Below are 113884 nucleotides of genomic sequence, written 5' to 3' on the forward strand. Positions count from 1 at the left end.
TGCAGCAACTGGTGCGTGCCGCTGAAGCCAATCGCCGTCTGGCCATTGAAGTACAGGACGTCACGGTGTGGCTGGATGAAGCCCTGCATCGCTGGCACTTGATGCGCCCCGAAGCGACCTATCGCTTCCATTGTTTGGGGCATGCGCCGATACCGCGCATGGCGCCGCCGCCCGATTTGACCCAGGCACTGCTCAATTTGTTGAACAATGCAGCAGACGCCTGCCCTGAAGGGTTGGAAGTGACCCTGGACTGGGACGCGGTGGATGTCACCATCAATATTCGTGATCATGGCCCCGGGGTTCCGTTGGCCATCGCAGAGCAAATCGGTAAACCTTTTTTTACCACCAAGGGTAAAGGCTTCGGTCTGGGCCTATTCTTGAGCAAAGCCAGCGTGACACGCGCAGGCGGCTCGGTAAAACTCTACAGTCATGAGGATGGCGGCACGCTCACCGAGCTGCGCCTGCCACGTGTCGCCCGAGGAAATGAAAATGAGTGAAGAAATTCAGGTCGAAGAAGAAGAGCTGCCGCATTTGTTGCTGGTGGACGATGACGCCACGTTTACCCGTGTAATGGCCCGTGCCATGTCGCGCCGCGGTTTTCGCGTCAGCACTGCCAGTTCAGCTGATGAAGGGCTGGAATTGGCTCAACAGGACCTGCCGGACTTTGCCGCGCTGGACCTGAAAATGGACGGCGATTCTGGTCTGGTTTTGCTACCCAAATTGCTGGAACTCGATCCCGAAATGCGCGTGGTCATCCTGACCGGTTATTCGAGCATTGCCACTGCGGTTGAAGCGATCAAACGTGGCGCCTGTAATTACCTGTGCAAGCCAGCTGACGCCGACGACGTGCTGGCAGCCTTGCTGACAGAGCACGCTGATCTGGATTCACTGGTGCCGGAAAACCCGATGTCGGTGGATCGTTTGCAGTGGGAACACATCCAGCGTGTGCTGGGTGAGCATGAAGGCAATATCTCCGCAACCGCCCGCGCACTGGGCATGCACCGCCGCACCTTGCAGCGCAAGCTGCAAAAGCGCCCGGTACGACGCTGAACGAGAGCTGTAGCCCATGCGTTATGAGTTGCAACGCGGCGGCTACAGCTTTTAGTCTGTATCAAGACGTTTCAGAGCGTTACAGGCCGGTCGTCCTGACTGGCTGCCGGCGGCTTTTACTCCCAACGAGCCTGAATAATGAAAAAGAACGCTGAGCCTTCTGCGGTCAATGATGCTGTGCGCGGCGATTTTATCCCTCGGGTCTGGGGCCTGATTACCCCTTATTGGCGCAGTGAAGAACGGGCAAAGGCGTGGTTATTGCTGATCGCCGTGATTGCCTTGTCGTTGGTCAGCGTGGGCATTTCGGTATGGATCAACCATTGGTACAAGGACTTCTACAACGCGCTGGAAAAAAAGGACGGCGCGGCATTCTGGAGCTTGATCGGCTACTTCGGGATTATTGCGGCGGTCGGCATTGTCGGCGCGGTGTACCGACTTTATCTGACCCAGATGTTGACCATTCGCTGGCGTCGCTGGCTGACCGAACAGCACTTCGCCCGCTGGCTGGCGCATAAAAACTATTACCAGCTGGAGCAGGGCAGTTATACCGATAACCCCGACCAACGCATCAGTGAAGACATCAACGCATTCACCGACAACACCCTAACGCTGGGTTTGGGCTTGATTCGCAACGTGGTCAGCCTGGTGTCGTTCTCGATTATTTTGTGGGGCGTTTCGGGCAGCATTGAAGTGTTTGGCATCACTGTCCCCGGCTATATGTTCTGGTGCGCGTTGCTGTACGCCGCCGTGGGCAGTTGGCTGGCGCATCTGATTGGTCGCCGTTTGATTGGCCTGAGCAATCAACAGCAACGCTACGAGGCCGATCTGCGTTTCGCGATGGTTCGGGTGCGTGAAAATGCTGAAAGCATTGCGTTATACAACGGTGAGCCCAACGAGCATGAGCGCCTCAGCGAGCGTTTTACCAAGGTCTGGAAGAACTTTTGGACGCAAATGAAGGTGCAAAAGCGCCTGACATTCTTCACCGCGGGATATTCGCAAATCGCCATTATCTTCCCGTTTATCGTTGCCGCGCCGCGCTACTTTGCGGGCAAGATCGAACTCGGTGAACTGATGCAAATCAACTCGGCCTTCAGCAACGTACAAGAAAACTTCAGTTGGTTTATCGACGCCTACGTGACACTGGCTGCTTGGCGCGCCACTAGCGACCGGTTGCTGAGTTTTCGTCAGGCGATGACCGACAACGAACAACGAACCCCGGCGATTGATGTGCAGACCAAGGGCGAAACGTTGCAGATCAATGAACTGAATATGACCTTGGCTGATGGTCGATCTTTACTGCAAGACGCCAATTTGCAGGTGGCGCCGGGTAATCGAGTGATGCTCAGCGGCCGTTCCGGCAGCGGTAAAAGTACGTTGCTGAGGGCAATGGGCGGGTTGTGGGCACAAGGTAGCGGGGCGATCCGCTTGCCTGAAGAGCGGGCACTTTTTTTACCGCAAAAACCCTACCTGCCCATCGGCACCTTGCGTGATGCGTTGAGTTATCCACAGGAGAGCGAAATTTACGCGCCTGAGCGCTATGAACAGGTGCTGCGTGAGTGCCGACTGGAGCATCTCATTGCTCAGCTGGACGAGCACAATCACTGGCAACGTGTGCTCAGCGGTGGCGAACAACAACGCTTGGCGTTTGCCCGTGCGTTGTTGTATCGCCCGCAGTGGCTATACATGGATGAGTCCACGTCAGCGATGGATGAAGAAGACGAGGCGATGATGTATCAGGCGCTGATCGACCAACTTCAGGGCTTGAGCATTGTCAGCGTAGGGCATCGCAGCAGCCTGGCGCGCTTTCATGCGCGCCAGGTGCGAATTGAGGCGGGGCAATTAATGACGCAATCGCGCATTACGCCACAAGTTTAAGGTCGAGCGGTTTTGACGTGGCCGCAAGCACGGCATAAGTCAGTGTCACGGACAAATAATTGGCTGGGTTCAAAATCGAGCGGGTGATATCCCAAAACACTTCTTTTGCGGTGGCTTCAGCGGCACTGACGGTATGGGTGAAACTCCACAGGTTGCCATTGCCGTCGGCCTTATGAAATTTCACATACAACGTCAGGGCGTCATTTTGTTTGATCCCGGGGTAGCTGATGTGAACAGTGAAATACCCTTGGCCGTTGTTATAGCTGATCTGTCCTGGCACAGGCAGTCCGGGGACGTCAGGTGCAGGTAACGTTGGCGCGCCTTGTGCTTTTTGTGGTGCGGTGACTTTTGTGAGCTGCTTTTCCGTTATTTTGATGCGCTGTTGACTGGTCATAATGGCTTCCGTTTCGTAGACAGCTGTTAGCGTTTCGAGGATGTATTGATGCACGTTTGAAGACGCTTGCAACCTGTCATAAATGACAGTCCCGACGTTCGGTCCTACCTGCATGCTAGAGTGGCTGCTTCACCTCTCGGAGCAGGTCATGAGCCGTTTCTCACGCTGTATCGCCCCTTTTCTGCTGATGGCCAGCCTGCCTCTGGCAGCAGCCCCGGCGGTTACACCGCCATTGCACGCACAGTTTCTACCGGCTGACGATCTGCAACTGCGTGCCGAAGTGCCCGAGCAGCAGCAATTGATGCTGGTGACCTCTTATTCAGTGGTGGTGGGCAGTCAGCGCCAATCCAATCAGCAGCCGATTCCGGTCACATCGCCCTTATTGGTGCGCCTCAAGGGCAAGCCGATGAGTCAGGGGGCGACGGTGCGTCAGGTGCTGATTTCATTCGATGGCGAAAGTAAAAGTCTGAAAAAGCCGGTGTTTGACAGTAAAACCCGTACCTTGAACCTGTCTTATCCGGCGAGCCAATACCGCGTGATTATGGATTTACTGCGCAATGACACGGTGTATGTGCAATTTTTGACCTATGCCAACGGCCATATTTGGGCTGACCTGCACACCGGTAGCGTGCGTGCACGATAAGCCGGGCTTGGGTAAACTGCTGGCCCCGTGAAGTATGAGCAGGCTGGAGCCAGACATGCGTAAAGACAAGAAGCAGTTGATTGGTGACGAGATTGGTGACGAGCAGGTCAAATTGTTCCTCGACTTTGAACCCGTAGACGCCACTTCACCCTCGCTGCACAAATTGATCAAAGCCTATCGTGGCCTGCGTATCGATGATTTCGAGCGTTTCCTGGGGTTCTTCAAGGAAGCTGGTTACGACCTTGATGGCAAAGATGAGCATGGTCAGACTTTTGTCGACCTCATCAAAGACCAGCGCAACGCTGCCGAGTACATTGAGCTGATCGAGCAAGCTCGCTGATCTTGTAGCAGCTGACGAGGAACGAGGCCGCGTCCGGCGGCGAAGCCGTCGTAAATTCAGGTATCGCGTTTTATCAGGCATTACGCATCTACAGGTTTTACGATTGCTTCGCAACCGGACGCGGCCTCGTTCCTACGGCAGCTGCTACGAACTCAAGACCCTTCCGACAATCACTGTGTGCTTTGGCGCATGGGGATATTGCGTGCGCAACCAATACTCATTGTTCCTGCGGCCCATAAGTAATGGGGGCCCGAGACTCATAAGGATTGAGTAATGATGCGTACATTCACGACGGTAACTGGCCTGATACTGGGGCTTTTTGGCTCGGCCGCGCTGGCCCTGGATCAGGTGCTGGAGGTCGAAATATTCAACGCAACGCAGCATGACATTGCGCCGGGTAAGGATTTTTCATGGTTGAACCCGCCAGAAAACCTGGGCCATGACTTTGTTATTACACCGGGCAACAGTCAGGAATTGATGTATTACTTGCCCAAATCACGGGGCACCGAAGTATTCACCTATCAGCACGGTGAATACGCCTGTCATTTCGGCTTTGGCCACCTCACGCCAGATTCGGCCAACCTCAATCGTTGGGTCGGGGCCAAATCGGTGGGTTCACGGCCTGCTCTCTGCAGTGCCGAGCTGATTGCCGTACCCGACGACGATGAGTTTGTCAGCCACGGCGGTTCACGTGTGATGTTTACGATGCGTTGAGTGCCATAAAAAAACCCGCGCTCCATTGTGGGGCGCGGGCTTTTTACGCGCCCTTTAATGGGGCGCAGGTGTTACGCGATGCTGGTGGTGGTGCTCGGTGCGACCAACTCCAGCAACTCGGAGTTGCGGGTGCTGATTTCACGGTACAACTGAGCGTCGGTTTCGAGGACTTTTTCCCGAGCCGGAAAAATTTCCTTGAGCTTGGTTGCCCATTCACCTTTGGCTTTATCAGCGAAGCAGCGCTCAATCAGATCAAGCATGATCGAAACAGTAACGGATGCGCCCGGCGAAGCGCCCAGTAGAGCAGCCAATGAGCCGTCTTTGGCCGCTACCAGTTCAGTACCGAACTGCAACACACCGCCTTTTTTCGGGTCTTTCTTGATGATCTGAACCCGCTGCCCGGCCACTTCAAGGCGCCAGTCTTCAGCTTTGGCCTGTGGATAAAAGCGACGCAGGGACTGCAGGCGTTGTTCCATCGACTGACGCACTTCGCTGACCAGGTATTTGGTGAGGTCCATGTTGTCGCGGGCCACGGCGAGCATTGGTCCGATGTTACCCAAACGAATCGACATCGGCAGGTCAAGGAACGAGCCGTGCTTGAGGAACTTGGTGGTGAAACCGGCGTACGGTCCAAACAGCAGGGACTTTTTGCCATCGACCACACGGGTGTCCAAATGCGGCACCGACATCGGTGGCGAGCCAACCGCTGCCTGGCTGTACACCTTGGCCTGATGCTGTTTGACCACGTCCGGGTTGTCGCAACGCAACCACTGACCGCTAACCGGGAAGCCGCCGTAACCTTTGCTTTCTTCGATGCCTGAAGCTTGAAGCAGTGGCAAGGCTGCGCCGCCAGCGCCCAGGAACACGAACTTGGCATCAATGTGGCGGGTGTTGCCGCTATTGATGTCTTTGATGCTCACGGTCCAGCCGCTGCCATTGCGTTTGAGGCCAGTGACTTTTTTGCTGTACTTGATCTGAGTGTCCGGTGCGCTGCCCAGATGCTTGAGCAATTGCTGGGTCAGGGCGCCGAAGTTGACGTCAGTCCCCTGCATCACGCGAGTGGCCGAGATGCGCTGGTCCGCAGGGCGGCCCGGCATCATCAAGGGCATCCACTCGTTCATGACGGTTTTGTCTTCGGTGTATTCCATGTCGGCAAACGCATGGTGCTGGCTCAGCACTTCAAAGCGTTTTTTCAGGAAGGAAACCCCTTTTTCGCCTTCAACGTAGCTCAGGTGAGGAACCGGGCTGATGAAGGATTTGCACGAGCCGAAGGTGCCTTTTTGCGCCAGATAGGCCCAAAACTGTTTCGACACCTCGAACTGGGCATTGATATGCACAGCCTTTTTGATGTCAATCGAGCCATCGGCCGCTTGCGGCGTGTAGTTCAGTTCACAAAGACCAGCGTGACCGGTGCCTGCGTTGTTCCACGGGTTGGAACTTTCTGCAGCACCTGAGTCCATCTGCTCAACAACTTCCAGCGTAATGCCGGGGTCGAGCTCTTTGAGCAGCACGGCAAGCGTGGCACTCATGATGCCCGCTCCAACCAGTACTACGTCGACTGCTTCGTTATGCGCCATTAACGCGTCTCCAAAATCTACGGCACCAAATTGACGGCATGGCTGGCAGGTGTTTCGAGGCAGCATTCAGGTAAGCCTCGAACCACACTTGACCAGGATTGCCATGTCCGATTTTCGCAATTTCCTGCAACTTCAGCGGACGCTACCAACCGGGCCTTGAAGGTTCATATGAACGCATTTCGGTCCCCGGCAGGCAATTCGACTTAAGGTCTAGAGCGTCCGGTTGTGCAACCAAATCCGTATGCGGACAGGCTTCAGTCTCGTGCTGTGGAGCCGACTTCGATCCTGCTTGGTGAGGTTTTCTCAGACGCTAATGGTGCATGTTCAGACGCAAAACTTTTCATTTGCTCGCCACACTCTTGTGAAGTTGTGAAAACCCGTTTTTTTTCACGCTCTCTTGAAGACGTGAACCTCAAAAAAGGGCTGTCGCACACAGGGCACCCAGTGCAGGGGCCGAGCGTTTGAACAGCTCTGGCAGATCGTGTGAAAAGTGGTGATTTACGCAAAAAAAATCAAGCGTACCCTTCGCACAGAATCTGTGTGGGCGGCTCTCTGTGGGCAATACGGAGGAGTTAATGCAGTGCATCAACGGTGCTGCGAGGCCCGATCAGGAGACGTCCTTATAATCGGGGGGAGAGTGTAACGAAGAAACGCGGGCAATTGATCCTGTTTAATGACTTTTATTGGCTCGCTGGTCAATTTCTTTGCCTGCGACCAACTGTCGCCGGGCAATGCGTGTAAAAAGGGCTTGAGCAAGCGGCTAGTTAGCGAGCGCAGAGCACCGCTATACTGGCGACCTGTTTTACCCAGTCCTGGAGAGATGAGCATGTTGCAACGCCTGTTGTTCGGTTTGATTACAGTGACCAGTTTGACCCTGGTCGGCTGCGCCCACAGCCCGCAGCAAATCAGCCCGCAACCCAAGCTGACGACGCAACTGGCCCCCATTGGGCGTGGCCAACCGGTGATCGTACGCGTGGTAGACGGTCGTCCTTCACCAACCCTGGGAACGCGCGGTGGCATGTACCCGGAAACCAGTGCGATCACCGTCAGCAGCGCCGACGTGGTGCCTAAACTCCAGGCTCAGGCTGAAGCGGCCGTGCGTTTGCTGGGTTTCACCCCCACCAGCAGTGCTTCCAATGCACCGACACTGACCGTGACGTTGGCGGAGCTGAAGTATCAATCGCCCAAAGACACCATGTACGTGACCGAAGCCACCATTGGTGCGACCTTTCGCTCTGATGTGAAGAACGGCGGGCGTACCTACAGTGGCCGTTATGGCGCCTCGCTGGATCAGCGCTTCGGTATGGCACCCAATCAGGAAACCAACACCAAGCTGGTCAGCGATGTGTTGAGCGACGCACTGACCCGCGTGTTCAAAGACCCAAGCATTGGTCGTTTGCTGAGCGAGTAATCGCCTGTAAACAAAAAGCCCGAACGTGCAGCGTTCGGGCTTTTTTGTGCGTGCTGTATTCAGGCCGCTTCGGCATACACCTCAAGGCGACTGACCCCGGTGAGCAGATCCAGCTCGGGCAGATCGGCATGGGTGTGGCCGCTCAAGGCGCAAAAGACCAGCCAGTGGTGGTCCTGCACGTTAAAGGCCAAGCCCTCGATCAGTGCTTGCTGTTCGTCGCTGGGGGCGATGAGGTAAAGACGGTCCTGATTTTCGGCGTGCAGCATGACAAGCTCCGTGTCGGTGTCGAGGGGCCACAGAATGGCCTGTCTTGATGACGATACGGTGACAGCAAAAATTAGCCCCCGATATTCTCGTAGCAGTTGCCGAAGGCGACGTCCGATTGCGCAGCGATCGTAAGATCTGTGGTCGCGGTGCGTCTGAATAATTACGACGACTGCGTCGCCGGACGCAGCCTCCGGCAGCTGCTACGAGAATGAGAGGGTTAGAGGGGCAACCCGGCCTTGATCCGGTATTGGTTGCGCACCGGCATCGCGTATTGCAGTACCAGATACGGGCGGTGTTCGACCGGGCAGGCATCAAGGCGGCGTTGCCATTCCTGTTGAGCCTTGGCCAGTTCGTCGGCGGGGAACACCTGCGCGGCCTTGGGCACCTGCAATTGCGGGTCTGCGTCGCTCCACTGGGCATACGCCAGGTAGTGCGCAGGGAACAGGCGATAGCCACTCAGAATATGACGGTCCATTTCGGCAGCCAGCAATTTGCTGTCTTCGAAGGCTTCAGTCACGGGTTCGGCAAAGTTGATGTGCACGCGGCCTTTGTAGCCGGTAATACCGTTGGCGATGCTGGTGTCGTCTTCGCCCGGTGCTTTGGTGTAAGTGCCGGTGGTGGCGCGGATATATAATTCGCGGGCCTTGGCCTGATCACAGGGGTCGTATTCGTAGCTGATCGACACCGGCGTGAGGTTCAGCGACTGGATTACCTCGGCAAAAGGCTCGTTTTTACGGCTCATGTGGAACATTTTCAGGATCGCTGAATCTGTACGGTCATCACCGTCCTTGGCGCGGCCTTCGGCCTGGGCAATCCAGATCGACTGGCAATCATTGACGATCGAATGATTGATATAGGCCGACAGCAATTGGTACGCCGCCAGCTTTTCGCGACGCCCGGTGATTGAGCGGTGCACGATAAAGCTCTTGTTCAGGCGCATCAGGTCGCTGACAAAAGGCTTTTGCAGGAGGTTGTCGCCAATGGCGATACGTGGCGTTGGCAGGCCCGCGTGATACACCGCGTAGTTGACGAAAGCCGGGTCCATCACGATGTCGCGGTGGTTGGCCAGAAACAGATACGCACTGCCGGGCTTGAGTCGCTCCACGCCGGTATAGGTCACGCCGTCTGTGGCGTGACCGATGGTGCGGTCGACATAGACTTCAACTTTGTCCTGTAAAGTGGCGACCGAAGTGACACCTGCGAATTCTTTGCGCAGGCGATGCGCTATAAGGGGACGTAACAACCAGCCGAAAGCGCCCGCCAGACGCGGAAAGCGGAAGTGGGTCAGGATTTGCAGAAACGCCTTGTCGCCGAGCAGCCGGGCCAGCACGGCTGGGACTTCGGCGTCGTTGTAAGGTCGGATGCTATCGAATTCGCCCATCATGCTCTCTTGTTGGAAACGGCTAAGGTTAGTACACAGGGCAGGACACAATAATAGCCCTGCAAATAGACGGCGATTATACGCACAAGTCACTCTGGAGACCGCGATGCTTGAGACCGAACCCTATGATTGCCCCTATTGCGGCGAGCCGGCTGAAGCGGTCATCGACCTGTCGGGCGGCGATCAGCAGTACATAGAAGACTGCCCGGTGTGTTGCCGTCCTATCGTGTTTACGCTTCAGACCGATGGTCATGAGTGGATGCTGGATGTACGCAGCGAGAATGAGGTGTGAGTGACGGCCATGCGACGTATTTACGAGCCACAAAACTTGATGGAAGCCGAGCTTTTGCTGGGGATGCTGGACAGCGAGGGTGTTTTTGCCCGTCTTGACGGTCGCGATCTGGTGGGCGGTACAGGCGAGTTGCCCGCTCTGGGCTTGCTGGGACTGGCAGTGGCCGATGATCAGGCGCGGCACGCGCGCGAGCTGATCGATGCGTACAATGCGGCGTGTCCCGTGGCGGACGACGAGCCCCAAAGCTTCCCGGATGTGCTCGATTGTTGAGCCCCGTGTTTCTTGCCACCTTTATATAGAAGAGTTGTACAGCCCCATGTGTGGACGTTTTGCCCTGTTTCGTTGGAACCCTGCGTTTGCAGCCTTGCCCGGTTTTCCGGCAGATCAGCAGGCTCAGTGGAATATTTCGCCCAATGACTCGGTATTGATCCTGCGTGCCGATGCGCAACCCGGCCAGCGCACCCTGGCACGGGCACGCTGGGGGCTGACCCCGCCCTGGCTTACCGACCTGTCGCGCACCCCGGCCCATGCCCGCGCCGAAACGGTTGTCGAACAGCCCATGTTTCGCGATGCCTTTAACTTGCGTCGTTGCCTGATCCCGGCCAATGGTTTTTACGAATGGCGCGGCACGACCCGAAAGCGCCCTTATTGGCTGACGCCGGGCGAGGGGGCTTCGCTGTTTTTCGCGGGTATTTGGGAAGCGTACCCGGTGGACGGGCATGTGTGGCTGAGCACGGCGGTGATCACCCAAGCGGCGGCGAGTCAGCGTCGACCGTTGATTCTTGATGAGGCGGGCCAGCAAGCCTGGCTCGACCCTGAAACTCCGCTGCATACCCTGCAAGCGCTATTGGCAGCGCCGCAATCGCCTTTGCGTGAGCGTCCGTTGGCGAATCTGGTCAATGATCCCAAGCTCAATGCCCCCGAGTGCTTGACGCCGGGTTAGGCCACCCGATTGGCGACACCACTCAACGCACCCCGGTCAGGAATGGTCCAGTCCCGCCGTTGCCCTACCACCAGCCCCTGACGCTGCCAGTCTGCCAGCAAGCGATTAAGGGTCTCGGCCCGCACACCCAGTTTGGTCGCCAGTTGGCGTTGGTTCAGCGGTAGGTGAATAAGCCCGCTGCTGGCCTGCGGCTGTAAGCGCAGCAGGTAGTTGGCCAGCCGCTCGGCGGCGTTGCGGCCCACCAGATTGTCCATCTCGTCAATGCGGGTGTTGAGCGCGCGGCCGGCCAGTTCCAGCATCTGCATGGCCAGTTGCGGATGGCTCAAGCAGGTCTTGTGCAAACTGGCGCGGCTCATGCGGCACAGCTGGGTCGGTTCTGCCGTGCGGCAACTGACCGGGTAACGGCCGTCCTTCATGAACATCACGATGGGGGCCAGCAATTGGCCCGCCACCACGTGGTGGATGATGTGCTCTTCGCCTTCGGCGCTCAGGCGCAGGGTGTCCACGCGGCCGCCCAGGATCAAATAAAAATAATCCCCCGGCTGCCCCTGACTGAACACCATGTGCTGCTCGTCCAGCGCGCAATAACTCGCCCCTTTGAGCAGCGCCTCGCCCAGCACGGCTTGCAGGCCTTCCAGACCCAAAAAGCGACACATCACGGCCAGCGCCTGGGCGGATTGATGGTCGGTCAACTTGACATATGTCATTTGAGGTCAATACGCATTAGAGAATAATTGCTAAATGGTAATACACATCATTAGCTTGCGTGGCAGGCATTGGTCGGGTATCGACAGATGAGGCGTGACATGGCGGTTTCTCTATTTAGATCAAGCGGTGCACTGAACAGGTTACTGATGATCGGCAGCGGTCTGGCGCTGAGCCTGCACGTGCAGGGCGTTCAGGCTGCGGATATGGAAATTATGCAGCCCATTAATATCACGGCTCAACGTCAGAGCGAGGGCCGCGCCAGTACCCTGCGCTCCGGCGCCTCGCTGGAAGATTCGCCGCGCTCGGTCAGCATTATCACCGCCGAACAGATTGCTGAACGCCCCGGCCCCGGCGGCATTCAGAGCTTACTGGCGGAACTGCCCGGCATCGAGTTTGCCCGTTCGGGCGGGCTGGGCGGACAGTTGGTGATGCGCGGCTTCAACAGCAACGATGGCCGCTCGATACTGGCCATTGACGGCGATCGCTACCGGGGCCGCACCACCCTTGAATTCAATATGCTCGATCCCAATTCCATCGAGCGGATTGAAGTGATTCGCGGCCCGGCATCGGCGCTGTACGGATCGGACGCGATGAACGGGGTGATCAATATCGTCACCCGGCGCTCCATGGTCGATGTTGATCAGCCGTTCGAGCTGCAACCGCACATTCGCGCGCTGGAGTGGGGCAGCGGTTCCGAGATGTTCGGCGGGCGGGTGGAACTGGTCGGCGGTGGCAATGGTTTTGACGTGATGATCGGTGCACACCAGCGCGAGGCACAGGACTACAGCACTCCTATCGGCACGGTAGACAACAGCAGCTACCGCATGCGCGGGCTGGATTTCAATATCGGTTACAGCCCCACGCCACTGTCGCGCTGGGAATTGTCGGGCCGCTATGAAAACGTCACCTCCAATCGTGGCGGCGGTTTGGGCGCAGCGCCCGGCGCTGAGCTGCTGCAAGTCAGTGAGCGGCCGATCATCGAGCGTTATTTGCGTCTGGCCTATAGCGGCCAGGAGTTTGGCGCTTTTGCCGACAGTCTGGACGCCAGCCTGTATGTGCGTGACTTCGAAACTGACATCTATCAGGTCAACAACAAGACTGCGGGTATCACCGCCAAGACTCATTTGAAGGTCTACACCCCCACGGAAATTGGCGGCCATCTGACCGCGTTGAAAACCTTGGGCGATCACCAGTTGAGTTATGGCGGCGACTTTTATCTGGAAGACTTCGAGGGTCGTCTGAGCAACAACACCCGTTACGACAAAGGCACCGGCGTGCAACTGAGCGACAGCGGCTGGAACAAGATGGAGCGCGACACTTCACAAACCAGCATTGGCCTGTTCGCGACCGACACCTGGACCCTGAATGATCGCTGGGTGCTCAGTGGCGCGGTCCGCAGTGACTGGATCGAGTCGAAAATCGGCTCGGCATTGCCCACTGAAAGCCCGGCCCAAAGCGCGGCCTTCGATGACAGCCGGGTCAAGCGTTACCACGCCTATACCGGCAGTTTGGGTGCGGTCTACAAGCTCACGCCCAACTGGCATCTGTTCGGAAATTTCAGCCGCAGTTTCCGCGCACCGTCGGGTCAGGCAATGGTCTCCACCAGCGTCTCGGGCACCATCACCACGCTGCCTAATGCGGATCTGGATGATGAAACCAGCCTGACCACCGAGCTGGGCGTGCGCTGGTACGGCCTTGATAGCCACATGAGCCTGACCGCCTATCAAAGCGATTACGACAACCTGATTGCGCTGGTGGTGCTCGACAAGGATTTGCGTCAGCAGCAGAACATCAGCAAGGCACAAATGCGCGGCCTTGAGCTGGAAGGCAAGGTGGGTCTGGATGACCGCTGGAGCATGAACTACGCCGCCACCTACACCCGTGGCACCGACAAATCATCGGGCGAGCCGCTGCCCAACATCGCCCCGCTGACGGGCCGGCTGTCGCTGCGCTATCAGCAAGATGACTGGTACGGCGAGGCTGCGGTGCGCGCTTACAAAGGCAAGACCCGCATCGACAAAACCCAGGAGCGGGCCAGCGCCAGCTACGCCATGGTCGATGCGTATGCCGGGATGAACCTGGGCCGTGTACTGGGCAGCGGTTGGGAGGACTGGCAAGTGACCGTCGGGGTGGAAAACCTGTTCAACAAGGTCGGGCGCAACCCCATAGTGGCGCAAGACATCAACTATTCGGACAACCTGGTGGGTAACAGCCTGGTTGAGCCGGGCCGCAGTGCGGTCATCAAGCTCACGGTGAATTACTGATGAACGTTCGTGCAGTGTTAATCGCCTGCCTGCTGGCGACCCCGGTGGCCGCGCAGACGCTGGAAGATCAAACCGGGCGTCAGGTGCAAATCCCCGATCACGTGCAGCGCGTGGTCACGTTGCCGATTCCGCTGGCAAGCATGCTGATGGCCATTGATGGCGGCCCGCAGCGGCTGGCGGGCATGCATCCCGGCAGTCGAGCCGATTTCGATTACGGCTTGCTCGGGCATATTTATCCACAGGCCCGGCAAACCCCGGACGATATGGTCGGTGAAGGCTTTGTGCCAAATGTCGAAGCGTTGGCCAGTGGCGAAGCGGATCTGGTGGTGCAGTGGGGCGATCGCAGTGAGTCGATCGTCAAACCGATCAGCGCATTGGGCATTCCGGTGATCACTGTGCGCTATGGCGACAGCATGCTGGCCGCCGGCTGGTTGCGGCTGCTGGGTTCGGCCCTGGGCAAAGCCGAGCGCGGGGACGCCCTGGCCAACTGGTTTGAGCAGCGCATGGCACAGATTGCCCGGCGCGGCGCGGCCATCCCGCTCGCTGAGCGGCCACGGGCGCTGTACCTGTACCGGGCGCAAGCCGGGCTGCAAGTGTCGGGCAAAGGATCGAGCATGGACGGCGACATCGTCCGCGCTGGCGGGGTCAACGTGGCGGCTGATGTGCCGGGCTTTGCCACGGTGAATGCCGAGCAGTTGTTGGCCTGGGACCCTGAAGTGATTCTGCTGAACAACTTTGAGCCCGAGCTGAACCCTGACGTTATCTATCAAGACCCGCGTCTGGCCAGCCTGTCGGCGGTGCGCAACAAGCGTGTCTATCAATACCCCCACGGTGGTTTTCGCTGGGACCCGCCCAGTCAGGAAACCCCGCTGGCAGTCGATTGGCTGTTCAGCGTGTTGCACCCGGCCAAAGCTGAGCCGGGCCTGCGTCAGCGGGTGCGGGACACTTATCAACGGCTCTACCAATACAGCCTGAGCGATGAAGAGCTGGATCAGTTGCTCAAACTCAAGACCAACGGAGCGAGCGCCGATTACCTGCGCCTGTTCAGCGAGGGCGGCGCATGATCCGCCGATTCAGCCCGCTATGGTTGGCTTTGGGCACGCTGCTGTTGGCGTTGTTTTGCCTTGGGGCCGGGCGCTATGCGGTGTCCCCGCAGCATGTGTTAAGCATTCTGCTGGGGCCGTGGTTCAGCGACGGTGCGGCGATCACGCCGCTGGAACGCAGTGTGGTGGAAGGCATCCGCCTGCCACGGGTGTTACTCGCCGCTTTTGTCGGGGCCGGGTTGGCGGGGGCGGGCGCGGCGTTGCAAAGCTTGCTGCGTAACCCGCTGGCCGAGCCGCAGTTGCTCGGTGTGTCATCGGGCGCGGCATTTGGCGGCGTGCTGGCTTTCTTGCTGGTGGGCGATGGCTGGCCGGTGGTGGCCGGGGCCTTTGTATTCGGCATGCTGGCGCTGGTCATGGTGTTCTGGCTGGCCACGGGTGCCAGTCGTCAGCCCAGCAATAGCGTGCTGCTGGTGCTGGCCGGGATTGTGGTCAGCGCCGTGTTTGCCGCTGGCGTCTCGCTGACCAAATTACTGGCTGACCCGCAAAACCAGCTGCCGGCCATTGTGTTCTGGTTGATGGGCAGCCTGTCGGCCGCCGACAGCGGCAAGTTGATCCTGGCAGTGCCGGTGATTGGCAGCAGTTTGCTGTTGCTGTGGAGTTTGCGCTTCTCGCTGATGGCCTTGGCGGTGGGCGAAGAAGACGCCCGCAGTCTGGGGATCAAAGTGGGCCGGGTGCGCTTGCTGACCTTGCTCGCCGTGGGACTGATCGCTGCTTGCAGCGTGGCGTTGTGCGGCATCGTCGGCTGGGTCGGGTTGGTGGTGCCGCATCTGGTGCGCCTGTTGCTGGGCAGCGGGCACCGCACCTTTATGCTCAATTGCATGCTCGGCGGCGCGGCGTATTTGATTGCCGTCGACACCTTGGCCCGCAGTGTCAGCGCGCTGGAAATTCCCTTGGGTGTGTTGACCGCGCTGCTGGGCGCGCCGCTCTTCGCGATTCTGGTGCGTCGTTTAGGGAGAAGTGTGAATGGCTGACTTACCAGCGTTGAGCGTTCACGAATTGGCGCAGGGCTATGGCACGCGCCAGCTATTCACAGGCCTGAGTTTTGAACTGCCTCGTGGCGCGTTGTGCACCTTGCTCGGCCCCAATGGCATTGGTAAATCCAGCCTGTTGCGGCTGGTGGCGGGCACGGCAAAACCGGCCGCAGGCACCGTCAAACATCACGGGCAGCTGGGTTTTGTGCCGCAGGAAGTGACCCCCGGCTTGCCGTTGAGTGCGCGGGAAATGGTGCTGCTGGGCCGTGCCCGCAATGTGAAGCTGTTTGGTGCCCCTTCGCGCAGCGACTACGTAGCGGCCGACCGCGCACTGGAGCGGGTCAACGCCTTGCACCTGGTGGGTCGCAACTACGTGCAGTTGTCCGGCGGCGAACGCCAGTTGGTGCTCATGGCCCGGGCGTTGGCCTGCGAAGCCGACGTGCTGTTGCTCGACGAACCGACGGCGGCGATGGACTGGCACAACCAGGCCTTGATCCTGCGCTTGCTCAAGGAACTGACAGAAGAAGGCATGACCGTGCTGATGAGCACCCATGTGCCGCAACACGCCCTCGAATTTGCCAGCCATGCCTTGCTCTTGCATGGCGGCAGCGAATACCAGTTCGGCCCTCCCGACACGGTGATGACCGAACACGCGCTTTCACGTCTTTACCGCATCCCGGTGCGTTGTCTGGCCCTCAATAATGCGAAGGGCCATTGCACAGCGGTGCCGGTTTTTTCACAGACAGACACAGGAGCCCCTAATGGCTACTCCCAAGATCCTGCACCTGCGCTCAGTGGCACACGAAGAGTCGAGCTTTGACCGTACGGTGATTGCGCGCGGTTATGAGTCGTTGAGCGTGCGTGAGCTGGACGCCGCCACACTGGCCCGCCGCAGCGCCATTCTGGTTGAGGCGCACATTGATCAGTGCGCGTTGCTGGCGCTTAAGCCGGCCCTTGAAGCACACCTCGATCAGGGCGGCACGCTGGTGTTCAACGGTCATTTGACCTATGGCCTGCTCGACGGCCTTGAGCTGTTTCAAGTGGCGACAGAGCGTCGGGTCAAAGACCTGCAAGTGATCCGCGTTAACCCGCATCCGGTGTTCGACGGCGTGGACTGCCCTGACCTCAGTTTTCGCAAAGGGGTCAGTGGTTTTTATGGTCGCGGTGCCAATCCGGCCCCTGAGGGAGCGGTGATTCTGCATCGGCTTCACGCTGAAGATTTACCGGTGGACTGGCTGTGGCAGCGTCCCGGTGGTGGGCAAGTGTTGATGCATGGCGGTAATACGATGTGGATGTACCAGAACGACCCCACCAGTGCTGCGCGCATTGTCCCGCAATTGCTCGACTGGCTTGAGGCTAGTTGCCCTGTTCCACCTGCTTATCAACGAGGAGCCCGCTAATGCGCATTGCCTTTATTGACGGTGGCACCTACTACCACCACGCCACTTACCATGATCCGCAGTGGCAGCACTGCTTTGACGGCAATATCTATGTGCGCGATTTGCCCACGGCAGACCTGTCCGGCTATGACTGCTTGTACATCGCCAGCCGTCAGGACCCGGCCGAGCTGCAAAAAGCCCAAGCGGCGATTCAGGCATTTTTGGCGGCTGGGAAAATGGTCGTGGCCCTGGGCGAAAGCCACGCCTTGCCATGGATTGAAAGCGTGGACTGGACCACGGGCGAGACAAATTTCTGGTGGTGGCTGACCCCCGGCGCCGACTCCGGATTGCGTCAGGTCAATCCTGACCACGGCTTGTTCAGTTACCTGACCTTGCAGGATGCGACGTGGCACCGGCATGGCACGCTGGCCGTGCCCAACGGCGCCGAGAGTTTGATTGATGCCGTTGAAGGCGGGTCGGTGCTGTATGACGACCGGGTGTCTACGGCGGGTCGTTTGTTGGTCAGCACCCTCGACCCGTGCTACCACCACGGCAGCTATTTCATGCCAGCGACGACGCGTTTTCTGCGCGGTTTTATCCCGTGGCTCAAGGCGGGTGCGCCGACTAAAAATCAAGGACTGGATGCGCCTGTTCAATAGCCTCGCGCACCACTACCATGCCCTCACGTTTATGGAGGCTGATGATGGGTAAATTAGCGGTAGTGTGTGCAGTGGGCGCTGGTTTGTTGTTGGGCGGTTGCCAGGCGGTGAACACCACCAGTGGTGGCGCGGTGGGTGTCGAGCGCAAGCAATACATGTTCAGCATGCTGTCGAGTCAGCAGGTTGACCAAATGTATGCGCAGTCGTACCAGCAGACGGTCAGCGAGGCGAGCACCAAAGGTGAACTGGATAAAACCAGTGCCAACGCTCAGCGCCTGCAAGCCATTGCCAATCGACTGATTGCCCAGGCACCAGCGTTTCGCCCGGATGCGGCGCAATGGAATTGGGAAGTCAATCTGATCAAGAGCGATGAACTCAACGCCAACTGCGGGCCGGGCGGCAAGATCATCTTCTACAGCGGGATCATTGATCAGCTCAAGTTGAGTGACGATGAGATTGCCGCAGTGATGGGCCATGAGATTGCCCACGCCTTGCGTGAGCACGGGCGTGAATCCATGTCCAAAGCGTACGGGATCGAGATTGCCAAACAGGGAGCCGGGGCGTTGTTGGGGTTAGGGCAGGACAGCCTGCAACTGGCCGACACGGTGGTGAACTACAGCCTGACGTTACCCAATAGCCGCAGCAACGAGAACGAAGCGGATTTGATCGGTCTGGAATTGGCGGCGCGTGCGGGATACAACCCGAATGCGGCGATTACGCTGTGGCAGAAGATGGGTCAGGTGTCGCAGAGCGCGCCACCTGAATTCATGAGCACTCACCCGGCTTCGACAAGCCGGATTGCGGCGCTGGAAGCGGCGATTCCCAAGGTTATGCCGCTTTATCAGCAAGCGCCCAAGACCCAGTAACGGCTGGCCCTCACCCCAACCCTCTCCCAAAGGGAGAGGGGGCAGATGTGTGGCGTTGCGCAGATCTGCTTTTGCTTTTAGTCCCCTCTCCCTCTGGGAGAGGGCTAGGGTGAGGGTAGCGGGTAAGTGTGTAGCGTTTAAACCCAGCCGCTGATCACCATCGCCTTGTACACCGCCACCACCGCCAGCACAAAGAACGCCGTCGCGGCCAAACGGCGGATCAACGTCAGCGGCAGTTTGTCGGCCGCAAAGTTTCCGGCAATCACTACCGGCACGTTGGCAATCAACATACCCACGGTGGTGCCGATGATCACCAGCCACAAGTCCGGGTACTGCGCGGCCAGCATCACCGTCGCCACCTGAGTCTTGTCACCAATTTCAGCAATGAAAAACGTAATCAGGGTCGTCACAAAAGGGCCGTACTTGCGCGCGGTACTGGCTTCGTCATCGTCCATTTTGTCCGGCACCAACGTCCACAAGGCGGTCGCGGTGAAGCTGGCAGCCAGAATCCAGTGCAGCATCGCATCGCTGAAGAATCCGCCGACCCAGGCACCTACGGCACCGGCCGCCGCGTGGTTGGCGAGGGTCGCCACGACGATACCGGCAATGATCGGCCAAGGTTTGCGAAAACGCGCGGCAAGAATAAGCGCGAGCAGTTGCGTCTTGTCGCCGATTTCGGCCAAGGCAACGATTGCAGTAGGAACAAGTAAGGAGTCGAGCATCATCAGGTAAGTTTCCAGGGGCGGGTCGACACGGCTATGACACGTACAGCCTTCCCGCCCCGGGTAAGGTGTTCGTGTCATAGGTCTTGTCAAACCCCGGTCCATCTGTGTGGACACCTGGGTCGCATGCACCATGGTCTGTTGACCAAGTATGTTGACGCATGCCGGACGAGCGTGAGGCTCGTGGGAGACTACTCCCCTAGGACGGAGCGGATTCTGCCTAGGCAAATCCGATCCGGCAAGCCCTTATTTTCGAAACATCTCAGCGACGCTTGGCACTGTAAATGCGAAAACCCTGACCTTGGGCCTTGACCGTGCAGTGGCCAAATTGCGCTTCGATCAGCGGCTGATAACGCAGAAAGCTATTGGCCACAAGGCGAAGTTCGCCACCTGTTTTCAGATGTTTGATCGCTTTTGCCAGCAAGTTCTCGGTAGCGTGATAATCGGTGTGCACGCCCACATGGAATGGCGGATTGCTCAGAATCGAGTTCAAACCCATCGGCGCCGCATCGATGCCATCACCGGTAATCACTTCCGCTTCCAGGCCATTGGCATCCAGGGTCAGACGGCTGCTGGCGGTGGCGAAGGCATCGACATCGAGCAAGGTGACAGTGTTATGTGGGTAGCGACGTTTAACCGCAGCGCCCAATACCCCTGCACCGCAGCCAAAATCCAGCACATGGCCGCTGGGCAATTTGTCCAGATGTTCCAGCAGCAAGGCGCTGCCGCGGTCCAGTCGGCCGTGGCTGAACACGCCCGGCAAGGTCACGACTTTCAGCGGCCCTTCGGCCAGTGGCAGTTCGTAATGCTGGGCGAGGTCGGCCAATGCCGGGGCTTGCGGGGCGTTTTCAACCGTCACTTGCCACAGTTGGCAATGCCGCGCGCTGTCGAGCTTGCGCGGTTTGCCCAAAGGGAACAGTTGCTTGGAGGCGCCTTCGATGCCGCCTTTTTTCTCGCCGACCAGAAACACGTCGGCGCCCGGCAGACGTGCCGCTACGGCATTGAGCACGTAGTCGGCCAGCTCTTTGGACTTGGGCAAAAACACCACGGCGGTGTCGAACGCGCGCTCAGGCACATCAACCCCGAAATGCACGCGCCCTTCAAAGCGGGCGTCGAGCGCGGCCTGATCGCCGGCATGCCAGCACCAGCCGTGGGCGTCGGGCAACTGGCCGAGCAAATCATCGGCCGGCAACCCGACTAACAGCAGCGAGCCTTGAAAGTATTCAGGCTGACGAAGCAGTACTTCACTGCGCGGATCCATAATCTGCTCCTTGAAAAAGGGGCGCAGTTTATCAAGTGACGACCCGCAGCGCTGTACCGTTGAAGAACGCGTGGGCATTTTCAGTCAATTGCGTGACGATTCGCTGCCGCGCTTCGCGACTGCCCCATGCGCTGTGCGGGGTGATAATCAGGCGCGGGATGTCCGCCGCCAGCAACGGGTTGCCGTCACGGGGCGGCTCAACGCTCAGCACATCGGTGGCCGCGCCGCCCAAATGGCCACTGCGCAATGCGTCGGCGAGTGCCTGTTCATCAATCATGCCGCCACGGGCGGTGTTAACCACGAACGCACCGGGTTTGAGCAAGGCCAGCTCGCGAGCGCCGATAAAGTTACGGGTGTGTTCGGTCAACGGGCAGTGAAAGGTCAGCGCATCGACCTGTGGCAGCAGTTCGTCCAGGCTCAGGCGACCGGGGCGGGCCGGGCGACCGGGAATCTGCCCGATCAATACGCGCATGCCAAAGGCTTCGGCCAATTTCGCCACGGCGCTGCCGAGTTCGCCATGACCGAACAGGCCCAGGGTTTTGCCTTCCAGCTCGACAATCGGAAAGTCCAGCAGGCAGAACTGCTTGGCTTGCTGCCACTGGCCGTCGCGCACAGCGTTGTTGTAGTCGACAAGGCGGGTGGCCAGCGCGAGCAGCAAGCCCAGTGTGTGCTGGGCCACGGACGGTGTGCCGTAGCCTTGGCAGTTTGCGACGGTAATACCGTGGGCGCGGGCGGCTTCGAGGTCGACGTTGTTGGTGCCAGTGGCGGCCACCAGAATCAGCTTCAACTCGGGGCAGGCAGCGAGGGTGCGGGCGTTCAGCAGGATTTTATTGCTGATGGCCACGCTGGCACCTTGCAAGCGCTCGATCACGTTGTCGGGCGTGGTGTCGGTCCATAACTGCAGCTCACCAAAACAGCTGCGCAAGGGGCTGAGGTCGAGGTCGCCGAGGTCCAGAGACGGGTGATCAAGGAAGACAGCGCGCTGAGTGTTTGTCATCAACTGTACCTTTTGTGCGGTCAAATGAAGGCGTAGTGTGGCGAGCCTAACAGAAGAAACAATTTGTAATGGAGCCGTGCATGTACTGGACTGAGTTTTTAACCGTCGCCCTGATCCACCTGCTGGCGGTGGCCAGCCCCGGGCCGGATTTTGCCGTGGTGGTGCGTGAAAGCGTGACCCACGGTCGACGTGCCGGGATGTTTACCGCCTTCGGTGTGGGCACGGCGATTTTTGTTCATGTGGGCTATTCGCTGTTGGGGATCGGCATCATCGTGTCGCAGTCGATTGTGCTGTTTAACGCGCTCAAATGGCTGGCCGCGGCGTACCTGCTGTACATCGGTATCAAGGCGTTGCGAGCCAAACCGGCAGACCCGGCTGCCGTGGCGCAGAGCTTGCCCGTGGGTGAGCGCACGGCGCGCGGGGCCTTCACCTCCGGTTTTGTGACCAATGGCTTGAACCCCAAGGCGACGTTGTTTTTTCTGTCGTTGTTTACCGTGGTGATCAACCCGCACACCCCGCTGTCGATTCAGGCCGGGTATGGCGTGTACCTCGCGGTGGCGACCGGGCTGTGGTTTTGCATGGTCGCGACTCTGTTCAGCCATCAGCGTGTACGCAACGGTTTTGCCCGCATGGGCCACTGGTTTGATCGCGGCATGGGCGCGGTGCTGGTGGCGCTGGGCATCAAACTGGCTTTTACCGAGATGCACTGATCAAACACGGCGACTGCTGTTTGCAAAAAGGTATTTCAGTCGCGAGTTAGAGAAGCCTCCTACATCCTCAAAAGCGTTCATCCGTTAGCGTTCTCCCCTTATTCAAGAGGAGCGATGGATGAACGCCCATCACCGTTTCAGCCTGACCGCGCAAGCCAGCCCCCACCTGTTGGAGGTGCTGGCCTTTAGCGGTGACGAAGCCATCAGCACCCCCTTTTCGTTTGACGTTGAAGTGGTGTGTGAACGCCCTGATCTGGACCTTGAAACGCTGTTGCATACGCCTGCCTTTCTGGCCTTTGACACACAGGGTCATGGCGTCCACGGGCAGATTTATAGCATTGTCAAAAGCACTTCCGGCCCACGGCTGACGCGCTATCGCCTGTCGCTTCGACCGCAATTGACCTGGCTGCTGCACCGCACCAACCACCGTATTTTTCAGAACCAGACCGTGCAACGCATCATCGAGACACTTCTCAAAGAGCACGGCATCTTCAGCAACGCCTATAGTTTCACCCTGCAATCCGCTTACGCGCCGCGTGAATACTGCGTGCAGTACGGTGAAACGGACCTGCACTTTATCCAGCGCCTGTGTTTTGAAGAAGGTATTCACTACGTCTTCCAACATTCGCCCGACGGCCATTTTTTACAATTCGGAGATGGCGAGGCGGTGTTCACTCCTTCGCCGGGGGCAACCCCTTTCAACCCCCATAACGGGATGGTGGCGGGCGAACCGTCGATTCACAGTTTTCGCGAGAAGCTGAGCATTCGAATCAACAGCACCGTATCTCGCAACTACGACTTCAAAGTTGCCAGTCGCACGCTACAGGCTGACAGCCGCGCCAATCCCCATGCACTGCCCCTTGAGGACTACACCTATCCCGGTCGTTTTACCGAGCGTGCTGACGGTGAACGGCAAACCCGGATCGCTTTGGAGCGCCATCAAGCCGATCGTCGCGAAGGGCGCGGTGACAGCGATCAGCCAAACGTTTGCAGCGGCCAGTTTCTGAGCCTGACCGAGCACCCTGACCCGGCCTTCAATGTGCCTTGGCTGCTGACCCATGTTCGCCATGAAGGCAAGCAGCCGCAGGTCTTGAAAGAGCAGGGCGGCGGTTCTGACCTTGAGCATTTAATCGATTTTACCCAAGGCTACCGTAACCGTTTTCGGGGCATTCCCGAGACCGTCACCTACCGCTCGCCTACTGTTTTCGCCAAGCCCGTGGTGGTGGGTGATCAGACGGCCCGCGTCACCGGGCCGGTTGGCGAAGACATTTATACCGATGCGTTTGGTCGGGTGCGAGTCAAGTTTCACTGGGACCGCAGCGAGGTGAACGACGAGCAAAGCAGCTGCTGGGTGCGCGTCGCCTCCAGTTGGGCGGGCGATTCCTATGGCGCCGTGATCACCCCAAGGGTGGGCATGGAAGTGATGATCAGCTATCTGGAAGGGGATGTTGACCGACCCGTCGTGACGGGTTGCCTGGCGTCGAGCCTCACCCCGACGCCCCTCACCCTACCCGAAGAAAACACCCAGAGCGTATTGCGCAGCCGCAGTACGCCGAGCGGTAGTGGCCACAACGAGTTGCGCCTGGAAGACCGCAAAGGTCAGGAACTGATCTATCTGCTCGCCCAGCGAAACCTGCAACAACACATCGAACACGACAGTCACCTGCACGTTGAAGGCAAGCGTGAGGAAACCATCAAAGGCAACAGCCGGGTGGTGCTCGATGGCGAGGATCACCAGACCGTCACCGGCGACCGCAAAACGATGCTCAACGCCAGTGATTTTCAGGACACTGCGCTCAACAGTCATACCCGAGTGGGGGCGGTGTGGACGGTCGAGGCGGGAGAACATATCCACCTCAATGCGGGGGCCATGATGACCCTCGACGGCGGCGCCAGCCTGAGCCTCCAGGCGGGCGGCCAACACCTGCTGCTGACGCCTGCCGGGATAATGAGCAGTACGCCGATTGAACTCGGCGGGGTGCCCATACCCGGCGTGCCGGTGCTGTCGGCGCTGGCCGGGTCGGTGGGGGTGATGACGGCGCTGGCGTTAAAAGCCCAACAACAGGCCTTCACCCAAGCCATCGCCAAACGCGCGCCGGTGTGCCTCGTCTGCCAGTCACTTGAGGAGCGCCAGCCATGATGCGCGCCTACCTGTTGCTCGACAGCCATCAAATAGCCGGTCTACATGCGCAGTTGTATGAACTGGCGCCCACCGCCACCCCTCACGCGCTGTACCTGATGACGGCATACGCGGCGATGGCTTCCTTTGGCCCGGTAGTGGTCGGCGTCGAACCCGGCACCCCGCTGGCCACAGCATTCCTCACGCATTGGCAGGACAAGGCGGGCATCTGGCTGGAGTCCGACGCGCCTGAAACGGAGCTGATTGCGCATTTACGCAGCCTGATTCATGTGCAACTGGACGCAGAGGTCAGCGCGTTCTTCCGTTTTTACGACCCTGTGATCACACGCTTGTGGCTGCACGATCTACCGGCGGCGGAGCGTGACCAGTTGATGGGCCCCGTGCGGGTGATCCGGTTGCCGGAGGCTGATGGCAGCACGCTGCAGATCAGTCAGCAAAACCCTGATCAGCCGACGGCTCGCTATGGGCCAACCCCTTGGTTGAAGCTGAGCGCGTCAACCCTTGAACGCCTCTGTGTAGCTCAGCGCAGTCAGTTTTCGCAGCACCTTGTCGACCACGCTCAGCGCTATTTCCCTCACTGCCTGCACGACCTCAATACACGACAGCAGCAGGCGTGGGCCTTGGCGTGCCAGGCCAGCGCAGCGCGACAAGGCTACAGCGCAGAAGACGAAGTGATGCTTTGGGCGAGTCTGTACGCCACCTATGGCGACGACTTTCCGCAGGGCGAGGGTCAGGAGATCTATCGCAACTTGCTGGCTGAACAAGGCGTCACCCCCCGCCAACGTCTTGACCGCGCACTGGACGAATTGATCCTGAGCGCCATTGCGAGAGAACTCGACCTATGAGCGGCCTTAAACCTCTGCAAACCGTCACCCAACTGGCAGAAGCCCGACGCGCTGCTGCTGCGTGCGAGCATCTCGACATCCACAGCACCGTCCAGCAATGCCCGGCCAGCCAAGGGCACTCTTTGTCGTGCCGGTGCGCTATGCCCTCAGCGAAGAACCTGCGAACCACGCCGCTTTCCAGCCGGGGGTTATCACTCAAAGTCACCCCATGGCGGCGCGTACGCTGCGGGTCGGGTTTGTCTACGTGTGGCAAGGCAATGGGCCATTACAGCGGTATGCCGTGGCGGAAAATGCCCTGTTGCGCCAACAGGATTTGGACGAGGAAGACACGGTCGTGGTCGTGGGCACCTTGAGCGGTATTGCATTGGACAAGCACCAGTCGGCGTGGATGCTGTACAGCGAAATCCCGCTCAATCCTCAGCATTGTGAGCACCTGAACGACCCAGAGTTTCGCGACAAGCGTATGCGCTGCCTCGACCTGCGAAACGTCGCCAACTCCCTGCATGCGCCCCATTGCGTGCCCTTGCAAGACGCGGCACAGGTCATCGGCGAGTTGATACCCAAGACCTACAACCTGAGCTTGGCTATGGATTTTCAGCGCAACCAAGCGGCCTACCGTAAAGGAGCGGATGAGCTGGGTGAGCAGGTCTTCAAAAAGCCCACCCCGGTCATAATCAAGGCCTACACCGATGCCCTGCGTTGGGTGAATGAACGAGAGCAAGTAGCGGCGAACCATCCGCCGTTTTCCGAAGACGCTACACCGCCGGGAGAATGGAGTGCCCAGACGTGGGCACCCACCGCCAGCCAAACGCTGATGGAAACCGCTCACGAACAATCCAGCGGTTTATACAGCGTGCTGGCCTGCCTCGATGACGACCTTGGCGTGCTTCGCGACATCAATCACGAACAGGAATTGGTCGAGTCCCGCCATGAACAGTGGCAAACCGATAACAACCTGCGCCTGAGCATTGGCGGGTTTGTGAGGAGTTTGATTACAGAGGACGGTGCAGAACTATCAGGACAGCTCAACTACCGCTACCGGGAGCATAACCTCGTACTCACCGAAGATCAGGGCAAGGCCATGCTGGCGGCCCATCACCGACTCGACGAGCTGTTCAAGGAAGAAAGCAACATAAATCAAGCGCGGGGAGGGTACTACAGCCACAAACAGGCCAATGCTTTGCTACACAAAGTGCATGCAGAAGTTAAGGCGACAGTGGCCCCGTTGCGCAGTTTTATCCCGCCTCAATTGCACACCGAAATAGAAGCGGTGGTGCGTGATTATCGCGATGATAAAATCGCCAACCTCGAAAATCGCCATGCCAGCGATAAAGTTGAGGAATACATCGACTTGTCGGCGATGAATACCTGGCTCGACACCACGGCCCCAGCGCACTTTTCACACACGCAGCAACGCCACGAAAGCCTGTTTTCTGACCGTGGCCTTTACTTGCAGCGTCATCACAGCGCGACCTGGCAAGTCGATTACAACGACCCCGACCACACCCACTGGCTGGACACACTGGCCGTGGCCTGCCTCAGTGGCCAATGCATCCGCGCCCAGGGTGCCGAGCAATACGCCGACTATGTGCGCAGTGCCGATGAAGGCGCGTTGCGCCAGTTGTTCTATAGCTGGAGCCCGACTCTCGAAGCGGCCGTTAACAGCAATACCCGCGCAAGCGAGTTGATCGCTGCCTTGGCGCTGGAAAATCAGGCCAATGCCAAGCAGGCCATTATCAAGGTCATGGGAGTGTTGAACGAGTCAAGTGTCACCCGCCTTGGTGTTCGTGCCGAAGATGCCCAAGGCAGTTGGGCAACGTTGGTCAAACGGTTGGGAGGCGCGTTGATGCTGCTTAAAGGCGAACACGCCAATGCGCCCGGTGGCACCTGGCTGGCCATACTGGTGGCGGCTCGGTTGGGAAGTGGCGTCGGGTTGCGTGCGGTCAAGGAAGGTGCGCTGCGGACATGGGAACTGTTTGGCAAAGCCGGGGAAGATATAACCCAATGGGCCAAAAAAACCGGTGATGCCATAGGGGTAGGTCAGGTGTCAAAAATCCTTAACTCCCCGGCGGTGAAGGGCAGCGGAGGGTTGGTGGCCTTGTCGGCGTTATTGCTCAATAGCTGGAATGCCAAGAATTATCTGTCGCAGGCAGGAGCATTGGAGGGGATGGACCGGCAGCGGATTAATGACACGGTATCTGCGACCTTGTATGCAGGGGCTGCATTAGTGGCGGTTATAGATAATCAGATGAGGAGTAAGGTTGCTGATAGGGTGTTTGCAGTTAAATTTTCGAGTACTAAATTATCCAGTTTTCCTGCGCTCACTCTTTTCGGAGCATTGATTGGAGGAATATCATCAATTGCTGCACTTAATGAATTTTATTCTCTCCAGCAGCAATTAGAAAATGCACATGGCAGTATAGATGTTTGGCTAGACCTGCGATATCACATAGTAGGAGGCCAAATAGCGGCTTGTGGAGCTCAGGCATTATTAGGGATCTACTATACAGCGCGCGCAGTTGCTGGGGCGATGACAACTCAAGCTGCCATTGCCGCTTATGCATTGTGGATGGGGCCACTCAACTTATTTGTCGCTGTATTGGGTGTGTTGTATTTAGTTGCATGGTACTTCCAGCAAACTCCCATGCAAAAATTTCTCAACTCGTGTTGTTGGTCCAAGGCCCGCGCAAGCGATCTAAGCCCCATTACATTGGAGAACCGGCAAGATGAACTAAACAGGCTATACGGTATTCTCTACACTCCGAGAGTCAGCTTTAAAGGGCGTGATGAACCCGTTGGCGCCAATAGCTATGTGGGAATGAAGTTCACCACCTTTATCGATTCGCTGACCATTGATTTACCAGGGGCGGAACCCGGTAATGCGCACCTCGAAATCGCCATGATTGGCAATCCGGTGGATTCGCCAGCGATGTGGGCGCGTATCAAAAATGGTGAAGGTCGCCTGCGTGCGGAAGAACCCATGCAAACCCTGGGTGATTTGTGGATAAAGCACAGCCGTTGTGAATGGATACCCTATACCCAAGGCCAAGGGTTACGTTTGACAGGCTCTTTCTTGAAAGTCGTGCCGGGTGTTTTTGTATCGCAGCCTTCAATAGTGTCTTTGCGGTTGCGCTATCGCACGCCGTTGACATCCCTGCTGGGGGCACTCAGCTATGTCGGTGGCGAACGAGGTGTAGCCTTTACAGTGAGCAGTTCTTCAGGCGTGGTTGAAATACGCAACGATCCTACTCCAGAACTGGATAGAGCGCCCAACTATGTTCTAGGCAATCAAGAGTTTTCGGTACTCTGGCAGCGGGGGTCTAAGAAATGAGTTCTCCTGCGGCTGGAACAATCAAAAAAGGCGTCTTTTCTCAACAGGAATACTTGGCTCCATTGCCCACTCCGACTGGGCAGAAGCCAGTTGATATGGTCAACATGATTTGGCGCAAGAATGATGTTTATTTGGATGTGGGAAATATAAATATAGGTGGCGCTGTAGCGGTTATATGGTTTATGTCAGTTTTTTATATTGGGTTCTATATGCTTTTCAAAACAATTGATCCGCGGGTCAGTAGTTTTGTCCTGTGGAGTGGTCTAATTATTGTCGGTATCCCTGCACTTATATTTATATACAGCCTGGTCCGCCCAACTCCATTACCGATCCGCTTTAATCGCCAGCGCCGCGAAGTCTGCGTCCCCCGAGAAGATGGTGCATATTGGATCGTACCTTGGGAAACAGTCACCGCAGCAGCGACCCAGCACTCCTCAGTCAATCAGGCAGGCAAAACAACTTCGGGAATGTTGTTTATCAGCTTTGACAACCCCGACCCGCTAGCGCCCGAAGCCAATAAGCACTGGATGTGGGGGTTTAACTGCGGCGGCAATGAAGCCTCTATGTCGACATGGGAGTGCATACGCAATTATATGGAAATTGGGCTGCATGTTTTACCGCAAAGTAATGACTACGAAAAAAGTCGCGCCAGTCTTAAAGGGCGGCGCCTGTTATGGGGAACTTGCTGTGCTTCTGTCGAGGGTATTTGGCTGCACATACGAAAAGGTGAATTATGGGAAGCAACTTATTTGATGTTGTGCATTTTCCTGTTCGGCGCCCCTCTTATTTTTATGCTGCAAACATGGAAACTCTCACCTCCACCCACCTTGGATTACCCAGAGATCATCGAATGGTCAAAACCCCTGCCCCCAGAGCAATGGGCCAAGCGTTCAGATGCGTTGGAAGCCGCCATCATCCAGCGCGAAGCCGAATTGCTTGCGAGAGCACAGTCATGAATATAGAAGCAGCGGGCACTACAAAAAAGAATCTACTGTCGCAGCAGGATTACTTGGCTCCTTTGCCAATACCTACGGGCGAGAAACCGGTTGATATGGTGAACATGATTTGGCGCAAGAATGATGTTTATTTGGATATAGGAAATTTTAATGTTGCTGGCGGGGTAGCTACAATCTGGTGCATGTCATGGTTGTTTGTATCTATAAACTTAATTCTCTTCGATCCTTTTATGATTATGGCAGGGCTTATTATTGTAGGGGTTCCTGCACTTGTATTCGTTTACAACTTGGCTCGCCCAACCCCGTTACCGATCCGCTTTAATCGCCAGCGCCGCGAAGTCTGCGTCCCCCGAGAAGATGGCGAGTATTGGATCGTACCTTGGGAAACAGTCACCGCCGCAGCGACCCAGCACTCATCAGTTAGTCAGGCAGGCAAAACGACTTCGGGCATGCTGTTTATTAGCTTTGACAATCCCGACCCGCTAGCGCCCCAAGACAATAAGCACTGGATGTGGGGGTTTAACTGCGGTGGCAATGAAGCCTCGATGTCGACGTGGGAATGCATACGCAGTTATATGGAAATTGGGCCGCATGTTTTACCGGAAAGTAATGACTTCGAAAAAAGTCGCGCCAGTCTTAAAGGGCGGGGCCTGTTATGGGGAACTTGCTGTGCCTATGCCGAGAGTTTTTGGCTGCACCTACGCAAAGGTGAATTATGGGAAGCAACCTATTTGGTTCTGTGCATTTTCCTGTTTGGCGGCCCCCTCATCTTTATGCTGCAAACCTGGAAACTCTCGCCCCCACCCACATTGGACTACCCCGAGATCATCGAATGGTCTAAACCCCTGCCCCCTGAGCAATGGGCCAAGCGATCCCCTGAGCTTGAGCGCGCAATCATTCAGCGCGAAGCAGAATTGGCAGCACGTCCCGGCTCTTGAATAAAACCTGAAGTCCCTGACGAGCAGGCAGGCTGCGATCTTGTCTATTTCTGAGTTTGCTTCATCCTTGCGGGCTAATTGTGCGTGCCCACGGAGATGTGTCGATGTCCTCAGTCAATCGGTTTTGGCGCCGAGCCAAGCTGCCACTGGCAGTCAGCCTCGTTTCGACCTTTGCCGGGCCTGCCTGGGGTTTGAGTTTCAATATCGGTGAAGTCGAGGCCCAGCTCGATTCGGAGCTGTCCATCGGCGCCAGTTGGTCCACCGCCAAGGCGGATCACAACCTGATCGGCGCCAATAATGGCGGCAAGGGGCAGTCGCAAATCTCCGATGACGGGCGGTTGAACTTCAAGCGCGGCGAAACCTTCTCCAAGCTGTTCACCGGTATGCACGCGCTGGAGTTGAAGTACGGCGACAGCGGTGTGTATGTGCGGGGCAAGTATTGGTACGACTTCGAGCTGCAAGACGACAGCCGTCCCTTCAAGCCGATCAGCGACCGTGGCCGTAAAGCCTCCGCGCAATCGGCGGGCGCTCAGTGGCTCGACGCTTTTGTGTATCACAATTACGCCATTGCCGATCAGCCCGGGGCCGTGCGTTTGGGCAAGCAAGTGGTCAATTGGGGCGAGGCCGCGTTTATCGGCGGCGGGATCAATGCGATCAACCCCACCGATGTGTCGGCTTATCGCCGTCCGGGTACGGAGTACAAAGACGGGCTGGTGCCGGTCAATCTGTTTTATCTGTCGCAAAACCTCACCGACAACCTCTCTGCCGAAGCCTTTTATCAACTGGATTGGGAACAGTCCGAGACGGACAACTGCGGCACGTTTTTCTCGCAGTCAGACGTGATGGCGGACGGCTGTAGCGGCAATTATCGGGTGATGAGTAAACGTTCGGCACTGGACGTGGCGCAGTTGTCTGCCCTGACGTCGGCAGGTGTCGAGGTCAACGAGGAGGGTGTATTGGTGCGCCGTGGCGCGGACCGTGATGCGCGCAACGGCGGGCAGTTTGGTGTGGCCATGCATTACGTGTTCGAGCCTTTGGACACTGAGTTCGGCGCCTTCTTTATGAACTATCACAGCCGCGACCCTATTCTCAGCGGGCAGGCGGCGTCACAGTCGGCTTATAACACCGCAGCCGGGGCGGGCGCGCTGGCGCCGATGATAGTGGCGGGCAATTCCAGCTATTACGTCGAATACCCCGAAGACATTCGGTTATACGGGTTGAGCTTCGCCACGACGTTATCCACAGGTACGCGCTGGAAAGGCGAGTTGAGTTATCGGCCCAATGCGCCGGTGCAGCTCAACAGCAATGATCTGCTCTACGCCAATGTCACGTTGCTGCCGGGGCTGGCGGATGCCTCCCCCTTGAGCGTGACCCCCGGTGCGGACATACAAGGGTTTCGGCGCAAGGAGGTCAGCCAGTTTCAGACCTCGCTGGCGCACACCTTCGACAATGGCATGGGCGCAGACCGTTTGACCCTGACAGGCGAAGTGGGCGTGACTCATGTGGCCGGGCTGGAAGGGACTTCCGCTGTGCGTTACGGGCGTGATCCGGTGTTTGGTTCGGCGGGCAATGACGGGTTTACCACGGCCAATTCCTGGGGTTATCGCGCCCGTGCCGTGTGGGAATACAACCATGTGTATCCCGGTCTGCGTCTCAAGCCCAACCTGGCGTGGTCCCATGATGTCAGCGGTTATTCGCCCGGCCCGGAAAACACCTTTGAAGAAGGCCGCAAGGCGGTCAGCGTGGGCGTTGATGCCGACTACCAGAACACCTACACCAGCAGTCTGTCGTACACCAATTTCTTTGGTGGGCGGTACAGCACACTCAGCGACCGCGACTTTATGGCGCTGAGTGTGGGCATCAAGTTTTAAACCGCCGGTTGAGGTGCCAGACCGAGGTTGGGTGACGCCTGTTCACGACGAATGCTGTTCAGCGGCACAATCACCAGCAGCAAGGTCAGTAGCACGGTGACGGCGATGCCCCACGCGGCCAGGGTCAAGCCGCCGAGGGAAATCAGCCCGCCGGAAATGGCCGGGCCAACGGCCAGACCCAGGCTCAGGAAGCTGCTGGCGGCAGCGACCACACGGCCTTCGCGATCCAGCGCGGCGGCCAGTGCCGTGAGGTAGCTCAAGGCATAGAAGTAGGTGATGCAGATGGTCATCACGCCGACGGTGTAGAGCATTTTCGAGTGCTCGCCCAGCACGTAGCTCAGGCTGGTGCCGCCGGTCAGCAGGATGGCCAGAATCACTGGAGTGCTGAGGCCAAAGCGCTTGCCGATCAATGCCGCCAACAGCGGGCCGATCAAGCCAACAAAGGACTGGAAGGACAGCAGAATGCCGACTTCTTCGCCGCTGTAGCCGACCATCGTGCCGATGCGCTCGACAAAAGCCCAGCCCATGGTGTCGCGGGCCTGAAACACAAACATGGCGAGCATCATGCAAATGGCGGGCAGGCTCAGCAGCACATTGCCCGCAGGTTTGAGGCTGTGCAGGCGTGGTTCGATCAGCTCCTTCGGCGCGTGCTGAGGCATAAACGGAATGGCCAGCAGCATCACTGCCATAGTGCCCGCCATGGCGTAATACAGCCCCGGCAGGCCGTAGGCGGCCATGACCTTGGCGTAACCGAGCATCACCACAATCATCAGCAGCACCGACAGCACGTTCATGTGCCCGGCAATCCGGTCAGGTTGTTTGGCGCTGGCGACGCACGCGTTGCCGCAGGCCAAGGCCAGACCGGCACCGATACCGGCAATACAGCGCACGGCTGCAAGCGCGTAAAGGTCAGTCATGCTGGCGCTGATCAGGTTGGCGACGATGGCCAGTACGGTGCCCGCAATGGCCAGCGTGCGGCGCGGCGCACGGCCCATAAACGGGGCGACCAGCAAGGACGCCAGCATGGTGAAGATAAATTCGGCCGACATCAGGATGCCGGCGTGGGCCTCATTCAAATCGAGGTCATGGATGATCGCACTGATCAAAAAGGGCAGCGCCCACAGGCCAAGCAGACCGACGCCGTAGGCCGAACCTGCGGCGGAGAACACCAGACTCCAGCTCTCGGGCAGGACGTTTTGTATTGTTTTCATGGGGTGATCCCTGGGATTAGAAAAAAGCGCGCCTGAACAGGCGCGCTACAGGCTCAAACGTTATTGCTGGCTTTCGTCCACTGGCGTGCCGTCGTCGTACTGCGACAGCCACGTCACCATGGCATCGCGGTAACGGGTGAAGCCTTTGTAGTCCACCAGTTCCTGATCCAGATCGCGGATCACCCGGTGCATGCGTTTGGCCCATTGCGGGGCGAACTCGGCCAATTGCGCGAGGCTCACCAGATAGGTGCGCACCGGGAACAACACGGCGTTGCTGCGCGGCAGGCGGTGCAGCGGTTGCAGTTCGACCCGCAGGTTGACCAGTTCACCGGCGTTTTCGGCGGTTACGATGGTGCGATCAGGCGCCCAGTCCGGCAAGGTTTCGGCCGAGGTTTCAAGGCGCGGATTCACCGTGATCGACCAGTTGGTGCGGCGCACTGGGTGACCGGGTTGCAGGCGCAGCAGGAACTTCAAGGCGCGTTGCAGGATGCCCATTTCATGCAGTTTTGGCACCGGGCCATGAAACTCCATAAAGCTCATGCCCAGATTGAAACGCAACGAGTAGTCCGCTCGCTGAGTGGCCATGCCTGCACCCATGATCAGGGTTTCGTCGCGTTCTTCGAGCAGGATGAATTCGCCCTGGGCCTGACGGGTGATGTACTCCATTGGCTCCATCGGCAAGGTGCTGGTGTCACCGAAGGTGAAGGTCTGGTTGATTTGCAGCGGGCGGTTGATCCAGTGCCACTGGCTGCCGTTCTTCTCCAGCGTGAAGTGCTCGGGGAAGTCGCGCGAGTACGACTCCATCAGCAACTCCAGCAAATCCCACTGGGCTTCCATCATGTGCGGCAACGCGGCGTAGTGAACACCGGGTTCGTTCTCCAGCGTCTGGGCGCGGTGATGGCATTCGGAGATGTAATGTTCGTCGATGTCGAACTGGGCGCGCAGGGCGCCTTCGCCGAACGGCACATGGGGTTCGACGTTCATCGAGTACATGTACTGGTCTTCCGGGTACGGGAAGGGCAGGCGCGTGATCGCCTCGCGGCTGTTGCAGTAGGTGTAGTCGCCGGAGTAGGTTTCGATTGGCTTGAAAGCAGTCATCTTTTTGTTCCTGAATTAGAGGTCAACGACCAGACGGCTACACGTGGCGCGAGATACGCACGGCATGAATTTGCGCTGGCTGAGTTTGTCTTCTTCGCTGAGCCAGTCATCGCGATGGTCCAGTTCGCCTTCCAGCTCCAGCACTTCGGTTTCGCAGTAACCGCAGGCACCGCCACGGCACAGGTACGGCACGGCGTAACCGGCCTGTTCGGCCGCTTCCAGCAGCGATTGATCGGGCGGCACTTCCAGCGTCACGCCTTGGCGCGCCAGGGTGACGGTGAACGGCTGACCATTGGAGCCTTGTTCGACGAAGCGCTCGAAGTGCACATGGCTGTCGGTCCAGCCCAGTGCGCGGGCGCTGGCCAGTGTGTCGTCGATCATGCTGTCGGGGCCGCACGCATACACGTGGCTGCCCAATGGGCGGTCGGCGAGGATCTGGCGAATGTTCATGCGTGGGCCTTCGCCCGGCACATACAGCGTGACCTTGTCGCCGTAGCGCGCTTTTAATTCGTGGCCCAGTGCCGTGTGCTCCGGGCCACGCACCGCCAGATGCAGTTCGAAATCGGCCTGTTTAAGCAGCAGTTCTTCGAGCTGCGAATAGACCGGGGTGATGCCCACCCCGCCCGCGATAAACACATGCTGGCGCGCATGTTTGGCCAGCGGGAACAGGTTGGCCGGTTGCAGGATCTGGATCAGGTCGCCTTCGTTCAACTGGTCATGCAGGTAGCGCGAACCGCCGCGACCTTCGCTGACCCGGCGTACAGCGATCTGGTAGGCGCTGGAGTCATAGGGCGAGTTCATCAGCGAGTAGGCATTGCGCAGGGTTTTCTCGCCTTTGGGCACCAGCACCACCACATGGCTGCCACCGGAAAACGCCGGCAGGTGTTTGCCCTCCGGGTCGACTAACGTGAAGCGGGTGATTTCCGGGGTCATGGCTTCAATGCGAGCCACCCGTACGCTAAGGGTTCCGTTATGGGTACTCATGTGTCCAGCTCCTCGGCAGGGGGCAGTTCGCCCGGTACTTCGCCATCGGCCTTGATGCCCTGAAACGCCGCCAGACGGCGTGAATAATGATCACGTACCACCAGATTGAGCTGGCAGCCGGGGCAGGTGAACAGGCGTTGAGTGACGTTTTCGGTGTAGGTGTCGCAGTGCACGCACCAGACACGGCGCACCAGAGTGCCGCTGTGTTCGCGCAACACTTCGTCGCGGTTCAGGTCCACCGCGTTGGCGGCTTGCATCGCCGTGCCGATGAAGCTCTCCGAACCGCTGAGGTACAGGCGGGTGCCCATATGTGCGTTGCCCAGCCAAGTGTGCAAGGCTTTGAGCAGCGCCTGATTGCTGGCAAACACATGCAGATCGTCAGCGGCACAGTGTTGCAGCGCGCTGAGGTGGTTGTGCCCGGAAAACGATTCGGTGGAGTAGAGCAGCGTGCAGTTCTGGCGCTGGCTCGGAGTCATTTCTTCAATCAGCCGTAGCATGGCCGTGCCGCCGCTGCCCTGACCTGCGATCAGGTGGCGCAGGCCGCCCGTCATGGGGTGCAGCACGTCATAGACGGGGCGGCTTTTAATGCCGGTGATAAGCATGGTTACACACCTCTTGATACGTTACCGCCACGGTGCCGTTCGGTAACAAAGGACGGCCGATTCAGCTTCATGGGAACTACAAAGCAGAACCTATGCCATATTTCATCTTGTTTTATATGTTTTAACTTTTAGGCTCACGATTGGCCGTTTTGTCCGGGCACGGCGGTCAATCAGCGCCCCTAAAAGGTGCGTTAACGGGCCGCGTGCTCGTATCAGGTGCGAATCAGTGTTTGAACATCACATGGCGTACGCAGGTGTAGTCTTCCAGCCCGTACATGGACATGTCCTTGCCGTAGCCGGAGTGTTTCATGCCGCCGTGGGGCATTTCGCTGACGAGCATGAAGTGCGTATTCACCCAGGTGCAGCCGTATTGCAGGCGCGAGGCTAGGCGGTTGGCGCGGCCCACATCCTGTGTCCAGACCGAAGAGGCCAGGCCGTAATCCGAGTCGTTGGCGTAGGCCAGAGCTTGGGCTTCGTCCGTAAACGAGGTGATCGTCACCACGGGGCCAAAGACTTCGCGCTGCACGATTTCATCATCCTGGCGTGCGTCGGCCAGCACCGTAGGCTCAAAGAAAAAGCCCGGCCCTTCGACGCGGTTGCCGCCGGTGATGACGCGGATATGCGGCTGCGCCTTGGCCCGCTCGACAAAGCCTGCGACCCGTTCCAGATGATCGCGGGTAATCAACGGGCCGAGTTCGGTGTCAGGATCGTCCTGCAAACCGTGGCGAATGCTGGCCACGGCTATCCCCAGTTTTTCAACGAATTGCGCGTAAACCCCTTCTTGCACATACAGGCGGCAGGCGGCGGTGCAGTCTTGCCCTGCGTTGTAAAAGCCGAACGCACGGATGCCTTCGACGGCGGCGTCGATGTCGGCATCGTTAAAAATCAGCACGGGCGCTTTGCCGCCCAATTCCATATGGGTGCGTTTTACGCTGCTGGCGGTGGCGCCGATGATGCGCGCGCCGGTGGCCACTGAACCGGTGAGGGACACCAGTCGCACCTTGGGGTGAGTGACCAGTGGCTCGCCAACGCTTGGCCCGCGGCCAAACAGAATGTTGACCACGCCTGCGGGGAACAACTCGGCAATGATTTCAGCCAGCTTCAAGGCGCTGAGCGGGGTTTGTTCTGACGGCTTGAGCACCACGCAGTTACCGGCGGCCAGTGCCGGTGCAAGCTTCCAGGCGACCATCATCAGCGGGTAATTCCAGGGTGCGATGGAGGCCACAACGCCCAGTGGGTCACGGCGAATCATCGAGGTGTGCCCCGGCAGATATTCCCCTCCCGCCGAACCGGACATGCAGCGGCTGGCGCCGGCGAAGAAGCGAAACACATCCGCAATGGCGGGGATTTCGTCATTCAGGGCAGCCTGATAGGGCTTGCCGCAGTTGAGCGACTCCAGACGGGCCAGTGTTTGTGCCTGTTCCTCGATGCGGTCGGCCAGTTTGAGCAACAGCTGTGCGCGATCCTTGGGCGGGGTTTGTGCCCAGCCCTCAAAGGCTTTGTCGGCGGCGAGGACAGCGGCCTCGACCTGGCGTGTGCTGGCTTCGGCAATGTCCACCAGCACGGTGCCCAGCGACGGGTTGTAAACGGGTTGGCAAGTGCCTTCGCCGTCGACCAGTCGGCCGTTGATCAGAAGTTTGGTTTGCATGGCGTATCCCTTGGTCAGCGTGCGGGTGGAGAGTTGCAAAGAGGAAAAGATGCCCATGGCGACGCAGGCGGCACCTTAAACATATGAAAACATATCTTAAAGATTGTGGCGTGCGCAAGCTGTGCTGATATTTCACCTGTCAGGGGGTAAGTAATCGCTATAAGATACGAATCCGAACCTTTAAATGCCTCTTTGCCCCACAAGGGCGGCAGTCACCCTGCAAGACGAGGAATGTGGAGAACCGATGAGTGCCCTGAATACAGCCCGCAGCACCGCCTTTATCCGGTTACGCCAGGAAGGCCGTACCGATGAGGTCGCGAGACGGCTGGTGGAAGCGATTGAACTGGGTTTGTTCGCCGAAGGGCAGCAACTGCCCAGCGAGAGTGAGCTTGCACTGCAACTGGGGGTCGCGACCGTCACCTTGCGTGAAGCCCTTGTGGTGCTGCGCCAGCGCGGTTTGATTGAAACCCGGCGCGGGCGCAACGGCGGCAGTTTTGTCTGTGCGCCGGTGGAGTTGCCCGAAGCCCTGTTGTTGCAGCGTCTCAAAGACATTAGCGGCCCGGACTTGCGTGATTTGGGCGATGAACACATGGCCATATCCGGTACCGCGGCCCGCTTGGCCGCGCAGCGCAGCTCGCCCGAGCAACATGCCCGCATCGCTCAGCATATCGACGCCTTGCACAGTGCTCAGACGCGGCAGGCACGGCACCGGGCAGATGCACGCTTTCACATTGAAGTGGCTGCCGCCGCGCAATCCTTGAGGCTGACCAACGCCGAAATGCGCCTGCAATCAGAAGTGGGCGAGCTGCTGTGGTTGGATGCAATTGGCGGCAAGGACGTGTCGTTGGTTGAACAGGAGCACCGGGCGATCCTGCAAGCGATGGTCAATAACGACGTGGTATTGGCCGGTGCGCTGGCCGAGGCGCATGTCATGCGTGGCATCAAACGCCTGATCGGCTTGCGTCTGGAACTGCTGGCCGAAGGTGATGAAACTGCGTGAAGCTGGCGTGGTAATTGCGTGAATGTTCAGAGAGAGCTGTCAGAAACACCGCCGTAACCCATAAAAAGAAAGCCCAAAACCTGCGTGAGGTAATGCCATGTTCGCCGCGAGTGAGAATGCTCCCCTTGGTGCCTGTATTCAGCAGCTCAACAGCACACTGGAGACGATCTTCAGTCAGGTTCGCCAACTGGTGGACGAGACTCGCAGCCTCTGGGCGCGAGTCCTGGAGGAAGGTCGTCAACCCACGGCCAAAGACCTGGCCACACTGCGCCCCGGCATAGACCGGCAACTGCTGGCCACCGGCGCATTCGGCTGTGGGGGCGGAGTGATTCTTGAACCGCGTTGTCTGGCGGATCGCGAGATGCACCTGGAATGGTGGTATTTGGCGGATGGCGGTAAAACCATGCCCTTGCGCCCGAACTTCGACCAGCGCCGCGAGAATTTTTACGACTACACCGCCATGCCCTGGTTCAGTCGCCCGCGCAGCACGGGGTCAAGTTGTGTAGAAGGCCCTTACGTCGACCTCTACGGAACCAATATGTACGTGTTGACCTTCACCATGCCGATTGTGGTCGACGGTCGATTTATCGGCGTGGCGGGGCTGGATTTATCGCTGCACAATGTCGAGCGTCTGTTGATTCGCAGTTTGATGCGACTTGAGCACGAAGCCGTATTGATCGCCGTGGATGGCCGCGTGATCGCGTCCAACAGTCCTAACTGGATGGTCGGTGATCTGGCCACAAAACTGTTGCAGCCCCTGCCCGAACAAGGCGAGCGTCTGGCCTTGGCCGAGCCGGAAGCCGGCTGGTCGCTGGTGCGCCTGCCGGCCTTGCGAAAGGTGGCTTGATTCGCGTAGCAGTTGCCGAAGGCGACGTCCGATTGCGCAGCGATCGTAAATTCGGAGAACGAGGGGTGTCTATTGGAACGCGCGGCCCGCGTTTACGACGACTGCGTCGTCGGACGTAGCCTTCGGCAACTGCTACGAGGTTTGTTTCCCCCCCCCAATGGGCCAGACAGTGATGTCTGGCCCATTTTTGATTGTGCGCTTTGTCGTGTGCGCAATAAAAAGATTGAATAGTCACAGTAAATGTTATTTAAATAACAAAAATAATAGCGCCGACGATTACTGAATCGAGGCGTTCACAAGGTAATCATTCATGAACAAGATCGCGGTCATTGGCAGCAACATGGTGGATTTGATCACCTATATCGACCGGATGCCTGAGCAGGGCGAAACCCTTGAAGCCCCCGGCTTTGCCATGGGCTGTGGCGGCAAGGGGGCCAATCAGGCCGTTGCCGCTGCCAAATTGGGCGCTGACGTGCTGATGCTGAGCAAAGTCGGCGACGATATGTTCGCTGACAACACCCTGGCCAATTTCAAACGCTTTGGCATTGATACCCGCTATGTCGAACGGGTGCCGGGTGTGTCCAGCGGTGTGGCACCGATTTTTGTGAAGTGCGATTCGCACAACAGCATTCTGATCATCAAAGGCGCCAACGCTCACCTCAAGCCAGCAGATATTGATGCCGCACAAAGCGATTTGCGCGACTGCAAGCTGATCGTTCTGCAACTCGAAATCGACCTCGACACCGTTTACTACGCCATCGACTTTGCCAAGCGTAACGGCATTCAAGTGCTGCTCAATCCTGCGCCTGCGGTGGCGGGTTTGAGCCACGCACACTTGTCGCAGCTGGATTTTTTTATCCCCAACGAAACCGAGCTGGCACTGATCACCGGCCTGCCGGTAGACGGGCCGCAATCAGCACTCATTGCTGCGCGTCAGTTGGTTGAAGAGGGCATACGTCACGTGATTGTCACCCTGGGTGCCAACGGCGCGTTGTATGTGGGCGAGGAGGGCGAGTTTCAGGTCGACGGCCTTAACGTCGCCGCGCGTGACACCACAGGTGCGGGCGATGCCTTTATTGGTTGCTTCGCCCATCACTGGAGCCAGGACGGTGACATCCGCCGCGCCATGACCTTGGCCGTGGCGTATTCCGCGTTTTCGGTCACGGGCCTGGGCACGCAAACCTCCTACCCGGACGCGGCCCCGTTCGCGCAGTTTTTAGCCTCACTTTAAGCCGCTGCGTGAAGCCCTGCACTGACAAGGGCGCACGCGGCATCCCGCAGATCACGGAGAACAATAATGACAAAATCCGCGCTCCAACAAACCCCGGATGGCTTCTACCTCAACCGTACGCCGTGGTTCGCGTTCCTGCTGTTGTGCAGCATTTTTGCCATGTGGGCAGCGGCTGCGGGCATGAACGATGTGCTGATCGCGCACTTCAAAAAGGCTTTCTTGCTCAGCGATTTTGAAACCGCTTTCGTGCAGTCAGCGTTTTATCTGGGCTACTTCTTTCTGGCGATTCCGGCAGCGATGGTGGTCAAACGCTTCAGCTACAAAACCACCATTTTGATCGGGCTGCTGCTGTACATGGGCGGCTGCCTGCTGTTCTTCCCGGCGGCGGCCACGGCAAAATACGGCATGTTCCTGTTGGCGCTGTTTGTGATTGCCGCGGGCCTGTCGTTTCTCGAAACCGCCTGCAACACCTACTCCACACTGATGGGGCCACGGGAAACCGGTACGCGTCGTCTGAATATTTCCCAGACCTTCCACCCGTTCGGCGCGATGGCCGGGGTGTATGTCGGCAGCTTCGTGATGTTCAAGGACACGGACGCCACTCACGAGCAATTGACGCAAATGAGCGCCTCGGACGCGGCGGTTGAGCAGTTGCAAATGATTCAGTCCACCTTGCTGCCCTACAAGTGGATGATCGCCGTACTGTTGCTGATGTTTATCCTGATCGCCATCACCAAATTTCCGGCGTGCAAAGGCATTGTCAAAGACCGCGTGAAAACCAGCAGCCTGGGCCAAAGCCTGTCGCGGTTGTGGCGAAACCCGCGCTTCACCTTCGGTGTGCTGGCGCAGTTTTTGTACGTCGGCGCGCAGGTGGGGGTGTGGAGCTTCACTATTCGGCTGGCCATGCAAATGGGCGGCATGAACGAGCGCAGTGCCTCGTGGTTTTTGATCACCACCTTCGCTGCGTATTTCGTGGGCAAGCTGATTGCCAACTTCATGATGCGCAAAATGCACCCGGCCAAAGTGCTTGCCATTTATGGCGTGCTGACCATCGTGCTGCTGGCCTACACCATTCTGGTGCCCAATATCACGGCGGTGTACGCCGCAGTGGGCGTGAGTATTTTCCTGGGTCCGTGCTGGCCGACCATCTACGGCCTGAGCATTGATGGTCTGGGCGAAGACACGGGGGTTGGCGGTTCCCTGTTGGTGATGAGCATCGTCGGCGGTGGTGTGATTCCGATCTTTCAGGGCCTGTTGTCTGACGCCACCCACGGCAACATGCAGTTGGCCTACAGCGTGCCCTTGGTGTGCTTCGTGGTGATCGTTGCCTACGCGCTCAAATGCATGCGTGATGCCCGCACAGAAACGTTGCCGGTCGGCGCAGTGGTGGCCTCATGAATTCGTCGCCGAAGAAAGTCACGTTGGCGTTGTATCCCGAGCAGTTCAGTGGCGCAGAAAAAACGCTTCTGGAATCGGCTGATTTTCGCGTACTGGCCTGGACCTATCCTTCGGGTGTGAAAGCGTTGGCGCTGGAAAACAATCGTGGCCGTGTTGTGGTGCTGCCGTATCAGGGGCAGATGGTGTGGTCGGCAGTGTTCGACGGTTGCAATCTGACCATGGGCAATATGTTCAGCCAGCCTCGGCCCAGCCCTACCGTGCTGGGCACGTACGGCTGTTTTATGTTTCACAGCGGCGTGCTGCGCAACGGCTGCCCGTCCCCGCAGGACGACCATCCGATCCACGGCGAAATGCCCTGCGCGCCGATGGATCGAGCCTGGCTCGAAGTGGGGGAGGATGCAAAGGGTGTGTTTCTGCGGGTGGGCGGTGAGTACGAGTACGTTCAAGGCTTTGGCGACCACTATCGCGCGTGCCCCAGCGTCACGTTGCGGGCGGGCACGGCGCTGTTCGATATCGGCATGGACGTGAGCAATCTTGCCGGCAAGCCGATGGACCTGATGTACATGGCGCACATGAATTACGCCTATGTGGAGCAGGGCCAATTCGTCGAGCCGTTGGGGGTTGCACGTGCGCGCATGCGCAGCAGTGTGCCGGCCCATGTAAAGCCCACGCCTGCGTGGTCGGCCTATATGGCTGACTTGACCGAAGCGCCTGAGCGCTTGTCGACGCTGGACAGCCCCAGCCTGTACGACCCGGAAATCGTGTGTTTTTTCGATGGCGTGAAGGCTGACGCCAACGGTGATGCGCACTTTGTGCTCAAGCATCCGCACGGGGAGGCTTTTTACACGCGCTACAAGCCCGAGCAGTTTGAACACGCGGCGCGCTGGGTTCTGCATAACCCTGATCAACAGGTTGCGGCATTCGTACTGCCCGCCACCTGCGAACCGGAAGGGTATTTGGCTGAAAAGGCCAAGGGCCATGTACGCACGCTGGACGCCGGGCAGCGCGCGGTATTCAGCGTGACCACGGGCTACGTGTCGGCGGCCGAAATGCGCCGACTGGAAGCGCAGTGGGCGGAGGGTTAAATCACCACCTTGGCCCCGTTTGCTTGAATCAGATCGCGGTAGGTCTTGGGCAGTTTCTTGTCCGAGACCACCACGTGAAATTGTTCCAGCGTCGCGAAGTGCGCTGTTTTGACGGCATCGAATTTGGTGTGGTCGGCCAGCAGCATGCAGTGTTGGGCTTGGCGCAAGACCTTCTGTTTGACCTCAACTTCGTTGAAGTTAAAACAGGTCACGCCCAGGGTTTGGCTGACGCCTGCGGCTGATACGAAGGCCCAGGTCAGGCGGACGCTGTCGAGGATGCTGCTTTCATCGCGGTGTTCGAATACCTGATTTTTTCGGTGAAAAGTGCCGCCACACAACACGATGCTGCAATTGGGTTTTTGTTGAAGCTTGAGCAAGACGTTGAGCGAATTGCACACTGCCGTGAACTCCAGATCGTCGGGAATGAAGTCCACGACAAAAGGCACGGTGGTGCCGCAATCGAAGAACACGGTGTCGCCGGGCTGGATAAAGGCCGCAGCGAGCTTACCGATTCGGCGCTTTTCTTCGACGTGCCGTGTGCCTTGTTCCGCGAGCTTGTATTCCGCCGTTTCGCTGGGATCGAACGCCAGGGTGATATGACCGCCCAACAGGTGAAATTTGTCCGGGTAGCGGCCCAGATCGCGGCGCAGCGTCATTTCCGAAACGTCCAGCAAGGCGGCCATTTCCCGTAAATGAATGGCCTTCTGATCCTGCAGCGCTTGTTGGATCAGTTTGATGCGATCTGATTTTTTACGGTCCACAGGCATTCCGACAGTCGATTAATTGTGGTAAAAAAGTAACATAAATTGTTAAATTAGAAACATAACAGGTTTGGCTTGGGGCGTTGATGCGCTCACAGGTCATGGCTCATAAAAGGATCTGAAGCAATGATCAAGATTGAACCCGCAGCACTGGCCCAGTATATCGATCACACGCTGCTGGCCGCTGATGCTTCACGCGAACAGATCGCCACATTGTGCCGGGAAGCGCAGGCGCATGGGTTTTATTCCGTGTGCGTCAATTCTGGTCAAGTGCCTTACGCGGCGCAATTGCTGGAAGGCGAGAAGGTCAAGGTGTGTGCCGTGGTGGGCTTCCCGCTGGGTGCTGGTTTAACCGCCAGCAAAGCCTTTGAGGCCGCGCAGGCGATTGCCGCTGGCGCGGGTGAAATCGATATGGTGCTCAATATCGGCGCACTCAAAGAAGGGTTGCTGGAGGTTGTGCGCGATGACATTGACGCCGTGAAACAGGCCTGTGGCACCGTGCCGCTGAAAGTCATTCTGGAAACCTGTTTGCTCGATGACGATCAGAAAACCCGCGCTTGTGAAATCTGCCGCGAGTTGAACGTGGCTTTTGTCAAAACCTCCACAGGTTTCAGCCGCAGCGGGGCAACGGTTGAAGACGTGGCGCTGATGCGTCGGGTGGTGGGAGCTGAAATCGGCGTCAAGGCTTCGGGCGGCGTACGCGACTACGCAACAGCAGTGGCGATGATTGAAGCGGGGGCTACGCGGTTGGGCACCAGTTCGGGCATTGCCATTGTGACGGGCGCTCAGGCCACAGGTTCGGGCTACTGAGGGCGAGCTGATCTTTCTGGCGGGGGCGTTTAAAGGCAGCTTGATTTGTGGGCTGACGATCCGGCAGCTATCGTAACGGCCTAAAGCGTTCGTGGAATTTTTACCGTTGGTCGTGTTCCAACGCTCCACAGAAGTCTAACGCCCATGTTTTTGCCCCCAGAAAGATTGACAGGAGCTCCACCATGTTCAACTCGCGTCGTTTGATTATTGCGGCCAGTGCAATGGCCTTGCTGGCTGGCTGCGCTTCCCCCAACCCGTATGAAAATCAGGGTCAAGGGTCCACTGGCCTGAGCAAAACGGCTACCTACGGTGGTTTGGGCGCGTTGGCCGGTGCTGTTGCCGGTGCGGCCATCGACCACAATAACCGTGGCAAGGGTGCATTGATTGGTGCTGCGGTGGCAGGTCTTGGGGCTGCCGGTTATGGCTACTACGCAGACAAACAAGAAGCTGCACTGCGTGCCAGCATGGCCAATACCGGGGTTCAGGTTGAGCGTCAGGGCGACAACATCACCCTGGTGATGCCGGGCAATATTACTTTCGCCACCAACTCGGCGAATATTGCGCCCAGCTTTTATCAGCCGCTGAACACCTTGGCGAACTCGTTGAAGCAGTTGAACAATCAACAGCAGATTCAGGTGGTGGGTTACACCGACAACACCGGTTCGTATGCCTATAACATGCAGCTTTCCCAGCAGCGCGCGCAGAGCGTAGCGACCTACCTGACGTCTCAGGGCGTGAGCGGCCAGTACCTGACGGTCAAAGGCATGGGGCCTGCTGACCCGATTGCCAGCAACGCCACGCCTGATGGCCGTGCCATGAACCGCCGCGTGCAAATCACCCTGGCGCCGATTCCGGGCATGAACTACCAGCAGCCAGGAACGGTTCAGCAGTATCCGTAACCTATAGGCACCTCTCGTAGCAGCTGCCGAAGGCTGCGTCCGGTTGCGAAGCAATCGTAAAGCCTGAGGTTGCGGTCAAGCAGATAAACCGCGTTGTTACAGGTTGCGACGGCTTCGCCGCCGGACGCAGCCTGCGGCAGCTGCTACGAGACGCCCCAATAAAAAGCCCCGCGATCCTTGCAGATGGCGGGGCTTTTTAGTGAGCGTTTAACCCGAAGAATTACTTCTTCAAGCCGTAGTGCTCATCCAGCATGCCGGGGCTGTTTGCGCTTTTCGGCGCATAGTCCAATGGCGGCTCGGTGCTGTGCGGCGGGGTGATGCGCTCGCGATGCGGTTGTGCCACGTCCGGACTCAGAGCGGCCAGCAGGCGTTGGCGAGTCAGCTCGTCCAGGGCCAGACGGTTGGCACCCTCGGCGAGATGTTCTTGCACGTCCTGATGGCTCTGATTGAGCTTTTTCATCAAATTGGCGGTGCTGTTGAAGTGAGTTACCACTTCACTTTGATAACTGTCAAAACGTTCCTGGATGTCGTCTAGCTGACGCTGCGTGCGGTTAGGCGCGGCATTGGGCAGCAGACGAGCGACCAGAAAACCAATGGCGACACCGGCAACCAAGGCTAGAGTCGGCAACAACCAAATTAAGAGCGAGTGTTCCACGAGTCCTTCCTCTATAAACGGCTTTGCTTTACGTTAACGGCTCGGACCTGCGCTGTATACCGCGATCCACTCGCAAATATCTCAGACAGAATCTATCAGCTAGACGAGTCGACCCACTTTGAGGTCACGGAGTTCCTTTTTGCTTATGCGTGAAACAGCGTTATTCATTGATGGCCCGGTCGGCCAGCTGGAAGCTTTATACCTCGATCATGATGAGCCACGCGGCCTCGCGTTGCTGTGCCATCCCAACCCGGTACAGGGTGGGACGATGTTGAATAAAGTGGTTTCCACCCTGCAACGTACGGCCCGAGATGCCGGTTTGGTAACGTTGCGATTCAATTACCGCGGCACAGGTGCCAGCGCCGGCAGCCACGACATGGGCGCCGGTGAAGTCGACGATGCGTACGCAGCCGCCAACTGGTTGCTCGAAAAACATCCGGGCTTGCCGATCACTCTGCTGGGTTTTTCGTTTGGCGGTTTTGTTGCGGCCAGCCTCGGCGGGCGTCTTGAGAAAGCAGGCGTTACGCTTGAACGCGTGTTTATGGTCGCGCCTGCGGTGATGCGTTTAAGTGAGACCGACTCATTGCCCGTGCAGTGCGCGCTGACCGTGATCCAGCCTGAAACCGACGAAGTGATTGATCCTCAGCTGGTTTATGACTGGTCTGAACACCTGTCACGTCCCCATGAGCTGCTGAAAGTGGCAGAATGCGGGCACTTTTTTCACGGCAAGCTGCCTGAGCTCAAAGAGTTGGTAGCGCCACGCCTTTCGAAATGATTGCAGCCTGATAAGCGATTACCCATGACCACTCGTACCCGAATTCTTACCGGTATCACCACCACCGGCACGCCGCACCTGGGCAACTACGCCGGGGCCATTCGCCCTGCGATCGTGGCCAGCCGTGACAGCAATGCCGATTCGTTCTACTTTCTGGCCGACTACCACGCCCTGATCAAGTGCGATGACCCGCAGCGTATTCAGCGTTCGCGTCAGGAAATCGCCGCGACCTGGCTGGCGGCCGGGCTGGACGTTGATCGCGTTACGTTCTATCGCCAGTCAGACATCCCGGAAATCCCGGAGCTGACCTGGTTGCTGACCTGTGTGGCAGCCAAGGGCTTGCTCAACCGCGCCCACGCTTATAAAGCCTCGGTCGACAAGAATTTGGAAAACGGTGAAGACCCGGATGCGGGTATCACCATGGGGCTGTACAGCTACCCGGTGTTGATGGCAGCTGACATCCTGATGTTCAACGCCCACAAAGTGCCGGTCGGTCGCGATCAGATCCAGCACGTGGAAATGGCCCGTGATATTGGCCAGCGCTTCAACCATCTGTTCGGCAAAGGCAAAGAGTTCTTCGCCATGCCCGAGGCGCTGATTGAAGAAAGCGTGGCGACATTGCCGGGCCTCGATGGCCGCAAAATGTCCAAAAGCTACGACAACACCATTCCGTTGTTCAGCAGCGCCAAGGACATGAAAAGCGCCATTTCGCGCATCGTCACCGATTCCCGTGCGCCGGGTGAGCCTAAAGACCCGGACAACTCGCACCTGTTCACCTTGTATCAAGCGTTCTCGACGCCTGAGCAGTCGGCTGAGTTCCGTAGCGAGCTATTGCAGGGTTTGGGCTGGGGCGAGGCCAAGGAGCGCTTGTTCAAGCTGCTGGACGGCGAGCTGGGTGAGGCCCGTGAGCGTTATCACGAACTGATGTCGCGTCCGGCCGACATGGAAGACATTCTGTTGGCCGGTGCGCAAAAAGCCCGCAAAACCGCGACGCCTTTTCTCGCAGAGCTGCGTGAAGCGGTGGGCCTGCGTTCGTTTGTCAGCACGGCTCAAACCGCAACGTCCAGCAAGAAGAAAGCCACCAAAGGCCCGCGCTTTGTCAGCTTCCGCGATGAAGATGGCAGTTTCCGTTTCCGCCTGTTGGCCGCTGATGGCGAGCAACTGTTGCTGTCGCGCAGTTTTGCCGATGGCAAGGCCGCGGGCCAAGTGACCAAGCAGTTACAGGGTGGCGAAGCACTGGACATTCGTGCGCAGGATTTGAGCTTCAGCGTTTGGCTGGGCGATGCCTGTGTGGCGGACAGCCCGTCGTTTGCCGACAGCGCGGCCCGTGATGCGGCCATCGAAGCCTTGCGTGCAGCGTTGGTGCCTGCGCAAGACTGAGAAAGTGCGACGTTTGGACACAGGTTTAATTGCCATTCCTCAGGGCCGTCGCTACAGTGACGGCCCGTTTTTGTTGCCTTGCTAACGAATTATGACGCCTCTAGAACGATATCAAGCAGATCTGAAACGCCCGGACTTCTTCCACGATGCTGCACAGGAAAACGCTGTGCGCCATTTGCAGCGTCTGTACGACGACCTGGTGGCCGCTTCACAAAGCAAGCCGGGCATGTTCGGCAAGCTGTTCGGCAAAAAAGAACGCACGCCGGTCAAAGGCTTGTATTTCTGGGGCGGTGTTGGACGGGGTAAAACCTATCTGGTTGACACCTTCTTCGACGCGTTGCCGTTCAAGGAGAAAGTGCGCACCCACTTCCACCGCTTCATGAAGCGCGTGCATGAAGAAATGCGCACACTTCCTGGCGAAAAGAACCCGTTGACCATCATTGCCAAGCGTTTTGCCGATGAGGCGCGGGTGATCTGTTTTGACGAGTTTTTTGTCTCGGACATTACCGATGCCATGATTCTCGGCACGCTGATGGAAGAGTTGTTCAAAAACGGCGTCACCCTGGTCGCGACCTCGAACATTGTGCCGGACGGCTTGTACAAAGACGGTTTGCAGCGTGCGCGCTTCTTGCCAGCGATTGCCCTGATCAAGCAGAACACTGACATCGTCAACGTCGACAGTGGCGTCGACTACCGTTTGCGTCACCTTGAGCAGGCCGAGTTGTTCCACTTCCCGTTGAACGATGCGTCCGAAAAGTCCCTGCGCGAAAGCTTCAAGGCGCTGACGCACAATTCCACCCGGGCAATCGAAAACGATGAACTGATCATCGAAAACCGCACCATCCGCGCGTTGCGTACCTGTGATGACGTGGCCTGGTTTGATTTCCGTGAGCTGTGTGATGGCCCACGCAGCCAGAACGACTACATCGAGCTTGGCAAGATCTTCAATGCCGTCATTCTCAGCGGTGTGGAGCAGATGGACGTCAAAACGGACGATATTGCCCGTCGTTTCATCAACATGGTCGATGAGTTTTACGACCGTAACGTGAAGTTGATCATCTCGGCCGAGGTGGAGCTCAAAGACCTCTACACCGGCGGGCGATTGAACTTTGAGTTCCAGCGCACGCTGAGCCGTCTGCTGGAAATGCAGTCCCACGAATACCTGACGCGGGCGCATAAGCCCTAGTCAAACGCTGTACAAAAAAGGCCTGCGATTGCAGGCCTTTTTGCATTCAGGGCGCGGGCTCAAGCCGCTTGCTGAAACTGCTGGCGGTATTGATGGGGTGAGCGCTCCGTGTGCTGACGAAACAGTCGTGCAAAGAAGCTCGCGTCGTCGTAGCCCACGTCGTAACTGATGGTCTTGATGCTTTTGCGAGTGGCCGAGAGCAGGCCTTTGGCGGTTTCGATGCGCAGTCGTTGCAGATAATGCAAGGGCTTGTCGCCGGTGGCGGTCTGGAAGCGGCGCATAAAGTTGCGAATGCTCATGCCGTGTTCGCGCGCCACGTCTTCAAAGCGGAATTTGTCGGCAAAATGCTCTTCGAGCCAATGCTGGATCTGCAAAATGATCACATCCTGATGCAGCTTCTGCCCGCCAAAACCGATGGGTCCCGTGGTGTAGTTGCGCTGGACTTCGTAGAGGATGTCGCGGGCAACGGCCTGAGCGATATTGGCGCCGCAAAAGCGCTCGATCAGATAGATATACAGGTCGCAGGCTGAGGTCGGGCCGCCCGCGCAGTAGAGGTTGTCGGCGTCGGTCAGGTGCTTGTCCTGATTGAGTTGTACCTGCGGATAGCGTTCGGCAAACGCATTGAAAAAGCGCCAGTACGTGGTTGCCTCCTTGCCGTCGAGCAAACCGGCTTCGGCCAGCCAGAAGGCGCCGGTGGCTTCTGCACACAACACGGCGCCACGTGCATGCTGTTCACGCAGCCACGGCAGAATTTGCGGATAGCGTTGGAGAAGGGTGTCGAAGTCATCCCAGAACGCCGGGAGGATGATGATGTCGGTGTCTTCCAGTGTGCCATCGACGGGAATGGATACATCGCTGAAGCTGCTGACGGGCAGGCCGTTGGGGCTGACCAGTCGGGTTTCGAAGCTGGCGGTGAGGCCTTGGCCCAGTTGTTTGCCGTGCCGTAGGCTGGCCAGATGAAAGAAATCCTTGGCTTGCATCAGGGTTGAAGCAAATACCCGATCAATGGCCAATATGCTGACGCGCCGCAGGGGCGTGGAGAGTTGATTAGACATGATTTGATTATTCTTATAGGTGAAATTGGTCAACTTACGGCTGGATCGTCTTATGTTTCTTCCTGTGTGTCTAGAGTCTGTGTGCCAAATCCGTAGCAGCTGCCGTAGGCTGCGTCCGGCGGCGAAGCCGTCGTAAACCTGAGGTGTGCGATCTTTGAATAAAATCGCGGTGTCAGGGTTTACGATCGCTACGCAATCGGACGCAGCCTGCGGCAGCTGCTACGGGACGATTGGGGGCGGCGGTTATGGTGCCGGGTTCGGCTGATCCTTGTGGATGGCTTCAATGCCAGCCAGCACTTCATCGGAAAGCTTCACATCAACGCTGGCAATGTTGCTTTTCAATTGCTCCATCGTCGTTGCGCCAATGATGTTGCTGGTCACGAAGGGTTGCTGAGTAACATACGCCAACGCCATTTGCGCCGGATCCAACCCGTGCTCGCGGGCCAGTGCCACATAGCGCTCACAGGCTGCAACGGCTTGCGGGTTGGAATAGCGCGAGAAGCGGCTGTAGAGGCTCAGGCGGCCTTTAGGCGGCTGTGCGCCGCCACTGTACTTGCCTGTGAGCATGCCGAACGCCAGCGGCGAGTAGGCGAGAAGTCCGCATTGTTCGCGAATGGCAATTTCAGCCAGGCCCACTTCGAAGCTTCGGTTAAGCAGGCTGTAGGGATTCTGGATCGAAACGGCCCTTGGCCAGCCACGGCTCTCGGCCAACTGCAGGAATTTCATGGTGGCCCAAGGGGTTTCATTGGACAGGCCGATATGACGAATTTTGCCGGCTTTAACTTGTTCGTCCAGCGCTTCGAGGGTCTCTTCCAGCGGCGTGAACTGCTCGTCGGCATTGTGGGTGTAGCCCAGCTGTCCAAAAAAGTTGGTGCTGCGTTCAGGCCAATGCAATTGATAAAGGTCGATCCAGTCGGTTTGCAGGCGCTTTAGGCTGGCATCCAGCGCTTGCACGATGTGGGTGCGATTATGTTTGAGGTGGCCGTCACGAATGTAGTCGATGCCATTGCCGGGGCCGGCGATCTTGCTGGCCAGAATCCAGTCAGCGCGGTCACCGCGCTCCTTGAACCAGTTGCCGATATAGCGCTCGGTGGTGGCGTAGGTTTCGGCTTTGGGCGGTACCGGATACATCTCGGCGGTGTCGATAAAATTAATGCCGGCGTTTTTGGCGTAAGCAATTTGCTCGAAGGCTTCAGTCTGGGTGTTTTGCTCGCCCCAGGTCATGGTGCCGAGAGCGATTTCGCTGACTTTAAGGTCTGTTCTGCCCAGCTTTCGGTAGTCCATCGGATGCTCCTTGGGGTAAACAAACATAAAAGCAGGTTGTATTTTTTTTCGCAATCTGCATAATTGCCGACCTCTTTCTGCAGTGGAAGTGATGCGCCGCCTGCCGAAGAATCTTGCCGTTGAACGGACGCGCTGACCCGAGCCCCCGATAGCGTCTGTATCCGGCTGCCTTTGACTTGTCAAAGTACGCACTATTCAGTAAGATCCGCCGTCTAATTTACAGGGCGGCCCCTGAGGCTATAAAGAATGAAAACTTTTACTGCTAAACCAGAAACAGTAAAGCGCGACTGGTTTGTCGTCGACGCTGCTGGTCAGACCCTGGGTCGTCTGGCCACCGAGATCGCCAGCCGTCTGCGTGGCAAGCACAAGCCGGAATACACTCCGCACGTTGACACCGGTGACTACATCGTTGTTATCAACGCTGAGCAAATCCGTGTTACTGGTGCTAAAACCACTGACAAAATGTACTACTCTCACTCCGGTTTCCCGGGCGGGATTAAGTCGATCAACTTTGAAAAGCTGATCGCCAAAGCTCCTGAGCGCGTGATCGAGACCGCGGTTAAAGGCATGCTGCCTAAAAACCCACTGGGTCGCGACATGTACCGTAAGCTGAAAGTCTATGCGGGCGCTGCTCACCCTCATACTGCTCAGCAGCCCCAAGAACTGAAGTTTTAACGGAATAGTTCATTATGTCGGCGACTCAAAACTACGGCACTGGCCGTCGTAAAACCGCAACTGCTCGCGTTTTCCTGCGTCCAGGTACCGGTAACATCTCGATCAACAACCGCACTCTGGAGAATTTCTTCGGTCGCGAAACTGCCCGCATGGTAGTTCGTCAACCGCTGGAACTGACTGAGACTGTCGAGAAATTCGATATCTACGTCACCGTGATCGGTGGTGGTGTAAGTGGTCAAGCTGGCGCAATCCGCCACGGTATCACTCGCGCACTGATGCAGTACGACGAAACTCTGCGTGGCGCTCTGCGCAAAGCAGGCTTCGTAACTCGCGATGCTCGTGAAGTTGAACGTAAGAAAGTCGGTCTGCGTAAAGCGCGTAAGCGTCCGCAGTACTCGAAGCGTTAATTCGCAGCTTCGTTCAAAAAAAGCCCAGCCTCTTCGGAGCTGGGCTTTTTTTATGGGCGTTAATAATGTGCTGAGTCAACTTGTCTCATCAGTAGAGCCCCTATACTGCAAGGGCTGTAGCCGACACGGAACGGTATAGACCTTGTAAGAGTAGGGTCTTTTCATTACCATTCTGCAAAATTTTAATAAGCTCAGATTGTTACTTAAAAAAAGCCTGGTTTTACAGGCGACAAAGCTGATGGGAGAGGACTGATGAGCAATGACGGCGTCAATGTCGGCCGGCGTCGCTTCCTCGTGGCAGCCACATCCGTGGTGGGTGCTGCAGGAGCGGTGGGGGCGGCGGTTCCGTTCGTAGGGTCATGGTTTCCCAGTGCCAAGGCGAAAGCCGCTGGCGCGCCGGTGAAGGTGAATATCGCAAAGATTGAGCCAGGCCAGCAGATGATTGCTGAGTGGCGGGGGCAGCCGGTATTTATTGTTCGTCGCACTGAGGAGATTCTGGCAAATCTGAAGAAGATTGAAGGCAAGCTTGCAGATCCTGAATCCAAGCAGTCTGATCAGCCTGAAAACTCAACGAATGAATGGCGATCCATTAAGCCGGACGTGCTGGTGGTGATCGGGATTTGTACGCATTTGGGGTGTTCGCCGACATTCCGCCCTGAAGTTGCGCCTGCTGACTTGGGCAAGGACTGGGTCGGGGGATATTTTTGCCCCTGTCATGGTTCGCACTATGATCTGGCCGGGCGTGTTTACAAGTCACAGCCTGCACCTTTGAACCTGCCAGTCCCGCCTTACTACTATGCAGATGGCAGCGATAACGTCATTGTCGTTGGTCTTGAAGGGGAGAGCGCGTAATGAGCAAATTCATGGATTGGATTGACGCTCGTTTCCCAGCCACGAAAATGTGGGAAGACCATCTCAGCAAGTATTACGCCCCCAAAAACTTCAACTTCCTCTACTTTTTCGGCTCACTCGCTTTGCTGGTGCTGGTTAACCAGCTGGTAACAGGCGTGTGGCTGACGATGAGTTACACGCCGTCAGCGGAAGAGGCTTTTGCTTCTGTCGAATACATCATGCGCGATGTCGAGTACGGATCCATCCTCCGTTACCTGCACTCCACCGGCGCTTCAGCGTTCTTCATCGTGGTGTATCTGCATATGTTTCGGGGCTTGCTCTATGGCTCTTATCAGAAGCCGCGCGAGCTGGTGTGGTTATTCGGCATGATGATTTACCTGGCCCTGATGGCAGAAGCTTTTATGGGCTATTTGCTGCCTTGGGGGCAAATGTCCTACTGGGGCGCACAGGTGATCATCTCGCTGTTTGGCGCGATTCCAGTCATCGGCAACGACCTGACGCAGTGGATTCGTGGCGATTACCTGATCTCCGGTATTACCCTGAACCGCTTCTTTGCCTTGCACGTGGTGGCCTTGCCGATCGTGATTTTGGGGTTGGTGGTGCTGCACATCCTGGCCTTGCACGAAGTCGGGTCCAACAACCCGGATGGCGTGGATATCAAAAAGCTCAAGGATGAAAACGGCATCCCGCTGGATGGTATTCCCTTCCATCCGTACTACACCGTCAAAGACATTGTCGGCGTGGTGGTGTTTCTGTTTATCTTTTGCTCGATTGTGTTCTTCTTCCCCGAAATGGGGGGTTACTTCCTTGAAAAGCCGAACTTTGAGCAGGCCAATGCTTTCAAGACCCCCGAGCATATTGCCCCTGTCTGGTACTTCACGCCGTTCTACGCGATCTTGCGGGCCATCCCGGACAAGCTGTTTGGTGTGATCGCCATGGGCGCTGCAATTGCCCTGTTGTTCGTGTTGCCCTGGCTTGACCGTAGCCCGGTTAAATCGATGCGCTACAAAGGCTGGCTGAGCAAAATCTGGTTGTGGGTGTTCTGCATCTCGTTCGTGATTCTCGGTGTGCTGGGTGTTCTGGCGCCCACTCCTGGCCGGACGTTGCTGTCGCAGGTGTGTACGTTCCTGTACTTCGCTTACTTCATTCTGATGCCGTTCTACACCCGGCTTGAGAAGACCAAACCGGTTCCGGAAAGGGTGACTGGCTGATGAAAAAGCTATTTGCGGTTTTGATGCTGGCGCTATTGCCTGTCTTCTCTTATGCGGCTGAGCAGGGTGTGCAGCTCGACAAGGTCGACATTGATGTGTCTGACAAAGCAGCCTTGCAGGATGGTGCGCGTACGTTCGCCAACTACTGCATGGGTTGTCACAGTGCCAAGTTCCAGCGCTATGAGCGGGTGGCCGATGATTTGGGTATCCCTCATGACGTCATGCTCGACAATCTGGTGTTTACCGGGGCCAAGATTGGCGACCATATGAACATCGGTATGCAGCCTGAGGACGCCAAGGCCTGGTTTGGTGCTGCCCCTCCCGACTTGACGCTGGTGGCACGTGTACGCGGTACGGACTGGTTGTACAGCTACCTGCGTGCGTTCTACGAAGATCCTTCGCGCCCTTGGGGAGTGAACAACAAAGTCTTCCCGAATGTGGGCATGCCTAACGTTCTGGCGCCGTTGCAAGGTCGTCAGGTTATCGGCTGCAAGCAAGTACAGATCGTAGAAGATGGCAAGAAGCAGTATGATCCGCTCACTGGCACGCCTTTGACACATGAAGCATGCGACCAGCTGACAGTGCTGCCTAATACCGGCGCACTGACAGAAGAGCAGTTCGATGAGAAGATCAAGAACCTTGTGACCTTCCTGGCCTACTCGGCCAACCCGGTAAAGCTGCAGCATCAGCGCATCGGGACCTACGTTCTGCTCTATCTGGCCTTCCTGTTCGTATTCGCTTATCTGCTCAAGCGCGAATACTGGAAAGATGTGCACTGATAGATTTACACGCAATGCTGTTAATCGTGCGCGCCCAAGGTGTCTCTTAAAGGTAACCAGGCAGGATGTGAGAGGGGCAAGGTGTATGCCTTGCCCCTCCGGATTTTGCAGTTACCGGAGGCGTTCCTTGGGCGTGTTCGTTTTGCCGCTCCTGATAATTTCAACAAGCGAGGAGGACCGCCATGGGCGTGACCAATCGGTTGGCCTGTTACTCCGACCCAGCAGACCACTATTCTCACCGAGTGCGCATTGTGCTCGCAGAGAAAGGCGTCAGCGCCGAGATCATCAGTGTGGAGGCGGGTCGTCAACCGCCGAAGCTGATCGAAGTGAACCCTTACGGCAGCCTGCCAACCTTGGTCGATCGTGACCTGGCGTTGTGGGAGTCGACTGTAGTCATGGAATATCTGGATGAGCGTTATCCGCATCCACCGTTGTTGCCGGTGTATCCGGTAGCGCGCGCCAACAGTCGTCTGCTGATCCACCGTATCCAGCGTGACTGGTGTGTTCTGGTCGACTTGATTCTCGACTCCAAGACCAAAGAGCCGGCTCGGGTTCAGGCCCGCAAAGAGCTGCGTGAGAGCCTGACAGGGGTTTCTGCATTATTTGCCGACAAACCTTTTTTCCTCAGTGATGAGCAAAGTCTGGTCGACTGCTGTCTATTGCCGATACTCTGGCGCCTGCCTGTTTTGGGTATTGAATTGCCGCGGCCAGCCAAGCCGTTGCTCGACTATATGGAGCGCCAGTTTGCGCGTGAGGCTTTCCAGGCAAGTTTGTCTGGTGTCGAACGCGACATGCGCTAAGGCTTAGGAGCCCTCGATGAATTCAAGCAGACCTTACCTGGTACGTGCGCTCTATGAGTGGATCGTTGATAACGATTGCACGCCGCACATGCTGGTTAACTCTGACTACCCGAAGGTGCAAGTGCCTGCGGGTTTTGCCAGTGACGGGCAGATTGTCCTGAATGTTTCGCCAACCGCCGTGCGCAATCTGCATATGGACAACGAAGCGGTAAGCTTTGAAGGGCGTTTTGGTGGTGTGCCGCATACGCTGTACGTGCCTATCCCGGCCATCATGGGCATCTATGCTCGTGAGAATGGCGAGGGCATGGTGTTTGACCTTGAAGAGCACCTGGGTGGTGATGACGAGGTTGAGCCGCAAGATGATGGGCCGCCGCCAGGTACTGAGCCGCCGAGACCTTCGGGTCGGCCAAGCCTGAAAGTGGTCAAGTAATAAAAAAGGCGACCTTGAGGTCGCCTTTTTTGTGCCTGACGTTCTGGTCAGTCGATGTACTCGAACAGCTTTACGATTTTTTGCACGCCCGATACGCCTTGCACCAGATTGGTGGCGCGAGTGGCTTCTTGCTTGGTCACGAGGCCGAGCATGTAGACAATGCCGTTTTCAGTGACAATTTTGATCCGTGAACCCGGGATTTCACTGTCAGTCAGCATTTGAGTTTTGATTTTGGTGGTCAACCAAGCGTCATTGTTGCGCGCCAGAAGGGATGACGGTGCCATCACTTGTAGTTCGTTGTTGACCTTTTTTACCCGCTGAACGGCAGCAGCAGCCTGTTCGGCCTGAGCTTTGAGTTCTGCTCGCGGTGTTTGACCGGCCAGCAATACGATGCCGTTGTAGCTGGTGACAACGATGTGAGACCCAGTGTCCAGATCAGGGTTGGCTTTGGCCACATTCACGGCCACTTTGGTTTCGATCAAGGAGTCGTCAATTTTGCTGCCGAAAGTACGCGTGCCGCGATCATCTTCAATCGGTGTATCGCGGGTGGCGGTCAGTACCGAGCTACAGCCTGCGGTCAGGCCCAGACACAAGGTCAGGGCGACGAGGCCAAGGCGATTGAAAGTCATTCTTCACTCCCGAACAATTGGCTGTCGATCAGATCACATAAACAGTGGATCGCCAGCAGATGGACTTCTTGGATGCGTGCAGTGACCAGCGATGGAACGCGAATTTCCACGTCTTCGGGCAGCAGCAGTGAAGCCATGCCGCCGCCGTCACGGCCGGTCATGGCAACCACGATCATTTCCCGGTCATGGGCCGCCTGGATGGCCTGAATGATATTGGCCGAGTTGCCGCTGGTGGAAATAGCCAGCAGTACATCGCCGGGCTGGCCCAGAGCGCGAATCTGTTTTGAAAACACTTCGTTGAAGCTGTAATCATTGGCGATCGAAGTGATCGTCGAGCTGTCAGTGGTCAGGGCAATGGCCGGCAGGCTCGGGCGCTCGCGCTCGAAACGGTTGAGCAGCTCGGACGAGAAGTGTTGGGCGTCGCCAGCGGACCCGCCATTGCCGCACGACAACATTTTGCCTTCATTGAGCAGTGCGTTGACCATCACTTGGCTGGCGAGCTCAATGTGGGGTGCCAGCACTTCCATCGCTTGCTGCTTGGTGTCGATGCTGGCTTGAAAAAGCTGGCGGATCCGGGATTGCATGTCCATCTATGTGACCTTAAGTAGGGCGGCTGGTCGGGCGTGATTCAGGCGTTCCTGAGTGACTTCCCGGCACAAGAATGTGCAGCCCGCAAAGCAAAGCAAATATCGTTTAAAACAGGGTGCTGGATAGGCCTGGCAGCCCATTAGCTGTCAAAGGCGTTCCGTAGCCAGTTCAAGTGAGGTGTTGCGCTGTCCATGGCAATAACGTCGAATCGGCACGGGTAATTGGCCCAGCGCGTCTCGCGTTGCAAAAAGTACTGAGCGGCAAGGATCAGTTTTTGACGCTTGCGTGTGTCAATGCTGGCCAGTGCTCCACCCCATTGTGCGTGTTGCCGGTAACGAACTTCGACGAATACTACTGTATCGCCGTCAAGCATGACCAGATCCAGCTCGCCGCGTTTGCACAGCCAGTTTTGCGCCAGCAGCCGCAGGCCATGTTGCTCAAGATGCCGCAGCGCCAGGCGCTCGGCATCTTTACCTGTGTTCTGGCTGGAGCGGTCAGGCATCAGTTCGGGGTATCAGGCAGGCGTTGGACCTGGCCATTAACAAACTCGGCCCATGGCAACTGGCGCTCAACGTGCTGGGTTGGGCTCATGCCGAGGCTGCCGGACAAACCGTCAATCCGGCTATCAGGCAATGCCTTGAGTTGGCCCAGGCGAGAAGTCAGCGTGTACGCATCAACACCCATTGCATAGAGGCGTCCCAGGCTGCCAGCCGCTTGAGGCCACTGCGCGGCAACTTGCTGGCGCAGAGGATTACCCGGTTCAAGCAGCCAAGGTGTTTCGCAAAAACGTACGCCGTTCATGTCGTTGTACTGGTCCTGATTGCCGCTCGCACTGAAAACGTGGGACGTGGCATACACAGGCAGGTCGCTGGCATATTGGTAATTGAGGGTCGGCTTGATCTGTTGGGCTTGCTGAGGGGTGGCTGCCAAAAACAGGAACTGCATTGGCTCGCTCGAGTTTTTGCGCTGCTGCACCAAATCGCCCACTTGCTGGGCCAATGCAACGGGTTGGTCGATGTATTCAATGCCGACAACGCTGCCGCCGTGGGCAACCCATTCCTGACGGAAGGCGTTAAGTACGCGCTCGCCCCATTCGCCTTTAGGCACCATGGCGCCAGCGCGGGTCAAGCCATCGGCACGTGCGCGGCGAGCCACTTCGCGGGCTTCGTCTTCAGCGGCCAAGCCAAACTGAAACAGCTGAGCCGGGCCTTTAGTGCCCTCGCTGTAGTTCAGGGCCAGTGTGGTAATGGGCAATTGCGAGCGCGCATTGAGTTGCTTGACCAGTGTTTTTTCAAGTGGGCCGACTACCAGTTGCACGCCATCGGCTTGGGCCTGACGATAAAAATCATCCAGCGATGTCAGGCGTGAGCTGTCATAAAACTGGATGCTCGGCGGGTTTTGACCGGCCTGTTGAGCTTGATAGTGAGCAGCGACGAAGCCGTCTCGCAGCGCTTTGCTGACCGAAGCCAGTTGGCCTTCTTGCGGCAGCAGCAGCGCAATTTTGGTCAGGGGCTGGCTGGCCAGTTCCTTGAGTTTGACAAGAGGTGTAGGCAGCTGGATAGCGGCAGGGTGAGCAGGGTTCTGGGCGCGCCATTGGTCAATGGCCGTTTGTTGTTCCTGTACGGTGCCGGCACGCTTCACTGCCAGGGCCAAGGACATCCAGCCACCCAGCACGTCATTGCCTGAAGCTTGTAATTGCTCGACCGGCAACGCGGCAACCAGCGTCCAGATAGCTTCATTGTTGCTGTTGGCTGAATCGCCCGTCAGATGTGCACTCATGGCTACACGTTCTCGCGCAGCCGCGAGGGTTTGGTCGTCGGCTTCGAGAGCGCGGGCATGAACGGTGTGCGTGCGCACCTGCAAGTCGGCTGGCATCTCGTCAAGGCGAGCGACGCTCGGGTGGCTCAATGCGGTCAGTGCGGCTTTAGGGTCGTTGCGGTTCATGGCCAGTTCAGCGGCCAGCGTGCTGGCAAACACCTGCTGGGCGGGTTTAAGTTGATCCACCGGAACCTGGGCGAGAATCTGCGCGGCGCGCTCGTTGATTTGCTGGCGCATGGCGAGGTCGGCCGCGGACAAGCGCAGCAGCGCGGCCTCTTGCGGATCCTGGCTGGCGGACGCCTGTTGCAGCAGCTGTTCAAGGCTGGCGTCCGGGGTGCGGGGGAGTTCGCCAAGGCTGGACGAAGGCGAGCTGGCGCAAGCCGCCAAAAGGGCAGCAAGGCAGAGGGCAGTGAACAGCCGCAGGCAAACGATCATGTAGTGTTCCTGATACTCGAACAATGGAGGGGGGGAAGTGTACCCAAGCGCTGGCCGGGGCGCGATGTTACCTTCGTTAAAGCTTAAATTTAGATCACATATACGACGTGTGACGGCCGAAGTTTTTCGATTAAGCGGTTAACGGCCATTCTGGAGGGTGCTTTCAAGAGGGGTCTAGGCGTTACAATGGCGCCTTTAACTCTCATGAGGTGTGCGTTTTGACTGCTCCAGGTGCAATGAATTCCGTTGTCGGCTCGCTTTATGTGGTGGCCACGCCCATCGGTAACCTGGACGACATCAGTGCGCGTGCGCTCAAAGTGTTGCGCGAGGTGTCGCTGATTGCGGCCGAAGACACGCGTCACTCCCTGCGTTTAATGCAGCATTTCGGTATTTCCACGCCGTTGGGCGCCTGCCACGAACATAACGAACGTGAAGAAGGCAGCCGGTTTATTCAGCGGTTGCTGGCCGGTGAAGACGTGGCCCTGATCTCCGATGCGGGCACGCCGCTGATTTCTGATCCCGGTTACCACCTGGTGCGTCAGGCGCGGGCCGCAGGCGTCAAGGTGGTTCCGGTGCCAGGGGCTTGCGCCTTGATTGCAGCCTTGTCTGCGGCAGGTTTGCCTTCAGACCGTTTTATCTTCGAAGGCTTTCTGCCAGCCAAGGCTGTTGGGCGCCGTTCGCGGCTGGAATTGTTGAAAGAAGAACCGCGCACTCTGATTTTCTATGAGGCGCCTCACCGTATTCTTGAGTGCCTGCAAGATCTGGAGCTGGTCTTTGGTCCCGAGCGTCCCGCGCTGCTGGCGCGTGAACTGACCAAAACCTTCGAGACGCTCAAGGGTTTGCCGCTGGCTGAGCTGCGGGCTTTCGTTGAAGGCGACAGCAATCAGCAGCGCGGGGAGTGCGTGGTTTTGGTGGCGGGCTGGACTGCACCTGAAACCGGTGAAGTGGTAAGCAGCGAGGCCATGCGGATTCTCGATCTGCTCCTTAAGGAAATGCCACTTAAGCGTGCCGCAGCCCTTGCCGCTGAAATAACGGGCGAACGCAAAAACGTTTTGTATCAAGTGGCGCTGGAAAAGCAAAAAGCCGAATAAGCGTGCTTTGGATAGTGGCTCTTTGATATTTGTTGGTTTGTTATTCTGCCGGCAAAAGGTTTGGCGACAGATGAATGTAGTGGCTATGTGGCTTTAGCGCTTGTTCTATACGCTCTGTACAGTTAACCTTTGCGCCGGAGAGTCGATTGGACAGTCGCTGCCCTCTATGAAAATTAGGGGGGGGAGGAAAGTCCGGGCTCCATAGGGCGAAGTGCCAGGTAATGCCTGGGAGGCGTGAGCCTACGGAAAGTGCCACAGAAAATAACCGCCTAAGCACTTCGGTGCCGGTAAGGGTGAAAAGGTGCGGTAAGAGCGCACCGCACGACTGGCAACAGTTCGTGGCTAGGTAAACCCCACTTGGAGCAAGACCAAATAGGGTCCCAAGGCGTGGCCCGCGCTGGGACCGGGTAGGTTGCTAAAGATGTCCAGTGATGGCCATCGTAGACGAATGACTGTTCACGACAGAACCCGGCTTACAGATCGACTCTCCACCTTTTTTCACCTGCTTGCGTCGCAAGCAGGTCGCTGGTTGAAACATTACGTTACATCCCCTCGAAATATTCGCAAGCAAACACAATGGTGTAATGCCAAAAAGTTCTTACTCCTAACAAACTACTTTAAGTTTGAAGTCTAGAGCCCTGAGTTTGCTGTGTATCGTCTGCTGAAAAATCCTTTCGCTAATTGCTGTGCGTCTATTTACTTCGTTAAATCTCCGTTATGTAAGGATTTTCCTTAGGGCATCTCCTTGACGGTGTGGTGGGCGCATTCCTATAGTGTGCGCAAGTGGAGAAAAGTGGCATAGAGTGGGTTTTTTCGACGTAAAACGCTAAAAAATGGAGTGACGCCTCGTGTTTCGCGGAGCTAACGCAATCAGTCTCGATGCCAAAGGTCGCCTCGCAATGCCGAGTCGATACCGTGACGAGCTGATTTCGAAGAGTTCCGGGCAACTGATCGTGACCATTGATGCAGTCGATCCCTGCTTATGTGTGTACCCGCTCGATGAGTGGGAACTGATAGAAACCAAGCTTCGTGCGTTGCCTTCGTTACGTGAAGAAAACCGTCGTTTGCAGCGCCTTTTGATTGGTAACGCCGTCGACCTTGAGCTCGATGGCAGTGGTCGTTTTCTGGTTCCACCACGGTTGCGCGAATATGCCAGGTTGGATAAGCGCGCGATGCTGGTTGGCCAGCTGAACAAGTTTCAACTGTGGGACGAGGATGCCTGGGAAGCTGTTTCTGCCGCTGACCTTGCAGCCATTCAACAACCGGGCGCTATGCCTGAAGAACTGCGTGATTTAATTCTGTGACTATAGATAGCGACTTCAACCACATCACCGTACTGCTCGACGAAGCCGTAGAGGCTCTCGCCGTACGTCCTGATGGATGCTATCTGGATGGCACCTTCGGTCGCGGCGGACATAGCCGCTTGATACTCCAGAAGCTTGGCCCTGAGGGGCGTCTCCTCGGGTTTGATAAAGATCCCCAAGCGATTGCCACCGGGCAAGCGCTAGCGGCCGAAGACGGCCGCTTTGTCATTGTGCAGCGCAGTTTTGCCGAGATGGGTTCTGAGGTCGCTGCGCGCGGTCTGGCGGGTAAGGTCAGCGGTGTACTGCTTGATCTTGGCGTGTCTTCGCCGCAGCTTGACGATCCTGAACGCGGCTTCAGCTTCATGAATGACGGCCCTTTGGATATGCGCATGGACCCGAGTCAAGGGATCAGCGCAGCCGAATTTGTGAACACGGCTTCCCATGAAGAAATCACCCGCGTATTCAAAGAATACGGCGAAGAGCGTTTCTCGGGCCGCATGGCTCGCGCAGTCGTTGAGCGCCGCGAAATCAAACCGTTCGAACGCACGGGTGATCTTGCTGAAGTGTTAAAAACGGCCAATCCGGCCTGGGAGAAGGGCAAGCACCCGGCGACCCGAACTTTTCAAGGGTTGCGTATTCACGTCAACAACGAGCTGGGTGATCTGGAGGCGGGTCTCGAAGCGGCGCTGGAGGCGCTCGAAGTGGGCGGTCGTCTGGTTGTAATCAGCTTCCATTCGCTTGAAGACCGTATCGTTAAGTTGTTCATGCGCAAACTGGTCAAGGGCGAGCCCGATAATTTGCCCCGCGGCCTGCCCGTACAGCACGTTGCCTTTATTCCCAAAATCAAGATCCACGGCAAGGCACAGACGGCTTCTGAAGCGGAGCTCAAAGCCAATCCGCGTTCGCGCAGCGCTGTTATGCGCGTCGCGGAGAAGCTTCGTTGAACAAGCTCTTCGCCAAGCCACTTCCCGGCGGAAGCTTTTTCATGTTGCTGCTATTTATTGGCGTGCTGGTCTCGGCCGTGGGCGTTTCTTACAGCGCTCACTGGAACCGGCAGTTGCTCAATACCCTGTACGGGGAGCTGAGCGTGCGTGACAAAGCGCAAGCTGAGTGGGGGCGTCTGATCCTTGAGCAAAGTACTTGGACGGCCCATAGCCGCATCGAAACACTGGCCAGCGAACAACTGAAAATGCACATTCCGGGCGCAGCGGAAGTGCGGATGGTGGCGCCATGATCAAACTCGAAGGCGCACTCTACCCGTGGCGTTTTCGCGTAGTGCTGGCATTGCTGGCACTGCTGGTAGGGGCTATTGCCTGCCAAATTGTGTACTTGCAGGTGATTGACCATGACTTCCTCAAAGGTCAGGGCGATGCTCGCAGCATGCGTCATATCCAGATTCCGGCGCACCGTGGCCTGATTACCGACCGTAATGGCGAGCCGCTGGCCGTGAGTACGCCGGTGACCACGTTGTGGGCCAATGCCAAGGAAATGCAGGTTGCCAAAGATCGCTGGCCAGCCTTGGCGCACGCGCTGGGTCAGGATCCGAAAGTACTGACTGCGCGTCTTGAACAGCAAGCCAACAAAGAGTTTATCTATCTGGTTCGGGGGCTGACGCCGGAGCAGGGTCAGGTGGTGCTCGATCTTAAAGTGCCGGGTGTTTACGGCATTGAAGAGTTTCGCCGTTTCTACCCTGCCGGCGAAGTCACCGCGCACATGGTCGGCTTTACCGATATTGACGATAAAGGTCGCGAAGGTGTCGAGTTGGCTTACGACGAATGGCTGGCCGGTGTTCCGGGTAAGCGACAAGTGATCAAGGACCGACGAGGGCGCTTGATCAAAGACATCCAAGTGACCAAAAACGCCAAGGCAGGGAAGACCTTGGCGTTGTCCATTGACCTGCGTCTGCAATATCTGGCCAACCGCGAGCTGCGCAATGCGCTGGTCGAGAACGGTGCAAAGGCGGGTAGCCTGGTGATTATGGATGTAAAGACCGGCGAGATTCTGGCCATGGTCAACCAACCCACTTACAACCCGAACAACCGCCGCAACCTGCAGCCGGCGATGATGCGTAACCGCGCCATGATCGACGTGTTTGAGCCGGGTTCGACCGTTAAACCCATTTCGATGAGCGCTGCGCTGGAAACCGGCCGCTGGAAACCCACCGACAAGGTTGAGGTGTATCCGGGCACGTTGCAGTTGGGCAAATACACCATTCGTGACGTATCGCGCACTGAAGGTCCGGTTCTCGATTTGACCGGCATCCTGATCAACTCCAGTAACGTGGGCATGAGTAAGGTTGCCTTCGATATCGGTGGGGAAGCGATCTTCCGGCAGATGGCCAAAATGGGCCTGGGGCAAGACACCGGTCTGGGTTTCCCCGGCGAGCGCGTCGGCAACCTGCCCAACTACCGCGAGTGGCGCAAGGCTGAAACGGCCACGCTGTCTTACGGCTACGGCGTGTCGGTAACGGCTATCCAACTGGTTCATGCGTTCTCGGCATTGGCCAACAACGGCAAGCTCGCGCCGTTGACCCTGCTCAAAACGGACAAGGACAAGCCTCTTGAAGGCACGCAAGTCATGCCGGAAAAAGTGGCCAAAACGCTACAGGGCATGCTCCAGGAAGTGATTGAAAACCCGCGTGGCGTCTGGCGTGCCAAGGTTCCTGCCTATCACGTCGGCGGAAAGTCCGGTACTGCGCGTAAAACCTCTTCAGGCGGCGTCAAAGGCTACGCCGTGAACTCATACCGCTCGCTGTTTGCCGGGTTTGGCCCGATGAGCGATCCGCGATACGCGATCGTTGTGGTCATTGATGAGCCCAGCAAAGCCGGTTACTTCGGTGGTCTGGTCTCGGCCCCGGTGTTCAGCAAAGTCATGTCCGGCACCCTGCGCTTGATGAACGTGACGCCGGACAATTTGCCGACGGCCGCTGAGCAACAAGCGGCCGCCGCCGCTGCCACAGCTAAAGGAGGGCGCGGTTAATGTCCCTGAGCCTGAACAAGATTTTCCCCCACGCAGGCCACGATCTGTTGATCCGTGAGTTGGCCCTTGACAGTCGCAATGTGCGCGCCGGTGATTTGTTCCTCGCGGTGCCTGGCGGCAAGCTCGATGGCCGTGCGCATATGACTGATGCGTTGCAACGTGGCGCAGCCGCGGTGGCCTATGAAGTGGAAGGTGCAGATGTGTTGCCGATCACGGCAGTGCCGCTGATTCCGGTCAAAGGCTTGGCCGCCCAGCTGTCGGATATCGCCGGACGCTTTTATGGCGAGCCGAGCCATCACCTGAATCTGGTGGGCGTCACGGGCACCAATGGCAAAACCAGCGTGACCCAATTGGTCGCACAAGCGCTTGACCTGCTGGGTCAGCATTGCGGCATCGTCGGCACTCTGGGCACTGGTTTTTATGGCGCGTTACACAGTGGCCGCCACACCACGCCGGACCCTATTTCGGTGCAAGCCATGCTGGCTGACCTGAAAAAGGCCGGCGCCAAAGCGGTTGCGATGGAAGTGTCGTCCCATGGGCTGGATCAGGGGCGCGTCAGTGCCTTGGCATTCGATGTCGCCGTACTGACCAACTTGTCCCGTGATCATCTGGATTACCACGGCACCATGGAGGCATACGCTGCTGCCAAGGCCAAGCTGTTCGCCTGGTCTGATCTGCGCTGCCGCGTGCTGAATCTGGACGATGGGTTCGGTCGCCAACTGGCCGCTGAAAAACACGATTCTCGCCTGATCAGCTACAGCCTTGAAGACAGCAGCGCTTACCTGTATTGCCGTGCAGCGACGTTTGATGACGAGGGCGTGCGCGCCACGTTGGTGACGCCGCAAGGTGAGCATCACCTGCGCAGCACCTTGCTCGGGCGTTTCAACCTAAGCAATGTGCTGGCGGCAGTCGGCGCCTTGATGGGGCTGGACTATCCGCTGGATGACATTCTCAAAGTGCTGCCCAAGCTCGAAGGCCCGGTGGGGCGCATGCAGCGTTTGGGCGGCGGCGACAAACCGCTGGTGGTGGTCGACTATGCCCATACCCCGGATGCACTGGAAAAAGTGCTGCTGGCCATGCGGCCACATGCCAAAGGCCAGTTGTTGTGCCTGTTCGGTTGCGGTGGCGACCGTGATCGCGGCAAGCGTCCGTTAATGGCCGAGGTGGTAGAGCGCTTGGCTGATGGCGTGTTGGTTACCGATGACAATCCGCGGACAGAAGCGCCTGCGCAAATTTTTGATGACATTCGAGCGGGCTTTGCTGCCCCCGATAACGTCACCTTCGTCGCCGGTCGAGGCGAGGCCATTGCCCGCCTTATTGGCAACGCTCGCGCGGAAGACGTGATTGTGTTGGCGGGCAAAGGTCATGAGGACTATCAGGAACTCAACGGCGTACGCTATGACTTCTCTGATCTGGTCGAAGCTCAAAAGGCGCTCGACGCTTGGGAGGCTCCACATGCTTAAGCCTCTGTTGTTGAGCGAAGTTGCCCAAGCGCTAGGCGGGCGTTTAATCGCCGCGGATAGCCGTTTCAACGGCGTCAGCATCGACAGCCGGGCCATCAGCAAAGGCCAGCTGTTTATCGCGCTGACCGGCCCGCGTTTCGACGGCCACCACTATTTGAATGAAGTAGCTGCCAAGGGTGCTGTTGCAGCGTTGGTTGAGCGCGAAGTGCCTGAGTCGACGTTGCCGCAGCTGTTGGTCAAAGATACCCGCGAAGCTCTGGGGCAACTGGGCGCGCTCAATCGCGCCGGTTATGACAAGCCTGTTGCGGCCATTACCGGTTCCAGCGGTAAAACCACCGTCAAAGAAATGCTCGCCTGCATTCTGCGCACGCGTGGCCCGGTGTTAGCCACTAAAGGCAATCTGAACAACGATCTGGGTGTGCCGCTCACGTTGCTCGAGCTGACCCTGGAACATACCGCTGCCGTTATCGAGCTGGGTGCATCGCGCCTCGGTGAAATTGCTTACACCGTCGCCATGACCAAGCCACACGTTGCCGTGCTCAACAATGCGGGCACGGCTCATGTCGGCGAGTTCGGCGGGCCAGACAAAATCGTTGAAGCCAAAGGCGAAATCATTGAAGGGTTGGACGCTGATGGTATCGCCGTTCTGAATCTGGATGACAAGGCTTTTAGTATTTGGAAGAACCGTGCGGCAGGTCGCAAAGTGCTCAGCTTTGCGTTGAGTAATCCCCAAGCCGATTTTCATGCGGGTGATCTGACGCGGGACGCAAGGGGCTGCCCCGGTTTCACACTGTACAGCCCGATGGGTGTCGAGCAGGTCCAACTTAACCTGCTGGGGACTCACAACGTGGCCAATGCTTTGGCCGCTGCGGCCGCCGCCCATGCGTTGGGTGTGTCCATGTTTGGCATCAAAACGGGCCTAGAAGCGGTACAACCGGTCAAAGGCCGTGCGGTCGCTCAAGTGACCGCTGCAGGCTTGCGAATTATTGATGACACTTACAACGCAAACCCCACCTCAATGTGCGCTGCCGTTGATATACTCGCCGCCTTTTCCGGCCGCACCGTCCTGGTGCTCGGAGATATTGGCGAGCTGGGTGAGTGGGCGGAGCAAGGACATCGTGAAGTAGGCGCTTATGCCGCCGACAAGGTTTCAGCGCTCTATGCGGTGGGACCGATGATGGCTCATGCCGTCTCTGAATTTGGACCACAGGCTCGTCATTTCGCCAATCAGGCTGACCTGATCATGGCGCTTCGCGCTGAGCACCAAACCAACACCACTATTTTGATCAAGGGCTCGCGCAGTGCAGCGATGGAAAACGTCGTTGCAGCTTTGTGCGGTTCCAGCGGGGAGAAACACTAATGCTGCTGCTGCTAGCGGAGTATCTGCAACAGTTCCATAAAGGCTTCGCGGTCTTCCAGTACCTGTCTCTGCGCGGGATTCTTGGCGTACTGACCGCGTTGTCGTTGTCGCTGTGCCTGGGGCCGTGGATGATCCGCACCCTGCAAAATCGCCAGATCGGCCAATCCGTTCGTAACGACGGCCCGCAATCACACTTGTCCAAGTCCGGTACGCCGACCATGGGTGGGGCGCTTATCCTGTCGGCGATCACAGTCAGCACCTTGTTGTGGGCTGATCTGAGCAACCGCTATGTCTGGGTCGTGATGATTGTGACCCTGCTATTCGGTGCCATTGGTTGGGTAGACGATTACCGCAAGGTGATCGAGAAAAACTCCCGCGGCCTCCCGAGCCGCTGGAAGTATTTCTGGCAGTCGGTTTTCGGTCTGGGCGCTGCCATTTTTCTCTATGCGACAGCGCCAAGTGCGGTCGAAACCACGCTGATTCTGCCGATCCTTAAAGACGCCAGCATCCCGCTGGGTATTGGCTTTGTGGTGCTGACCTACTTCGTCATTGTCGGTTCGAGCAATGCGGTCAACCTGACTGACGGCCTCGACGGGCTGGCGATCATGCCAACGGTGATGGTGGGCGGTGCGCTGGGTATCTTCTGCTACCTGTCAGGCAACGTAAAATTCGCCGATTATCTGCTGATTCCTTATGTACCGGGCGCGGGTGAGCTGATCGTGTTCTGTGGCGCTTTGATAGGCGCCGGCCTCGGTTTTCTTTGGTTCAACACTTACCCGGCGCAAGTCTTTATGGGCGACGTCGGCGCACTGGCGCTGGGTGCAGCACTGGGCACCATCGCCGTGATCGTGCGCCAGGAAATCGTGCTGTTCATCATGGGCGGTGTGTTCGTGATGGAAACCCTGTCTGTGGTGATCCAGGTCGCGTCCTTCAAGTTGACCGGCAAGCGGGTGTTCCGCATGGCGCCGATTCATCACCATTTTGAACTCAAGGGCTGGCCTGAGCCGCGCGTGATTGTCCGTTTCTGGATTATCACCGTGATCCTCGTGCTGGTCGGCCTTGCCACACTGAAGCTGAGGTAGAACCTGTGTCTCTGATTGCTTCTGACCACTTCCGCATTGTTGTCGGCCTCGGCAAGAGCGGCATGTCTGTGGTGCGCTTTTTGGCGCAGCAGGGCGTGTCGTTTGCGGTGGCTGACACCCGGGAAAATCCGCCGGAGCTGGCCACGCTGAGCCGTGACTACCCGCAAGTGGAAGTGCGTTGTGGCGAACTGGATGTCGACTTCCTGTGCCGCGCCGATGAACTCTACGTGAGTCCCGGCCTGGCCTTGGCGACACCGGCGCTGCAAGCGGCTGCCGCCCGTGGGGTGAAGCTGTCGGGTGATATCGATCTGTTCGCGCGTAACGCGAAAGCGCCCATCGTGGCAATCAGTGGTTCCAACGCCAAGAGCACCGTCACCACGCTGGTCGGCGAAATGGCAGCGGCTGCCGGTAAGCGCGTGGCGGTCGGCGGTAACCTGGGTACACCGGCGCTGGATCTGCTCAACGATGACATCGAACTGTACGTGATGGAGCTGTCGAGCTTTCAGCTCGAAACCACCAATCAGCTGGGCGCAGAAGTGGCCACGGTGCTGAATGTCAGCGAAGACCACATGGACCGTTACAGCGGCCTGCCCGCGTATCACTTGGCTAAACACCGGATTTTCCGCGGCGCCAAGCAGGTGGTGGTCAATCGTCAGGACGCGTTGACCCGTCCGCTGATGAGCGAAGGCCTGCCGTGCTGGACCTTCGGCCTGAGCGCTCCTGACTTCAAGGCGTTTGGCCTGCGTGAAGAGAACGGCGAAAAATACCTGGCCTTCGAATTTCAAAACCTGATGCCTGTGCGCGAATTGAAAGTGCGTGGCGCTCACAATCAGGCCAATGCTCTGGCCGCGCTGGCGCTAGGGCATGCCGTGGGTTTGCCGTTCGACGCCATGTTGAGCAGCTTGCGCAATTTTACCGGGCTTGAGCACCGCTGCCAGTGGGTACGTGAACTGGACGGTGTGAGTTATTACAACGACTCCAAGGCCACCAACGTGGGCGCTGCACTGGCCGCGATCGACGGTCTGGGGGCCGACATGGACGGCAAGCTGGTGCTGATCGCAGGTGGAGACGGCAAGGGCGCTGATTTCAGCGGCCTGCGCGACTCGGTGGCCAAGCACTGCCGTGCCGTGGTGCTGATGGGCCGAGATGCCGACCTGATCGCTGCCGCCGTGGGCGACGGTGTGCCGCGGGTACGCGCTGACTCGCTGGACGACGCTATTGTGCAAAGCCGCGAACTGGCGCAGTCGGGCGATGCTGTTTTGCTGTCGCCTGCCTGTGCCAGTTTCGACATGTTCAAGAACTACGAAGAGCGCGGCCAGCTGTTCGCTCGCGCTGTGGAGGCCTTGGCATGATCTTCGGCATTATCAAACCTTATCCTTCACCGCTGATCACGGGCCGTGGCATTGACCTCGACTTCCCGTTGCTCGCCGGTTGCCTGGCCTTGCTCGGGCTGGGCCTGGTGATGATTACCTCGGCTTCGTCCGAAGTGGCCGCCTTGCAGTCAGGCAACACGCTGTACCACATGATCCGCCACCTGTTTTATATCGTGCTCGGTCTGGGCGCCTGCGTGTTGACCATGATGGTGCCGATTGCGACCTGGCAACGTATGGGCTGGATGTTGCTGCTCGGAGCGTTCGGTTTGCTGGTGATGGTGTTGCTGCCGGGTATAGGCCGTGAGGTTAACGGCTCCATGCGCTGGATCGGTTTCAGCTTCTTCAACGTGCAACCCTCGGAAATCGCCAAAGTATTCGTGGTGATTTACCTCGCCGGTTATCTGGTGCGTCAGCAGAAGGAAGTTCGTGAAAGCTGGATGGGCTTCTTCAAGCCATTCATCGTGTTGCTGCCAATGGCTGGCCTGTTGCTGATGGAACCCGACTTCGGGGCCACCGTTGTGATGATGGGCGCTGCGGCGGCCATGCTGTTTTTAGGCGGTGTCGGTTTGTTCCGCTTTGCCCTGATGGTGGCACTTGCAGTGGGTGCGGTATTCGTACTGGTACAGGCCCAGCCTTATCGGATGGCGCGTTTGATCACCTTTACCGACCCGTGGTCCGATCAGTTCGGTTCCGGTTACCAGCTGACTCAAGCCCTGATCGCGTTTGGTCGCGGCGAGTGGTTTGGTGTCGGTCTGGGCAACAGCGTGCAGAAACAATTCTACCTGCCTGAAGCGCATACCGACTTCGTATTTTCGGTGCTGGCTGAAGAACTGGGCGTGGTGGGTTCGCTGTTGACCGTGGCGCTCTTCGTTTTTGTATGCGTGCGCGGCATGTACATCGGCCTGTGGGCTGAGCGGGCCAAACAATACTTCGCGGCCTACATGGCCTATGGCTTGTCGTTCCTGTGGATCGGCCAATTCCTGATCAACATCGGCGTGAACGTCGGGCTGTTGCCCACCAAGGGTCTGACCTTGCCATTTCTCAGTTATGGCGGCAGTTCGTTGGTGATTTGCTGTGTGTGCATGGGCTTGTTGCTGCGCATCGAATGGGAGAGTCGTACCCATTTGGGCAGTGAGGAAGCTGATTTCAAAGAAAGCGACTTCGCCGAGGAGCCGACCCATGGGCGCTAATGTGCTGATTATGGCCGGCGGTACCGGCGGGCACGTGTTCCCGGCACTGGCGTGTGCGCGTGAGTTCGAAGCCCGTGGTTACACCGTTCACTGGCTCGGAACACCGCGCGGTATTGAGAACGAGCTGGTAGAGCCAGCCGGTTTCAAACTGCACCTGATTAACGTCGCGGGCCTGCGCGGTAAAAGCAAACTGTCGCTGCTCAAAGCGCCGTTTGTGCTGCTCAAGGCCTTGTTTCAGGCGCGCAAAATCATTCGACAGCTCAAGCCAGTGTGTGTGCTGGGCTTTGGTGGCTATGTCACCGGCCCCGGTGGTCTGGCGGCAAAAACCTGTGGTGTGCCTGTGATCATTCACGAGCAGAACGCAGTCGCCGGCACGGCAAACCGTTTGCTGGTGCCCATGGCGAGCCGGGTGTGTGAAGCCTTCCCGCAAACCTTTACAGCAATGGACAAATTGCGCACCACCGGCAACCCGGTACGTGCCGAGCTGTTCACGCTGGCGCCACGTGCGGCCCTTGAAGGGCGCAAGGCGCGGTTGTTGGTACTGGGCGGGAGCCTGGGCGCCGAGCCGTTGAACAAGCTGTTGCCCGAAGCGCTGGCCAACGTGCCAGCTGCGGTCCGACCTGAAGTCTTTCACCAGGCCGGTAAACAGCACGATCAAATTACCGCCGAGCGCTATCAAGCGGTTGGCGTTGAGGCTGACGTTCAGCCGTTTATCAAAGACATGGCCCATGCTTATGGCTGGGCCGACCTGGTGGTTTGTCGCGCAGGCGCGCTGACCGTCAGTGAACTGGCTGCGGCCGGTCTGCCTTCGCTGTTGGTGCCATTGCCCCACGCGATTGACGACCATCAGAGCCGTAACGCCGACTTTTTGGCCCGCGAAGGCGCTGCCTTCCTGATGCCACAAGCGACAACTGGCGCAGCCGAACTGGCTGATCGCCTGACAGAGGTATTGATGCAACCGGAACGACTGAACAGCATGGCCAGCCATGCTCGCCGCCTGGCCAAACCTGATGCAACCCGTAACGTTGTCGATATCTGCCTGGAGGTGGCCAATGGTTGAGAATCAGAAAGCTATCCCGCAGCCCGAAATGCGCCGTATCCGTCATATTCACTTTGTCGGTATCGGCGGTGTAGGCATGTGCGGTATCGCCGAAGTATTGCTTAACCTGGGCTACCAGGTGTCAGGTTCCGACCTGAACGCATCCCCTGTGACTGAACGTCTTGAGTCGTTCGGCGCGAAGATTTTTATCGGCCATCTCGCTGAAAACGCTGCCCATGCCGATGTGCTGGTGGTGTCGAGCGCGGTTAACACCTCGAACCCGGAAGTCGCAAATGCACTGGAACGTCGTATTCCAGTGGTGCCTCGGGCCGAGATGCTGGCGGAGCTGATGCGCTATCGCCACGGCATTGCCGTTGCCGGTACGCATGGCAAAACCACCACCACCAGCCTGTTGGCGTCGGTCTTCGCGGCCGGTGGTCTGGACCCGACCTTTGTGATCGGTGGCCGGCTGAATGCAGCAGGCACTAATGCACAGTTGGGCACCAGCCGCTACTTGATCGCTGAAGCCGATGAAAGCGATGCCAGCTTCCTGCACTTGCAGCCGCTGGTTGCGGTCGTGACCAATATCGACGCCGACCATATGGCGACCTACGAAGGTGACTTCAACAAGCTGAAGAAAACCTTCGTCGAGTTCCTGCATAACCTGCCGTTCTACGGCTTGGCCGTGGTTTGCCTCGACGATCCAGTGGTGCGCGAAATCCTGCCATTGGTTAAACGACCGACCGTCACCTATGGCTTCAGCGAAGCGGCCGACGTGCGGGCGATCAATGTGCGCCAGCAAGGCATGCAAACCTTCTTCACCGTGCTGCGCCCTGATCGTGAGCCGCTGGACGTGTCGGTCAACATGCCGGGCAACCACAACGTATTGAACGCCCTGGCGACCATCTGCATCGCGTCCGATGAAGGCATTAGCGATGAAGCCATTGTTCAGGGCCTGTCACGCTTTGAAGGGGTGGGACGTCGTTTTCAAGTGTATGGCGAACTGCCGGTTGAAGGCGGCAGCGTGATGCTGGTGGACGACTACGGTCACCACCCGACCGAAGTGGCGGCCGTGATCAAGGCGGTGCGTGGTGGCTGGCCTGAGCGTCGTCTGGTGATGGTGTACCAGCCGCACCGTTTCAGTCGCACCCGCGACCTGTACGACGACTTTGTGCAGGTGCTGGCTGACGCCAATGTGCTGCTGTTGATGGAAGTCTATCCGGCCGGTGAAGAGCCGATTCCGGGGGCTGACAGCCGTCAGCTGTGCCACAGCATCCGCCAGCGCGGTCAGCTTGATCCTATCTATATCGAACGCGGCGTAGAGCTGGCGCCGATCGTCAAGCCGCTGCTGCGCGCGGGCGACATCCTGTTGTGCCAAGGGGCGGGCGATATTGGCCGTCTGGCACCGCAACTTATTAAAAGTCCGCTGTTTGCCGGTGCTGTTGTTGCAGCCAATGAAGGAAAGTTGAAATGACTGCTGCCTACGCCAACCTGTTCTCGACCATTGCCCCCGCCGACTTCGGCCGTGTGGCAGTGCTGTTCGGCGGCAAAAGCGCCGAGCGCGAGGTGTCGCTCAATTCAGGCAATGCCGTGCTTGCAGCGCTGCAAAGTGCGGGTGTCGATGCGTTCGGCATTGATGTAGGCGACGATTTCATCTCACGCATCACGCAAGAAAAAATCGACCGCGCCTTTATCATTCTTCACGGCCGTGGCGGTGAAGACGGCAGCATGCAAGGGCTGCTGGAGTGCCTAGGCATTCCTTATACCGGCAGCGGCATCCTCGCCTCGGCACTGGCCATGGACAAGCTGCGCACCAAACAGGTGTGGCACAGCCTGGGTATTCCGACCCCGCGTCACGCCGTTCTGGCCACTGAAGCCGATTGTATTTGCGCGGCGAAGGAACTGAGCTTCCCTTTGATCGTCAAACCGGCCCATGAAGGTTCAAGTATCGGTATGGCCAAAGTGAACAACGTTGATGAATTGATCAGCGCGTGGACCGAGGCCAGTAAGTACGACTCGCAAGTGTTGGTAGAGCAATGGATCACCGGTCCGGAGTTCACCATCGCCACCCTGCGTGACCAGGTGTTGCCACCGATTGCCCTGGGCACCCCGCATACGTTCTACGACTACGACGCCAAGTACGTGGCCAACGACACTCAGTACCGGGTGCCGTGCGGTCTTGATGAGGCCAAGGAAAAAGAACTGATGGACCTGACCGCCAAAGCCTGTGAGGCGATTGGTATTGCCGGGTGGGGCCGTCTGGACGTGATGCAGGATGCCCAGGGTCAGTTTTGGCTGCTGGAGGTCAACACTGCACCAGGTATGACCGATCACAGCCTGGTGCCGATGGCGGCCAAGGCTGCCGGTCTGGATTTCCAGCAACTGGTGTTGTCGATTCTGGCAGCCAGTGTTGAAGAGTCGCGAGGTTAAGACCATGCAAGGCGCATCGCTTCGTCATCAGCAACCTGTCCCCGGCCGCAAGCCGGTGCCACGGGGTGCCAGCCGAATGGTGGCTAAAGAGCCGATGTCGGGGCGTCTGCCGAAAGCCAATTTTGGCTTTTTGAAGGTTCTGTTTTGGCCGGTGTTGTTGGTGGTGTTGGGTTTTGGCACCTACGAAGGTGCGCAGCGATTGATGCCGTACGCGGACCGCCCGATCAACAACATCAACGTGCAGGGTGATTTGACGTATATCAGCCAGCAAGCCGTGCAGCAGCGCATTGCCCCTTACATGGCTGCCAGCTTCTTTACGGTCGACCTGGAAGGCATGCGTACCGAGCTTGAACAGATGCCGTGGATTGCCCATGCAGAAGTACGTCGCGTGTGGCCGGATCAGGTAGTTATCCGCCTTGAAGAGCAACTGCCGGTGGCCCGTTGGGGTGATGCGGCGTTGTTGAACAACCAGGGGCAGGCGTTTACCCCGCGTGAACTGGCCAATTACGAGCACCTGCCGCAGCTGTTTGGCCCTCAACGGGCCCAGCAGCAAGTGATGCAGCAGTATCAGGTGTTGAGCCAGATGCTGCGTCCGATGGGTTTTTCCATCGCCCGTCTGGAGCTGCGTGAGCGCGGTAGCTGGTTCCTGACCACCGGAGCTGGCAGTGCAGGGCCGGGTATCGAGCTGCTGTTGGGGCGCGATCACCTGGTAGAAAAAATGCGTCGATTCATAGCCATCTATGACAACACGCTTAAAGAACAGATTACGAACATAGCGCGCATTGATTTGCGTTACGCCAACGGATTGGCCGTCGGCTGGCGGGAACCTGTGGCACCCACGATAGCCCAACCCGCTGTCGCGAAGAATTGAGAAGAGGCAGGACCCATGGCAAACGTGCAAAGCGGAAAAATGATCGTCGGTCTCGATATCGGCACCTCCAAGGTGGTGGCGCTGGTGGGCGAGGTCGGTGAAGACGGCACGATCGAAATCGTCGGTATTGGCACGCATCCGTCCCGGGGCCTGAAAAAAGGCGTTGTGGTGAACATCGAGTCCACCGTGCAATCGATCCAGCGCGCCATCGAAGAAGCGCAGCTGATGGCCGGTTGCCGGATTCACTCGGCATTCGTCGGCGTTGCCGGTAGCCACATCCGCAGCCTGAACTCCCACGGCATCGTGGCGATCCGCGACCGTGAAGTCAGCTCGGCCGATCTGGAGCGCGTGCTCGACGCCGCACAGGCTGTCGCGATTCCTGCTGACCAGCGTGTATTGCACACCTTGGCGCAGGATTATGTGATCGATAATCAGGAAGGCGTGCGTGAGCCGCTGGGCATGTCGGGCGTGCGTCTGGAAGCCAAGGTGCACGTGGTGACCTGTGCCGTAAATGCTGCCCAGAACATCGAGAAGTGTGTACGCCGTTGTGGTCTTGAGGTTGATGACATCATCCTCGAGCAATTGGCCTCCGCTTACTCGGTACTCACCGATGACGAAAAAGAACTGGGCGTGTGCCTGGTCGACATCGGCGGCGGTACAACCGATATTGCGATCTTCACCGAAGGCGCGATCCGCCATACGGCAGTGATCCCGATTGCGGGTGATCAGGTGACCAACGACATCGCGATGGCGTTGCGTACCCCGACGCAGTACGCCGAAGAAATCAAAATCCGTTACGCCTGTGCACTGGCCAAATTGGCAGGTGCCGGTGAAACCATCAAGGTGCCGAGCGTGGGCGATCGTCCTCCACGCGAGCTGTCTCGTCAGGCCTTAGCCGAAGTGGTCGAGCCGCGTTACGACGAACTGTTCACCCTGATTCAGGCCGAGCTGCGTCGCAGCGGCTACGAAGACCTGATTCCGGCAGGCATCGTACTGACCGGCGGCACGTCGAAAATGGAAGGCGCTGTTGAACTGGCGGAAGAAATCTTCCACATGCCTGTGCGTCTGGGCGTTCCGCACAGCGCCAAAGGCTTGTCTGATGTTGTGCGCAATCCGATTTACTCCACCGCTGTGGGCTTGTTGCTGTACGGACTGCAAAAGCAGTCGGACGGTATTTCCATATCGGGTATCAGCAACCGCGACAACTACAGCAGTGATGAACAAAAAGCCCCTGTGTTCGAGCGCCTCAAGCGCTGGGTTCAGGGCAACTTTTAAAGCTTGAGCGGTAAAAGATTCAAAGCGGTAGAAGTAGGCGAAAAAAACTAGAGAACTGTAAGGAGAGGGACCATGTTCGAACTCGTAGACAACATCCCGCAAAGCCCGGTAATCAAGGTTATCGGTGTTGGTGGTGGCGGTGGTAATGCTGTTAACCATATGGTTAAGAGCAACATCGAAGGCGTGGAATTCATCTGCGCCAACACTGACGCGCAAGCCCTCAAAAGCATTGGCGCGCGTACCATCCTGCAACTGGGCACTGGTGTAACCAAAGGCCTGGGTGCTGGCGCGAATCCTGAGGTCGGTCGTCAGGCCGCTCTGGAAGACCGTGAGCGCATCGCTGAAGTGTTGCAGGGCACCAATATGGTGTTCATCACCACGGGCATGGGCGGTGGTACCGGTACCGGTGCTGCGCCGATCATTGCCGAAGTGGCCAAGGAAATGGGCATCCTCACCGTTGCGGTGGTGACACGTCCATTCCCGTTCGAAGGTCGCAAGCGCATGCAGATCGCTGACGAAGGTATTCGTCTGCTGTCCGAAAGCGTCGATTCGTTGATCACGATTCCGAACGAAAAACTGCTGACCATCCTGGGTAAAGACGCAAGCCTGCTGTCTGCGTTTGCCAAGGCGGATGACGTACTGGCCGGTGCCGTTCGCGGTATTTCCGACATCATCAAGCGTCCGGGCATGATCAACGTCGACTTTGCCGACGTACGTACCGTGATGAGCGAAATGGGCATGGCGATGATGGGCACTGGCTGCGCCAGCGGTCCGAACCGTGCGCGTGAAGCGACCGAAGCGGCTATTCGCAACCCGTTGCTCGAAGACGTCAACCTGGAAGGCGCTCGCGGCATCCTGGTGAACATCACTGCCGGCCCTGACCTGTCCCTGGGTGAGTACTCCGACGTGGGTAGCATCATTGAAGCTTTTGCTTCCGAGCACGCTATGGTCAAAGTCGGTACCGTTATCGATCCGGACATGCGCGACGAACTGCACGTGACCGTGGTAGCCACCGGTTTGGGCGCGAAAATCGAGAAGCCGGTCAAGGTGATTGATAACGTGCAAGCGTCCTACGCACCTTCGCAGGCACATACCGCGCCTGCTCGTCAGGACGTACGTACCGAGCGTCAGGAGCAGCCAGTGGTTAATTACCGCGATCTGGACCGTCCTACCGTGATGCGTAATCAGGCTCAGCAAGGGGCGACAACCGCTGCCAAACTGAATCCTCAAGACGATTTGGACTACCTGGACATCCCGGCTTTCCTGCGTCGACAGGCTGATTAATGAATTCAATCAGGGGGATTAAGGTGATTGGTATTCAGCAAAGGCTCGGTCTGCTATTATCGCCAGCCTTTGTTGATACCAGTTCGCAATTTGCGCTGAAGCGGCCAATGCCATGATTAAACAACGCACCCTGAAAAATATTATCCGTGCCACAGGTGTCGGCCTGCACTCCGGTGAGAAGGTCTACTTGACCCTCAAACCGGCGCCTGTGGATACCGGCATCGTGTTTTGTCGTGCAGACCTTGACCCTGTGGTGCAGATTCCTGCTCGCGCGGAAAACGTCGGCGAGACGACGATGTCGACCACGTTGGTCAACGGCGATGTAAAAGTAGACACGGTAGAGCACTTGCTCTCGGCCATGGCTGGCCTTGGGATCGATAACGCCTACGTCGAACTCTCCGCGTCTGAAGTCCCGATTATGGACGGTAGCGCCGGGCCTTTCGTGTTTCTGATTCAATCGGCGGGCCTGGAAGAACAGGACGCGCCGAAGAAGTTCATTCGAATCCTGCGTGAAGTGACCGTAGAAGATGGCGACAAGCGCGCCACTTTTGTCCCTTTCGAAGGCTTTAAGGTGAGCTTCGAGATCGATTTCGATCACCCGGTTTTCCATAACCGTACCCAAAGTGCAAGCGTGGATTTTTCCAGCACTTCGTTTGTTAAAGAAGTCAGCCGCGCCCGTACGTTCGGTTTTATGAGTGACATCGAGTACCTGCGCAAGCACAACCTTGCACTCGGCGGTAGCGTAGAAAACGCAATCGTGGTTGATGCTAACGGTGTTCTGAACGAAGACGGTCTTCGCTATGAAGATGAATTCGTGAAGCACAAGATTCTCGACGCCATTGGTGACCTTTACCTGCTGGGCAATAGCCTGATAGGTGAGTTCAAGGGCTTCAAGTCTGGCCATGCACTGAACAACCAGCTGCTTCGCAAGCTGATTGAACAGAAAGATGCGTGGGAAGTCGTGACCTTTGAAGATGCCAGCACGGCACCGATCTCGTACATGCGTCCTGTTGCAGCTGTTTAAGTAAAAACTTCTTTCTCTAGTTTTGAAAGCCACCCTCGGGTGGCTTTTTTTATGCTGCGCATTTGCACCGCTGAGGCCGTTAAAGGGTTCCGGGGGCAGGTTTGATCGCATTAAGCCCCGTCTCGTTGATCGCTACAACCCGGTTTCTGCCCCCTTTCTTGGCTTGGTACAGGGCTTTGTCCGCCATGCTTAACAGCACTTGTACGTCATCTTCCGGCTTGGCATAACAGGTACACGCCCCCAGGCTGACCGTGAGTTTTTGCTTGCCCGGGAGTACAGGCTCCATAGCATCGACGGATGCGCGGATGTCTTCAGCCAATTGTCGGGCGCCAGCAGCATCGGTATCAGCCAGCACCACGGCAAACTCTTCACCGCCATAACGAGTGGCCAGGTCTCGGGGCCGACGCATGTGCGTGTTGATGATCTTCGCGACCCGACGAATCGCCTCATCGCCGATCTGATGCCCGTAGGTGTCGTTAAATTGTTTGAAGTGATCAATATCAATCATCAGCAGCGATAAAGGCCGGCCTGTACGCTGTGCAACACGCCATTCATCGGCAAGTGTTTTATCCAAAACACGGCGATTGGCTAGCCCGCTCAAAGGATCGGTAGAGGCCAGTTCGGCGAGAGAACGTTCGGCTTGTTGGCGTAAGTACAGTTCATGTCTCAGCAGCAACGTCAGCCAGATCATGCCCAGGCACAGCAGCAGGGTGGCGGTTCCAATCAGTAAGGCTGTATGCCACCAATTACTGAAAATATATTCAGTCGACAAGCCCACCACGACCACGATCGGCAAGTTGTAGACCTGAGAGAAATTGTAGAGTCGCGGTGCTTTATAGGTGTCAGACATGGCGATAAAGCTGCCGTAACCCTCATTCAGCAGTCGCATGTAGTTGGGGTGGCGGCTCAGATCCTCTCCCGTGGTGATAGAAGGCATCGCTGGGTACTGCACGAGCATGATGCCGTCAGTGCGAAAGAGGCTGATATTGCCATCGGGGCCCACATCCAGGCCGCGTAACAGGCTGGTGAAGTAATCCAGTTTCATCTGGGCAACGGCCACGCCCGCAAAAGAACCATCCGGTGCGGACATGCGACGGGAAAAAGGGATGCTCCAGTCACCATCTTTACCGCTGTTTTGAAACGGGCGACTGATGAAAATTTCTCCGCTGTCGAGTTCACGATGCACTTTGAACCAGGGTTTGTCAGTGACGTTCTGGCCCAGGGCGATGTCTGGAGTTGAAGTTGCAATCACCTCGCCCAGTGCGTTGAGCAAATAAAAACCGTCGTTTGAAGGCAGCTCGCTGGCTTTGTGAAAGAGCAGCGTGTTTTGAAGGGGTTGAGGAAAAGAGTCGAGGGCATGACTTTGAAACAAGCTGATCAGGCTCACCAATGCCGTGTCGTAAAGCGATACGGTATTGCGCACCTCGCGATCAATCAGTTGCACAAGATTAAACGCTGAACGCGTGGCTTCTTGTTCAGTGTTGCGGTATTCGCGTACCAGCAAATAGCTGACGATACACAGAATGGACACCACGAGCAGGGTTGTGGCAGTTATCAACATGCGCCGCGTGATGATGCGTGTGCGAACGTAGAGTGAAATGGCTCGACCCTCTCTGATGTCAACGGCGCTGGCATGAGACACAGCCAAGAAACTCAAGGCCAGCAAACGCCAGCCTTAAGCTTATCGATTAAAACACGTCAAGAGGATAGTCGATGATTACGCGGTACTCATCAACATCGTTATCCACTGTTTGGTAAGCCGTATTGCCGCGATTAGTCGCCCAGCGCAGACTGACCGCGAGGTCTTTGGCTTTGCCGTCCTGAATCACGTATTTGAGGCCCAGATCGCGCTCCCAATGACGGGCGTTTTTACCTTCGGGGTTGTACCAGTTGCCGTAACCGATGCTGTTCGGGTCGGCTTTGGTCAAGTCCAGCTCACCGTGCGAGTACGAAACAGTGGACGTCAGCCCCGCAATGCCCAAGCCTGCGAAATCGTATTCGTATTGCAGTTTCCAGGAGCGTTCGTTCGGTCCGTTGAAGTCTGAATATTGCTGAGAGTTATCCAGATAGACGCTGTCGCCCTGATTGATGTAATCAAACGGGGTATCGCCATTTACTCGCTGATACACCGCCGTCACGGTGTGGCCCGCCATTGCCAGCGCCAAGTGCAGGCTGAAGGTGTTGTTGTCTATATCGCCGAGCAACGCTTTGCCGCTGTTCTCGGTGTGATAGAAATGCACACCGGGATTGAGGCTAATGCTCTCTGACAGCGCGTGGGTGTAGTCCAGATCGTAGTAATACTGGTTCCATACATCCTTGAGCTGTGCGGCGTACAGGTTGCTGGTGATCTCCGGAACGCCGCTCCACGATACGCCAGCCCAGGTCAGGTGCTTGGTGGTCTGATCACCGAGGTCGCCGTAGGTGGTGGTCAGGCGGTGCATGCCGCTCTGGTTGTAAGGTTTATCGAAGCTGACCTGCCCGCCTTCCAGCATCCAGCCCTCAAAGCTGTTGTTGGTCAGGCTGACGCCGCGAAAGGTTTGCGGCAGCATGCGGGTTTCACCGCCGGCAATCACGGGGTTGGTTAGAAACAGATCACCGGCTTTGAGTTCGGTATCGAAGGCACGGATTTTCAGTGCAGCTCCTGCGGACGAGAATGAGGTTGGTGCTTTGCCGTTCCCATCACTGACTGGCAGGATGCTGCTGCCATCAGTACCGCCACCACCGTCCAGCTTAAGGCCCAGCATGGCATAGGCATCCAGACCGAAGCCGACCACGCCTTGAGTGAAGCCGGATTCGAACTTGCCGAGAAAACCTTGGCCCCACTCCTTGCTGTCATCGGCATGCGGGCTGCGGATGTCGTGGTTCATGTAGTAGTTGCGGGCGTGCAGATTGAGGCTGGAACCTTCAATGAAACCGTCTTGGGAGGCCTCATCGTCGGCGTGTGCGAAAGTAGGGATCGTTGCAGCCAGGGCAATGAATAACGGACTGAGTTTGAGTGAAGACTTCACCAGTGAGTTGCTCCTTGAGAGTGGCGGCAGTTGTTATTTTCTTAAACATCCAGTTCTTGTTGTCAGATACGCCAACGGTGGTCGCAGCTTTCTTTGGAACAAAAAAAAGCCGCTATGATAGCGGCTTTTGAAACAGTCAGTCACATCTGTGGCGTGTGACCGACTGGGTCGGGAAGTCGTGGTGCGTCGAATCAGCTGTCTTTCGCTTCATCGGCAACGCTGGCTTTAGCCTGCGTTTGTTGAGGCTGAACGTCGTTTTGATGACGTGCTGTCAGCTCTGCCTGGTGCTGTTCATAGGCTGCTGCACGGGCCGCATTCTGCGCGACAAATGCAGGTGATTCTTCCGCCATGGCCAGGGGCGACAACAACAAAGATGACAAAACGAAAACGCTAGCCATACCCATACTGCTGGACATTTCAAAGACCTTCTTGCTGAGCAAGTTCTGTGTGGTTGAGACAAATTTATAGCGGGAAGAGGAGGCGAAAAAGCCCTGATTTGAACAAGGACTTTTGCGTTTTGAGTAACAAAGGCTGAAAGGTGCGGGGTAGAGCCGTGCCCGGTTTCAGAGGCGCTCCTGTGGTCGCTGGCGAACACCGAGGTATCCCCTTTGTGCGACCGCTTCGCGCTCGAACGCAGCCTCGCATTACTCGTCAGCTGCTACGAGGGTTTACACTTCACTCTTCTCAGCGTCTGTCGTGTTTTGCGGCTCTGAAAACTTGACCTTGTAATAGTCCATCAGGCTTTGCCCTTGGCTAAGGGCCAAATTCACTTCGGCGCTTTCTTGCACTAACTCTGCGCTGGGCTGTGCATGTTGTTCGGCGGGTAAAGGTTTCGACCATTCACGAATCGATTCTGGAAAGGCAGCCTTCGGCCGGGTGTTTATCCATTGGGAAAACCGGCAAGGCAATGTCCAACCGCTGCAAAACTGAATGGTCAAAAAGCCAAAGGCATACACTGGCCAGGAATGCATTTCACGGTACACCCCCCGGCACATATGGAAGTACGCCACGGTGCCTTCTTGAAACTCTTCGTCTATCAATACTGGCGTCGGCAAGGCGTCCGGGCCTTGCTCCATATACACCCGCAGCGCCTCCCATTCGCTGATAGCCAAACTTGGATGACCTGTGGCCAACGTCAACCACACCACTTCGCCGCTGTTGCTGTCACGCAACCCAATCATCAGGGAATAGCTGGACATCACGGCGTATTGGGTAACAAGGGTGCCGGCAGTGACGCATGCAATCACTTCTTCCCAAGGAACGATTAGAGGAGGCTTGCCCTTCTCTCGGACGTAAACGACTTCTCGGCGTTGGCGGTTGAAACGGACTGGGGTGTTGGAGGTTATTTGGTGGATAGTTTGATACAGGGGAACGCCATACATAATCATAAGAATGGCTATGAATCCCCACAAATAATAATTTGGAAGAATAAAGTTAAGAAAAACTCTAAAAGGTGAAAATCCATACTCTACATATTCATGAATCCCCAATGCCAATCCTGAAATACAAAAAAAGATAACCATAAACATAATCGATCCCACAGCAGCTCTAACCATAAACTCAAAACTGCTGGTGCCCTGACCAAAATCTAGATAAACGTCATTTACCTCTCTATGCATTTGCAAGCCATTAAAAGGAGCTGCTCCCGTCGGCAAGGGCATGGGAGAAAGATAAAACGCTTCTGTGTCGTGTTTATTTTCAAAATCCCCGGCATGAGGTAAGCGTTCATATTTTGGCTCATTCATTGAGGTGCTCCAGCTTTAGCTCATACCCTTCAACAGATCCAATATGAGGGGCGCCCGCAACTCCTTTAATGGGCGCATTAACACTCCCAAGATCCAAAGGAATTCGATATTGCAGAAATAGATTTTTATTGTTAAGTGGTTTAACTGCCAGTTCCGGCTGGACCGAAATCCGCATTAAGAGCATTGCTTGTGGGCCACACCACTCATACGGCAAGTTAATCTGCACGGTGAGAGGGTAATTACTAATTAGCTTACAGCTTTTGTGCACTTCTTCACCGACTTCTTTCAGAGCGGTGAAGTTATCTCGTTGCCACTGTGCAGTAAATGCAACTGGATTTTCCGCCAACGCCTGAATATTCATGCCCGGAAAACTCACAGTCAAAGTACGAAAACTGTCCAGTTCATCATCAGGCTGCTTAATACCTTGATCTGTAATGATTGGCTGCAATGTAGCCTCGGCTAACCGCTGAGCATGGGTGGGCCAATCCCACTCTTGATCTTCATTCCCCCAGCAGCAGTTCAACAACCATCGCTGGTGTTCATCAAGATTGTAATATTTGTAAATAGTCTCCCCTCCGAAACTCAACGCCATAAAACCTAGCATCCATGGGGTGAGTCTGGCGGTATTGAACATGTAGCGGCTGTTGCCCAAAGCCCAAGCTTCACCCAACGCTTTTGCCCCTTGATGTTTTGCGACGGCAACTAAACGATAATCCATAATGGTTTTTACCGTCCACATGCCTGTTGATACGCTATTAGCTGTATCTCCACTCAGCGCTATAAGTGCTCCGGCCCTTTCGCCAACACTACCTGTACGGATGGCTGAAATCCATTTGTTAAAATTACTTATCGATATACCCAGTGCGGAGAGAAAAGATAATGGAGCGATAATTAGTCCAACCCCTAAACCCAGCTTCCCCATTTTCACTGCCAATAACATGCCATTTGCATTTCCACTGCCTATTTGAACAGCTTTGAATGCTTTGTCGATGATAGCGATATGCACGCTCTGATAAACCGACAAAGCCGACGCTCCTGCCCCCGATATAACGCCCAAACCAATTATTACTTCTTTAATACTTCCCACGCCTGATTGCTTCCCCCACTCCCCCCAAGCATCCCTTAACGCCTGCGTCTGCCATAACATCAATGCCAGCGGCAGCCAGCCACTTTTAAACGCGGCTACACCCGCGTGCCCCTCGCCATAGCCTCCGCGCACGCCGGAGCGCAGGCGCTTTATCTCTTCATCCAGATAAGCCTTTTGTTGTGGCTCAAGATCGAGTTTGACCCCAATAAACCCGGCCGCCTGACTGCTGGTCACCGTCAAACTGCTTTCTATCTGTTGCACCAACTGCCAGCGCTGCGAACGGGCTTCGTTCCACAGGCTGTAGTAACGCTCAACATTGAGGCGGGCGCGTTCTCGTTGCAGGTCGCTGAGGTACCTTCGGTTGCTGTCTCTTTGGGACAGTTTGAAGTTGTACTTGTAGGTCTCTTCATTTTTCAGCAGGACATTCAGGTTGGCAATGCGAATACTGAATTGCTCCACTTGCTGGGCACTGGCCACGTGCAAGGTCGCGCCGGAATGCTCCAGTGCGATCAGACCGGCTAAACGATGAGCGCGGTTGCTGACGGTGTGCAAATCATCCAGATGGGCTTTGAGCGTAGGGTTGTTCAGTTCGGTTTGCAGCTTGACCAGCCATTGCTCTGTGCGCAGCGCGGCAGCAGGCGCATAGAGGGCTTGCACCAACAGGCTGTTGTTGGACGCTGGCTGATTGAGCGTCACGCTGTTGCCCCAATACCGTCCCAGCAGTTCACTTACCCGCACCAGGCGGCCTTGGGCTATGACGATGTTGTCCTGCGCTTGAAGGCTGTCATCCAGAAGCTTGATGAGGTCGGGCGCCTTGCTGTTGAGAAAGGCCCAGTCCAGTCGGCTGCCGAAGGCGGGCAGCAGGTAGTACGGGTGCGCGTGCAGGTATTCGCTGACCGCCTCAAGGCTTTCATCGGTGCGGCACAGGTCGCGCAGGCAGTTGTACTCGGCCGCCAGTACGGCGAGCAGTTGTTCTTCGTTGTCGGGGTCGTAGGCCCACAGGCTACGGTGCATGTCACCGCGGGTTAACAGGTGCGTGCGGTCGACGGTGATGCGGTCCAGTCGGGCGGTCCAGCGCTTGATGTGTACCCGTTGCGCTTCAAGGTAGGCGGTCATTTCCTGGTGCCGGACTAAATCATGAATGCCGCGAGCGCCCAAGCCTTTGCCTTGCAGCGCGGCATCGCCGTGGTCTTGCAGGGCTTCGATGTCGTCTTCCAGTTCGTCATGCAACGGCTGGCCAAGGGCATCGTGCATGGCCTTTTTCTTGTCGTCCATGGTTTGTCGAACCGCACGGCTGTTGGCGTCGTAACCCTGTCCGGGGTAAGCGGCTTTTTCCGGGCTGGCACTGCTGGGCAGGCCTTTGAACGTATTGCGCGCATTCAAGTAGGCGTAGATCGCCTCACGCTGTTGCGGGGTGGTTTTCTCGAACAGTTTGGGACTGACTCCCGCATTCGGGGCGCTTTGGTCGTTCAGGACCATCAGGGTTTCGATGTAGCTGCCCACCAGGTATTTCAGTTCATGTTTTTCCTTGGCCACCCACTCATCGATCCAGCCCACCACGGTGTCTTGTTCTTCGGCCAGGTCGCGCATGACGCCAAGGGTGTCGTTGAATACCAAGTACAAATGGTCGTATTCGTAGGCCGCAAGCATCTGGCGTTTGACGACGGCGATGGGGGTCTTTTTGAACAGGGGGGTGTCTTCCCAGACGTAGTCCTGGGTTTCCTGCGGGTGAACGCCTTCTGCTGGGGCAACGCTTGAGGGCGGTTCGGCAACTTCGGCAAGCCACTGTTTGGTTTGGGCATCGGTGAGTAAATGCGGCCCGCCCTTTACGCAGTCGGCGCTGCTCAGGTCGACGCATTGCATGAAGTGATCGCGATCGGGGCGGCTGTCGATCATTTTTGAGCATTTGTTGGCCGTCCACTGAACCTCGCTGTAAGCGAAGTGCAAGGTGGTGGCCCGTGAGAACAGCAACGCCTGCTGGGTGTCCTTGCCTTGACGGTGGTCCTGGCTGGCCTCGTTGCCTTGCCAGACGAATTGGCTGACTTCACCGTTTTCAACCCGGTATTCGTGCAGGTAGCCGCTGGTGTTGTCGATCACATACAGCCAGCCATCCCGCACCAGCCGTATGCCCATAGGCCGCGAGGTGGTTTGGTATGGCAAGGACAACGCCGCCGCCGGGTCGAGCCGCTCGACCAGGCCATAGCGCAGCGGTAACAGTTGCACCTTGGCTTTGCGCAAGGGGCATATGCCCAGGGCTGTACGGTTGTTTTGGCGACTGTAATCAATGTCGTTAGGGTTGGGACGTAGGGTGCTCATACGAAGGCCTCGTAATTGCCATTGCGTACAAGTGCCATATCAGCAGCTTTCTTGATGCGATCCGATGGGGTTAGCCCAGAGGGCTGAGTGATCAAAGCCGCAATATCTGGATGGTCACGCAGTACGTCATCGCCCAACAAACCGTACACATTGGCGTAAAAACACAGGTCGTGATCGGAGCTAAAACCGAGGCCATCGGCACGAATGGCCATTTCCCGCAGCCATTGCCAACGCGCAGCGCCTGTCAGGTCGGACCGATACTCGGGAATTTTCGCGTTGAGGTGCTTTTCAAGCGATCGAATACCGGCACGAAAGCTCACGTCATCCAGCTTCGCCTGCTGCGCTTCACACACGCCGTAAGGCCCGTCCGGCAAGCCCCGCACCATGCCTTCAGGACGGGCATGATGGTGCCAGCCGTTGCTGATCACATCCGGCAGGACAACCCGTTCCATCGGGCCAAACGCGTCAGGTTTACGAGTCTCGGTGGCATGGCTTAAAACGGCGTGCATCACCGCTGGATCGGCAATCCGTAGCCATACGTTCAGCCCTTGCGGTTGGTACTGGGCATTGAGCAACCGGCGCAAGTGACGGATCACGTCGAACCCACTGGCCTGGCTGAAAATCAAATAGCCCCATTCTTCACCGCTGTGAGCCAGGTAGTGACCAAGGCCGGGCGTGTTTGGGCCATTAAGCGTGATCAGGCAGGGGGAAATTTCATTGCACGGGGCCAAGGGTGTGGTCGCGTACAGCAATTGAATCTCCGGCGTGCCGAACCACTCGCGAACCCTGGCCTGTAAGTTATTCACGCTCACACCATCAAGCAGCAGATACGCATGGAGCTGCCAAGGCAGGTCGTCGGGCAGCGTTTCAAGCGTCGACATGACGGACTCCTTGAGCAGTCGCTTGCTTTAAGTCTTCGCATTGCGGGCAGGCCGGATGCTTTTGCTGTAACGCCTGCATTTGCGTCGCAGGCGCCAGCACAAGGCTGTGCAGGGCCTCGACTTCACCCGGTATTAATGGACTCGCCGGTGTCCCCGGCACTGGCGCACCGCCCAGCACAATCGGCGTGCTGCTGAAAATGCCTCCGGCGCCAATCACCAGATGCTGACCACCCGCCATCAACGTGATATTCGCCCCCGCTTCCAACACCACACGAGCACCCGCTTGAATGCTCACTTCTTGCCCGGCCTCAGCGGCCAGTAGTTGCCCCACCCGTGTGTGGCTGCTGGTGGCCACCTGCAAATGGTCGCTGGCCTTGAGCTGCACTTTGCGATCACCCGTGACGGTGTGTTGCTCCTGCGCCTTGAGCACCACCACGCTGTTACCCGTGACCCGGGTTTCGCTGGCGCCATCGATCTGCACGCGGCTGTCGTTTTTGATGTGCTGTTGCAGGTCGCGCTGGGCGTGCAGGTAAATCAGTTCCTGACCCTGACGGTCTTCGATGCGCAGTTCGTTGTAGCCGCTGCCACCGGGGCTGCTGCGGCTGCGAAACACGCTTTGGGTCTTATTGGCGGGCAAGTCGTGCGCGACCGGGTTGAGGCTATTTGGTACGCACGCAAAAATGACCGGGAAATCCGGGTCTGCGTTGAGGTATTCCACCAGCACTTCCATGCCGACTCTGGGAATGGTCACAGCGCCATAGCCATCCCCGGCCCAACTGGACGACACCCTGATCCAGCAACTGCTTTGCTCATTGTTGAGGTCGCTGCGATCCCAATGAAACTTGACGCGGACCCGCCCGAATTCATCGCAATGGATCTCTTCGCCCGCCGGCCCCGTGACGCGGGCGGTCTGGCTGCCAATGATGCGCGGCTTGGGGTAGACCTTTTGCGGGCGGTAAGTGACCTCCTCGGGGATACCCTCGAAGGTGTTGCGATAGCCCTGAATAAATTCGCCGGGCTGCACAGGCTGCCGGGGGCGGCCCTGTTCTTCCAGCACTTGCGGCTGTTTGCCTTCATGGTGAACCTGGGTCAGCAACCAGCGACCATTCCAGGAGGTGTTTTTATGCTCGCTCAGGGTCAGAAAGTGGCCACTGCACAGGCGCGGCTGATTGCTGCGGCCACCGGCCTGTCGATGGCCGCTTTGGTGACGCTCCAGCGTGCGCTGGCTAATCCGTTCGCCGTCGGCTTTCCCTTTGAAACCGCCGGGGTAGCTGTAATCCTCAAGTACCCGGTCCTTGCGCTCGCAATGGCTGTCGGCCTCCAGCGTTCGGCTGGCTTTCTGGAAGTCGTAGTCGCGACGCACGATGTGGTTAGTGCCGATTTTTAGCTTCAGCTGAAAGTGGTCGATTGAGGGTTCGGCGGCGACCATGCCGTTATTGGGCACGTAAGGGGTGGGATGTTCCAGCGGAGTAAATGCCTGCTGTTTGTCGCCGAAAACCAGCGTGTGGCCGTCAGGTGAATGCTTGAAGTAATAGTGGAAGCCTTCTTCAAAACACAGGCGCTGAATAAAGTCCAAATCGGACTCGGCGTATTGCACGCAGTATTCGCGAGGCAAGCAGGGTGAAAAGGCATCGAAGGCGTAGGCATCGCTGAAAATGCCGTGTTCTTCGAGCAGTTGTTCAATGATCTGCTGGACCGTCAGGTTCTGAAAGATACGGTGGTTGGTGCGATGGACCAGGTTGGCCAGATGGGGAGTCAAGGTCAAGCTATAGCGCGTCAGACGACTCCCGGGACTGCCCTTCTCAATGCTCGATATCTGCCCGTGAATACCGCTGCCCTGGCTGTCGAAGGCCAGAAAAGCGCTGTGGCCCAACAGGGTGTCGAGGTCAATGCCGGCCTGTTCGCTGACCAGTTCAATCGTGAAAGCATAGGGCGTGCTGATGGCCTCATCGCCCGAGAACTCCAGCACCTTGAAATCATGTTGAACGTGTTGCATGTGCAGGCTGAAGGTGTGTTGACGGGCTGACGTGGACATACCGGGTTCCTCCCTGAATAAAGGGCTGAACGCTAACGGATAGATGGGTGATGGGGGTGTAGGAGGATTCTGAAAGATTCCTAATAAGTATTACCGATTGTTCGGTGCTGGAGATGAAGTGACGGTGGGAACACGATTAAAGGCTGTGCAGTCGCTGACGAGTCACGGCTCAGCAATGACTGCTGTTTTCAGCGAGGGTTACACCGGCAAATACAGGCCAAAAGTATTTCTCCCCTTGCTGCTGGTGACAAAGACTTCTCCACCGTGCATCAGCGTGATGGCTTTGACGATGGCCAATCCCAGTCCGTGATTGGCGCCGCTGTTATGCCGCGAGGCATCGACGCGATAAAAGCGTTCAAACAAACGGGGTAAATGCTCCTCGGCAATAGGCTCGCCGGGGTTGCTGATGGTGATGCCCACACGCTCCGCACTTTGGGTGATCACAACCTCGATGGAGTGTCCGGCTTCGGTGTGCTGCACGGCGTTGTTGAGCAGGTTAATCAGGGCTCGGCGCAGGTGGGCTTTTTCAATATTGACCTCGGCATCGCCACTGACATGAACCTCTATCTGAGCGTCTTCCATGATGAACTCCAGATAATCCAGTGTGGTTGCCACCTCATCTGCCAAGGACACGCGGCTCAGTTTACTGGCCTTGCTGCCTTGATCCGCACTGGCTAAAAACAGCATGTCGTTAATGATGCTGCGCAGCCGCTCCAGTTCTTCAAGGTTGGATTGCAGCACCTCGAAGTAATGTTCTGCCGAGCGCCCGCGGGTCAGTGCAACTTGGGTCTGACCAATCAGGTTGGTCAACGGCGAGCGCAGTTCGTGGGCCACGTCGGCGTTGAACGACTCCAGTCGGGTATAGGCTTGTTCAACCCGCTCAAGGGTTGAATTGAACGCGTTGACGAATTGGTCCAGCTCCGGCGGCAAAGCGTCCAGGTGCAAGCGCCCGGACAAGCGTGGCGGGGTGAGTTTTTGCGCTTCTTCGGACAGTCTGATCAAAGGTTTGAGACCCATTTTGGCCACCCAATAACCCAGCAGTGATGCCAGCAGCACCCCGATAATCGCCAGGCTGATGAGCGCCACCAGCAAGTGGTGCTGGGTTTGGCGAAAGGTCTCGGTGTCGATGGCTATCAAAAAGCGCAGTTTCGGGCGTTGCTCCCTGGCGGGCATCTGGCTGACCAGCACCTTGAACGGATAAGCCTCGCCGGGCAGTTGCACATCGCGTACGCCTGTCGGGCCTTGGGCAAATGCCCGCAGCGCTGCATCCGGGTGGCCATATTCGTAAGCGGGGTCGTCACTGATGACCCAAAAGTGAATGCGTTTGTCTTCCTCGCTGAGCAGCTTGAGCTTGCTGCTCATCTTGGCCCAATGCTCCGGGTTGCCAAATCGGTTGATCGACGACTCCAGCACGCTGTAACGCGCGTCCAGCTCGGCTTCGGGGAGCAAGCCGATACTTTTGTCGACTTGCTGGTACAGCGCTCCGCCTATCAGCACGAATACCAACAAGGCCACCAGCGTGAACAGAGCGCTCAGGCGCAGGGCGATGGCGTTCAAGCGATTGGAGCGCCTAGTCACTGCGCCGCTCCAGCACGTAACCCATGCCGCGGATGGTGTGCAGCAATTTGTGCTCGAAGGGGCCATCGAGTTTGGCGCGCAAGCGTTTGATCGCCACTTCGACCACATTGGCATCGCTGTCAAAATTGATGTCCCAGACCATTTCGGCGATGGCCGTTTTAGACAGGATTTCACCCTGGCGCCGCGCCAGCACGCTGAGCAGTGAAAATTCCTTGGCGGTCAGGTCCAACCGACTACCGGAGCGGGTCGCCTTGCGGCTGATCAAGTCGATCCACAAGTCATCGACGGTGACTTGCACTGGTTCATGACCGCCGCTGCGCCGGGTCAGGGCTTGCAGGCGGGCGACCAGCTCCAGAAATGAAAAGGGCTTGCCCAGGTAATCATCAGCCCCCTCGCGCAGGCCGCGAATACGGTCTTCAACCCGCTCGCGGGCGGTCAGCATGATCACCGGGGTTTGCTTGCGCGCGCGCAGGGCACGCAACACGCCAAAGCCATCCAGCCCCGGCAGCATCACATCGAGCACGATCACCGCGTAATCGCTCTCTAACGCCAGGTGCAAGCCTTCGATGCCATCGCGGGCCACATCCACCGTATAGCCTTGTTCGGTCAGGCCGCGGTGCAGGTAGTCGGCGGTTTTCTCTTCGTCTTCAATAATCAGAACGCGCATAACCCGCCTCAGTGATTCGTCGCCAGCACGCTGACGGCTTTGGAACGATGGAACAATCGCTCAAGCCACAAGTATATGACTGGCGTAGTAAACAGCGTCAGCGCCTGGCTTACCAGCAACCCGCCGACAACGGCAATGCCCAATGGCTGACGCAACTCTGCGCCGGTGCCATAACCGAGCATCAACGGCAGTGCGCCGAGCAAGGCGGCGAGGGTGGTCATGATGATGGGCCGAAAACGTGTCAGGCAAGCTTCGTAGATAGCCTGTTCGGGGGTTAAACCGCGAGTGCGCTGAGCATCGAGGGCGAAGTCGACCATCAAAATGCCGTTTTTCTTGACGATACCAATCAGCAGCACCAACCCGATCAGCGCCATGATCGAGAAGTCTTGCCCGCACAGCCAAAGCATCAGTAGCGCGCCTAGCCCTGCCGAGGGCAGGGTCGAGATGATGGTCAGCGGATGAACAAGACTTTCGTACAGCACACCGAGAATGATGTACACCGCCACCAGCGCCGCCAGAATCAGCCACGGCTGGCTGGCCAGCGAGCTTTGGAAGGCTTGTGCCGCGCCCTGAAAGTTGCCGCTGATGGTGGCCGGCATGCCGATCTCGTTCTTCGCCTGATTGAGCATCACCACCGCGTCGCCCAGTGCCACGCCGGGAGCAAGGTTAAAGGACAGGTTGGCGGCCGGGAACATCCCGTCATGGCTGATCGACAACGGCCCGCTGACCGGCGCATCGACTTTGGCCACGGCGGACAACGGCACCATCTCGCCATTGAGCGGCGAGCGCAGATAGAAGTAGTTAAGGCTTTCGGCCTTGCCGCGTTGCTGTGCATCGACCTCCAGAATCACGTTGTACTGGTTGATCTCGGTCTGGAACTCATTGACCTGACGCTGGCCGAACGCGTCATACAGCGCCTCGTCCACATCGGTGGCCGTAAGCCCGAAGCGGGCGGCGGCGTTTCGGTCAATGCTGAGATGGGTGATGCTGCCGCCCAGTTGCAGATCGTTGGACAAGTCGCGGAAGGCCGGGTTGGCCCGCAGTTTTTCGGTCAAACGTTGAGTCCAGGTCGTGAGCGTCGGCCCATCGTTGCTTTTAAGCACGTATTGATACTGACTGCGGCTTGGCCCTGAGCTGAGGTTGATGTCTTGCCCGGCGCGCAGGTACAGCACGATGCCCGGCACCTTGGCCAGTTGCGGGCGGATACGGTCGATAAATTCGCTGGCAGACACGTCGCGGTCGCCGCGATCCTTGAGGGCGATCCAGAAACGCCCGTTGGCGATGGTCTGGTTGCTGCCCGTCACCCCCACAGAGTGGGAAAACGCCTGCACGGCGGGGTCATTGCTGACGATGTCGGCCAGCGCCAAATGCTTTTGTTTCATGTCGGTAAATGAAATATCGGACGCCGCCTCGGTGGTGCCGAGCACGAAGCCGGTGTCTTGCACCGGAAAGAAGCCCTTGGGGATCAGCACATAACCCGCGATGGCCATCGCCAAGGTGACAGCGAAGATCCCCAGCATCAGCCGCTGGTGCGCCAGTGCCCGTTGCAACGCTCTGTCGTAAAGCCCCAGCAAACGCTCACCAAAACCGGGTTTGGCATCGGCGTGGTGGTGCGGCGCTCGCATAAATAGCGCCGCCAGCGTGGGCGCCAGGGTCAGCGACACCAGCACCGAAATCAAAATGGTCGAGGTGGCGGTCAGGGCGAACTCCTTGAACAGACGGCCCACCACGCCACCCATGAACAGCAGCGGGATAAAGGCTGCCACCAGCGAAAAGCTGATCGAAATCACGGTGAAGCCTATTTCGCTGGAGCCTTTGATGGCCGCATCGCGCATGCTCTCGCCCGCTTCGAGGTGGCGGTGAATGTTCTCCACCACCACGATGGCATCGTCGACCACAAAGCCCACGGCCACCACAATGGCCACCAGCGTCAGGTTATTCAGGCTGAAGCCCAGCACATACATCAGGGCAAAGCTGGCAATCAGTGACACACCGAGCACGGCGGATACGATCAGGGTGGCTGACCATTGGCGCAAGAACAGGGCCATCACGGCGATCACCAACAGAACGGCAATCAACAAGGTGATTTCCACCTCGTGCAAGGACGCACGAATGGTTTTGGTGCGATCGCTCAGCACGGTGACTTCAACCGATGCCGGGAGCATCGCTTGCAAGCCGGGCAGGGCGGCCTGAATACGGTCGACCGTCTCGACGATATTGGCGCCGGGCTGGCGCGAAATCACTAGATTAAGCCCCGGCTGGTGGCCGGACCAGGCTTGCACGTAATCATTTTCGGAGCCGTTGACCACCCGCGCCACGTCCCGCAGTTGGACCGGAGCGCCGTCTTTGTACGAGATCACCAACTGGTTGTACTCGTCGGCGTTGAACAATTGATCGTTGGTCGACAGGGTCGAAATGCTCGACGGCCCGTACAGCGCGCCTTTGGCCAGATTGAGGCTGGTCTGTTGAATGGCCAGCCGTATATCGGCCAGTGTCAGGCCAATGGCGGCCAGTTTGTCCGCAGACGCTTGTACCCGGATCGCCGGGCGTTGTTGGCCCGTAATGTTGATCAGGCCCACGCCGTCGATCTGGCTGATCTGCCGGGCCAGCAAGGTTTCGACGTAATCGCTCAGCTCGGTGCCGGGCATCTGTATTGAGCTGATACTCAGAATCAGCACCGGGCTGTCTGCCGGGTTGACCTTGCGCCAGGTCGGAAGCGTCGGCATGTCTTTAGGTAATTTGCCCGATGCAGTATTGATGGCCGCCTGCACTTCCTGCGCGGCGGTATCGATGCTTTTGTCGAGGGTGAATTGCAGGGTCAGGGTGGTCGAACCCAGCGCGCTGCTGGAGGTCATTTGGGTCATGCCGGGGATGGCGCTGAACTGCACTTCCAGTGGGGTGGCCACCGACGACGCCATTGTGTCAGGGCTGGCGCCGGGTAATTGCGCCGAGACTTGAATGGTCGGAAATTCTGCCTCGGGCAAGGGCGCGATGGGCAACCGAGGGAAGGCAATCAGCCCCAGTAACACCAGCGCAAAGGTCAGGAGCACCGTGGCTATCGGGTGATCAACACACCAGGCGGAGAGCGAGCGGCTGCGGCTCATGGCTGCACCGGCGGATTGCGGGGTGGCTCGGTTAACGCCGGTTCGCTCAACACAGTGATGTGTGAGCCGGGCTTAAGCCGTGACTGGCCATCGCTGACCAGGGTGTCGCCTACCTTGACCCCGCTGATCACGCTCCGCGCCGTGTCCTGATAGACCACCTGCACGGGCACGGTTTCAACCTTGTCACCCACCGTGCGGTACACAAAGTAATTATCCAGCCCGCGCTGCACCACCTGCGGCGGCACCACCAGCGCGTTCTTCTCAAGCCCGGTCTGGATCTCGATATTGACCAACTGGCCTGGCCACAATGTGTGGCTGGGGTTATCGAATTGAGCTTTGACTTTGATCGTGCCGGTGGTTGCAGAGACCTGATTGTCGATCAGACTCAAGCGGCCTTGGCCCAGCGGCGTGCCACCGGGGCCGGCGTTACCGAGAAAGGCTTTGACCAAGGCTGGCTGCGGGGCGTCGAGCAGCGTGTGCAAGGTCGGCAGCCACTGTTGCGGTAATGAGAACTCCACGGCAATCGGGTCGAGTTGGGTGACGGAAAACAGCCCCTGCGTGTCACTGACCCGCAGAAAGTTGCCGGGGTCGACGCTACGAATCCCGACGCGGCCCGTAACCGGCGAGTGAATTTGCGTGTACGACAACTGAACCTGAGCGGCAGCAATCGCCGCTTGAAAGCCCTGCGCCGTGGCTTTGAGTTCATTGACCAAGGCTTGTTGCTGATCGAGGGTTTGCCTGGATACGCCGTTGTCGACACTCAGCAGTTGATAGCGCTTGAGGTCAATATTGGCGACTTTCAATTGAGCCTGATTTTGCGCCAGTTGGGCGTTGGCCTGATTGAGGCTGGCCTTGATTGAGCGGTCATCGAGTGTGGCCAGCAGTTCGCCAGCCTTGACCGTCTGACCTTCCTTGACCAGCAGTTGGGTGAGAATGCCGTCGATCTGCGGGCGAATCATCACACTGTGCAAAGACAATACGGCGCCGATCCCCGTGACATAACGCGGTACATCCTGCGAAACCACCTGCACCACCCTGACCGGTACGGGCGCAGCGCTGGCCGACTTGACGGGTGTCGGGCGCGTTGCCCACCACAGGGTGCCAGCGATAAGGGCAACGACTAACGTGCCCAGCAACATTTTATTGGTTTTAGTGGGCATGCCGGTTAGACGCCGTGTGCGTGAGAGTGTTCATCCAAGGTTTATAGCGCGTGAACCCGGTCAATACAGTGACGGCTAACTGACATTACCGACAGCTAAATCAAAAAAATGTAAACGCTGGTGAGGATCTGTCATGGGAGGCCGATAGCCTCATTAACAAGAGGAGCGCTCCAGCGTTCCCGCACGGAGATGCATCATGAAGAATGTAGCGTTCGGGCTGTCGGCATACGTGGTGTTGGGGCTGATCAATGAGGTGAGTGCCCAGCCAGCCGTAGAGGGGGGAACCCTCTATTTTCGCGGCTCAATCGTCGAGCGCATGTGCGAGTTGGGTACGGGCGCTTCGGTCACGTATGGCGCGGCAACCCAGCATCTCAACGTCACGCCCTCTGTCGTACTGACCGTGAACCGCGCCACCCGATTATGTCGCTTCGCAGACCTACCGTTTGTCGCGACGTATCAGGTGCTCGAACCCGCAGGCGCCCGTACAGCGTCATCAAAGGAAAAGGGCGTAGTAACTATTTCCTACTTGTGACTGCGCGGCGGAGGAATCAGGCAGGTATACTGCGCGGCTGTTCGCCAATTGGCCTGATTATTCCCGTATCCCGGAGCTTTCATGACTACTCCTGCACCAACAACCGCTCCTGATGCTGTGGACACGGTTGACAGTGAAACCAGCCTCAATGCTGTAGAAAAGCCGGTAATCCCGGCCTTCAAATTTCCGTTCAAGCCCGCTGAGTTTGCTAAAGCCAAATCTCAGGGCAAAGCCTATTACCAGAAAAGCGGTCTTGGCGGCCACGACACAACGCCGGGCGCACCGCCACATGGCACGCGTAAAACCATGGGTAAACGCTGATCCGCTGAACGTTGGGTCAGCGCACCTGTTCGCGTTGCACCAGGGTCATGCCGTGCTTTTGATAGAGGCGCAAGGCCGTGTGATTGTGTTCCATGACCTTGAGGTCCACCCAGGCTTCGCGACGCTGCTTAAATACAGCGAACACATGGCTTAACAACGCGCCGCCCAAGCCACGGCGCTGGTGGTCGGGATGCACGACTAAATCCTTGAGAAAGGCGCTGGTCCAGGCTTGTGCAAAGGCGATGACCTGGCCTTTGTACAAGAGTGCAAAACACAACTGCGGATCATATTCGGCGTCATGCACCAGAGCATGTTGCCAGTGCTGAAGGGATTCGACGCGGCCGTTGCCACCGCGATACGCCTGCTCAAGCAGGGCGTGGGCCTGAGGCAGCCATTGTGGGTCAAGGGTTGCCAGCGTTACGTCATCAGGCCAGCGAACGGCTAATAAGGGTTCGCGCAGGTCTTTGCGTAACAACAGGCAGTTGGCGTGCATGGCGTTTAATAGCCTTGTTGCGCCACGGTGCGCGCAGCCTGAATCAGGCATTGCGTCAACTCTGGCGAGGAAAACTTGGTCAGCACCGCATTGGCCCCGGCCGTGTGGGCTTTCTGGGTATTCATTGTGCTGTTCAGGGAGGTATGCAGCAGCACATACAAGTGAGCAAAGTCGGGGGTGTCGCGCACCGTACGGGTGAACGCGTAGCCGTCCATTTCAGACATTTCGATGTCCGAGACCACCACGTTGATCTGCTGCGGCGTGCCTTGCAACTCCAGCAGGCGGTCTATGGCTTCCTTGGCACTGCGGGCGGTGTGGCAATGCACACCCAGATTGCGCAAGGTGATGACGGATTGTTGCAGGGCCACCTGACTGTCATCCACCACCAGAATTCGCGCGTTGGCCAGCAGCTTGGCGTCTTCACGGCTGAGCATTTCAGGTGAGGTGTCAACCCGGGTGGGGGCGATGCCGTGGATGACTTTTTCGATGTCCAGTATTTGCACCAGCGCGCCGTCTACCTGGGTCACGCCGGTGATGTACGAGCGTTTGCCGGAGCCATAGGGTGGCGGGCGAATATCTGTTGTCAGGCAGTGCACGATCTTGCTGACGGCTTGTACGTGAAGCCCCTGTTTGGAGCGGCTGACATCGGTCACGATCAGGCAGCCGCCATCCGGATCGAGCAACGGTTGTTCACCGATGGCGCGGCTCAGGTCGATCACTGAAAGGGACAAGCCGCGCAGTACCGCGATGCCTTTCACATGGGGATGAGACTCGGGCATTTTGGTCAGTGGCGGACAAGGAATGATTTCACTGACTTTGAGCAGATTGATTGCCATCAGCTTGCCGCTGCGCAGGGTAAAGAGCAGAAGCGAAAGTGAGTCTGCGCTGGCGTTGTTTGAGGACATAAAAACCTTCGAAAGGCCAAGGGTGGCGTGGGATACAGGGTTATCGACCTGATTGGGGTGGGCTTTAGGGGGGCAGGGAGATTGTGTGGTCTTCAAGACCCTAACCCTCCCAGAGGGAGAGGGTTGGGGTGAGGGCGGTTTTTACTTCAAGCCCAACCGTTTCGCCAGCCGCCCCAGATTTGCCCGGTCCATGCCCAGCTCACGCGCAGCCCTCGCCCAGTTATGCTGATGGCGCTCAAGGCAAGCGCTGATCAGTTGGCGCTGAAAGTTGTCCGTGGCGTGACGTAGATCACCCGCGATCTGCACAGGCATTTCAACCTCAACCACGTCGGCCCCTTCAGTGTTAACGGGCAAATCCAGATCCGCCGCCGTCAACGTCAAAATACGTGGCCGTGTGGTGCAGCGGCCCAAGGCTTTCAATGCGCTGCGCGCTATCAGGTGTTCCAGTTCTCGTACATTCCCAGGCCAGTCATAGTGCAGCAGCGCGGCTTGCGCATCAGCGCTTAACCGCAAGCTGCCAAGACCCAGGCGCGAACGGTTTTGCTCCAGAAAGAAGCCGCTTAACAACAGCACATCTCGCCCGCGCTCACGCAGCGCCGGAACCCGGAGCGGGTAGACGCTCAAGCGATGATAAAAGTCCGCACGGTAGCGTCCGCTGCGCACTTCTTCGGCCAAATCCCGGTTGGTTGCGGCGATTAAACGCACGTCGACCCGATGCTCCTGATCTGAACCCAAGCGCTGCAACTGGCCGCTTTGCAGCACGCGCAGCAGTTTCGCCTGTACCGCCAGAGACAATTCGCCCACTTCATCCAGAAACAAAGTGCTGCCATTGGCCAGTTCGAATTTGCCGCGGCGGTCCTGGGTGGCCCCCGTAAAAGCGCCTCGCACATGGCCGAACAGCTCGCTTTCTACCAACGTGTCGGGCAGGGCGGCGCAATTGAGGCTGATCATAGGTTTATCCGCGCGGGGCGAGGCCGCATGAATGGCTTGCGCCACCAGCTCTTTACCAACGCCGGTTTCGCCTGTGATCAGTACCGTCAACTCACTGCTGCCTACCAGGGCTATTTCTTCAAGCAGGCGCTTGTGCGGGAGGCTCTGGCCGATCAGTTCTTTGTCAGGTGAGTCGTGGGCCTGACGGTACGATTCGGCCCTTTGCTGTTCATCCTCGACCCGCAGCGCCAGATGCTCAATGCGCTGAACCACCTTGACCGTAGCCGCTGCGAGGCTGGCAAAGGCTTGCAGGTCATCCAGCTCGATGGGTTCAAAGCGCTTAGAGTCCAGCGCGTCCAGCGTCAACAACCCCCACGGCTGTTCATCAACAAACAGCGGGCAACCCATGCAGTCGTGAACTTCCAGATGCTCACCCAAACCCTCCACCAGTCCATCGTAGGGATCAGGCAGTTCGCAATTGCTGGGGAAGCGAGTCGGGCCGGGGCTGCTGAGCAGAAACTCAAAGCGCGGGTGTTCGCTGACTTTAAACCGCCGGCCCAGTGTGTCGAGACTTAAACCATCCACGGCCAAGGGCACCAACCACTCACCGTCCAGCCGCAACAGGGCCGCCGCATCGCACGGAAACAAGGTGCGCAGTGCGTGCAGCAAGCGGCGGTAACGCTCACTTTCAGGGAGATCGCGGGACAGATCTGCGACCAGTGGCAAGAGTGTTGTGAGCATCAATTTTGCAGTCATTTTGACCTCGTGTAGTCGATATGACTCTAGTTTAAGTCGTGTCAAAATGACAATAATATATATAAGCTATTGATTTATAAGGGTTTAAATGTTGGCACGAATAGTGATTGGTAGTGGTCAATGGTTCAACATTATCAGGAGTCACTCTTATGCTTTCTGCTCAAGATCGTGCCATCGTCAAGTCCACTGTACCGCTGCTGGAAAGCGGTGGTGAAGCGCTGACCACTCATTTTTACCGAATGATGCTCGCCGAGCACCCTGAAGTGCGTCCGTTGTTCAATCCGGCTAACCAGGCCAGCGGGGCTCAACCTCGAGCGCTGGCTAACGGCGTATTGATGTATGCCCGTCATATCGACCAACTCGACCAGTTGGGTGATTTGGTGGCACGTATCATCAACAAGCACGTTGCCCTGCAAATTCTTCCTGAGCATTACCCCATCGTTGGCAGCTGCCTGCTGAGAGCCATTGAAGAGGTGCTGGGCAGTGACATTGCCACACCTGAGGTGCTTGCTGCCTGGGGTGCTGCCTACAATCAGCTGGCTGAAATTCTGATCGGCGCCGAAGCGGCGCTATACGAAGAAAAGGCTAACGCACCGGGTGGCTGGCGTGGCGGGCGTGAGTTCAAGCTGGTGGCCAAGGTTGAAGAAAGTGCCGAAGTGACCTCGTTCTACTTCCGTCCGGTGGATGAACAGGCCATTTTGGAATTCACTCCCGGTCAGTACATCGGCCTCAAACTGAATATTGATGGCGAAGAAGTGCGCCGTAACTATTCGTTGTCGGCCACAGCTCAGCTGGGCCGTTATCGCATCAGCGTCAAGCGTGTTGACGGTGGGGTTGTGTCCAACTACCTGCATGAGCGTATGCAAGTGGGCGATACCCTTGAGCTGTTCCCGCCAGCAGGGGAGTTCACCCTGACTGATAGCGATAAGCCTTTGGTGTTGATCAGCGGTGGCGTGGGGATTACTCCGACATTGCCGATGCTTGAAGTCGCGCTCAAAACCGGGCGCCCCATTCATTTCATTCACTGCGCCCGCAATGCTCGTGTGCATGCGTTCCGCTCGTGGGTCGATGAATTGGCTGAGCAACACCCGCAGCTGCAGCGTTTCTACTGCTATGAAGAGCACGACGAAGGCGCAGACCATGTTGGCCTGCTGACTGAAGAGGTGCTGGCGCAGTGGTTGCCGGCTGATCGTGATGTGGATGTGTACTTCCTCGGCCCGCAAGGCTTTATGCGCGCGGTCAAACGCCACCTCAAGGCGTTGGGCGTGCCCGAGCAACAAAGCCGTTATGAGTTCTTCGGCCCCGCTGCGCTGCTGGATTGATCCTTACTGCGCTGTAATCGCTGACGAAGGCTGCGATCGAGTGCGAAGCGGTCGCAAAATGAGACACCTTGTGGTGTCAGGTTAGAGGCTGCTTTACCATCCATCGCAGCCTTCGTTCCTCGTCAGCGACTACGAGGGTTGGCAGCACCCCGTTTCGACGCGTGGGTGCTGCTTCAAGCCTTTAATGTTGCATTAATTACCTTGCGCCACGTTTATCCACACAGTTTTCACTCCTTCAGGCTGCAGGTCTGCGTGTAAACTGTGGGCTTTTCCAATACTCAGGCTTAAGGGATGCACGATGACACATGACATGATGCGTTTAGGCCCCGAGAAGCGCTTTCTGGCGTTGCTCGGGCTGATTTGCCTGGCGCTGATCGGTGGGGCCTTGTACATGCAAATCGTGCTCGGTGAGGCGCCATGCCCGTTGTGCATCCTGCAACGCTATGCGTTGTTGCTGATCGCGATCTTCGCCTTTATCGGCGCGGCGATGCCGACCCGGCGCAGTATCACGGTGTGTGAGGTGCTGGTGGTGCTCAGCGCCATCGGCGGCATTGTCGCTGCGGCCCGCCACGTTTATATCCTCTCCAACCCGGCGGTAAGCTGCGGGCTGGATGTGTTGCAGCCCATCGTAGATGGCTTGCCACTGGCGGCGATTTTCCCTTTGGGTTTTCAAGTCGATGGCTTTTGCTCAACGCCTTATCCTCCCGTATTGGGCTTGTCGCTGGCGCAATGGGCGTTGGTCGCGTTTGTATTGACTGCCGTACTGGTGCCGGTGGGTATTTACCGCAATCGCCGAAAAACCCACTAAGCCCTCGCAATTGCCCTGTGCTTATTCTTGAAGTACGGGGTTTTTTATGTCCGCTTCAAATGTCAACAGGATGTGATGAGGTGGGAAAAAAAGGCTCTGCTAAGCTGCGACATATTGTCACGCGCAGGCTGCCGCAAGGCGACTTTAGCGGGATGCAGTGCGTTATAAAACCGCCGATCGGGTTTTAAGGGATTCAAGCGTACTTCTGAGGGGCAAGGGTTGAAAAGCACGCAGGGCGACTCAATGAAAAATCGCTGTAAGCCTCTTTGCTTGGGCGTTTACGCGGGTTGACGATGGGTCGGTCGTGCGCTAAAAAGAGGCGTTTTTTGAAGGGTCAGTGGCGTGCTACAAGCTTTTTCGAGAGGGCTATAGGGCGTGTGGCGTAATAATCGTTAGGGATTGTTACCGTAGCCGAGATGAATTATTTCGGTATGAGACATGGTTTATGGAGGGCTACCTAACTACAATCGCACGCACTGAACGCCCAGCCTGCTCGTCCCTGAGCCCAAGCGGGTAGTTGACGGTCGTCTGGGCAGTTCGACAGGCGTCCCATGCGACTCCCAGGTACTGGCAACCCTTCTAAGTTCTGCACCAAATGGATTTGGTCTGTGACAAGGCCATTGACCACGTATCAAATAAGAAATCACTGCTAACCCGGAATTCGCCTATTCGCCTGATAGTGATAGAGCAGGGCTTTATTCAATTCCGGAAAAGAGCCAACGCTTGGCAGGGTGAAGCGCTGGCGAAAAAAACCAACTGCATTGTGCAAGCTGTTTTAGAGGTCGTGAGATGACTAAAAAAAGGTACCCCAGACTCCTTGGCTTATTGCCACTTTTCGGCACGTTGCTGCTGGGAGGTTGCAATTGGACATTGCTCAATCCAGTGGGGCAGGTCGGGATCGAAGAGCGGAATCTGATCATCACTGCAACATTGCTGATGCTCCTGGTTGTGGTCCCGGTCATCGCGATGACGTTTATCTTCGCGTGGAAATACCGTGCGTCGAACAAGGATGCTACCTACGCACCTAAATGGTCGCACTCCACCAAGATCGAAGTCGTGATCTGGACTGTTCCTATCCTGATCATCCTCGCCCTGGGCGTTTTGACCTACAAGTCGACACACGCTCTGGACCCATACCGTCCACTTGAGTCAGACGTCAAACCCTTGACCATCGAAGTGGTGGCAATGGATTGGAAGTGGCTGTTTATCTACCCGGAACAGGGTATCGCCACCGTCAACAAGATCGTGTTCCCGGCTAATACGCCGATCAATTTCCGTATCACCTCTGACACGGTCATGAACTCGTTCTTCATTCCAGGCCTGGGCGGGCAGATCTACGCCATGGCCGGCATGACGACCAAGTTGCACTTGATTGCCAACCACAACGCTGAAATGGATGGCATCTCTGCCAACTACAGCGGCGCGGGTTTCACCGGCATGAAATTCAAAGCGATTGCGACGTCTCAGGCCGATTTCGACGCCTGGGTCAATGAAGTCAAAGCGTCACCTAAACAGCTTGATCAAGCTGAATACGCCGCCTTGTCCAAACCAAGTCAAAACAACCCCGTTGCGCTTTATTCTTCGTACGCACCTAACCTGTTCCAGACCATCATCGACAAGTATGAAGGTATGACACCAGGCAAGCCGGTGAAGCACGAGAAGAAAGCAGTCGCCGGGACCGATGGGGTGGACGAGAGTTCGAATTCAGCTGCCGGGGCAGAGGAGTAAACGATGTTTGGTAAATTAAGTTGGGAAGCGGTCCCATTCCACGAGCCGATCGTAATGGTGACCATTGCCATGATCGCGCTGGGTGGTCTGGCACTGTTTGCAGCAATAACCTACTTCAAGAAGTGGACCTACTTGTGGACCGAATGGCTAACGTCAGTCGACCACAAGAAAATCGGCGTGATGTACATCATCGTCGCCATGATCATGCTGCTGCGCGGTTTTGCCGACGCCGTGATGATGCGTACCCAATTGGCCATGGCCACCGAGGGTTCACCTGGCTACTTGCCGCCTGAACACTATGACCAGATCTTCACCGCTCACGGTGTGATCATGATCATCTTCATGGCGATGCCATTCTTCACCGGCCTGATGAACCTTGCAGTGCCGTTGCAGATCGGCGCACGTGACGTGGCCTATCCGTTCCTTAACTCCCTGAGCTTCTGGCTGCTGGTGTCCGGCGTTGTGCTGGTTAACCTGTCGCTGGGCGTCGGCGAGTTCGCCAAGACCGGTTGGGTTGCTTATCCGCCGCTGTCGGGCTTGCAGTACAGCCCTGGCGTGGGGATGGACTACTACATTTGGGCCCTGCAGTTATCGGGGCTAGGTACGACATTAACCGGGGTTAACTTCCTGGCAACCGTACTGAAGATGCGTGCTCCAGGCATGAAACTGATGGACATGCCGATCTTCACCTGGACCTGCACCTGGGCAAACGTCCTGATCGTGGCTTCGTTCCCGATCCTGACCGCTACCCTGGCACTGCTGACACTTGACCGTTACATGGATTTCCACATTTTCACCAATGAACTTGGTGGCAATCCAATGATGTACGTCAACCTGTTCTGGGCGTGGGGTCACCCTGAGGTGTACATCCTCATTCTGCCGGCGTTCGGTATCTTCTCTGAAGTTATCTCCACGTTCACCGGCAAGCGTCTGTTCGGTCACCACTCGATGGTCTACGCCTCCGGCGCGATCTCGGTGCTGGGCTTCATGGTATGGCTGCACCACTTCTTCACCATGGGTTCGGGTGCAAGCGTCAACGCCTTCTTCGGTCTGGCGACGATGCTTATTTCGATCCCGACGGGGGTCAAGCTATTCAACTGGCTGTTCACCATCTACCAAGGTCGTCTGCGCTTCACCAGCCAGGTTCTGTGGACCCTGGGCTTCATGGTGACCTTCGCCATTGGTGGTATGACTGGCGTACTGCTGGCCATCCCGGGTGCTGACTTCGTACTGCACAACAGCCTGTTCGTAATTGCTCACTTCCATAACGTGATCATTGGCGGTGCGGTATTCGGTTACATCGCTGGCTTCAGCTTCTACTTCCCTAAAGCGTTCGGCTTCAAACTGAACGAGAAGTGGGGCAAGGCAGCGTTCTGGTTCTGGATTGTTGGCTTCTTCATCGCGTTCATGCCGCTCTATGCACTAGGCTTCATGGGTATGACTCGTCGTCTGAACGCCACTACCAACCCTGAGTGGGTGCCTTACCTGTACGTGGCTGCGTTCGGTGCGTTCCTGATTGCAATCGGTATCGCTTGCCAGCTGATCCAGCTGTACGTCAGCGTACGTGACCGCAACAAACCAGAGAACGCCTGCGAATTCGGCGATCCATGGAATGGTCACACCCTGGAATGGTCGACCTCGTCGCCACCACCGTTCTACAACTTCGCTGTAGTGCCACACGTCCACGGTATCGACGCGTTCACCGAAGCCAAGGAAGACGGTACGGCCTACAAGCGTCCGGCCAAGTACTCGCCGATCCACATGCCTAACAACACCGCGACGGGTGTGTACATGGGCGCACTGCTGACCGTGTTCGGTTTCGCGATGATCTGGCACATCTGGTGGCTGGCCATCGTGGGTCTGGTAGGTACTGTTGTTGTCTTCGTTGCTCACGCAGCCCGTGACGACCAGGGCTACATGGTGCCGGTCGAGACCATCGAGCGTATCGAGGCCGAGCAGCACAAGCGTTTGGTAGCCGCCAAAGCAATCCCGGCTACCGGTGTTGAATCCAAGTTGGAACAGGTTTAAACCATGTCGAACTTAGCGACCACTGCTGGAAACGCTCATGGCCACGACCATGAGCATCATGATGAACACCACGACGCCGGCGAGACGACCGTATTCGGTTTCTGGCTTTACCTGATGACCGACTGCATCTTGTTTGCGTCGATCTTCGCGGTATACGCGGTATTGGTGAACAACGTTGCAGGTGGCCCGTCGGGCCACGACATCTTCGAACTGCCGTACGTACTGGGTGAAACTGCCCTGTTGCTGTTCAGCTCGATCACCTACGGCTTCGCCATGCTGGCGTTGTTCAAGGGCAAGAAGCCGCAAGTGCTGTTCTGGCTGGCGATGACGTTCCTGCTGGGTGCTGGCTTTATCGCCATGGAAATCAACGAGTTCCACCTGTTGATCTCCGAAGGCTACGGCCCTAGCCGTTCAGGCTTCCTGTCCGGGTTCTTCACCCTGGTCGGTACTCACGGTCTGCACGTGACCAGCGGTCTGATCTGGATGGCGATCATGATGTACCAGGTGCAGAAAAACGGCCTGACGGCGACCAACAAGACCCGTCTGAGCTGCTTGAGCCTGTTCTGGCACTTCCTGGACGTAGTGTGGATCTGCGTATTCACCGTTGTTTACCTGATGGGGACTTTGTAATGGCTAACGCACATTCCGACGGCGCCAACCACGGCAGCGTGAAGTCCTACGCAATTGGCTTCATCCTGTCGGTTATCTTGACCGCCATTCCGTTCGGTCTGGTCATGTACCCGACCTTGCCGAAAATCACTACGCTGGCAGTTGTACTGCTGTGCGCCGTGGTGCAAGTGGTTGTTCACCTGGTGTACTTCCTGCACCTGGACCGCTCGCCGGCACAACGCAACAACGTCACCGCGCTGGTGTTTGCTGCGCTGGTAATTGTCCTGCTGGTGGGCTTGTCCCTGTGGATCATGTTTAGCATCCACGCTGAAATGATGGCGAAGTGAGGTAAGACCCGATGTCCTTCAAGCACTTTATCCAAATCACCAAACCGGGGATCATTTTCGGTAACGTGCTTTCTGTGGCAGGCGGGTTCTTCCTGGCCTCGAAGGGGCATTTCGATCTTGCCCTCTTCCTGGCCGCGGTAATCGGCACCTCCTTGGTGGTTGCGTCTGGATGCGTGTTTAACAACTGCATTGACCGCGACATCGACATCAAGATGGACCGCACCAAAAACCGCGTATTGGTACAAGGCCTGATCTCCCTCAAGGTGGCGTTGGTTTACGCCACCTTGCTCGGGGTCGCTGGTCTGGTGCTGTTGTATCGCGTGGCCAACCCGCTGGCGGCTTTGTTCGCAGCGATCGGCTTTGTGATCTACGTGTGTCTGTACAGCCTGTACTTCAAGCGCAAGTCGGTTCACGGCACGCTGATAGGCAGTCTGTCGGGTGCAATGCCTCCGGTCATCGGCTACGTCGCAGTGAGTAACCACTTCGACATGGCTGCCCTGACCCTGCTGGTGATGTTTAGCCTGTGGCAGATGCCGCATTCGTACGCCATCGCGATCTTCCGCTTCAACGATTACCTGGCCGCATCGATTCCGGTGTTGCCAGTGAAGCGCGGGATCAAGGTTGCCAAGAAGCACATCCTGCTTTACATCCTCGCGTTCCTGATCGCGACCTTGATGCTCACGCTGGGCGGTTACGCCGGTATGAGCTACATGGCCGTAGCAGCAGCGATGGGCATGTACTGGCTGTACATGGCGTGGACGGGCTACAAGGCCGTCGACGATAAGGTCTGGGCACGCAAACTGTTCGTGTTCTCGATCTTCACCATTACCGCGTTGAGCGTCATGATGTCACTGGACTTCAAAGTGCCGAGTGAGTTGCTACTGACTTACGCGCACTAATAAAGCCAGACAAAAAACCCCGCCTTTCGAAAGAAGGGCGGGGTTTTTTTATGGCTGGATGAAGCCTGATCTGCGTGTTTGCTAAACCGCTGCTTCTGCCTGGGCAAGCGGCAATACCGGCAACACCTTGGCCATCCCGCAGGCAATCCCATAAGGGCGCAATACACAGATCAACAACCCGCTGGCCAGTACATACCCTCCCGCACAAATCACCAATGACCAGCGCAATGCATCAACTCCCAACGCCGGGGTCAGGTGATCGCTGAGCACGCCCACGGCCAGTGGCCCGAAACCGGCACCGAGGGCCATGATCCCGAAGTTGTACAGCGCAATCATCGTCGCCCGTCGTTCAGGCGCTACCAATTGAGCAATGGCGGTATAACTGGGCGCCATCCACCACATGCCAAACACCGACATGCCAAACATGAACACGGTCGCTTGCGGCACTTGCAGCGCGCCCAGTGCCCACGGATGGCTGGCCGGGTATAGCGCAAAGGCCACTGACATGGGAAACGCAATCAGCGCGCCGACAATCGGCACGCCCAGTTGCCAGCGACTGTCACGTTGGGCCAGGTACGCACTCAACCAGCCGCTGGAGAGCGAACCAATAATGGCCCCCGGCCCTGCGGCCAGCCCCATGATGATCCCCGCGTCCTTGAGCGTCAGCCCATGGCTGCGCACCAAAAACGCGGTGCTCCAGATGCTGAACGCGTAACTGGCAAACGCCAGCAGCGCCCCGGCCACGGCAATGCCGACAAAGGTTTTCGACTGCCAGGCCACGCGCATCACTTGCATCACGCTTTCATGGGGGATGGCAATGCGCGACTGGCTGGCTTTTTCCCAGAGGCCGCGCAAGGGTTCTGACGCGGTGAAGCGCAGCAGCAGAGCGGCAGCGATACCGGGTATTGCCATCCAGATAAACGCTTCACGCCAGCCGTGGTAGTACGCGATGTACGCCCCCAGGCTCATGCCCAGCAACGCGCCGATGGGCGCGCCGAGCATGAATACGCTGATGGCTTTGGCTCGCTGATGCGGTGGATACAGGTCAGCGATCATCGACATGGACGCTGCGCCGCTTCCCGATTCGCCCACGGCGACGCCGATGCGCGCCAGCGCCAAGGTCCAGAAGCTGCTGGCAAAGCCGCAGAGCATGGCCATTACGCTCCAGAACGCGCAGCACCAGCCGATCAGGTTGCGCCGATGGCCACGGTCGGCAAAGCGCCCCAGCGGGATCGCAAACAGGCAGTAGACCAGCGCAAAGGCCAGCCCGGTGAGCAAGCCAATTTGAGTGTCGGAGACGTGAAACTCGGCCTTGATCGGTTCAATCACCACGCCCATGACCTGACGGTCGATCAGGCTGACCGCCGAAATCAGGAACAACACAAACAAGGTGTAATGACGGCGAAATCCGCAGATTTGAGTGTTCATCATTCAAGCCCATCCAGCAGTGTTGAGGGGTTAAGAGCGTTACAGCGGTGCGCGCCGATCGGCCCACGGGCTGGCCAGTTCCAGTTGGCCCGCCAACTGGAACAGCAGGTCTTCGCGGCACAAAGCGGCCGTGAACATCATGCCGATGGGCAACCCACTGCGACTGGTACCCAAGGGCACCGACATGGACGGCTGGCCACTGACATTGGCCAGTACGGTGTAGCCAATGCTGCCGATGATGCCCTGGATGTACTGTTCGTAGTCGTTGCTTAAGCTGGCTCGGCCCAGTGTCGGAGTGAGCTGCGACGTGACCGGACTCAGCAGCACGTCATAGTCGTCGAACAGATGCTCCATCTGGCTGCCAATCAGTTCAAAACTGCGTCGGGCACGGTACAGCGATTCAGCCGTCGCAGAAGTGGCATTGTTGGCGATGTAACGGCTGACCGGCTCCAGTTCATCGTCTTGCAAGGCTCGGCCCAACACGGTTTCGCGATCACGCACGGCAGCCAATAAAGCGGCTGCCCCGACTGCGCCGTGAGCGCCATACACCTGATGGGGGTCGACGGGCAGCGTGGCGATGTCGACGTGGTGTCCGAGACGCAACAGTAGTTCAACAGTAGTGTGCAAAACCGTGCGTATGTCGGGGTCCAGTTCGAGGCCGGTCATGGCCGGTTCGATCAGGCCGATGCGCAACGATTTTGGCGTGTGCATGACTGCTTCACTGAAACTGGTTGCCTGTGGCGCGAGCCAGTAGGTGCTGCCTTTTTCGTGTCCGTGGCTGACGTCCAGCAACAGCGCGCAGTCGCGTACGCTGCGCGACACCACATGCCCGCAACTGGCGCCAAACCAGCCTTCAAAGGTGTTTGGGCCTTGGGGATTGCGGTAGCGGGTGGGCTTGAGGCCAAACACCCCGTAATAGGAGGCCGGAATACGGATGGAACCGCCGCCATCCGTGGCGTGGGCCACCGGGACGATGCCTGCGGCCACAGCGGCAGCGGCCCCGCCAGATGAACCTCCGGCACTGTGAGCCAGGTTCCAGGGGTTGCGGGTTTGGCCCCACAGGGAGGATTCGGTGGTGGTGGTCAAACCGAACTCCGGGCTGGCGGTCTTGCCGAAAATCAACAGGCCGGCGGCCTCGTAACGTTGCACGATGGTGCTGTCGAAAGTCGCGGGCGGTGCGTCGGCCAACATGCGCGAGCCGTTAGTCGTCACCGTGCCGCGCAGGTAAGTGTTCAAGTCCTTGAGCAACATGGGCACCCCGGCCAGCGCGCCGATGTGAGCCGTGTCCGCGTCGCTGCGGGCCTTGAGTTGCTCCAGTGCATGGGCGTCATGGCGCATGTTGACGGCGTTGACCTGCGGGTTGACGGCGTCGCAGCGAGCTTGCGCGGCGCGAAGCAGGGCGTGGGCGCAGAGTTCGCCATTGCGCACTGCGCCCGTCATCGCTGTGGCATCCAAGGCCAGATAATCATCTTGAGTCAGATCGTTTTGCGCGTGGTGCATGGCTTATAGCCTCTTCTTCTGGGGTGTTGGCACGGGTGGGCTCAAAACAGGAAGTTCAGCGTTTCCTGCAACAACAAGGCATCTGAATGAAGCGGTGTGAATACCGGGTTCTTGGTGTAGGTCAGGCCGCTGATCAAATACACACCGGGGAACAGGCGCGCTGCATATGAGGTGGTCACGGCCAGTGTGTAAGGCGCGGCTTCCAGCCCGTAGCGGGTGGTGGCTTTACGCAGGTCTTCGCTGTAGTAACTTTTGGTCAGGCCCACGGCGGCCATGTCGGCCGGGCGGCTGGCGAACGGGCCGATATTGAAGGCGCTGACTTGAAAGGCTTTGTTGATGGCGTTAACCGAGTCCGGCGAGTAATCGAGTTTGCTGTCCAGGTACCAGCCCCTGGCATCGTTAAAGGGCTTGCTGATTTGCACCGTCCCCGCCAGATAGCCGCCATAGTTGTTATCCGACTTTTCGCCGCTCAGAAATTCGGTGTAATGGCTGGTGTTGTACATCGCTCCGGCGCGCAGCCACATGGCATTGGTGGTGGCAGAGGTGGCCTGTTTGTAGCCGACTTCGTTGATCAACAGGGCTCGGGCTTCCGGTACTTTGAGACGCAGACCGCTGGGGTTGAGGTCGATGTCTTTTTGAATGCCTTGCGGGCTGACGCTGCGGGTCAGGGCGGTACTGTTGTAGAAACGCAGTGATTCATCGCGAACGATGACGTTAACCGTAGGCGTCGGTTCGGTGGCCGACATGCCGACCTGAAACGGCACCACGCTGCTGGGGCCCAGCGCTGCGGT

The 113884-nt window shown here is 57.4% G+C and carries 105 protein-coding genes, 1 other RNA gene and 1 riboswitch (2 of these 107 only partly in view); of the genes, 68 read left to right on the forward strand and 38 right to left on the reverse strand.

Going from position 1 to position 113884, the window contains the following annotated elements; translation table 11 throughout:
* From GHN86_RS01555 to GHN86_RS01565, 3 genes are all read left to right on the forward strand, one after another.
* Positions 1-497 carry the final stretch of an ATP-binding protein gene (locus GHN86_RS01555; RefSeq protein WP_153381379.1) on the forward strand. Its footprint begins 766 nt before the window's first position, so 497 of the gene's 1263 nt are visible here — the last part of the coding sequence; its start codon lies beyond the left edge, outside the window; it ends in the stop codon at positions 495-497.
* Positions 490-1050, forward strand: a complete 561-nt coding sequence (locus GHN86_RS01560) for a response regulator transcription factor (RefSeq protein WP_122785776.1) — start codon at positions 490-492, stop codon at positions 1048-1050. Before GHN86_RS01555 ends, GHN86_RS01560 begins: the two co-directional genes overlap by 8 nt.
* 138 nt (positions 1051-1188) lie before the next feature.
* Positions 1189-2925: an ABC transporter ATP-binding protein/permease gene (locus GHN86_RS01565; protein ID WP_153381378.1), complete on the forward strand. Its 1737-nt coding sequence runs from the start codon at positions 1189-1191 to the stop codon at positions 2923-2925.
* Here GHN86_RS01565 and GHN86_RS01570 read toward each other — a convergent pair.
* On the reverse strand, positions 2909-3433 hold the full coding sequence (locus GHN86_RS01570; protein ID WP_153386021.1) for a hypothetical protein: 525 nt from the start codon (positions 3431-3433) through the stop codon (positions 2909-2911). The genes GHN86_RS01565 and GHN86_RS01570 overlap by 17 nt on opposite strands.
* Before the next feature lie 34 nt (positions 3434-3467).
* Between GHN86_RS01570 and GHN86_RS01575 the strand changes: the two genes are divergently transcribed.
* The 3 genes from GHN86_RS01575 to GHN86_RS01585 all read left to right on the forward strand — a co-directional run bounded on the left by GHN86_RS01575 (position 3468) and on the right by GHN86_RS01585 (position 5016).
* Positions 3468-3962: a hypothetical protein gene (locus GHN86_RS01575; RefSeq protein ID WP_153381376.1), complete on the forward strand. Its 495-nt coding sequence runs from the start codon at positions 3468-3470 to the stop codon at positions 3960-3962.
* A gap of 55 nt (positions 3963-4017) precedes the next feature.
* Entirely contained in the window at positions 4018-4302 is a 285-nt protein-coding gene (locus tag GHN86_RS01580) for a PA4642 family protein (protein WP_122785773.1), read from the forward strand.
* Between the two features lie 273 nt (positions 4303-4575).
* Positions 4576-5016: a hypothetical protein gene (locus tag GHN86_RS01585; RefSeq protein ID WP_153381375.1), complete on the forward strand. Its 441-nt coding sequence runs from the start codon at positions 4576-4578 to the stop codon at positions 5014-5016.
* Between the two features lie 71 nt (positions 5017-5087).
* On the opposite strand, the gene mqo is transcribed toward GHN86_RS01585, so the two are convergent.
* Positions 5088-6593 carry a malate dehydrogenase (quinone) gene (mqo, locus tag GHN86_RS01590; protein ID WP_153381374.1) on the reverse strand — a complete coding sequence of 502 codons (1506 nt, stop codon included), beginning with the start codon at positions 6591-6593 and terminating at the stop codon, positions 5088-5090.
* An 826-nt stretch (positions 6594-7419) separates the two neighbouring features.
* Here mqo and GHN86_RS01595 point away from each other — a divergent pair.
* Complete coding sequence (locus GHN86_RS01595; protein ID WP_153381373.1) at positions 7420-8004, forward strand: YajG family lipoprotein; 585 nt, start codon at positions 7420-7422, stop codon at positions 8002-8004.
* Between the two features lie 59 nt (positions 8005-8063).
* Here GHN86_RS01595 and GHN86_RS01600 read toward each other — a convergent pair whose 3' ends face one another.
* Both GHN86_RS01600 and GHN86_RS01605 read right to left on the reverse strand, forming a co-directional pair.
* A complete protein-coding gene (locus tag GHN86_RS01600; RefSeq protein ID WP_122785769.1) occupies positions 8064-8270 on the reverse strand; it encodes a hypothetical protein in 207 nt (68 codons plus the stop codon).
* 218 nt (positions 8271-8488) lie between these two features.
* Positions 8489-9655, reverse strand: coding sequence for a 1-acyl-sn-glycerol-3-phosphate acyltransferase (locus tag GHN86_RS01605; RefSeq protein ID WP_153381372.1), 1167 nt, complete (start codon positions 9653-9655; stop codon positions 8489-8491).
* Positions 9656-9758: 103 nt separating this feature from the next.
* Between GHN86_RS01605 and GHN86_RS01610 the strand changes: the two genes are divergently transcribed.
* The 3 genes from GHN86_RS01610 to GHN86_RS01620 are packed head-to-tail and all read left to right on the forward strand — an operon-like array spanning position 9759 to position 10887.
* The gene (locus tag GHN86_RS01610) at positions 9759-9944 is read left to right on the forward strand and encodes a CPXCG motif-containing cysteine-rich protein (protein ID WP_153381371.1); all 186 of its coding nucleotides are present in this window, start codon (positions 9759-9761) and stop codon (positions 9942-9944) included.
* Positions 9945-9953: 9 nt separating this feature from the next.
* Complete coding sequence (locus tag GHN86_RS01615) at positions 9954-10214, forward strand: putative signal transducing protein (protein ID WP_153381370.1); 261 nt, start codon at positions 9954-9956, stop codon at positions 10212-10214.
* A 46-nt stretch (positions 10215-10260) separates the two neighbouring features.
* Positions 10261-10887, forward strand: coding sequence for an SOS response-associated peptidase (locus GHN86_RS01620; RefSeq protein ID WP_153381369.1), 627 nt, complete (start codon positions 10261-10263; stop codon positions 10885-10887).
* On the opposite strand, the gene GHN86_RS01625 is transcribed toward GHN86_RS01620, so the two are convergent.
* Positions 10884-11594 carry a Crp/Fnr family transcriptional regulator gene (locus tag GHN86_RS01625; RefSeq protein WP_153381368.1) on the reverse strand — a complete coding sequence of 237 codons (711 nt, stop codon included), beginning with the start codon at positions 11592-11594 and terminating at the stop codon, positions 10884-10886. The two genes, GHN86_RS01620 and GHN86_RS01625, sit on opposite strands and share 4 nt — an antisense overlap.
* A 99-nt stretch (positions 11595-11693) precedes the next feature.
* Here GHN86_RS01625 and GHN86_RS01630 point away from each other — a divergent pair, with 99 nt between their 5' ends.
* Genes GHN86_RS01630 through GHN86_RS01660 form a run of 7 tightly spaced genes read left to right on the forward strand, consistent with a single transcriptional unit; the run spans position 11694 to position 18837 of the window.
* Entirely contained in the window at positions 11694-13859 is a 2166-nt protein-coding gene (locus tag GHN86_RS01630) for a TonB-dependent receptor (RefSeq protein ID WP_194286538.1), read from the forward strand.
* Positions 13859-14923, forward strand: a complete 1065-nt coding sequence (locus GHN86_RS01635; RefSeq protein WP_153386025.1) for an ABC transporter substrate-binding protein — start codon at positions 13859-13861, stop codon at positions 14921-14923. Before GHN86_RS01630 ends, GHN86_RS01635 begins: the two co-directional genes overlap by 1 nt.
* Positions 14920-15933, forward strand: a complete 1014-nt coding sequence (locus GHN86_RS01640; RefSeq protein WP_153379075.1) for a FecCD family ABC transporter permease — start codon at positions 14920-14922, stop codon at positions 15931-15933. Before GHN86_RS01635 ends, GHN86_RS01640 begins: the two co-directional genes overlap by 4 nt.
* Positions 15926-16753, forward strand: a complete 828-nt coding sequence (locus tag GHN86_RS01645; protein ID WP_153379074.1) for an ABC transporter ATP-binding protein — start codon at positions 15926-15928, stop codon at positions 16751-16753. Before GHN86_RS01640 ends, GHN86_RS01645 begins: the two co-directional genes overlap by 8 nt.
* Positions 16695-17333 carry a hypothetical protein gene (locus tag GHN86_RS01650; protein ID WP_153386026.1) on the forward strand — a complete coding sequence of 213 codons (639 nt, stop codon included), beginning with the start codon at positions 16695-16697 and terminating at the stop codon, positions 17331-17333. Before GHN86_RS01645 ends, GHN86_RS01650 begins: the two co-directional genes overlap by 59 nt.
* Positions 17333-17971, forward strand: coding sequence for a hypothetical protein (locus GHN86_RS01655; RefSeq protein WP_153379071.1), 639 nt, complete (start codon positions 17333-17335; stop codon positions 17969-17971). The genes GHN86_RS01650 and GHN86_RS01655 overlap by 1 nt, the downstream gene beginning before the upstream one ends.
* Before the next feature lie 44 nt (positions 17972-18015).
* Positions 18016-18837: a M48 family metallopeptidase gene (locus GHN86_RS01660; RefSeq protein ID WP_153379070.1), complete on the forward strand. Its 822-nt coding sequence runs from the start codon at positions 18016-18018 to the stop codon at positions 18835-18837.
* 137 nt (positions 18838-18974) lie between these two features.
* Here the strand turns inward: GHN86_RS01660 and GHN86_RS01665 are convergent, their stop codons facing one another.
* The 3 genes from GHN86_RS01665 to GHN86_RS01675 all read right to left on the reverse strand — a co-directional run bounded on the left by GHN86_RS01665 (position 18975) and on the right by GHN86_RS01675 (position 21817).
* Entirely contained in the window at positions 18975-19559 is a 585-nt protein-coding gene (locus tag GHN86_RS01665; protein WP_153379084.1) for a TMEM165/GDT1 family protein, read from the reverse strand.
* Between the two features lie 92 nt (positions 19560-19651).
* Positions 19652-19771: riboswitch (yybP-ykoY riboswitch) on the reverse strand.
* Between the two features lie 50 nt (positions 19772-19821).
* Positions 19822-20820 carry a class I SAM-dependent methyltransferase gene (locus GHN86_RS01670; RefSeq protein ID WP_153379069.1) on the reverse strand — a complete coding sequence of 333 codons (999 nt, stop codon included), beginning with the start codon at positions 20818-20820 and terminating at the stop codon, positions 19822-19824.
* Positions 20821-20851: 31 nt separating this feature from the next.
* Positions 20852-21817, reverse strand: coding sequence for a 2-hydroxyacid dehydrogenase (locus tag GHN86_RS01675; RefSeq protein WP_153379068.1), 966 nt, complete (start codon positions 21815-21817; stop codon positions 20852-20854).
* Positions 21818-21897: 80 nt separating this feature from the next.
* On the opposite strand from GHN86_RS01675, the gene GHN86_RS01680 reads away from it, so the two are divergent.
* The 7 genes from GHN86_RS01680 to GHN86_RS01710 all read left to right on the forward strand — a co-directional run bounded on the left by GHN86_RS01680 (position 21898) and on the right by GHN86_RS01710 (position 32608).
* Positions 21898-22527 carry a LysE family translocator gene (locus tag GHN86_RS01680; RefSeq protein WP_153379067.1) on the forward strand — a complete coding sequence of 210 codons (630 nt, stop codon included), beginning with the start codon at positions 21898-21900 and terminating at the stop codon, positions 22525-22527.
* Positions 22528-22645: 118 nt separating this feature from the next.
* Positions 22646-24667, forward strand: a complete 2022-nt coding sequence (gene tssI / locus GHN86_RS01685) for a type VI secretion system tip protein TssI/VgrG (protein WP_153379066.1) — start codon at positions 22646-22648, stop codon at positions 24665-24667.
* Positions 24664-25512 (forward strand): DUF4123 domain-containing protein, encoded by an 849-nt coding sequence (locus GHN86_RS01690; RefSeq protein ID WP_153379065.1) that lies wholly within the window; start codon positions 24664-24666, stop codon positions 25510-25512. Before tssI (GHN86_RS01685) ends, GHN86_RS01690 begins: the two co-directional genes overlap by 4 nt.
* A 97-nt stretch (positions 25513-25609) precedes the next feature.
* A complete protein-coding gene (locus GHN86_RS01695; RefSeq protein WP_228384905.1) occupies positions 25610-28843 on the forward strand; it encodes a toxin VasX in 3234 nt (1077 codons plus the stop codon).
* Complete coding sequence (locus GHN86_RS01700) at positions 28840-29799, forward strand: DUF6708 domain-containing protein (RefSeq protein ID WP_153379064.1); 960 nt, start codon at positions 28840-28842, stop codon at positions 29797-29799. The genes GHN86_RS01695 and GHN86_RS01700 overlap by 4 nt, the downstream gene beginning before the upstream one ends.
* On the forward strand, positions 29796-30737 hold the full coding sequence (locus GHN86_RS01705; protein WP_153379063.1) for a DUF6708 domain-containing protein: 942 nt from the start codon (positions 29796-29798) through the stop codon (positions 30735-30737). The genes GHN86_RS01700 and GHN86_RS01705 overlap by 4 nt, the downstream gene beginning before the upstream one ends.
* A gap of 104 nt (positions 30738-30841) precedes the next feature.
* A complete protein-coding gene (locus tag GHN86_RS01710; RefSeq protein WP_153379062.1) occupies positions 30842-32608 on the forward strand; it encodes a DUF1302 domain-containing protein in 1767 nt (588 codons plus the stop codon).
* Here GHN86_RS01710 and GHN86_RS01715 read toward each other — a convergent pair.
* The 5 genes from GHN86_RS01715 to GHN86_RS01735 form a co-directional block, all read right to left on the reverse strand.
* Complete coding sequence (locus GHN86_RS01715; RefSeq protein WP_153379061.1) at positions 32605-33819, reverse strand: MFS transporter; 1215 nt, start codon at positions 33817-33819, stop codon at positions 32605-32607. The genes GHN86_RS01710 and GHN86_RS01715 overlap by 4 nt on opposite strands.
* Before the next feature lie 60 nt (positions 33820-33879).
* Positions 33880-34917, reverse strand: coding sequence for a heme-dependent oxidative N-demethylase family protein (locus GHN86_RS01720; protein WP_153379060.1), 1038 nt, complete (start codon positions 34915-34917; stop codon positions 33880-33882).
* 15 nt (positions 34918-34932) lie between these two features.
* Positions 34933-35901 carry a PDR/VanB family oxidoreductase gene (locus GHN86_RS01725; protein ID WP_153379059.1) on the reverse strand — a complete coding sequence of 323 codons (969 nt, stop codon included), beginning with the start codon at positions 35899-35901 and terminating at the stop codon, positions 34933-34935.
* On the reverse strand, positions 35898-36503 hold the full coding sequence (locus GHN86_RS01730; protein WP_153379058.1) for a dimethylamine monooxygenase subunit DmmA family protein: 606 nt from the start codon (positions 36501-36503) through the stop codon (positions 35898-35900). The genes GHN86_RS01725 and GHN86_RS01730 overlap by 4 nt, the downstream gene beginning before the upstream one ends.
* A gap of 223 nt (positions 36504-36726) precedes the next feature.
* Entirely contained in the window at positions 36727-38151 is a 1425-nt protein-coding gene (locus GHN86_RS01735; protein ID WP_153386028.1) for a gamma-aminobutyraldehyde dehydrogenase, read from the reverse strand.
* 244 nt (positions 38152-38395) lie between these two features.
* Between GHN86_RS01735 and GHN86_RS01740 the strand changes: the two genes are divergently transcribed.
* The 5 genes from GHN86_RS01740 (at position 38396) to GHN86_RS01760 (ending at position 43712) form a co-directional block, all read left to right on the forward strand.
* Positions 38396-39151, forward strand: coding sequence for a FadR/GntR family transcriptional regulator (locus tag GHN86_RS01740; RefSeq protein ID WP_153379056.1), 756 nt, complete (start codon positions 38396-38398; stop codon positions 39149-39151).
* 97 nt (positions 39152-39248) lie between these two features.
* Entirely contained in the window at positions 39249-39998 is a 750-nt protein-coding gene (locus GHN86_RS01745; protein ID WP_153379055.1) for a cache domain-containing protein, read from the forward strand.
* Between the two features lie 310 nt (positions 39999-40308).
* Positions 40309-41229, forward strand: a complete 921-nt coding sequence (gene rbsK, locus GHN86_RS01750) for a ribokinase (RefSeq protein ID WP_153379054.1) — start codon at positions 40309-40311, stop codon at positions 41227-41229.
* A 66-nt stretch (positions 41230-41295) separates the two neighbouring features.
* Entirely contained in the window at positions 41296-42627 is a 1332-nt protein-coding gene (gene fucP, locus GHN86_RS01755) for an L-fucose:H+ symporter permease (protein WP_153379053.1), read from the forward strand.
* Positions 42624-43712: an aldose 1-epimerase family protein gene (locus GHN86_RS01760; RefSeq protein ID WP_153379052.1), complete on the forward strand. Its 1089-nt coding sequence runs from the start codon at positions 42624-42626 to the stop codon at positions 43710-43712. The genes fucP and GHN86_RS01760 overlap by 4 nt, the downstream gene beginning before the upstream one ends.
* On the opposite strand, the gene deoR is transcribed toward GHN86_RS01760, so the two are convergent.
* Complete coding sequence (gene deoR, locus GHN86_RS01765; protein WP_153379051.1) at positions 43709-44479, reverse strand: DNA-binding transcriptional repressor DeoR; 771 nt, start codon at positions 44477-44479, stop codon at positions 43709-43711. The two genes, GHN86_RS01760 and deoR, sit on opposite strands and share 4 nt — an antisense overlap.
* A gap of 120 nt (positions 44480-44599) precedes the next feature.
* Here deoR and deoC point away from each other — a divergent pair, with 120 nt between their 5' ends.
* Together deoC and GHN86_RS01775 are read left to right on the forward strand one after the other, a co-directional pair.
* The gene (deoC, locus tag GHN86_RS01770; protein ID WP_153379050.1) at positions 44600-45283 is read left to right on the forward strand and encodes a deoxyribose-phosphate aldolase; all 684 of its coding nucleotides are present in this window, start codon (positions 44600-44602) and stop codon (positions 45281-45283) included.
* Positions 45284-45465: 182 nt separating this feature from the next.
* Complete coding sequence (locus tag GHN86_RS01775) at positions 45466-46182, forward strand: OmpA family protein (protein ID WP_153379049.1); 717 nt, start codon at positions 45466-45468, stop codon at positions 46180-46182.
* Positions 46183-46402: 220 nt separating this feature from the next.
* Here GHN86_RS01775 and GHN86_RS01780 read toward each other — a convergent pair whose 3' ends face one another.
* A complete protein-coding gene (locus GHN86_RS01780) occupies positions 46403-46837 on the reverse strand; it encodes a YhcB family protein (RefSeq protein WP_323369335.1) in 435 nt (144 codons plus the stop codon).
* A gap of 145 nt (positions 46838-46982) precedes the next feature.
* Between GHN86_RS01780 and GHN86_RS01785 the strand changes: the two genes are divergently transcribed.
* The 3 genes from GHN86_RS01785 to zapE all read left to right on the forward strand — a co-directional run bounded on the left by GHN86_RS01785 (position 46983) and on the right by zapE (position 50178).
* Entirely contained in the window at positions 46983-47612 is a 630-nt protein-coding gene (locus tag GHN86_RS01785; RefSeq protein ID WP_194286225.1) for an alpha/beta hydrolase, read from the forward strand.
* A gap of 24 nt (positions 47613-47636) precedes the next feature.
* Positions 47637-48992 carry a tryptophan--tRNA ligase gene (locus GHN86_RS01790; protein WP_153379047.1) on the forward strand — a complete coding sequence of 452 codons (1356 nt, stop codon included), beginning with the start codon at positions 47637-47639 and terminating at the stop codon, positions 48990-48992.
* A gap of 91 nt (positions 48993-49083) precedes the next feature.
* Entirely contained in the window at positions 49084-50178 is a 1095-nt protein-coding gene (gene zapE / locus GHN86_RS01795; RefSeq protein ID WP_153379046.1) for a cell division protein ZapE, read from the forward strand.
* A 59-nt stretch (positions 50179-50237) separates the two neighbouring features.
* Here the strand turns inward: zapE and GHN86_RS01800 are convergent, their stop codons facing one another.
* Both GHN86_RS01800 and GHN86_RS01805 read right to left on the reverse strand, forming a co-directional pair.
* Positions 50238-51134 carry a GlxA family transcriptional regulator gene (locus GHN86_RS01800; RefSeq protein ID WP_194286224.1) on the reverse strand — a complete coding sequence of 299 codons (897 nt, stop codon included), beginning with the start codon at positions 51132-51134 and terminating at the stop codon, positions 50238-50240.
* 342 nt (positions 51135-51476) lie between these two features.
* Entirely contained in the window at positions 51477-52517 is a 1041-nt protein-coding gene (locus GHN86_RS01805) for an NADP(H)-dependent aldo-keto reductase (RefSeq protein ID WP_153379044.1), read from the reverse strand.
* A 246-nt stretch (positions 52518-52763) separates the two neighbouring features.
* Between GHN86_RS01805 and rplM the strand changes: the two genes are divergently transcribed.
* From rplM to GHN86_RS01840, 7 genes are all read left to right on the forward strand, one after another.
* Positions 52764-53192, forward strand: a complete 429-nt coding sequence (rplM, locus tag GHN86_RS01810) for a 50S ribosomal protein L13 (protein WP_007917032.1) — start codon at positions 52764-52766, stop codon at positions 53190-53192.
* A gap of 14 nt (positions 53193-53206) precedes the next feature.
* Entirely contained in the window at positions 53207-53599 is a 393-nt protein-coding gene (gene rpsI / locus GHN86_RS01815) for a 30S ribosomal protein S9 (protein ID WP_003216038.1), read from the forward strand.
* 252 nt (positions 53600-53851) lie between these two features.
* Entirely contained in the window at positions 53852-54451 is a 600-nt protein-coding gene (gene petA / locus GHN86_RS01820; RefSeq protein WP_153379043.1) for a ubiquinol-cytochrome c reductase iron-sulfur subunit, read from the forward strand.
* Positions 54451-55662 carry a cytochrome b gene (locus tag GHN86_RS01825; RefSeq protein WP_153379042.1) on the forward strand — a complete coding sequence of 404 codons (1212 nt, stop codon included), beginning with the start codon at positions 54451-54453 and terminating at the stop codon, positions 55660-55662. Before petA ends, GHN86_RS01825 begins: the two co-directional genes overlap by 1 nt.
* Complete coding sequence (locus GHN86_RS01830) at positions 55662-56441, forward strand: cytochrome c1 (RefSeq protein WP_153379041.1); 780 nt, start codon at positions 55662-55664, stop codon at positions 56439-56441. The genes GHN86_RS01825 and GHN86_RS01830 overlap by 1 nt, the downstream gene beginning before the upstream one ends.
* Before the next feature lie 182 nt (positions 56442-56623).
* A complete protein-coding gene (locus GHN86_RS01835; protein ID WP_153379040.1) occupies positions 56624-57241 on the forward strand; it encodes a glutathione S-transferase N-terminal domain-containing protein in 618 nt (205 codons plus the stop codon).
* 16 nt (positions 57242-57257) lie between these two features.
* Positions 57258-57671, forward strand: coding sequence for a ClpXP protease specificity-enhancing factor (locus GHN86_RS01840; RefSeq protein ID WP_153379039.1), 414 nt, complete (start codon positions 57258-57260; stop codon positions 57669-57671).
* 47 nt (positions 57672-57718) lie between these two features.
* Here the strand turns inward: GHN86_RS01840 and GHN86_RS01845 are convergent, their stop codons facing one another.
* The 4 genes from GHN86_RS01845 to GHN86_RS01860 form a co-directional block, all read right to left on the reverse strand.
* On the reverse strand, positions 57719-58300 hold the full coding sequence (locus GHN86_RS01845) for a BON domain-containing protein (RefSeq protein ID WP_153379038.1): 582 nt from the start codon (positions 58298-58300) through the stop codon (positions 57719-57721).
* Positions 58297-58890, reverse strand: a complete 594-nt coding sequence (locus GHN86_RS01850; protein ID WP_122785733.1) for a phosphoheptose isomerase — start codon at positions 58888-58890, stop codon at positions 58297-58299. The genes GHN86_RS01845 and GHN86_RS01850 overlap by 4 nt, the downstream gene beginning before the upstream one ends.
* Positions 58891-59027: 137 nt before the next feature.
* Entirely contained in the window at positions 59028-59390 is a 363-nt protein-coding gene (locus tag GHN86_RS01855; protein WP_153379037.1) for a YraN family protein, read from the reverse strand.
* Positions 59390-61141 (reverse strand): penicillin-binding protein activator, encoded by a 1752-nt coding sequence (locus GHN86_RS01860; protein WP_153379036.1) that lies wholly within the window; start codon positions 61139-61141, stop codon positions 59390-59392. The genes GHN86_RS01855 and GHN86_RS01860 overlap by 1 nt, the downstream gene beginning before the upstream one ends.
* Positions 61142-61377: 236 nt before the next feature.
* Here GHN86_RS01860 and rsmI point away from each other — a divergent pair, with 236 nt between their 5' ends.
* The 18 genes from rsmI (at position 61378) to lpxC (ending at position 80906) form a co-directional block, all read left to right on the forward strand.
* On the forward strand, positions 61378-62232 hold the full coding sequence (gene rsmI, locus GHN86_RS01865; RefSeq protein ID WP_153379035.1) for a 16S rRNA (cytidine(1402)-2'-O)-methyltransferase: 855 nt from the start codon (positions 61378-61380) through the stop codon (positions 62230-62232).
* Between the two features lie 138 nt (positions 62233-62370).
* Positions 62371-62724: RNase P RNA component class A (gene rnpB, locus GHN86_RS01870), an RNA gene on the forward strand.
* Positions 62725-63080: 356 nt separating this feature from the next.
* The gene (mraZ, locus tag GHN86_RS01875) at positions 63081-63536 is read left to right on the forward strand and encodes a division/cell wall cluster transcriptional repressor MraZ (protein WP_323369945.1); all 456 of its coding nucleotides are present in this window, start codon (positions 63081-63083) and stop codon (positions 63534-63536) included.
* Positions 63533-64480 (forward strand): 16S rRNA (cytosine(1402)-N(4))-methyltransferase RsmH, encoded by a 948-nt coding sequence (rsmH, locus tag GHN86_RS01880; protein ID WP_397462601.1) that lies wholly within the window; start codon positions 63533-63535, stop codon positions 64478-64480. Before mraZ ends, rsmH begins: the two co-directional genes overlap by 4 nt.
* Positions 64477-64770 (forward strand): cell division protein FtsL, encoded by a 294-nt coding sequence (gene ftsL, locus GHN86_RS01885; protein WP_122785729.1) that lies wholly within the window; start codon positions 64477-64479, stop codon positions 64768-64770. Before rsmH ends, ftsL begins: the two co-directional genes overlap by 4 nt.
* Positions 64767-66515: a peptidoglycan D,D-transpeptidase FtsI family protein gene (locus GHN86_RS01890; protein ID WP_153379034.1), complete on the forward strand. Its 1749-nt coding sequence runs from the start codon at positions 64767-64769 to the stop codon at positions 66513-66515. The genes ftsL and GHN86_RS01890 overlap by 4 nt, the downstream gene beginning before the upstream one ends.
* Positions 66515-67978 carry a UDP-N-acetylmuramoyl-L-alanyl-D-glutamate--2,6-diaminopimelate ligase gene (locus GHN86_RS01895; RefSeq protein ID WP_153379033.1) on the forward strand — a complete coding sequence of 488 codons (1464 nt, stop codon included), beginning with the start codon at positions 66515-66517 and terminating at the stop codon, positions 67976-67978. The genes GHN86_RS01890 and GHN86_RS01895 overlap by 1 nt, the downstream gene beginning before the upstream one ends.
* Entirely contained in the window at positions 67971-69338 is a 1368-nt protein-coding gene (locus GHN86_RS01900; protein ID WP_153379032.1) for a UDP-N-acetylmuramoyl-tripeptide--D-alanyl-D-alanine ligase, read from the forward strand. The genes GHN86_RS01895 and GHN86_RS01900 overlap by 8 nt, the downstream gene beginning before the upstream one ends.
* Positions 69338-70420 carry a phospho-N-acetylmuramoyl-pentapeptide-transferase gene (mraY, locus tag GHN86_RS01905; RefSeq protein ID WP_153379031.1) on the forward strand — a complete coding sequence of 361 codons (1083 nt, stop codon included), beginning with the start codon at positions 69338-69340 and terminating at the stop codon, positions 70418-70420. Before GHN86_RS01900 ends, mraY begins: the two co-directional genes overlap by 1 nt.
* 5 nt (positions 70421-70425) lie before the next feature.
* On the forward strand, positions 70426-71772 hold the full coding sequence (gene murD / locus GHN86_RS01910) for a UDP-N-acetylmuramoyl-L-alanine--D-glutamate ligase (protein ID WP_323369327.1): 1347 nt from the start codon (positions 70426-70428) through the stop codon (positions 71770-71772).
* Positions 71769-72983 carry a putative lipid II flippase FtsW gene (gene ftsW, locus GHN86_RS01915; RefSeq protein WP_146384221.1) on the forward strand — a complete coding sequence of 405 codons (1215 nt, stop codon included), beginning with the start codon at positions 71769-71771 and terminating at the stop codon, positions 72981-72983. The genes murD and ftsW overlap by 4 nt, the downstream gene beginning before the upstream one ends.
* Positions 72973-74043, forward strand: a complete 1071-nt coding sequence (gene murG / locus GHN86_RS01920) for an undecaprenyldiphospho-muramoylpentapeptide beta-N-acetylglucosaminyltransferase (protein ID WP_153379030.1) — start codon at positions 72973-72975, stop codon at positions 74041-74043. Before ftsW ends, murG begins: the two co-directional genes overlap by 11 nt.
* Positions 74036-75496 carry a UDP-N-acetylmuramate--L-alanine ligase gene (gene murC / locus GHN86_RS01925; protein ID WP_153379029.1) on the forward strand — a complete coding sequence of 487 codons (1461 nt, stop codon included), beginning with the start codon at positions 74036-74038 and terminating at the stop codon, positions 75494-75496. Before murG ends, murC begins: the two co-directional genes overlap by 8 nt.
* A complete protein-coding gene (locus GHN86_RS01930) occupies positions 75493-76452 on the forward strand; it encodes a D-alanine--D-alanine ligase (RefSeq protein WP_153379028.1) in 960 nt (319 codons plus the stop codon). The genes murC and GHN86_RS01930 overlap by 4 nt, the downstream gene beginning before the upstream one ends.
* Positions 76453-76456: 4 nt before the next feature.
* Positions 76457-77323 carry a cell division protein FtsQ/DivIB gene (locus GHN86_RS01935; protein WP_153379027.1) on the forward strand — a complete coding sequence of 289 codons (867 nt, stop codon included), beginning with the start codon at positions 76457-76459 and terminating at the stop codon, positions 77321-77323.
* Between the two features lie 15 nt (positions 77324-77338).
* Positions 77339-78598 carry a cell division protein FtsA gene (ftsA, locus tag GHN86_RS01940; RefSeq protein ID WP_153379026.1) on the forward strand — a complete coding sequence of 420 codons (1260 nt, stop codon included), beginning with the start codon at positions 77339-77341 and terminating at the stop codon, positions 78596-78598.
* A 72-nt stretch (positions 78599-78670) separates the two neighbouring features.
* Positions 78671-79882 (forward strand): cell division protein FtsZ, encoded by a 1212-nt coding sequence (ftsZ, locus tag GHN86_RS01945; RefSeq protein WP_122785717.1) that lies wholly within the window; start codon positions 78671-78673, stop codon positions 79880-79882.
* A 112-nt stretch (positions 79883-79994) separates the two neighbouring features.
* The gene (lpxC, locus tag GHN86_RS01950) at positions 79995-80906 is read left to right on the forward strand and encodes a UDP-3-O-acyl-N-acetylglucosamine deacetylase (RefSeq protein WP_122785716.1); all 912 of its coding nucleotides are present in this window, start codon (positions 79995-79997) and stop codon (positions 80904-80906) included.
* Positions 80907-80985: 79 nt separating this feature from the next.
* Here the strand turns inward: lpxC and GHN86_RS01955 are convergent, their stop codons facing one another.
* The 11 genes from GHN86_RS01955 to GHN86_RS02005 all read right to left on the reverse strand — a co-directional run bounded on the left by GHN86_RS01955 (position 80986) and on the right by GHN86_RS02005 (position 98487).
* On the reverse strand, positions 80986-82467 hold the full coding sequence (locus tag GHN86_RS01955; RefSeq protein ID WP_153379025.1) for a sensor domain-containing diguanylate cyclase: 1482 nt from the start codon (positions 82465-82467) through the stop codon (positions 80986-80988).
* 127 nt (positions 82468-82594) lie between these two features.
* Entirely contained in the window at positions 82595-83914 is a 1320-nt protein-coding gene (locus tag GHN86_RS01960; RefSeq protein WP_323369325.1) for an OprD family porin, read from the reverse strand.
* Between the two features lie 191 nt (positions 83915-84105).
* Positions 84106-84330, reverse strand: a complete 225-nt coding sequence (locus tag GHN86_RS01965) for a hypothetical protein (protein ID WP_153379080.1) — start codon at positions 84328-84330, stop codon at positions 84106-84108.
* A 252-nt stretch (positions 84331-84582) separates the two neighbouring features.
* Entirely contained in the window at positions 84583-85659 is a 1077-nt protein-coding gene (locus GHN86_RS23560; protein ID WP_228384903.1) for a DUF6708 domain-containing protein, read from the reverse strand.
* Positions 85652-89062, reverse strand: a complete 3411-nt coding sequence (locus tag GHN86_RS01975) for a toxin VasX (RefSeq protein ID WP_153379023.1) — start codon at positions 89060-89062, stop codon at positions 85652-85654. Before GHN86_RS01975 ends, GHN86_RS23560 begins: the two co-directional genes overlap by 8 nt.
* Positions 89059-89943 carry a DUF4123 domain-containing protein gene (locus GHN86_RS01980; protein WP_153379022.1) on the reverse strand — a complete coding sequence of 295 codons (885 nt, stop codon included), beginning with the start codon at positions 89941-89943 and terminating at the stop codon, positions 89059-89061. The genes GHN86_RS01975 and GHN86_RS01980 overlap by 4 nt, the downstream gene beginning before the upstream one ends.
* Positions 89930-91978 (reverse strand): type VI secretion system tip protein TssI/VgrG, encoded by a 2049-nt coding sequence (gene tssI, locus GHN86_RS01985; protein ID WP_153379021.1) that lies wholly within the window; start codon positions 91976-91978, stop codon positions 89930-89932. Before tssI (GHN86_RS01985) ends, GHN86_RS01980 begins: the two co-directional genes overlap by 14 nt.
* Before the next feature lie 198 nt (positions 91979-92176).
* Entirely contained in the window at positions 92177-93556 is a 1380-nt protein-coding gene (locus tag GHN86_RS01990) for a heavy metal sensor histidine kinase (protein WP_323369323.1), read from the reverse strand.
* Positions 93549-94223, reverse strand: a complete 675-nt coding sequence (locus GHN86_RS01995) for a heavy metal response regulator transcription factor (RefSeq protein ID WP_153379019.1) — start codon at positions 94221-94223, stop codon at positions 93549-93551. The genes GHN86_RS01990 and GHN86_RS01995 overlap by 8 nt, the downstream gene beginning before the upstream one ends.
* Positions 94224-94231: 8 nt before the next feature.
* Positions 94232-97327, reverse strand: coding sequence for a multidrug efflux RND transporter permease subunit (locus GHN86_RS02000; protein WP_153379018.1), 3096 nt, complete (start codon positions 97325-97327; stop codon positions 94232-94234).
* Entirely contained in the window at positions 97324-98487 is a 1164-nt protein-coding gene (locus GHN86_RS02005) for an efflux RND transporter periplasmic adaptor subunit (protein WP_153379017.1), read from the reverse strand. Before GHN86_RS02005 ends, GHN86_RS02000 begins: the two co-directional genes overlap by 4 nt.
* Positions 98488-98683: 196 nt before the next feature.
* Here GHN86_RS02005 and GHN86_RS02010 point away from each other — a divergent pair, with 196 nt between their 5' ends.
* Together GHN86_RS02010 and GHN86_RS02015 are read left to right on the forward strand one after the other, a co-directional pair.
* Positions 98684-99019, forward strand: a complete 336-nt coding sequence (locus GHN86_RS02010) for a hypothetical protein (protein WP_153379016.1) — start codon at positions 98684-98686, stop codon at positions 99017-99019.
* An 81-nt stretch (positions 99020-99100) separates the two neighbouring features.
* Positions 99101-99340 carry a hypothetical protein gene (locus tag GHN86_RS02015; protein ID WP_153379015.1) on the forward strand — a complete coding sequence of 80 codons (240 nt, stop codon included), beginning with the start codon at positions 99101-99103 and terminating at the stop codon, positions 99338-99340.
* Positions 99341-99356: 16 nt separating this feature from the next.
* On the opposite strand, the gene GHN86_RS02020 is transcribed toward GHN86_RS02015, so the two are convergent.
* The 3 genes from GHN86_RS02020 to norR form a co-directional block, all read right to left on the reverse strand.
* Entirely contained in the window at positions 99357-99833 is a 477-nt protein-coding gene (locus GHN86_RS02020; protein WP_153379014.1) for a GNAT family N-acetyltransferase, read from the reverse strand.
* Between the two features lie 5 nt (positions 99834-99838).
* Positions 99839-100738 (reverse strand): chemotaxis protein CheV, encoded by a 900-nt coding sequence (locus GHN86_RS02025; protein WP_153379013.1) that lies wholly within the window; start codon positions 100736-100738, stop codon positions 99839-99841.
* Between the two features lie 141 nt (positions 100739-100879).
* Positions 100880-102424 carry a nitric oxide reductase transcriptional regulator NorR gene (norR, locus tag GHN86_RS02030; protein WP_153379012.1) on the reverse strand — a complete coding sequence of 515 codons (1545 nt, stop codon included), beginning with the start codon at positions 102422-102424 and terminating at the stop codon, positions 100880-100882.
* Positions 102425-102573: 149 nt separating this feature from the next.
* On the opposite strand from norR, the gene hmpA reads away from it, so the two are divergent.
* The 7 genes from hmpA to cyoE all read left to right on the forward strand — a co-directional run bounded on the left by hmpA (position 102574) and on the right by cyoE (position 110165).
* Positions 102574-103746: an NO-inducible flavohemoprotein gene (hmpA, locus tag GHN86_RS02035; protein WP_153379011.1), complete on the forward strand. Its 1173-nt coding sequence runs from the start codon at positions 102574-102576 to the stop codon at positions 103744-103746.
* A gap of 298 nt (positions 103747-104044) precedes the next feature.
* Positions 104045-104554 carry a disulfide bond formation protein B gene (locus GHN86_RS02040; protein WP_153379010.1) on the forward strand — a complete coding sequence of 170 codons (510 nt, stop codon included), beginning with the start codon at positions 104045-104047 and terminating at the stop codon, positions 104552-104554.
* A 789-nt stretch (positions 104555-105343) separates the two neighbouring features.
* Positions 105344-106282, forward strand: coding sequence for a ubiquinol oxidase subunit II (gene cyoA, locus GHN86_RS02050; protein ID WP_153379008.1), 939 nt, complete (start codon positions 105344-105346; stop codon positions 106280-106282).
* 3 nt (positions 106283-106285) lie between these two features.
* Positions 106286-108310: a cytochrome o ubiquinol oxidase subunit I gene (gene cyoB, locus GHN86_RS02055; protein WP_153379007.1), complete on the forward strand. Its 2025-nt coding sequence runs from the start codon at positions 106286-106288 to the stop codon at positions 108308-108310.
* 3 nt (positions 108311-108313) lie between these two features.
* A complete protein-coding gene (locus GHN86_RS02060) occupies positions 108314-108940 on the forward strand; it encodes a cytochrome o ubiquinol oxidase subunit III (RefSeq protein ID WP_122784870.1) in 627 nt (208 codons plus the stop codon).
* On the forward strand, positions 108940-109266 hold the full coding sequence (gene cyoD, locus GHN86_RS02065) for a cytochrome o ubiquinol oxidase subunit IV (RefSeq protein ID WP_153379006.1): 327 nt from the start codon (positions 108940-108942) through the stop codon (positions 109264-109266). The genes GHN86_RS02060 and cyoD overlap by 1 nt, the downstream gene beginning before the upstream one ends.
* Before the next feature lie 11 nt (positions 109267-109277).
* Positions 109278-110165, forward strand: a complete 888-nt coding sequence (cyoE, locus tag GHN86_RS02070) for a heme o synthase (protein ID WP_153386031.1) — start codon at positions 109278-109280, stop codon at positions 110163-110165.
* An 81-nt stretch (positions 110166-110246) separates the two neighbouring features.
* On the opposite strand, the gene GHN86_RS02075 is transcribed toward cyoE, so the two are convergent.
* The 3 genes in view from GHN86_RS02075 to GHN86_RS02085 are tightly spaced (at most 41 nt apart) and all read right to left on the reverse strand, a layout consistent with a single transcriptional unit that may run on beyond the window.
* Positions 110247-111596 (reverse strand): spinster family MFS transporter, encoded by a 1350-nt coding sequence (locus GHN86_RS02075; RefSeq protein WP_228384902.1) that lies wholly within the window; start codon positions 111594-111596, stop codon positions 110247-110249.
* A 36-nt stretch (positions 111597-111632) separates the two neighbouring features.
* Entirely contained in the window at positions 111633-113093 is a 1461-nt protein-coding gene (locus GHN86_RS02080; protein ID WP_153386033.1) for an amidase, read from the reverse strand.
* 41 nt (positions 113094-113134) lie between these two features.
* A protein-coding gene (locus tag GHN86_RS02085) for a carbohydrate porin (protein WP_153379003.1) crosses the window boundary here: on the reverse strand, positions 113135-113884 show its 3' portion. It continues 549 nt past the right edge of the window; 750 of the gene's 1299 nt are visible here — the last part of the coding sequence; its start codon lies beyond the right edge, outside the window; it ends in the stop codon at positions 113135-113137.

The organism is Pseudomonas helleri (genome assembly GCF_009600315.1).
Lineage (GTDB): Bacteria > Pseudomonadota > Gammaproteobacteria > Pseudomonadales > Pseudomonadaceae > Aquipseudomonas > Aquipseudomonas helleri_A.

What these genes read in the sequence shown, in the direction of transcription:
- GHN86_RS01560 (WP_122785776.1), top strand. Translation starts at nt 490, where the DNA reads ATGAGTGAAGAAATTCAGGTCGAAGAAGAAGAGCTGCCGCATTTGTTG.
- GHN86_RS01565 (WP_153381378.1), top strand. Translation starts at nt 1,189, where the DNA reads ATGAAAAAGAACGCTGAGCCTTCTGCGGTCAATGATGCTGTGCGCGGC.
- GHN86_RS01570 (WP_153386021.1), bottom strand. Translation starts at nt 3,433, where the DNA reads ATGCAGGTAGGACCGAACGTCGGGACTGTCATTTATGACAGGTTGCAA.
- GHN86_RS01575 (WP_153381376.1), top strand. Translation starts at nt 3,468, where the DNA reads ATGAGCCGTTTCTCACGCTGTATCGCCCCTTTTCTGCTGATGGCCAGC.
- GHN86_RS01580 (WP_122785773.1), top strand. Translation starts at nt 4,018, where the DNA reads ATGCGTAAAGACAAGAAGCAGTTGATTGGTGACGAGATTGGTGACGAG.
- GHN86_RS01585 (WP_153381375.1), top strand. Translation starts at nt 4,576, where the DNA reads ATGATGCGTACATTCACGACGGTAACTGGCCTGATACTGGGGCTTTTT.
- mqo (WP_153381374.1), bottom strand. Translation starts at nt 6,593, where the DNA reads ATGGCGCATAACGAAGCAGTCGACGTAGTACTGGTTGGAGCGGGCATC.
- GHN86_RS01595 (WP_153381373.1), top strand. Translation starts at nt 7,420, where the DNA reads ATGTTGCAACGCCTGTTGTTCGGTTTGATTACAGTGACCAGTTTGACC.
- GHN86_RS01600 (WP_122785769.1), bottom strand. Translation starts at nt 8,270, where the DNA reads ATGCTGCACGCCGAAAATCAGGACCGTCTTTACCTCATCGCCCCCAGC.
- GHN86_RS01605 (WP_153381372.1), bottom strand. Translation starts at nt 9,655, where the DNA reads ATGATGGGCGAATTCGATAGCATCCGACCTTACAACGACGCCGAAGTC.
- GHN86_RS01610 (WP_153381371.1), top strand. Translation starts at nt 9,759, where the DNA reads ATGCTTGAGACCGAACCCTATGATTGCCCCTATTGCGGCGAGCCGGCT.
- GHN86_RS01615 (WP_153381370.1), top strand. Translation starts at nt 9,954, where the DNA reads ATGCGACGTATTTACGAGCCACAAAACTTGATGGAAGCCGAGCTTTTG.
- GHN86_RS01620 (WP_153381369.1), top strand. Translation starts at nt 10,261, where the DNA reads ATGTGTGGACGTTTTGCCCTGTTTCGTTGGAACCCTGCGTTTGCAGCC.
- GHN86_RS01625 (WP_153381368.1), bottom strand. Translation starts at nt 11,594, where the DNA reads ATGACATATGTCAAGTTGACCGACCATCAATCCGCCCAGGCGCTGGCC.
- GHN86_RS01630 (WP_194286538.1), top strand. Translation starts at nt 11,694, where the DNA reads ATGGCGGTTTCTCTATTTAGATCAAGCGGTGCACTGAACAGGTTACTG.
- GHN86_RS01635 (WP_153386025.1), top strand. Translation starts at nt 13,859, where the DNA reads ATGAACGTTCGTGCAGTGTTAATCGCCTGCCTGCTGGCGACCCCGGTG.
- GHN86_RS01640 (WP_153379075.1), top strand. Translation starts at nt 14,920, where the DNA reads ATGATCCGCCGATTCAGCCCGCTATGGTTGGCTTTGGGCACGCTGCTG.
- GHN86_RS01645 (WP_153379074.1), top strand. Translation starts at nt 15,926, where the DNA reads ATGGCTGACTTACCAGCGTTGAGCGTTCACGAATTGGCGCAGGGCTAT.
- GHN86_RS01650 (WP_153386026.1), top strand. Translation starts at nt 16,695, where the DNA reads ATGGCTACTCCCAAGATCCTGCACCTGCGCTCAGTGGCACACGAAGAG.
- GHN86_RS01655 (WP_153379071.1), top strand. Translation starts at nt 17,333, where the DNA reads ATGCGCATTGCCTTTATTGACGGTGGCACCTACTACCACCACGCCACT.
- GHN86_RS01660 (WP_153379070.1), top strand. Translation starts at nt 18,016, where the DNA reads ATGGGTAAATTAGCGGTAGTGTGTGCAGTGGGCGCTGGTTTGTTGTTG.
- GHN86_RS01665 (WP_153379084.1), bottom strand. Translation starts at nt 19,559, where the DNA reads ATGCTCGACTCCTTACTTGTTCCTACTGCAATCGTTGCCTTGGCCGAA.
- GHN86_RS01670 (WP_153379069.1), bottom strand. Translation starts at nt 20,820, where the DNA reads ATGGATCCGCGCAGTGAAGTACTGCTTCGTCAGCCTGAATACTTTCAA.
- GHN86_RS01675 (WP_153379068.1), bottom strand. Translation starts at nt 21,817, where the DNA reads ATGACAAACACTCAGCGCGCTGTCTTCCTTGATCACCCGTCTCTGGAC.
- GHN86_RS01680 (WP_153379067.1), top strand. Translation starts at nt 21,898, where the DNA reads ATGTACTGGACTGAGTTTTTAACCGTCGCCCTGATCCACCTGCTGGCG.
- tssI (WP_153379066.1), top strand. Translation starts at nt 22,646, where the DNA reads ATGAACGCCCATCACCGTTTCAGCCTGACCGCGCAAGCCAGCCCCCAC.
- GHN86_RS01690 (WP_153379065.1), top strand. Translation starts at nt 24,664, where the DNA reads ATGATGCGCGCCTACCTGTTGCTCGACAGCCATCAAATAGCCGGTCTA.
- GHN86_RS01695 (WP_228384905.1), top strand. Translation starts at nt 25,610, where the DNA reads ATGCCCGGCCAGCCAAGGGCACTCTTTGTCGTGCCGGTGCGCTATGCC.
- GHN86_RS01700 (WP_153379064.1), top strand. Translation starts at nt 28,840, where the DNA reads ATGAGTTCTCCTGCGGCTGGAACAATCAAAAAAGGCGTCTTTTCTCAA.
- GHN86_RS01705 (WP_153379063.1), top strand. Translation starts at nt 29,796, where the DNA reads ATGAATATAGAAGCAGCGGGCACTACAAAAAAGAATCTACTGTCGCAG.
- GHN86_RS01710 (WP_153379062.1), top strand. Translation starts at nt 30,842, where the DNA reads ATGTCCTCAGTCAATCGGTTTTGGCGCCGAGCCAAGCTGCCACTGGCA.
- GHN86_RS01715 (WP_153379061.1), bottom strand. Translation starts at nt 33,819, where the DNA reads ATGAAAACAATACAAAACGTCCTGCCCGAGAGCTGGAGTCTGGTGTTC.
- GHN86_RS01720 (WP_153379060.1), bottom strand. Translation starts at nt 34,917, where the DNA reads ATGACTGCTTTCAAGCCAATCGAAACCTACTCCGGCGACTACACCTAC.
- GHN86_RS01725 (WP_153379059.1), bottom strand. Translation starts at nt 35,901, where the DNA reads ATGAGTACCCATAACGGAACCCTTAGCGTACGGGTGGCTCGCATTGAA.
- GHN86_RS01730 (WP_153379058.1), bottom strand. Translation starts at nt 36,503, where the DNA reads ATGCTTATCACCGGCATTAAAAGCCGCCCCGTCTATGACGTGCTGCAC.
- GHN86_RS01735 (WP_153386028.1), bottom strand. Translation starts at nt 38,151, where the DNA reads ATGCAAACCAAACTTCTGATCAACGGCCGACTGGTCGACGGCGAAGGC.
- GHN86_RS01740 (WP_153379056.1), top strand. Translation starts at nt 38,396, where the DNA reads ATGAGTGCCCTGAATACAGCCCGCAGCACCGCCTTTATCCGGTTACGC.
- GHN86_RS01745 (WP_153379055.1), top strand. Translation starts at nt 39,249, where the DNA reads ATGTTCGCCGCGAGTGAGAATGCTCCCCTTGGTGCCTGTATTCAGCAG.
- rbsK (WP_153379054.1), top strand. Translation starts at nt 40,309, where the DNA reads ATGAACAAGATCGCGGTCATTGGCAGCAACATGGTGGATTTGATCACC.
- fucP (WP_153379053.1), top strand. Translation starts at nt 41,296, where the DNA reads ATGACAAAATCCGCGCTCCAACAAACCCCGGATGGCTTCTACCTCAAC.
- GHN86_RS01760 (WP_153379052.1), top strand. Translation starts at nt 42,624, where the DNA reads ATGAATTCGTCGCCGAAGAAAGTCACGTTGGCGTTGTATCCCGAGCAG.
- deoR (WP_153379051.1), bottom strand. Translation starts at nt 44,479, where the DNA reads ATGCCTGTGGACCGTAAAAAATCAGATCGCATCAAACTGATCCAACAA.
- deoC (WP_153379050.1), top strand. Translation starts at nt 44,600, where the DNA reads ATGATCAAGATTGAACCCGCAGCACTGGCCCAGTATATCGATCACACG.
- GHN86_RS01775 (WP_153379049.1), top strand. Translation starts at nt 45,466, where the DNA reads ATGTTCAACTCGCGTCGTTTGATTATTGCGGCCAGTGCAATGGCCTTG.
- GHN86_RS01785 (WP_194286225.1), top strand. Translation starts at nt 46,983, where the DNA reads ATGCGTGAAACAGCGTTATTCATTGATGGCCCGGTCGGCCAGCTGGAA.
- GHN86_RS01790 (WP_153379047.1), top strand. Translation starts at nt 47,637, where the DNA reads ATGACCACTCGTACCCGAATTCTTACCGGTATCACCACCACCGGCACG.
- zapE (WP_153379046.1), top strand. Translation starts at nt 49,084, where the DNA reads ATGACGCCTCTAGAACGATATCAAGCAGATCTGAAACGCCCGGACTTC.
- GHN86_RS01805 (WP_153379044.1), bottom strand. Translation starts at nt 52,517, where the DNA reads ATGGACTACCGAAAGCTGGGCAGAACAGACCTTAAAGTCAGCGAAATC.
- rplM (WP_007917032.1), top strand. Translation starts at nt 52,764, where the DNA reads ATGAAAACTTTTACTGCTAAACCAGAAACAGTAAAGCGCGACTGGTTT.
- rpsI (WP_003216038.1), top strand. Translation starts at nt 53,207, where the DNA reads ATGTCGGCGACTCAAAACTACGGCACTGGCCGTCGTAAAACCGCAACT.
- petA (WP_153379043.1), top strand. Translation starts at nt 53,852, where the DNA reads ATGAGCAATGACGGCGTCAATGTCGGCCGGCGTCGCTTCCTCGTGGCA.
- GHN86_RS01825 (WP_153379042.1), top strand. Translation starts at nt 54,451, where the DNA reads ATGAGCAAATTCATGGATTGGATTGACGCTCGTTTCCCAGCCACGAAA.
- GHN86_RS01830 (WP_153379041.1), top strand. Translation starts at nt 55,662, where the DNA reads ATGAAAAAGCTATTTGCGGTTTTGATGCTGGCGCTATTGCCTGTCTTC.
- GHN86_RS01835 (WP_153379040.1), top strand. Translation starts at nt 56,624, where the DNA reads ATGGGCGTGACCAATCGGTTGGCCTGTTACTCCGACCCAGCAGACCAC.
- GHN86_RS01840 (WP_153379039.1), top strand. Translation starts at nt 57,258, where the DNA reads ATGAATTCAAGCAGACCTTACCTGGTACGTGCGCTCTATGAGTGGATC.
- GHN86_RS01845 (WP_153379038.1), bottom strand. Translation starts at nt 58,300, where the DNA reads ATGACTTTCAATCGCCTTGGCCTCGTCGCCCTGACCTTGTGTCTGGGC.
- GHN86_RS01850 (WP_122785733.1), bottom strand. Translation starts at nt 58,890, where the DNA reads ATGGACATGCAATCCCGGATCCGCCAGCTTTTTCAAGCCAGCATCGAC.
- GHN86_RS01855 (WP_153379037.1), bottom strand. Translation starts at nt 59,390, where the DNA reads ATGCCTGACCGCTCCAGCCAGAACACAGGTAAAGATGCCGAGCGCCTG.
- GHN86_RS01860 (WP_153379036.1), bottom strand. Translation starts at nt 61,141, where the DNA reads ATGATCGTTTGCCTGCGGCTGTTCACTGCCCTCTGCCTTGCTGCCCTT.
- rsmI (WP_153379035.1), top strand. Translation starts at nt 61,378, where the DNA reads ATGAATTCCGTTGTCGGCTCGCTTTATGTGGTGGCCACGCCCATCGGT.
- GHN86_RS01890 (WP_153379034.1), top strand. Translation starts at nt 64,767, where the DNA reads ATGATCAAACTCGAAGGCGCACTCTACCCGTGGCGTTTTCGCGTAGTG.
- GHN86_RS01895 (WP_153379033.1), top strand. Translation starts at nt 66,515, where the DNA reads ATGTCCCTGAGCCTGAACAAGATTTTCCCCCACGCAGGCCACGATCTG.
- GHN86_RS01900 (WP_153379032.1), top strand. Translation starts at nt 67,971, where the DNA reads ATGCTTAAGCCTCTGTTGTTGAGCGAAGTTGCCCAAGCGCTAGGCGGG.
- mraY (WP_153379031.1), top strand. Translation starts at nt 69,338, where the DNA reads ATGCTGCTGCTGCTAGCGGAGTATCTGCAACAGTTCCATAAAGGCTTC.
- ftsW (WP_146384221.1), top strand. Translation starts at nt 71,769, where the DNA reads ATGATCTTCGGCATTATCAAACCTTATCCTTCACCGCTGATCACGGGC.
- murG (WP_153379030.1), top strand. Translation starts at nt 72,973, where the DNA reads ATGGGCGCTAATGTGCTGATTATGGCCGGCGGTACCGGCGGGCACGTG.
- murC (WP_153379029.1), top strand. Translation starts at nt 74,036, where the DNA reads ATGGTTGAGAATCAGAAAGCTATCCCGCAGCCCGAAATGCGCCGTATC.
- GHN86_RS01930 (WP_153379028.1), top strand. Translation starts at nt 75,493, where the DNA reads ATGACTGCTGCCTACGCCAACCTGTTCTCGACCATTGCCCCCGCCGAC.
- GHN86_RS01935 (WP_153379027.1), top strand. Translation starts at nt 76,457, where the DNA reads ATGCAAGGCGCATCGCTTCGTCATCAGCAACCTGTCCCCGGCCGCAAG.
- ftsA (WP_153379026.1), top strand. Translation starts at nt 77,339, where the DNA reads ATGGCAAACGTGCAAAGCGGAAAAATGATCGTCGGTCTCGATATCGGC.
- ftsZ (WP_122785717.1), top strand. Translation starts at nt 78,671, where the DNA reads ATGTTCGAACTCGTAGACAACATCCCGCAAAGCCCGGTAATCAAGGTT.
- lpxC (WP_122785716.1), top strand. Translation starts at nt 79,995, where the DNA reads ATGATTAAACAACGCACCCTGAAAAATATTATCCGTGCCACAGGTGTC.
- GHN86_RS01955 (WP_153379025.1), bottom strand. Translation starts at nt 82,467, where the DNA reads ATGTTGATAACTGCCACAACCCTGCTCGTGGTGTCCATTCTGTGTATC.
- GHN86_RS01965 (WP_153379080.1), bottom strand. Translation starts at nt 84,330, where the DNA reads ATGTCCAGCAGTATGGGTATGGCTAGCGTTTTCGTTTTGTCATCTTTG.
- GHN86_RS23560 (WP_228384903.1), bottom strand. Translation starts at nt 85,659, where the DNA reads ATGAATGAGCCAAAATATGAACGCTTACCTCATGCCGGGGATTTTGAA.
- GHN86_RS01975 (WP_153379023.1), bottom strand. Translation starts at nt 89,062, where the DNA reads ATGAGCACCCTACGTCCCAACCCTAACGACATTGATTACAGTCGCCAA.
- GHN86_RS01980 (WP_153379022.1), bottom strand. Translation starts at nt 89,943, where the DNA reads ATGTCGACGCTTGAAACGCTGCCCGACGACCTGCCTTGGCAGCTCCAT.
- tssI (WP_153379021.1), bottom strand. Translation starts at nt 91,978, where the DNA reads ATGTCCACGTCAGCCCGTCAACACACCTTCAGCCTGCACATGCAACAC.
- GHN86_RS01995 (WP_153379019.1), bottom strand. Translation starts at nt 94,223, where the DNA reads ATGCGCGTTCTGATTATTGAAGACGAAGAGAAAACCGCCGACTACCTG.
- GHN86_RS02000 (WP_153379018.1), bottom strand. Translation starts at nt 97,327, where the DNA reads ATGAGCCGCAGCCGCTCGCTCTCCGCCTGGTGTGTTGATCACCCGATA.
- GHN86_RS02005 (WP_153379017.1), bottom strand. Translation starts at nt 98,487, where the DNA reads ATGCCCACTAAAACCAATAAAATGTTGCTGGGCACGTTAGTCGTTGCC.
- GHN86_RS02010 (WP_153379016.1), top strand. Translation starts at nt 98,684, where the DNA reads ATGAAGAATGTAGCGTTCGGGCTGTCGGCATACGTGGTGTTGGGGCTG.
- GHN86_RS02015 (WP_153379015.1), top strand. Translation starts at nt 99,101, where the DNA reads ATGACTACTCCTGCACCAACAACCGCTCCTGATGCTGTGGACACGGTT.
- GHN86_RS02020 (WP_153379014.1), bottom strand. Translation starts at nt 99,833, where the DNA reads ATGCACGCCAACTGCCTGTTGTTACGCAAAGACCTGCGCGAACCCTTA.
- GHN86_RS02025 (WP_153379013.1), bottom strand. Translation starts at nt 100,738, where the DNA reads ATGTCCTCAAACAACGCCAGCGCAGACTCACTTTCGCTTCTGCTCTTT.
- norR (WP_153379012.1), bottom strand. Translation starts at nt 102,424, where the DNA reads ATGACTGCAAAATTGATGCTCACAACACTCTTGCCACTGGTCGCAGAT.
- hmpA (WP_153379011.1), top strand. Translation starts at nt 102,574, where the DNA reads ATGCTTTCTGCTCAAGATCGTGCCATCGTCAAGTCCACTGTACCGCTG.
- GHN86_RS02040 (WP_153379010.1), top strand. Translation starts at nt 104,045, where the DNA reads ATGACACATGACATGATGCGTTTAGGCCCCGAGAAGCGCTTTCTGGCG.
- cyoA (WP_153379008.1), top strand. Translation starts at nt 105,344, where the DNA reads ATGACTAAAAAAAGGTACCCCAGACTCCTTGGCTTATTGCCACTTTTC.
- cyoB (WP_153379007.1), top strand. Translation starts at nt 106,286, where the DNA reads ATGTTTGGTAAATTAAGTTGGGAAGCGGTCCCATTCCACGAGCCGATC.
- GHN86_RS02060 (WP_122784870.1), top strand. Translation starts at nt 108,314, where the DNA reads ATGTCGAACTTAGCGACCACTGCTGGAAACGCTCATGGCCACGACCAT.
- cyoD (WP_153379006.1), top strand. Translation starts at nt 108,940, where the DNA reads ATGGCTAACGCACATTCCGACGGCGCCAACCACGGCAGCGTGAAGTCC.
- cyoE (WP_153386031.1), top strand. Translation starts at nt 109,278, where the DNA reads ATGTCCTTCAAGCACTTTATCCAAATCACCAAACCGGGGATCATTTTC.
- GHN86_RS02075 (WP_228384902.1), bottom strand. Translation starts at nt 111,596, where the DNA reads ATGATGAACACTCAAATCTGCGGATTTCGCCGTCATTACACCTTGTTT.
- GHN86_RS02080 (WP_153386033.1), bottom strand. Translation starts at nt 113,093, where the DNA reads ATGCACCACGCGCAAAACGATCTGACTCAAGATGATTATCTGGCCTTG.